Source organism: Microbispora oryzae, from assembly GCF_017896165.1.
Taxonomy (GTDB): domain Bacteria; phylum Actinomycetota; class Actinomycetes; order Streptosporangiales; family Streptosporangiaceae; genus Microbispora; species Microbispora oryzae.
The window spans coordinates 1-110,842 of the sequence record NZ_JAFCNB010000005.1; the positions used below are offsets into that span (position 1 = coordinate 1).

The 110,842-nt window shown below is 69.8% G+C and carries 119 protein-coding genes, 1 tRNA gene and 2 riboswitches (1 of these 122 cut by a window edge); of the genes, 50 read left to right on the forward strand and 70 right to left on the reverse strand.

The genetic code is table 11. The annotated features are described in order from the left end of the window. The 5 genes from JOL79_RS10670 to JOL79_RS10690 form a co-directional block, all read right to left on the reverse strand. The coding region (locus JOL79_RS10670) for a Clp protease N-terminal domain-containing protein (protein WP_146605600.1) at positions 1-127 on the reverse strand (127 nt) is incomplete at its 3' end. Positions 128-387: 260 nt separating this feature from the next. Beyond that, positions 388-738, reverse strand: coding sequence for a histone-like nucleoid-structuring protein Lsr2 (locus tag JOL79_RS10675; RefSeq protein ID WP_210155595.1), 351 nt, complete (start codon positions 736-738; stop codon positions 388-390). 523 nt (positions 739-1,261) lie between these two features. Further along, entirely contained in the window at positions 1,262-1,981 is a 720-nt protein-coding gene (locus JOL79_RS34965) for an RDD family protein (RefSeq protein ID WP_307848502.1), read from the reverse strand. 48 nt (positions 1,982-2,029) lie between these two features. After that, entirely contained in the window at positions 2,030-3,739 is a 1,710-nt protein-coding gene (locus JOL79_RS35395; protein ID WP_210155597.1) for an RDD family protein, read from the reverse strand. A 114-nt stretch (positions 3,740-3,853) separates the two neighbouring features. After that, positions 3,854-4,405, reverse strand: coding sequence for an amino-acid N-acetyltransferase (locus JOL79_RS10690; RefSeq protein WP_210155598.1), 552 nt, complete (start codon positions 4,403-4,405; stop codon positions 3,854-3,856). 381 nt (positions 4,406-4,786) lie between these two features. After that, positions 4,787-4,932: riboswitch (cyclic di-AMP (ydaO/yuaA leader) on the forward strand. 76 nt (positions 4,933-5,008) lie between these two features. Here JOL79_RS10690 and JOL79_RS35400 point away from each other — a divergent pair. Beyond that, entirely contained in the window at positions 5,009-6,061 is a 1,053-nt protein-coding gene (locus JOL79_RS35400; RefSeq protein WP_307848479.1) for a C40 family peptidase, read from the forward strand. A gap of 180 nt (positions 6,062-6,241) precedes the next feature. Here JOL79_RS35400 and JOL79_RS10700 read toward each other — a convergent pair whose 3' ends face one another. The 6 genes from JOL79_RS10700 to JOL79_RS10725 form a co-directional block, all read right to left on the reverse strand. Continuing rightward, the gene (locus JOL79_RS10700; protein ID WP_230984630.1) at positions 6,242-6,490 is read right to left on the reverse strand and encodes a helix-turn-helix domain-containing protein; all 249 of its coding nucleotides are present in this window, start codon (positions 6,488-6,490) and stop codon (positions 6,242-6,244) included. A gap of 230 nt (positions 6,491-6,720) precedes the next feature. Continuing rightward, positions 6,721-8,406 carry a lysine--tRNA ligase gene (gene lysS / locus JOL79_RS10705; RefSeq protein WP_230984631.1) on the reverse strand — a complete coding sequence of 562 codons (1,686 nt, stop codon included), beginning with the start codon at positions 8,404-8,406 and terminating at the stop codon, positions 6,721-6,723. Between the two features lie 60 nt (positions 8,407-8,466). Continuing rightward, on the reverse strand, positions 8,467-9,249 hold the full coding sequence (locus tag JOL79_RS10710; protein WP_210155599.1) for a type III pantothenate kinase: 783 nt from the start codon (positions 9,247-9,249) through the stop codon (positions 8,467-8,469). Between the two features lie 50 nt (positions 9,250-9,299). Beyond that, positions 9,300-11,831, reverse strand: a complete 2,532-nt coding sequence (locus JOL79_RS10715; protein WP_210155600.1) for an L-aspartate oxidase — start codon at positions 11,829-11,831, stop codon at positions 9,300-9,302. A 71-nt stretch (positions 11,832-11,902) separates the two neighbouring features. Next, positions 11,903-12,748, reverse strand: a complete 846-nt coding sequence (gene panC / locus JOL79_RS10720) for a pantoate--beta-alanine ligase (RefSeq protein ID WP_210155601.1) — start codon at positions 12,746-12,748, stop codon at positions 11,903-11,905. After that, positions 12,739-13,629: a Rossmann-like and DUF2520 domain-containing protein gene (locus JOL79_RS10725; protein WP_210155602.1), complete on the reverse strand. Its 891-nt coding sequence runs from the start codon at positions 13,627-13,629 to the stop codon at positions 12,739-12,741. Before JOL79_RS10725 ends, panC begins: the two co-directional genes overlap by 10 nt. 160 nt (positions 13,630-13,789) lie before the next feature. Between JOL79_RS10725 and JOL79_RS10730 the strand changes: the two genes are divergently transcribed. Further along, positions 13,790-14,755, forward strand: a complete 966-nt coding sequence (locus JOL79_RS10730; protein ID WP_210155603.1) for an SAM-dependent methyltransferase — start codon at positions 13,790-13,792, stop codon at positions 14,753-14,755. A gap of 15 nt (positions 14,756-14,770) precedes the next feature. On the opposite strand, the gene JOL79_RS10735 is transcribed toward JOL79_RS10730, so the two are convergent. After that, positions 14,771-15,970 carry a cytochrome P450 gene (locus tag JOL79_RS10735; RefSeq protein ID WP_210155604.1) on the reverse strand — a complete coding sequence of 400 codons (1,200 nt, stop codon included), beginning with the start codon at positions 15,968-15,970 and terminating at the stop codon, positions 14,771-14,773. A 105-nt stretch (positions 15,971-16,075) separates the two neighbouring features. Beyond that, positions 16,076-16,191: riboswitch (SAM riboswitch) on the forward strand. Positions 16,192-16,240: 49 nt separating this feature from the next. Between JOL79_RS10735 and JOL79_RS10740 the strand changes: the two genes are divergently transcribed. Both JOL79_RS10740 and JOL79_RS10745 read left to right on the forward strand, forming a co-directional pair. Next, positions 16,241-17,524, forward strand: coding sequence for an aminotransferase class V-fold PLP-dependent enzyme (locus tag JOL79_RS10740; RefSeq protein ID WP_210155605.1), 1,284 nt, complete (start codon positions 16,241-16,243; stop codon positions 17,522-17,524). A gap of 85 nt (positions 17,525-17,609) precedes the next feature. Further along, positions 17,610-18,791: an NADH-quinone oxidoreductase subunit D gene (locus JOL79_RS10745; RefSeq protein ID WP_210155606.1), complete on the forward strand. Its 1,182-nt coding sequence runs from the start codon at positions 17,610-17,612 to the stop codon at positions 18,789-18,791. Positions 18,792-18,819: 28 nt separating this feature from the next. On the opposite strand, the gene JOL79_RS10750 is transcribed toward JOL79_RS10745, so the two are convergent. The 11 genes from JOL79_RS10750 to dacB all read right to left on the reverse strand — a co-directional run bounded on the left by JOL79_RS10750 (position 18,820) and on the right by dacB (position 28,683). Then, positions 18,820-19,269: a DUF3180 domain-containing protein gene (locus tag JOL79_RS10750; RefSeq protein ID WP_210155607.1), complete on the reverse strand. Its 450-nt coding sequence runs from the start codon at positions 19,267-19,269 to the stop codon at positions 18,820-18,822. 12 nt (positions 19,270-19,281) lie between these two features. Further along, entirely contained in the window at positions 19,282-19,782 is a 501-nt protein-coding gene (gene folK / locus JOL79_RS10755; RefSeq protein WP_210155608.1) for a 2-amino-4-hydroxy-6-hydroxymethyldihydropteridine diphosphokinase, read from the reverse strand. Continuing rightward, on the reverse strand, positions 19,779-20,141 hold the full coding sequence (gene folB / locus JOL79_RS10760) for a dihydroneopterin aldolase (protein WP_210155609.1): 363 nt from the start codon (positions 20,139-20,141) through the stop codon (positions 19,779-19,781). The genes folK and folB overlap by 4 nt, the downstream gene beginning before the upstream one ends. Positions 20,142-20,182: 41 nt before the next feature. Then, positions 20,183-20,626: a nuclear transport factor 2 family protein gene (locus JOL79_RS10765; protein ID WP_230984659.1), complete on the reverse strand. Its 444-nt coding sequence runs from the start codon at positions 20,624-20,626 to the stop codon at positions 20,183-20,185. Positions 20,627-20,631: 5 nt separating this feature from the next. Continuing rightward, positions 20,632-21,501, reverse strand: a complete 870-nt coding sequence (gene folP, locus JOL79_RS10770) for a dihydropteroate synthase (RefSeq protein ID WP_230984632.1) — start codon at positions 21,499-21,501, stop codon at positions 20,632-20,634. A gap of 170 nt (positions 21,502-21,671) precedes the next feature. Continuing rightward, entirely contained in the window at positions 21,672-22,256 is a 585-nt protein-coding gene (folE, locus tag JOL79_RS10775) for a GTP cyclohydrolase I FolE (RefSeq protein WP_210155610.1), read from the reverse strand. 3 nt (positions 22,257-22,259) lie between these two features. Further along, positions 22,260-24,263, reverse strand: a complete 2,004-nt coding sequence (ftsH, locus tag JOL79_RS10780; RefSeq protein WP_210155611.1) for an ATP-dependent zinc metalloprotease FtsH — start codon at positions 24,261-24,263, stop codon at positions 22,260-22,262. 284 nt (positions 24,264-24,547) lie between these two features. Then, positions 24,548-25,105 (reverse strand): hypoxanthine phosphoribosyltransferase, encoded by a 558-nt coding sequence (gene hpt / locus JOL79_RS10785; protein ID WP_307848480.1) that lies wholly within the window; start codon positions 25,103-25,105, stop codon positions 24,548-24,550. Between the two features lie 12 nt (positions 25,106-25,117). Beyond that, positions 25,118-26,104, reverse strand: a complete 987-nt coding sequence (gene tilS / locus JOL79_RS10790; RefSeq protein ID WP_210155612.1) for a tRNA lysidine(34) synthetase TilS — start codon at positions 26,102-26,104, stop codon at positions 25,118-25,120. A gap of 64 nt (positions 26,105-26,168) precedes the next feature. Next, entirely contained in the window at positions 26,169-27,227 is a 1,059-nt protein-coding gene (locus tag JOL79_RS10795; protein WP_210155613.1) for an Rv3626c family coenzyme F420 biosynthesis-associated protein, read from the reverse strand. Positions 27,228-27,288: 61 nt separating this feature from the next. Next, on the reverse strand, positions 27,289-28,683 hold the full coding sequence (gene dacB, locus JOL79_RS10800) for a D-alanyl-D-alanine carboxypeptidase/D-alanyl-D-alanine endopeptidase (RefSeq protein WP_307848481.1): 1,395 nt from the start codon (positions 28,681-28,683) through the stop codon (positions 27,289-27,291). An 85-nt stretch (positions 28,684-28,768) separates the two neighbouring features. On the opposite strand from dacB, the gene JOL79_RS10805 reads away from it, so the two are divergent. After that, complete coding sequence (locus tag JOL79_RS10805) at positions 28,769-29,266, forward strand: inorganic diphosphatase (RefSeq protein ID WP_210155614.1); 498 nt, start codon at positions 28,769-28,771, stop codon at positions 29,264-29,266. Between the two features lies 1 nt (position 29,267). On the opposite strand, the gene JOL79_RS10810 is transcribed toward JOL79_RS10805, so the two are convergent. From JOL79_RS10810 to JOL79_RS10825, 4 genes are all read right to left on the reverse strand, one after another. Then, a complete protein-coding gene (locus JOL79_RS10810) occupies positions 29,268-30,440 on the reverse strand; it encodes a C40 family peptidase (RefSeq protein WP_210155615.1) in 1,173 nt (390 codons plus the stop codon). Between the two features lie 76 nt (positions 30,441-30,516). Next, complete coding sequence (locus JOL79_RS10815; protein WP_210155616.1) at positions 30,517-32,610, reverse strand: sigma-70 family RNA polymerase sigma factor; 2,094 nt, start codon at positions 32,608-32,610, stop codon at positions 30,517-30,519. 144 nt (positions 32,611-32,754) lie between these two features. Continuing rightward, the gene (locus tag JOL79_RS10820; protein ID WP_210155617.1) at positions 32,755-33,912 is read right to left on the reverse strand and encodes a saccharopine dehydrogenase NADP-binding domain-containing protein; all 1,158 of its coding nucleotides are present in this window, start codon (positions 33,910-33,912) and stop codon (positions 32,755-32,757) included. A 73-nt stretch (positions 33,913-33,985) separates the two neighbouring features. Continuing rightward, a complete protein-coding gene (locus JOL79_RS10825) occupies positions 33,986-34,759 on the reverse strand; it encodes a hypothetical protein (protein WP_210155618.1) in 774 nt (257 codons plus the stop codon). A 188-nt stretch (positions 34,760-34,947) separates the two neighbouring features. Here JOL79_RS10825 and JOL79_RS10830 point away from each other — a divergent pair, with 188 nt between their 5' ends. Next, the gene (locus JOL79_RS10830) at positions 34,948-35,757 is read left to right on the forward strand and encodes an SAM-dependent methyltransferase (protein ID WP_307848482.1); all 810 of its coding nucleotides are present in this window, start codon (positions 34,948-34,950) and stop codon (positions 35,755-35,757) included. A gap of 7 nt (positions 35,758-35,764) precedes the next feature. On the opposite strand, the gene JOL79_RS10835 is transcribed toward JOL79_RS10830, so the two are convergent. Further along, positions 35,765-37,411, reverse strand: a complete 1,647-nt coding sequence (locus JOL79_RS10835; protein ID WP_210155619.1) for an ABC-F family ATP-binding cassette domain-containing protein — start codon at positions 37,409-37,411, stop codon at positions 35,765-35,767. Between the two features lie 215 nt (positions 37,412-37,626). On the opposite strand from JOL79_RS10835, the gene JOL79_RS10840 reads away from it, so the two are divergent. Continuing rightward, positions 37,627-38,742 carry an alpha/beta hydrolase family protein gene (locus tag JOL79_RS10840; protein ID WP_210155620.1) on the forward strand — a complete coding sequence of 372 codons (1,116 nt, stop codon included), beginning with the start codon at positions 37,627-37,629 and terminating at the stop codon, positions 38,740-38,742. A gap of 446 nt (positions 38,743-39,188) precedes the next feature. On the opposite strand, the gene JOL79_RS10845 is transcribed toward JOL79_RS10840, so the two are convergent. Further along, the gene (locus JOL79_RS10845) at positions 39,189-39,674 is read right to left on the reverse strand and encodes a hypothetical protein (RefSeq protein WP_210155621.1); all 486 of its coding nucleotides are present in this window, start codon (positions 39,672-39,674) and stop codon (positions 39,189-39,191) included. 283 nt (positions 39,675-39,957) lie between these two features. Here JOL79_RS10845 and JOL79_RS10850 point away from each other — a divergent pair, with 283 nt between their 5' ends. The 3 genes from JOL79_RS10850 (at position 39,958) to JOL79_RS10860 (ending at position 42,563) form a co-directional block, all read left to right on the forward strand. Further along, on the forward strand, positions 39,958-40,869 hold the full coding sequence (locus JOL79_RS10850; RefSeq protein WP_210155622.1) for a zinc-binding dehydrogenase: 912 nt from the start codon (positions 39,958-39,960) through the stop codon (positions 40,867-40,869). Between the two features lie 95 nt (positions 40,870-40,964). After that, positions 40,965-41,576, forward strand: a complete 612-nt coding sequence (locus JOL79_RS10855; protein WP_210155623.1) for an FMN-binding negative transcriptional regulator — start codon at positions 40,965-40,967, stop codon at positions 41,574-41,576. An 84-nt stretch (positions 41,577-41,660) separates the two neighbouring features. Then, a complete protein-coding gene (locus JOL79_RS10860) occupies positions 41,661-42,563 on the forward strand; it encodes a hypothetical protein (protein WP_210155624.1) in 903 nt (300 codons plus the stop codon). Positions 42,564-42,608: 45 nt separating this feature from the next. On the opposite strand, the gene JOL79_RS10865 is transcribed toward JOL79_RS10860, so the two are convergent. The 4 genes from JOL79_RS10865 to JOL79_RS10880 are packed head-to-tail and all read right to left on the reverse strand — an operon-like array spanning position 42,609 to position 46,440. After that, complete coding sequence (locus JOL79_RS10865) at positions 42,609-43,460, reverse strand: ABC transporter ATP-binding protein (protein ID WP_210155625.1); 852 nt, start codon at positions 43,458-43,460, stop codon at positions 42,609-42,611. Continuing rightward, positions 43,453-44,457, reverse strand: a complete 1,005-nt coding sequence (locus JOL79_RS10870; RefSeq protein WP_210155626.1) for a FecCD family ABC transporter permease — start codon at positions 44,455-44,457, stop codon at positions 43,453-43,455. The genes JOL79_RS10865 and JOL79_RS10870 overlap by 8 nt, the downstream gene beginning before the upstream one ends. Continuing rightward, positions 44,454-45,482 carry a FecCD family ABC transporter permease gene (locus JOL79_RS10875; protein ID WP_210155627.1) on the reverse strand — a complete coding sequence of 343 codons (1,029 nt, stop codon included), beginning with the start codon at positions 45,480-45,482 and terminating at the stop codon, positions 44,454-44,456. Before JOL79_RS10875 ends, JOL79_RS10870 begins: the two co-directional genes overlap by 4 nt. Next, positions 45,469-46,440 carry an ABC transporter substrate-binding protein gene (locus JOL79_RS10880; RefSeq protein ID WP_210155628.1) on the reverse strand — a complete coding sequence of 324 codons (972 nt, stop codon included), beginning with the start codon at positions 46,438-46,440 and terminating at the stop codon, positions 45,469-45,471. Before JOL79_RS10880 ends, JOL79_RS10875 begins: the two co-directional genes overlap by 14 nt. 147 nt (positions 46,441-46,587) lie before the next feature. Between JOL79_RS10880 and JOL79_RS10885 the strand changes: the two genes are divergently transcribed. Further along, on the forward strand, positions 46,588-47,352 hold the full coding sequence (locus JOL79_RS10885; RefSeq protein WP_210155629.1) for a class I SAM-dependent methyltransferase: 765 nt from the start codon (positions 46,588-46,590) through the stop codon (positions 47,350-47,352). On the opposite strand, the gene JOL79_RS10890 is transcribed toward JOL79_RS10885, so the two are convergent. From JOL79_RS10890 to JOL79_RS10915, 6 genes are all read right to left on the reverse strand, one after another. Next, a complete protein-coding gene (locus JOL79_RS10890) occupies positions 47,283-48,632 on the reverse strand; it encodes a family 2B encapsulin nanocompartment shell protein (protein ID WP_210155630.1) in 1,350 nt (449 codons plus the stop codon). The genes JOL79_RS10885 and JOL79_RS10890 overlap by 70 nt on opposite strands. Beyond that, the gene (locus tag JOL79_RS34970) at positions 48,629-50,905 is read right to left on the reverse strand and encodes a terpene synthase family protein (protein WP_210155631.1); all 2,277 of its coding nucleotides are present in this window, start codon (positions 50,903-50,905) and stop codon (positions 48,629-48,631) included. Before JOL79_RS34970 ends, JOL79_RS10890 begins: the two co-directional genes overlap by 4 nt. Beyond that, on the reverse strand, positions 50,905-52,305 hold the full coding sequence (locus tag JOL79_RS10900) for a family 2B encapsulin nanocompartment shell protein (RefSeq protein ID WP_210155632.1): 1,401 nt from the start codon (positions 52,303-52,305) through the stop codon (positions 50,905-50,907). Before JOL79_RS10900 ends, JOL79_RS34970 begins: the two co-directional genes overlap by 1 nt. Before the next feature lie 111 nt (positions 52,306-52,416). Beyond that, complete coding sequence (locus JOL79_RS10905) at positions 52,417-53,358, reverse strand: 4-hydroxy-3-methylbut-2-enyl diphosphate reductase (protein WP_210155633.1); 942 nt, start codon at positions 53,356-53,358, stop codon at positions 52,417-52,419. A gap of 11 nt (positions 53,359-53,369) precedes the next feature. Continuing rightward, positions 53,370-54,446 (reverse strand): polyprenyl synthetase family protein, encoded by a 1,077-nt coding sequence (locus JOL79_RS10910; protein WP_210155634.1) that lies wholly within the window; start codon positions 54,444-54,446, stop codon positions 53,370-53,372. A gap of 268 nt (positions 54,447-54,714) precedes the next feature. Then, positions 54,715-55,671 (reverse strand): NAD-dependent epimerase/dehydratase family protein, encoded by a 957-nt coding sequence (locus JOL79_RS10915; protein WP_210155635.1) that lies wholly within the window; start codon positions 55,669-55,671, stop codon positions 54,715-54,717. Positions 55,672-55,831: 160 nt separating this feature from the next. Between JOL79_RS10915 and JOL79_RS10920 the strand changes: the two genes are divergently transcribed. Next, positions 55,832-56,359: a GNAT family N-acetyltransferase gene (locus JOL79_RS10920; protein ID WP_210155636.1), complete on the forward strand. Its 528-nt coding sequence runs from the start codon at positions 55,832-55,834 to the stop codon at positions 56,357-56,359. A gap of 43 nt (positions 56,360-56,402) precedes the next feature. Here the strand turns inward: JOL79_RS10920 and JOL79_RS10925 are convergent, their stop codons facing one another. The 4 genes from JOL79_RS10925 to JOL79_RS10940 all read right to left on the reverse strand — a co-directional run bounded on the left by JOL79_RS10925 (position 56,403) and on the right by JOL79_RS10940 (position 59,736). Then, positions 56,403-56,714 carry a hypothetical protein gene (locus tag JOL79_RS10925; RefSeq protein ID WP_210155637.1) on the reverse strand — a complete coding sequence of 104 codons (312 nt, stop codon included), beginning with the start codon at positions 56,712-56,714 and terminating at the stop codon, positions 56,403-56,405. Between the two features lie 237 nt (positions 56,715-56,951). Next, positions 56,952-57,644, reverse strand: coding sequence for an NADPH-dependent F420 reductase (locus JOL79_RS10930; RefSeq protein ID WP_210155638.1), 693 nt, complete (start codon positions 57,642-57,644; stop codon positions 56,952-56,954). Between the two features lie 18 nt (positions 57,645-57,662). Next, positions 57,663-58,694, reverse strand: a complete 1,032-nt coding sequence (locus JOL79_RS10935) for an LLM class flavin-dependent oxidoreductase (RefSeq protein WP_210155639.1) — start codon at positions 58,692-58,694, stop codon at positions 57,663-57,665. Further along, complete coding sequence (locus JOL79_RS10940; protein WP_210155640.1) at positions 58,687-59,736, reverse strand: LLM class flavin-dependent oxidoreductase; 1,050 nt, start codon at positions 59,734-59,736, stop codon at positions 58,687-58,689. The genes JOL79_RS10935 and JOL79_RS10940 overlap by 8 nt, the downstream gene beginning before the upstream one ends. A 107-nt stretch (positions 59,737-59,843) precedes the next feature. Here JOL79_RS10940 and JOL79_RS10945 point away from each other — a divergent pair, with 107 nt between their 5' ends. Further along, entirely contained in the window at positions 59,844-60,353 is a 510-nt protein-coding gene (locus JOL79_RS10945) for a MarR family winged helix-turn-helix transcriptional regulator (RefSeq protein WP_210155641.1), read from the forward strand. A gap of 142 nt (positions 60,354-60,495) precedes the next feature. On the opposite strand, the gene JOL79_RS10950 is transcribed toward JOL79_RS10945, so the two are convergent. Continuing rightward, on the reverse strand, positions 60,496-62,742 hold the full coding sequence (locus tag JOL79_RS10950; RefSeq protein ID WP_210155642.1) for a hypothetical protein: 2,247 nt from the start codon (positions 62,740-62,742) through the stop codon (positions 60,496-60,498). A 124-nt stretch (positions 62,743-62,866) separates the two neighbouring features. Beyond that, complete coding sequence (locus JOL79_RS10955) at positions 62,867-63,163, reverse strand: antibiotic biosynthesis monooxygenase (protein ID WP_210155643.1); 297 nt, start codon at positions 63,161-63,163, stop codon at positions 62,867-62,869. 97 nt (positions 63,164-63,260) lie between these two features. Between JOL79_RS10955 and JOL79_RS10960 the strand changes: the two genes are divergently transcribed. Continuing rightward, positions 63,261-63,746 (forward strand): MarR family winged helix-turn-helix transcriptional regulator, encoded by a 486-nt coding sequence (locus tag JOL79_RS10960; protein ID WP_210155644.1) that lies wholly within the window; start codon positions 63,261-63,263, stop codon positions 63,744-63,746. A 59-nt stretch (positions 63,747-63,805) separates the two neighbouring features. Here the strand turns inward: JOL79_RS10960 and JOL79_RS10965 are convergent, their stop codons facing one another. Beyond that, positions 63,806-64,156: an MFS transporter gene (locus tag JOL79_RS10965; protein WP_210155645.1), complete on the reverse strand. Its 351-nt coding sequence runs from the start codon at positions 64,154-64,156 to the stop codon at positions 63,806-63,808. An 89-nt stretch (positions 64,157-64,245) separates the two neighbouring features. Further along, positions 64,246-64,896, reverse strand: coding sequence for an alpha/beta fold hydrolase (locus JOL79_RS10970; protein ID WP_210155646.1), 651 nt, complete (start codon positions 64,894-64,896; stop codon positions 64,246-64,248). 109 nt (positions 64,897-65,005) lie between these two features. Here JOL79_RS10970 and JOL79_RS10975 point away from each other — a divergent pair, with 109 nt between their 5' ends. The 10 genes from JOL79_RS10975 (at position 65,006) to JOL79_RS11020 (ending at position 72,358) form a co-directional block, all read left to right on the forward strand. Continuing rightward, positions 65,006-65,221 (forward strand): 2TM domain-containing protein, encoded by a 216-nt coding sequence (locus JOL79_RS10975; RefSeq protein WP_210155647.1) that lies wholly within the window; start codon positions 65,006-65,008, stop codon positions 65,219-65,221. Positions 65,222-65,373: 152 nt separating this feature from the next. Continuing rightward, complete coding sequence (locus JOL79_RS10980) at positions 65,374-65,550, forward strand: hypothetical protein (RefSeq protein WP_210155648.1); 177 nt, start codon at positions 65,374-65,376, stop codon at positions 65,548-65,550. A gap of 465 nt (positions 65,551-66,015) precedes the next feature. Next, positions 66,016-67,020 carry a hypothetical protein gene (locus JOL79_RS10985; RefSeq protein ID WP_210155649.1) on the forward strand — a complete coding sequence of 335 codons (1,005 nt, stop codon included), beginning with the start codon at positions 66,016-66,018 and terminating at the stop codon, positions 67,018-67,020. Between the two features lie 156 nt (positions 67,021-67,176). After that, positions 67,177-67,626 carry a hypothetical protein gene (locus JOL79_RS10990; RefSeq protein WP_210155650.1) on the forward strand — a complete coding sequence of 150 codons (450 nt, stop codon included), beginning with the start codon at positions 67,177-67,179 and terminating at the stop codon, positions 67,624-67,626. Next, on the forward strand, positions 67,626-68,252 hold the full coding sequence (locus tag JOL79_RS10995) for a TetR/AcrR family transcriptional regulator (protein WP_230984668.1): 627 nt from the start codon (positions 67,626-67,628) through the stop codon (positions 68,250-68,252). Before JOL79_RS10990 ends, JOL79_RS10995 begins: the two co-directional genes overlap by 1 nt. 566 nt (positions 68,253-68,818) lie before the next feature. Beyond that, positions 68,819-69,373, forward strand: a complete 555-nt coding sequence (locus tag JOL79_RS11000; RefSeq protein WP_210155652.1) for a carboxymuconolactone decarboxylase family protein — start codon at positions 68,819-68,821, stop codon at positions 69,371-69,373. Positions 69,374-69,397: 24 nt separating this feature from the next. Continuing rightward, positions 69,398-70,222: an isocitrate lyase/PEP mutase family protein gene (locus JOL79_RS11005; RefSeq protein ID WP_210155653.1), complete on the forward strand. Its 825-nt coding sequence runs from the start codon at positions 69,398-69,400 to the stop codon at positions 70,220-70,222. A 60-nt stretch (positions 70,223-70,282) separates the two neighbouring features. Further along, positions 70,283-70,930, forward strand: coding sequence for a nitroreductase family protein (locus JOL79_RS11010; protein ID WP_210155654.1), 648 nt, complete (start codon positions 70,283-70,285; stop codon positions 70,928-70,930). A gap of 188 nt (positions 70,931-71,118) precedes the next feature. Then, positions 71,119-71,502 (forward strand): MmcQ/YjbR family DNA-binding protein, encoded by a 384-nt coding sequence (locus tag JOL79_RS11015; RefSeq protein ID WP_230984633.1) that lies wholly within the window; start codon positions 71,119-71,121, stop codon positions 71,500-71,502. 700 nt (positions 71,503-72,202) lie between these two features. After that, positions 72,203-72,358: a hypothetical protein gene (locus JOL79_RS11020; protein WP_210155656.1), complete on the forward strand. Its 156-nt coding sequence runs from the start codon at positions 72,203-72,205 to the stop codon at positions 72,356-72,358. 501 nt (positions 72,359-72,859) lie between these two features. Here the strand turns inward: JOL79_RS11020 and JOL79_RS11025 are convergent. The 6 genes from JOL79_RS11025 to JOL79_RS11050 form a co-directional block, all read right to left on the reverse strand. Next, positions 72,860-73,804 (reverse strand): C45 family autoproteolytic acyltransferase/hydrolase, encoded by a 945-nt coding sequence (locus tag JOL79_RS11025; protein ID WP_210155657.1) that lies wholly within the window; start codon positions 73,802-73,804, stop codon positions 72,860-72,862. Between the two features lie 597 nt (positions 73,805-74,401). Beyond that, complete coding sequence (locus JOL79_RS11030; protein ID WP_210155658.1) at positions 74,402-74,932, reverse strand: AlbA family DNA-binding domain-containing protein; 531 nt, start codon at positions 74,930-74,932, stop codon at positions 74,402-74,404. A gap of 181 nt (positions 74,933-75,113) precedes the next feature. Continuing rightward, positions 75,114-75,215 (reverse strand) — tRNA-OTHER (locus JOL79_RS11035). Positions 75,216-75,352: 137 nt separating this feature from the next. Next, positions 75,353-75,553, reverse strand: coding sequence for a DUF397 domain-containing protein (locus JOL79_RS11040; RefSeq protein ID WP_210155659.1), 201 nt, complete (start codon positions 75,551-75,553; stop codon positions 75,353-75,355). An 18-nt stretch (positions 75,554-75,571) separates the two neighbouring features. Then, positions 75,572-76,402 carry a helix-turn-helix domain-containing protein gene (locus JOL79_RS11045; RefSeq protein WP_210155660.1) on the reverse strand — a complete coding sequence of 277 codons (831 nt, stop codon included), beginning with the start codon at positions 76,400-76,402 and terminating at the stop codon, positions 75,572-75,574. 170 nt (positions 76,403-76,572) lie between these two features. Further along, the gene (locus JOL79_RS11050) at positions 76,573-76,830 is read right to left on the reverse strand and encodes a GntR family transcriptional regulator (protein ID WP_230984634.1); all 258 of its coding nucleotides are present in this window, start codon (positions 76,828-76,830) and stop codon (positions 76,573-76,575) included. 233 nt (positions 76,831-77,063) lie between these two features. On the opposite strand from JOL79_RS11050, the gene JOL79_RS11055 reads away from it, so the two are divergent. From JOL79_RS11055 to JOL79_RS11090, 8 genes are all read left to right on the forward strand, one after another. Further along, positions 77,064-77,546: a hypothetical protein gene (locus tag JOL79_RS11055; protein ID WP_210155661.1), complete on the forward strand. Its 483-nt coding sequence runs from the start codon at positions 77,064-77,066 to the stop codon at positions 77,544-77,546. Positions 77,547-77,676: 130 nt separating this feature from the next. Next, entirely contained in the window at positions 77,677-78,876 is a 1,200-nt protein-coding gene (locus tag JOL79_RS11060) for a helix-turn-helix domain-containing protein (protein WP_210155662.1), read from the forward strand. A 101-nt stretch (positions 78,877-78,977) separates the two neighbouring features. Further along, the gene (locus JOL79_RS33920; RefSeq protein ID WP_230984635.1) at positions 78,978-79,523 is read left to right on the forward strand and encodes a hypothetical protein; all 546 of its coding nucleotides are present in this window, start codon (positions 78,978-78,980) and stop codon (positions 79,521-79,523) included. A gap of 258 nt (positions 79,524-79,781) precedes the next feature. Next, positions 79,782-80,942, forward strand: coding sequence for a cyclophane-forming radical SAM peptide maturase AmcB (gene amcB / locus JOL79_RS11070; RefSeq protein WP_210155663.1), 1,161 nt, complete (start codon positions 79,782-79,784; stop codon positions 80,940-80,942). Continuing rightward, positions 80,911-81,081 carry a multiple cyclophane-containing RiPP AmcA gene (gene amcA, locus JOL79_RS11075; RefSeq protein ID WP_210155664.1) on the forward strand — a complete coding sequence of 57 codons (171 nt, stop codon included), beginning with the start codon at positions 80,911-80,913 and terminating at the stop codon, positions 81,079-81,081. The genes amcB and amcA overlap by 32 nt, the downstream gene beginning before the upstream one ends. A 75-nt stretch (positions 81,082-81,156) precedes the next feature. Then, entirely contained in the window at positions 81,157-81,825 is a 669-nt protein-coding gene (locus tag JOL79_RS11080; protein ID WP_210155665.1) for a pentapeptide repeat-containing protein, read from the forward strand. A 2-nt stretch (positions 81,826-81,827) separates the two neighbouring features. Further along, positions 81,828-82,556 (forward strand): hypothetical protein, encoded by a 729-nt coding sequence (locus tag JOL79_RS11085; RefSeq protein ID WP_210155666.1) that lies wholly within the window; start codon positions 81,828-81,830, stop codon positions 82,554-82,556. 156 nt (positions 82,557-82,712) lie between these two features. After that, on the forward strand, positions 82,713-83,039 hold the full coding sequence (locus JOL79_RS11090) for a DNA ligase LigA-related protein (RefSeq protein ID WP_210155667.1): 327 nt from the start codon (positions 82,713-82,715) through the stop codon (positions 83,037-83,039). 67 nt (positions 83,040-83,106) lie between these two features. Here the strand turns inward: JOL79_RS11090 and JOL79_RS11095 are convergent, their stop codons facing one another. Then, positions 83,107-83,877 (reverse strand): GntR family transcriptional regulator, encoded by a 771-nt coding sequence (locus tag JOL79_RS11095; RefSeq protein WP_307848483.1) that lies wholly within the window; start codon positions 83,875-83,877, stop codon positions 83,107-83,109. Positions 83,878-83,962: 85 nt separating this feature from the next. Between JOL79_RS11095 and JOL79_RS11100 the strand changes: the two genes are divergently transcribed. The 11 genes from JOL79_RS11100 to JOL79_RS11150 all read left to right on the forward strand — a co-directional run bounded on the left by JOL79_RS11100 (position 83,963) and on the right by JOL79_RS11150 (position 91,905). After that, complete coding sequence (locus JOL79_RS11100; RefSeq protein WP_210155669.1) at positions 83,963-84,331, forward strand: hypothetical protein; 369 nt, start codon at positions 83,963-83,965, stop codon at positions 84,329-84,331. Continuing rightward, positions 84,328-84,501 carry a hypothetical protein gene (locus JOL79_RS11105; RefSeq protein WP_210155670.1) on the forward strand — a complete coding sequence of 58 codons (174 nt, stop codon included), beginning with the start codon at positions 84,328-84,330 and terminating at the stop codon, positions 84,499-84,501. Before JOL79_RS11100 ends, JOL79_RS11105 begins: the two co-directional genes overlap by 4 nt. 346 nt (positions 84,502-84,847) lie before the next feature. Further along, positions 84,848-86,407, forward strand: coding sequence for an MraY family glycosyltransferase (locus JOL79_RS33925; protein WP_230984636.1), 1,560 nt, complete (start codon positions 84,848-84,850; stop codon positions 86,405-86,407). Between the two features lie 25 nt (positions 86,408-86,432). Beyond that, entirely contained in the window at positions 86,433-86,624 is a 192-nt protein-coding gene (locus JOL79_RS11115) for a hypothetical protein (protein WP_210155671.1), read from the forward strand. Beyond that, complete coding sequence (locus JOL79_RS11120) at positions 86,621-86,899, forward strand: hypothetical protein (RefSeq protein ID WP_210155672.1); 279 nt, start codon at positions 86,621-86,623, stop codon at positions 86,897-86,899. Before JOL79_RS11115 ends, JOL79_RS11120 begins: the two co-directional genes overlap by 4 nt. Beyond that, entirely contained in the window at positions 86,896-87,834 is a 939-nt protein-coding gene (locus tag JOL79_RS11125) for a hypothetical protein (protein ID WP_210155673.1), read from the forward strand. Before JOL79_RS11120 ends, JOL79_RS11125 begins: the two co-directional genes overlap by 4 nt. Positions 87,835-87,851: 17 nt before the next feature. Next, positions 87,852-90,113: a P-loop NTPase family protein gene (locus tag JOL79_RS11130; RefSeq protein ID WP_210155674.1), complete on the forward strand. Its 2,262-nt coding sequence runs from the start codon at positions 87,852-87,854 to the stop codon at positions 90,111-90,113. 145 nt (positions 90,114-90,258) lie between these two features. Continuing rightward, on the forward strand, positions 90,259-90,813 hold the full coding sequence (locus tag JOL79_RS11135; protein WP_210155675.1) for a hypothetical protein: 555 nt from the start codon (positions 90,259-90,261) through the stop codon (positions 90,811-90,813). Then, positions 90,810-91,106 carry a WhiB family transcriptional regulator gene (locus tag JOL79_RS11140; RefSeq protein ID WP_307848484.1) on the forward strand — a complete coding sequence of 99 codons (297 nt, stop codon included), beginning with the start codon at positions 90,810-90,812 and terminating at the stop codon, positions 91,104-91,106. Before JOL79_RS11135 ends, JOL79_RS11140 begins: the two co-directional genes overlap by 4 nt. A 56-nt stretch (positions 91,107-91,162) precedes the next feature. Beyond that, the gene (locus tag JOL79_RS11145) at positions 91,163-91,534 is read left to right on the forward strand and encodes a hypothetical protein (RefSeq protein ID WP_210155676.1); all 372 of its coding nucleotides are present in this window, start codon (positions 91,163-91,165) and stop codon (positions 91,532-91,534) included. Between the two features lie 95 nt (positions 91,535-91,629). Next, positions 91,630-91,905: a hypothetical protein gene (locus JOL79_RS11150; RefSeq protein WP_210155677.1), complete on the forward strand. Its 276-nt coding sequence runs from the start codon at positions 91,630-91,632 to the stop codon at positions 91,903-91,905. Between the two features lie 55 nt (positions 91,906-91,960). Here the strand turns inward: JOL79_RS11150 and JOL79_RS11155 are convergent, their stop codons facing one another. Next, positions 91,961-92,185, reverse strand: coding sequence for a DUF8825 domain-containing protein (locus JOL79_RS11155; RefSeq protein ID WP_210155678.1), 225 nt, complete (start codon positions 92,183-92,185; stop codon positions 91,961-91,963). Positions 92,186-92,314: 129 nt separating this feature from the next. Between JOL79_RS11155 and JOL79_RS11160 the strand changes: the two genes are divergently transcribed. Continuing rightward, positions 92,315-92,485: a transposase gene (locus JOL79_RS11160; RefSeq protein WP_210155679.1), complete on the forward strand. Its 171-nt coding sequence runs from the start codon at positions 92,315-92,317 to the stop codon at positions 92,483-92,485. A 38-nt stretch (positions 92,486-92,523) separates the two neighbouring features. Here JOL79_RS11160 and JOL79_RS11165 read toward each other — a convergent pair whose 3' ends face one another. Further along, a complete protein-coding gene (locus JOL79_RS11165) occupies positions 92,524-93,777 on the reverse strand; it encodes a tetratricopeptide repeat protein (protein ID WP_210155680.1) in 1,254 nt (417 codons plus the stop codon). A 100-nt stretch (positions 93,778-93,877) separates the two neighbouring features. On the opposite strand from JOL79_RS11165, the gene JOL79_RS11170 reads away from it, so the two are divergent. From JOL79_RS11170 to JOL79_RS11195, 6 genes are all read left to right on the forward strand, one after another. Continuing rightward, the gene (locus tag JOL79_RS11170; RefSeq protein WP_210155681.1) at positions 93,878-94,336 is read left to right on the forward strand and encodes a hypothetical protein; all 459 of its coding nucleotides are present in this window, start codon (positions 93,878-93,880) and stop codon (positions 94,334-94,336) included. Beyond that, entirely contained in the window at positions 94,333-94,716 is a 384-nt protein-coding gene (locus JOL79_RS11175) for a hypothetical protein (RefSeq protein WP_210155682.1), read from the forward strand. Before JOL79_RS11170 ends, JOL79_RS11175 begins: the two co-directional genes overlap by 4 nt. Positions 94,717-95,117: 401 nt before the next feature. Then, positions 95,118-95,729: a hypothetical protein gene (locus JOL79_RS11180; RefSeq protein ID WP_210155683.1), complete on the forward strand. Its 612-nt coding sequence runs from the start codon at positions 95,118-95,120 to the stop codon at positions 95,727-95,729. Between the two features lie 2 nt (positions 95,730-95,731). After that, positions 95,732-96,778 (forward strand): XRE family transcriptional regulator, encoded by a 1,047-nt coding sequence (locus tag JOL79_RS11185; RefSeq protein ID WP_210155684.1) that lies wholly within the window; start codon positions 95,732-95,734, stop codon positions 96,776-96,778. Between the two features lie 134 nt (positions 96,779-96,912). After that, entirely contained in the window at positions 96,913-97,089 is a 177-nt protein-coding gene (locus tag JOL79_RS11190) for a transposase (protein ID WP_210155685.1), read from the forward strand. 118 nt (positions 97,090-97,207) lie between these two features. Continuing rightward, positions 97,208-97,369, forward strand: a complete 162-nt coding sequence (locus tag JOL79_RS11195; protein WP_210155686.1) for a hypothetical protein — start codon at positions 97,208-97,210, stop codon at positions 97,367-97,369. A gap of 68 nt (positions 97,370-97,437) precedes the next feature. Here JOL79_RS11195 and JOL79_RS11200 read toward each other — a convergent pair whose 3' ends face one another. From JOL79_RS11200 to JOL79_RS11265, 14 genes are all read right to left on the reverse strand, one after another. Next, positions 97,438-97,659, reverse strand: a complete 222-nt coding sequence (locus JOL79_RS11200) for a holin (RefSeq protein ID WP_210155687.1) — start codon at positions 97,657-97,659, stop codon at positions 97,438-97,440. Further along, entirely contained in the window at positions 97,644-98,420 is a 777-nt protein-coding gene (locus JOL79_RS11205) for a DNA-methyltransferase (protein ID WP_210155688.1), read from the reverse strand. The genes JOL79_RS11200 and JOL79_RS11205 overlap by 16 nt, the downstream gene beginning before the upstream one ends. A 180-nt stretch (positions 98,421-98,600) precedes the next feature. Next, on the reverse strand, positions 98,601-98,900 hold the full coding sequence (locus JOL79_RS11210) for a hypothetical protein (RefSeq protein WP_210155689.1): 300 nt from the start codon (positions 98,898-98,900) through the stop codon (positions 98,601-98,603). 124 nt (positions 98,901-99,024) lie between these two features. Next, complete coding sequence (locus JOL79_RS11215; protein WP_307848485.1) at positions 99,025-99,786, reverse strand: CHAP domain-containing protein; 762 nt, start codon at positions 99,784-99,786, stop codon at positions 99,025-99,027. Continuing rightward, a complete protein-coding gene (locus JOL79_RS11220) occupies positions 99,783-99,929 on the reverse strand; it encodes a hypothetical protein (protein ID WP_210156011.1) in 147 nt (48 codons plus the stop codon). The genes JOL79_RS11215 and JOL79_RS11220 overlap by 4 nt, the downstream gene beginning before the upstream one ends. Next, positions 99,926-100,255 carry a hypothetical protein gene (locus tag JOL79_RS11225; RefSeq protein WP_210155690.1) on the reverse strand — a complete coding sequence of 110 codons (330 nt, stop codon included), beginning with the start codon at positions 100,253-100,255 and terminating at the stop codon, positions 99,926-99,928. Before JOL79_RS11225 ends, JOL79_RS11220 begins: the two co-directional genes overlap by 4 nt. Continuing rightward, a complete protein-coding gene (locus JOL79_RS11230; protein WP_210155691.1) occupies positions 100,252-100,455 on the reverse strand; it encodes a DUF7620 family protein in 204 nt (67 codons plus the stop codon). The genes JOL79_RS11225 and JOL79_RS11230 overlap by 4 nt, the downstream gene beginning before the upstream one ends. After that, positions 100,452-100,808, reverse strand: a complete 357-nt coding sequence (locus tag JOL79_RS11235; protein ID WP_210155692.1) for a hypothetical protein — start codon at positions 100,806-100,808, stop codon at positions 100,452-100,454. The genes JOL79_RS11230 and JOL79_RS11235 overlap by 4 nt, the downstream gene beginning before the upstream one ends. A gap of 42 nt (positions 100,809-100,850) precedes the next feature. After that, a complete protein-coding gene (locus tag JOL79_RS11240) occupies positions 100,851-101,144 on the reverse strand; it encodes a hypothetical protein (protein ID WP_210155693.1) in 294 nt (97 codons plus the stop codon). 12 nt (positions 101,145-101,156) lie between these two features. Next, the gene (locus tag JOL79_RS11245; protein ID WP_210155694.1) at positions 101,157-102,434 is read right to left on the reverse strand and encodes a hypothetical protein; all 1,278 of its coding nucleotides are present in this window, start codon (positions 102,432-102,434) and stop codon (positions 101,157-101,159) included. A gap of 216 nt (positions 102,435-102,650) precedes the next feature. Further along, positions 102,651-103,310 carry a hypothetical protein gene (locus JOL79_RS11250; RefSeq protein ID WP_210155695.1) on the reverse strand — a complete coding sequence of 220 codons (660 nt, stop codon included), beginning with the start codon at positions 103,308-103,310 and terminating at the stop codon, positions 102,651-102,653. A gap of 14 nt (positions 103,311-103,324) precedes the next feature. Further along, positions 103,325-106,027, reverse strand: a complete 2,703-nt coding sequence (locus JOL79_RS11255) for a fibronectin type III domain-containing protein (protein ID WP_210155696.1) — start codon at positions 106,025-106,027, stop codon at positions 103,325-103,327. Between the two features lie 82 nt (positions 106,028-106,109). After that, positions 106,110-106,991: a hypothetical protein gene (locus JOL79_RS11260; protein ID WP_210155697.1), complete on the reverse strand. Its 882-nt coding sequence runs from the start codon at positions 106,989-106,991 to the stop codon at positions 106,110-106,112. Position 106,992: 1 nt separating this feature from the next. Beyond that, positions 106,993-110,842 carry the 3' portion of a coiled-coil domain-containing protein gene (locus tag JOL79_RS11265; RefSeq protein ID WP_210155698.1) on the reverse strand. The gene runs 1,325 nt beyond the window's last position, so 3,850 of the gene's 5,175 nt are visible here — the last part of the coding sequence; the start codon falls outside the window, past its right edge; its stop codon occupies positions 106,993-106,995.

A 110,842-nucleotide genomic window follows, 5' to 3' on the forward strand; every position in this document is an offset into this window, starting at 1 on the left:
CCTCACCCTCATGGATCAGACCAAGAAGAATGTGCTCCGTACCGATGTAGTTGTGATTGAGCATCCGGGCCTCTTCCTGAGCCAGGACCACAACCCGCCGCGCACGGTCGGTGAACCTCTCGAACATCTCGTCGCTCCTCACAGAGCGGTCAGGCGAACCTGGGCGATCCGGCTCGTCGTTCCGCATGCTAGCCCTGACCCAACGACCACTCCTCCGGCGTTCCCCTGGAGCAGGGCGTTCACGCTCTATCCAACCCCCTGCCGGGGCTGACATGTTCCCGGTACGCCGGAAGCGAACGAGGTTTTAAGGGCCTGGAATGAAATCGCGCGGCTATGCGATCGTCAGATCGTCCGACGACCGGCATAACCGCACGATCAAGGGCGTACTTAGTGCGCCGCCTCGTACGCCTCGACGATCGAGGCGGCAATACGACCCCGCTCGCTGACGGGGTGACCGTGAGACTTGGCCCAGGCGCGGATCTCGGCGCTCTTCTCGCGGCTCATGGCCCGCTGTCCACCGCCACCGCCGCCGCCACCACGACGACGTCCGCGCGCCTGAGTCGATTCGGCCCGCCGCGCGCTGCCGACGAAAGGCGACAGAGCCTCGCGAAGCCGCTTGGCGTTGCCGTCGCTCAGGTCAATCTCATATGACGTGCCGTCAATCCCGAAGGTGACCGTCTCATTGGCCTCACCGCCATCGAGATCGTCGATGAGAATCACCTGCGTGTGCTTGGCCATCCGGCAATCCTTTCGAGGAGCATAGTTTGATTCGTCAGCCAAACATATACCCAGTTTCGCTGGTTGACAATTCAAGCTTGCGGATTCTCAGGAACCTCTGCGTCCGCTGACTTCTCACGTGGCTCGCGAGCGGGTCGCAGCCCGGCGGCGTCGGAACGTACCAACTTTACGATGCCGTAGACGACCGCTCCCGCCACGGCCACGGAAGGCACCAAGGCGGACAATACCTCTGTCATTCTGCCTCGCTCGAGCCGGGGGTGTCATTCGTGACGCCCACGTAATTTCTGGGGACAGGGCCCGCCAGCCAGCTACTTCTGCGCTGCAGCGGGGCCTGCTACGACCTTAGCGCCGGGACGGACTCGGCTCGTCTTCCGGGGTACCCCAGCTGGGCGAACGGAATCCCGGTCTCTCCAGCGGGCTTACCGGATGCACATGAAATCCTACTCAGAATGCCAAGTGGGGCGGTCGCCGAAGCGCCGCCCCACCCCTTTCGCCCCGATCGAGGGGCATCCGCTACCCGGCCTCAGCCCGGCAACTTCACCACGACGGTCCCGGCCGCCTTGTCGTGAAGTCCCTGGTGAAGGGGCTTGTCGGTGATGATCAGAATTCCGATCACCACGACGAAGACGTAGATGATCAAGTTCAGGATCGGCAGCCCGCTGAGAGCCAGCACCCCCGGATAAAGCACCGCTCGCTTCATCAGGGCCGAGGAATCCACCACCCCGCTCAGCGGGACGACCTTGATCTTCAGAACCTTCTTGCCGACGGTCTGGCCGTCCTTGCTGTGGAGTGCGTAGTCATACGCGGCATATGCCACGTAACCGATGAGGGCGGCAAGGAAAGTCGGCAGGAAGGAGGACAGGATCGACGAGACGATCAAGAAGATGATCGTGTCGATGACCCGGGCGGCCCACCGCTCCCACCATTGCGCGAGGGTCCCCGGAACGCCGGGAGGAACGGGTGCGCCCTGCGGCCCGCCATAAGAACCCTGCGGGACGCCATATGGATCCTGCGGGGCACCATATCCACCCGGAGGCGGATAACCACCCGGAGGCGGATAACCCCCGGGCGGGGGCGGCGGGGTGGAGCCGTATGGATTCTCGCCGTAGGGAGGCTGCGTGCTCATTGTCACCTCTCGGGGTGTTGCGTCGTACATGCGCCGGCCAAGCATCGCACCTCGGGCGGTCCGGCAGGGCAGATTTCCCCCCGTCCACCCACCTATCCGACTGATTGGCGTGAACATACGAAAAGCGGGGCCGATGGTCCGTTCCACCCACCCCGCTTTGTGGCACTACTTGACCTTGACCACCACGGTCCCGGCCACCTTGTCGTGCAGAGCCTGGGACAACGGCCGATCCCACAGGAGCCAGAGCACGTTCACCACAGTGAATAGGTTGAAAACCACGCCCAGCAACGGGATCCAGCTCAACAACTGCGGACCCGCCAGCACCCCCGCCCGCTTGCCGGCGACGTCGACGGGCAGGCCCTCGGGGGAGAGCGCGCCCCCGACGGCGGTCACCTTGATCCCAAGAATCATCTTTCCGAGCGTCTGACCGCGCATTCGCAGCAGCAGGAACTCGTAGGCGATGAAGAGGGCGCCCGTCACGAGGGCGATCAGCAGACCGGCGAGGAAGATGCCACTCGGCAGCGTGACCGTCCCCGTCGTCAGGTCGTAGCCGCCCGGGTCGATCACCGCGTCGTTGATGATCCGCTGGATGATGTACAGCGGGATGCCCAGAATGATGCCGTCGACAAGCCTCGCGAGGAGCCGCTGCCACCACTCCGCGAGGGGAGCGGGAGCTCCGGGGGGCGGGGTCGACGTACCGGGCTGGTTGTAGGCGGCCGCCGCGGGATATCCGGGCTGGCCGTAGCCGGCCTGGCCGGCTCCCTGCGCGCCCTGTCCGTAGCCGGGCTGACCGTACCCCTGCCCATAGGCGGGCTGGCCGTATGCCTGCTGGCCGTACCCCTGCTGCGCCTGTCCCTGCTGCCCAGGTCCCTGCTGGCCGTAGCCGGGCTGACCATATTCCTGTTGGCCATAGCCCTGCTGCCCGTGAGTGGGCTGCCCGTGGGTGGGCTGCTGCCCGTACGACTGCCCATATGGCTGCTGTCCATATGACTGCGGACCGGTCTGACCGTAGCCCTGCCCCTGGCCCGGCTGGCCCGGCTGCTGAGCCTGGCCATAACCGGGCTCGCCATAACCGGGGTGGCCGTAACCCTGCTGCGCCTGCTCGCCATAACCGGGCTGGCCGTAGCCCTGCTGCGCCTGCTCGCCATAACCCTGCTGGCCGTAACCCTGCTGGCCGTAACCCTGGGGCGTGCCCGGCTGGCCGTACGTTTGGCCGGCCTCGGGCTGGCCATACGCCTGCCCGTAGCCCTGTTGGCCATATTCCGGCTGACCGGCCGGCGGTGCGTAGGAGGGCTGTCCATATGACTGGCCATACGACTGGCCATATGGCTGCTGTCCCTGTGACTGCTGTCCATATGACTGCGGGCCGGTCTGACCGTAGCCCTGCCCCTGCCCCTGGCCCGGCTGGCCCGGCTGCTGAGCCTGGCCGTAACCGGGCTGGCCATATCCCTGCTGGCCCTGCTGCCCCCGCTCGCCATAGCCGGGCTGGCCGTAACCCTGCTGGCCATAAGCCTGCTGGCCATAGCTCTGCTCGGCCTGTCCCGGCGACGGCTGCTGACCGTACTCCTGCGCGCTCTGGCCGTATCCCGGCTGCGCCTGCCCAGGTTGCGCCTGCCCCGGCTGGGTCTGACCGTAGCCCTGCCCGTACTGCTGCTGGCCGTACTGCTGGCCGTACTGCTGCTGGCCATACTGCTGCTGCCCGTACTGCGGGGCGCCGTACGGCTGGGGGCCCGTCTGCTGGTCCGGCCGGGGGCCGACGATGGTGGCTTCGGGGTCGTAGTCGCTGGGGGAGCTCTCTGTGGGGTACCCAGGCTCAGAAGGCGGCGATGGCGTGCCGTCCGAATCGTCCTGGGGGTACGGTGGCTGTCCGCTCACCGTGTCACCTCGTTTCCGAAACGCATGCGCCGCACGTCACCAGCACACGCTGATATTGCTCAAAGTAGCGACAGGCGTATCAACAGTCACCTTTGCGGAAACAAACGATCAATGTCAAGATCGCGGGGCCAGCTGGAGGAGCATGCGCGTGTTGCCCAGCGTGTTGGGCTTCACGTGTTCAAGATCTAGAAATTCGGCGACGCCCTCGTCATAGGAGGCGAGCAGCTCGGCGTACACCTCGGGCGAGACGGGTGTGCCCTGGATCGGCACGAACCCGTGCCGGCCGAAGAACTCCACTTCGAAGGTCAGGCAGAAAACCCGCCGCACACCCAGCTCCCGGGCGGCGTCGATCAGCGAGGCGACGATCCCGTGCCCCACTCCCCTGCCGCGCATGACCGGATCGACCGCCACGGTGCGGATCTCCGCCAGGTCTTCCCACAGCACGTGGAGCGCACCGCACCCGACGACCTCACCGCCGGCCTCGGCCACCCAGAACTCCTGGACGTCCTCGTAGAGAGTGACCGTGCTCTTCTCCAGCAGGCGGGGGCCCGCGCCCGAGTAGGCGTCGACGAGACGGCGGATGGCGCGGACGTCCGGCGTCCTGGCCCGGCGCACCGCCGCCGGTGGGCCGCCCTCCGCGTGCGCCTGCTCCGCGACCTGTTCCATGACCGGTCAGCCTAATCGGGAGCGAGGCCGTCGCGCCGTGACACCTGTGTCACGGCAATAACGGGCAGGCCCAAAAATCACTCGCAACACCGTGCCATGACTCGCTGTGAGCGTGATGACACGAGAGGCGACGATCGGACCCCGGTTAGTTTTGACAACTTTTGCCCATTCCTGGACCTGCGCCGATCGTGGATCTACCGTCCACAGAGACTCCCAAACCCACGTAGATGTAGGACAATCGCAGCGAAATGCCGTGACCTCCTCGTGATCATTCGGTTGTGCAACCTAGACGGGATTGAGAGTTCTGGTTGAGCAACAACCCGTGGTGCATTAGTGTCCAGCGTCGATGCCGTTCGACGGGAGCAGTCCCGGCGAGCGGCTCGCCGAGTCCCCGACGCATCCCCGTGCGGCGGGGAGCCGGGGACCCAACCACGCAGATCGGTCGGCCCGTCCGACGAGATCGGCAAGGGGTGAATCCGAGAGGTAGGGCTGCTCCGGCCCGAACCCGTCAGCTAACCCGGTAGGCGCCCGGCTGTGCCGTGGGCCCGCGTGACATCCGTGTCACCGGACGCACCCGCGGCACGACATAGGAGAGGAGCTTGGTTGCGCAAGCGTGGAGGACGGCCCGTGGGCAGGCACGCCCGGGACCGGCGCCCGCTCGTCGTCACGGTGGGACCGGTCGTCCGCCGTCTGACCCTCGTCGGCGTCGCGCTGACCGCGATCACCTTCGGCGCCCCGGTGGTCTCCGCGACCGCCGACCCGAAACCGAGCCTCAAGCAGTTGTCCGCCGAGGTCGAACGCCTCTACAGCGAGATCGAGACCCTCACCGAGCAGTACAACGGTGAGCGGGTCCGGCTGTCGGCGGCCCAGCGCTCCGCGGAACTCGCCAAGAAGACCCTCGCGAAGAGCGAAGACGAGCTCACGGCCCGCCGCCAGAAGGCCAGCCTCTTCGCCCAGAACTCCTACATGACGGGCGGCCTCGGCTCGGCCCTGGCTCTGGTCAGCGGAGGCGGCGGCGACCCCAGCGCGTACCTCGACCAGGCGTCCACCACCTACGCGCTGGAGCAGCAGCAGGGCGAGGAGGTGGCCGAGGTCTCCAAGGCGATGGAGGCGGCCGCCCGGGCCAAGGCGAGCGCCACCGCCCGCCAGAGTGAGGTGAAGAAGCTCCTCAGCAGCCTGGATGGCCGCCGCACCAAGATCGAGAAGCTGGTCAAGCGGGCCGAGAGCAACCTTTACAGCAAGGTCGCCGGCAGCGTCGGGGTGGGCCGGGCGACCCGGATCTCGTTCCCGATCGTCGGCGACGGCAAGGCCGCCGAGGCGGCGCGCTGGGCGCTGTCCCAGCAGATGAAGCCGTACGTCTGGGGCGCGGCCGGGCCGAGTTCCTTCGACTGCTCCGGCCTGGTCTTGGCGGCCTACCAGCACGTGGGTATCAGCCTGCCCCACTACACGGGCGACCAGTGGACCGCCGGCACCCACCTCGCCAGCAAGGACGACCTGCGGCCGGGCGACCTCGTCTTCTTCTACGGCGACCTGCACCACGTGGGCATCTACATCGGCGGGGGCTACATGGTCCACGCCCCGCACACCGGAGACGTCGTCCGCGTGGCGAAGATGGGCAACCGGCCGTTCGCGGGCGGCGTCCGCATCGCTGACTGAACCGACTGAACCGACTGAACCGGTCGGGCCGACCGGCCGGCCGGGCCGAACCGCCGCCGACGGGCTGGCGACGAGCCGCGGCGGCCGGAGCCGGACTGTGCCGGCTGAGACCCTCGGCCGACCGCTCCAGCGCGGGCGGCGGCCGTCCCCAGCCGAGACGGCCCTCAGATAAAACGGCCCTCAGATAAGACGGCGCCGCGCGGCCCAGGCGACCGCCTCGATGGCGGTCGCCACGCCGATGCGGTCGCAGATGCACCGCAGACGTCTGCGTACGGTCCGGCCGCTCACGTCGAGCGTGCGACCGACGCGATCGGCCGTCACTCCCTTGGCGAGCTCGGCGAGCAGCAGCAGGTCGTCATCCGTCAGACCGGCACGATCTGGGTCCGAGGCGAGGTCGTCACCCCGGTAGATCACGTCGGGAACGCTCATCGTCTCCCCTCCCCACGACGATGATTGATCGGCTGACCCCTCCAGGAAAGTAAACGCCTGCGTCGAATGTCGTCAAGCATTGCCAATATCAGGCCCATGTCACCTCGCCCGCGACGGCCGGGCGGAACGGCTCATCGAGCGGGTCGTCAAGCGGGTCATCGGAGCGGCCCGGCGGCAGCGGATCCCGGCCCGCCCAGGAGCACGGGCCGGGATCCGATGAGCCGCGGGCGTCAGGCGGACAGCAGCGCGCGCACCCGGTCGCGGCCGACGGCCAGGAGCAGCGTGGGCAGCCGGGGGCCGGTGTCACGGCCGACCAGCAGCCGGTAGAGCAGCGCGAAGAACGCGCGCTGCGCCGCCTTGAGCTCCGGCGTCGCGGCCTTCGCGGTCATGTCGAGCCCGGCCTGGACCTTCGGCACGCCGTACAGGAGCGTGGTCAGTCCGTCGAGCGACCAGTGCTCGTCGAGACCCTCGGCCAGCAGCCGCAGCGACGCGCGCTCGGTCTCGCCGAGGCTCGCCAGCAGCTCGGCGTCGGGCTTCTCCCTGACCTGGGTGCGCTCCTCCGCCGGGACGTACGTGGTCACCCAGTGCTGGGCCTTGTCGAGCCGCGGCCTCAGCTCGTCGAGCCCGGCGATGTCGTGGTCGAACTCGCGCAGGATCCGCAGCGTCTGCTCCTCGTGGCCGGTCGTGATGTCCACGACCGACGCGAGGGTCCGGTACGGCAGGCGGCGCGGGGTCTCCGGCAGCGCGCCCGCGGCCGTGCTGGAGGCCCGGCGGTACGCCGCCTGGTCGGCCGGCAGCGCCGTGCCGTCGCCGATCTTCCTCGTCAGCGTGTCCCACTCGTCGTACATGCGCTGGATCTCCTGATCGAAGGAGACCTTGAACGACTGGTTGGGCCGCCGCCGGGCGTACAGCCAGCGCAGCAGCGCGGGCTCCATGATCGACAGCGCGTCCGCCGGGGTGGGCACGCCACCCCTGGAGCTGCTCATCTTGGCCATGCCGCTGATGCCGACGAAGGCGTACATCGGCCCGATCGGCTGGGCGGCGCCGAACACCTCCCGCACGATCTGCCCGCCGACGACGAACGACGATCCCGGCGAGCTGTGGTCGACGCCGGACGGCTCGAACACCACGCCCTCGTAGGCCCAGCGCATCGGCCAGTCGACCTTCCACACCAGCTTGCCGTTGGTGTGCTCCGACAGCAGCACGGTCTCGGTGTGGCCGCAGGCGCAGGTGTAGGTCAGCTGGGTGGTGGCGTCGTCGTACGCGGTGACCGTGGTGAGGTCGCGTCCGCAGGCCGAGCAGTAGGGCCGGTACGGGTAGTAGCCGCCCGCCCCGGAGCCGTCGTCCTCACCGGCCGCGCCCGAGCCCTCCAGCGCCGCCGCCTCGTCGGCGTCCTCCACCTTCTGCGCCTTGGCCTTGGCCTTGGTGCGGTACTGGTCGAGGATCGCGTCGATCCGCTTGCGCTCGCGCATGGCGAGGAGCACCTGCTCGCGGTACGCGCCCGAGGTGTACATCCGCGTCTGGCTGATGGGGTGGAACTCCACGCCCATCTCGGCCAGAGCGGCGGCCATCGGGGCCTTGAAGTGCTCGGCCCAGTTGGGGTACGGGCTCCCGGCCGGCGCCGGGACCGAGGTCAGCGGCTTGCCGATGTGCTCGGCCCACGACGGGTCGATGCCGACGGGGACCTTCCGATAGCGGTCGAAGTCGTCCCACGAGACGATGTGCACACACTCCACCCCGCGGCGCCTGATCTCGTCGGCCACCAGGTGCGGGGTCATCACCTCACGGAGGTTGCCCAGGTGGATCGGCCCGGAGGGGCTGAGTCCCGACGCGCAGACGATGGGTTTGCCCGGCGCGCGCCGATCGGCCTCGGCGATGACCTCATCAGCGAAACGCGCCACCCAGTCGGCGTCCATCACGGCAGTCCTCTCTCAGCGGGATCCTGCCTTCTATGGTCCCGTACCCGAGGGAGTGCTTCAGGCCGTGTTGCGCGCGTAGACGAGCCGGAGGCCGATCAGGGTGAGCCAGGGCTCGTGAACGTCGATCGTCCGGGCCTCGTCGACGACGAGCGGAGCGCCGGGGCCGGTGGCCACCACGGTCACCTCGTCGGGGTCGGCGGCCAGCTCGGCCGTCATCCGGTCGACGATGCCGTCGACCAGCCCCGCGAAGCCGTAGATGATGCCGGACTGGAGCGCCTCGACGGTGTTTTTGGCGATCACCGATCGTGGGCGCACGAGTTCGACCTTGTGGAGCTGGGCCCCGGCGGTGGCCAGGGCGTCCACCGAGATCTCCAGCCCCGGGGCCGTGACCGCCCCGACATATTCGCCGCGGGACGACACGGCGTCGAACGACGTCGCCGTGCCGAAGTCGACGATCACGCAGGGCCCGCCGTACAGGGTCGCGGCGGCCAGCGCGTTGACGATGCGGTCGCTGCCGACTTCTTTGGGGTTGTCCATGCGCACCGGGACGCCCGTTCGCACCCCCGGCTCGACCACGACGGCCGCGACGTCCCCGTAGTAGCGCCGGGACATCTCCCTGATCTCGTTGAGCACCGACGGGACGGTGGAGCAGATCGCGATGCCGCCGATGTCGGCGTCCTTCACGATCGGCGACTGCGCGAGCAGGCCCTGGAGCACGACCGCGATCTCGTCCGCCGTACGGCGGGGATCGGTGGCGATCCGCCAGTGCTCGATCACCTCTTCACCCTCGAACAGGCCAAGCACCGTGTGGGTGTTGCTGACGTCGATGGTGAGCAGCATCCCCCGATTATGCACCAGCGCGGGGACCTGCGATCTTCGCTCCGGGGGACTCATTCGCCACGCAGGTCGAGGCCGACGTCGAGGACCGGGGCCGAGTGCGTCAGCGCGCCCACCGCCAGGTAGTCGACCCCGGTCGCGGCCACCGCCCGGGCGTCCTCAAGGGTGAGCCCGCCGCTCGACTCCAGCCGGGCCCGGCCCGCGACGAGGTGGACGGCCTCGGCGAGCTGCTCGACCGTGAAGTTGTCGAGCAGGATCTCCTCGGCGCCCTCGGCCAGCACCGGCTCGATCTGGTCGATCCGGTCCACCTCGACCTCGATGGGCAAGCCGGGGAAGGCGTCCCGTACGGCGCGGAAGGCCGCCGCCACGCCTCCGGCGGCCACCACGTGGTTGTCCTTGATCAGCGCGGCGTCGTGCAGGCCCATCCGGTGGTTGACCCCGCCGCCGCACCGCACCGCGTACTTCTCCAGGGCGCGCAGGCCGGGCAGCGTCTTGCGGGTGTCGCGGACCCGCGCGCGGGTGCCCTCGACCGCGTCGGCCCAGCGGCGGGTGGCCGTGGCCACGCCCGACAGGTGGGTGAGCAGGTTGAGGGCCGTACGCTCCAGCGTGAGCAGGTCGCGCGTCGTCCCCCGGACGGTCATCAGGACCTCGCCGGCGCGCACCCGGTCGCCGTCCCGCGCGTGCCGCTCGACCTCGATCGCCGCGCCCGCCTGGCGGAAGACGGCCTCGGCCACGGGCAGCCCGGCCACGACGCCGGACCTGCGGGCGACCAGGTCACCGGCCGCGGCCTGCCCGGCGGGGATCGTGGCGGCGGAGGTGACGTCGAGCCCTCCCGCGAGGTCTTCCTCCAGGGCGACGCGGATGAGGCGGAGCAGGTCGTCGGGGTCGAGCCCGGCCTCCGTGAGCTCGGCCCGCAGCGCGGCGGGCAGCTCGCCCGGGAGGGCGCCGGACTCGTGGGCCTCGTGCCGCATGACCAGTCCTTCCGATGTCAGAGCGATGTCGATGTGCAGGCTCCAGCGCTCGTCGTCGCGCTCGGGGTGATCCTCACGCCAGTGGGAGCCTCTGGTCTCGGTGCGCTCCGCGGCGGCGGCGACCAGCGCGGACGCGACGGTGAGGAGGTTGGTCGCCTCCCACGACTCGGTGCAGGGCTCGACGGCGACCGGCGTCCAGCGGGCGTCGGTGAGGGCGCGGGCGACGGCGGCCAGGCTGCGGTCGCCCCGCAGCACGCCGGCTCCGCGGCTCATGTGGGTCTGGATCCGGGAACGGGTCCGCGGGTCGACCAGGCCGTCCGGACGGGTGTCCGGCCCCGGTTCCCCCGGCGTGAGGTCGCCGGCCGCCAGGCCCGCGGCGATGCGCTCACCGAAGACGAGCCCTTCGAGCAGCGAGTTGGAGGCGAGCCGGTTGGCCCCGTGGACGCCTGTGCACGCCACCTCCCCGCACGCGTACAGACCGGGGACGGTCGTGCGGCCGGACAGGTCGGTGCGGACGCCGCCGCTGGCGTAGTGGGCGGCGGGCGCCACCGGGATCGGCTCGGTGACCGGGTCGATGCCGTGCTCCCGGCAGACCGCGAGGATGGTGGGGAACCTGGCCCGCCATTTGTCCTCGCCGAAGTGCCGGGCGTCGAGGAACACGTGGTCGGCGCCGGTCTCCCGCATCCTCCGCATGATGGCCTTGGCGACGATGTCGCGGGGGGCCAGGTCGGCCAGCTCGTGGACGCCGTTCATGAACCGCTCGCCCGCCGCGTCGATCAGCACGGCGCCTTCGCCGCGTACGGCCTCCGACACGAGCGGCTGCTGACCGGTCGAATCCTCGCCGAGCCACAGGACGGTGGGGTGGAACTGGACGAACTCGATGTCGCGGACCACGGCCCCCGCGCGCAGCGCGAGCGCCACGCCGTCGCCGGTGGACACGACGGGATTGGTGGTCGCCGCATAGACCTGGCCCATGCCGCCGCTGGCGAGGACCACCGCGCCTGCGTGGACGGCGCCGACCCCGTCGCGCGCGCCCTCGCCCATGACGTGGAGGGTGACGCCGCGGGCCCTGCCTGCGTCGTCGAGGAGCAGGTCGAGGGCGAGGGCGTGTTCGACGACCTCGATCCGCGGCTCGGCCAGCACGGCCTGGACGAGCGCACGCTGCACCTCGGCGCCGGTCGCGTCGCCGCCCGCGTGGACGATCCGGTTGCGGCGATGCCCGCCCTCGCGGGTGAGCTGGAGCGCCCCGTCGCCGTCCCGGTCGAATTCGGCGCCGTGGCCGATCAGCCGCTTCAGCGCGTCGGGGCCCTCGGTCACCAGGACCCGTACGGCGTCCTCGTCGCAGAGCCCGGCCCCGGCCAGGAGCGTGTCCCGCAAATGCTCGTCGGGGGTGTCCTCGGGGTCGAGCACGGCGGCGATCCCGCCCTGCGCCCAGCGGGTGGACCCGGCGGACAGGACGTCCTTGGTGACGACGAGGACCCTGCCGTCCGGGGCGAGCTGGACGTACCGGAGCGCGACCGTCAGGCCGGCGATCCCGGATCCGACCACGACGACGTCCGCGTCCACGCCCCATCCAGGAGCGGGGGCCGTGAGCCTTCTCGGAATCGCGACCATGAGGGGTCCCCTTTCGTCATTATGACGATAACCCCTCGCGCGTATGGACCCGCGCCCACCCCCTCAATTCCTCAGGAAAGAGTCACGAACACGTTGTCGATCAGGCGGGTCGCGCCCACCCTCGCGGCGACCGCGAGGATGGCCTCGCCGCGGTACCCCTCTCCCACCGGCTCGAACGTGGCCGGATCGACCAGGACGAGATAGTCGAGCCGCAGTGGCGGGTCGAGCCCGGCGGCCTCGTCCAGGACGGCGCCGGCGGCCCGGAGAACCGCGTCGCCGCTGTCCTGCGACCGTCCGGCTCGCAGCGCCGCCGACAGGGACAGCGCGGTGGCGCGATCGCCGGCGGACAGGTACCTGTTGCGGCTCGACAGGGCCAGCCCGTCCGGCTCCCGCAGGGTCGGCCCGCCGACGATCTCGACAGGCACGTCGAGGTCGGTGACCATCCGGCGGATGAGGGCGAGCTGCTGGGCGTCCTTCTGCCCGAAGACCGCGACGTCGGGACGGACGAGGTTGAGCAGCTTGAGCACCACCGTCAGCACCCCGTCGAAGTGGCCGGAGCGGAACGCGCCCTCCACGACCGTGCCCATATGACCCGACGAGAGGCTCACCTGCCGGTCGGGCAGGTACATCTCGGCGGCCGACGGGGCGAACACCACGCTCACGCCCTCCTCCGCGCAGGCGGCGAGGTCGGCCTCGAAGGTGCGCGGGTAGCGGGAGAAGTCCTCCTCGGGGGCGAACTGCAGAGGATTGACGAACACGCTCACCACGACGTGATCGGCCCGCTCGCGGGCGAGCCTGATCAGTGACCGATGTCCTTCGTGGAGGGCGCCCATCGTGGGGACGAGGGCGATGCGGCCGCCGAGCCCGTCTCGCGCCTTGGCGAGCTCCGCCCGGTCGGCGGCGACGATCAGGTCCAAATATTGCCTCCCAACGCGTCCAGGAGGCGCTCGGCCGCCTCGGGTTTGAGCAGCCCGGCCGCCAGAGCCCGGTCGGCCGTGAGCCTGGCGAGTGCCACGTAGGCGTCCGCGGCCTCGGGGGCGGCCAGGATCAGCGCGTCCACGTGCCTGCGCACGGTGCCGGCGTCGCCGCGTACGACGGGTCCGGTCAGCCCGCTGATGCCGAGGCGCAGCGCGTTGTCGAGGGCGGCGCCGAGCAGCGGGCCGAGCATCCGGCCCGGATGCTCGACGCCGATCCTGGCCAGCAGTTCCTGAGACTCCGCGATCAGTGTGACCATGTGATTCGCGGCGCCGGCCAGGGCGGCGTGATAGAGGGCCCGGTCACGGTCGGCGATCCAGACCGGCTCCCCACCCATCTCGATCACCAGGGCCTCGGCCACCGGGCGGAGCAGCGTGGGCGCGGTCACGCCGAAGGAGCACCCGTTGAGCTTGGTCAGGTCGTCGTCCCTGCCGGTGAACGTCATCACCGGGTGAAGCGCGAGCGGGAGCGCGCCGAGCTCCGCCGCCGGGTCGAGCACGGTCAGGCCGTACGCCCCGCTGGTATGGGCGAGCAGCTTGTCCCGCAGGTTGGCGCCGGTGGCGGCGAGACCCGCCACCAAGCCGGGCAGCACGTCGTCGGGCACGGTGAGCAGCACCAGCTCCGAGCGGCTGATCACCTCGTCGGGCCGGCTGAGCCGGACGCCGAGACGCTCGGCCGCACGCCGCTCCGAGGCGTCGGAAACCCCGCTCGCCGCCACCACCCGATGGCCCGCGAGCGTCAGCGCGGCTCCGAGCACGGAACCGACCCGACCCGCTCCGAGCACGCCGACGGCGAGCCGCGCCGGGCGGTCACTAGTCTCCATGACGCCTCCCCTCGCCCAGAGTAGCGCCGTGCCGATCGCCGGCCCGGCCGCGGGCCAACGGTCGAATTTTGTCCCGTTTCTCTGTGGCCTATGTTGAGGCACGAGTACGAATGTGCCTAGTTTTCGTCTGGCCCACGCCGTCTGGGTAACGTGAGGCGCTGTGTGGCTCACCTGGCGCGCCGCCGTCCAGCGGGCTCTCTACGGACCCGACGGCTTCTACCTGCGGGAACGACCGGCCGGACACTTCCGCACCTCGGTGCACGCCGGGCCCGCGTTCGCCGGCGCCGTGCTCCGGCTGCTGCGGCGGACCGACGCGTCGCTCGGCCGTCCTCCGGCGATCGACCTGGTCGACCTCGGCAGCGGCGACGGCCTGCTGGCGTCCCGGGTGCTGGCCGCCGCCCCACCGGACCTCGCGGAGCGGCTGCGGGTCACGGCGGTGGACCTCTCCTCCCGGCCCGCGGGCGTCGACCCGCGCGTGACCTGGGCCGCGGAGCTCCCCGAACGGGTGACCGGCCTGGTGTTCGCCAACGAGTGGCTGGACGACATCCCGCTCGACGTGGCCGAGCTCACCCCGTCGGGCCCCCGGCTGGTGCTGGTGGATCCGTCGACCGGCGACGAACGTCCGGGCCCGGAGCCCGAGCCGGGCGACCTGGCCTGGCTCGAACGCTGGTGGCCGCTGCGCCACCCGGGCGAGCGGGCCGAGATCGGCCGCCCGCGCGACGAGGCATGGGCCGGCGTGATCGGACGCCTCGTGCGGGGCACGGCGGTCACGGCCGACTACGCGCATCGCGCCGGGCACCGCCCGCCGTTCGGGACGCTGACGGGATTTCGCGGCGGCGCCGTCGTGCCCGCCGTACCCGACGGGTCGTGCGACATCACCGCCCACGTCGCGCTGGACGCGTGCGCCGCCGCGGGCGAGCGGGCCGGCGCGACCGAGACCCGGCTCACGACCCAGCGGGAGGCGCTGCGCGAGCTCGGGGTGACCGGCGCACGGCCGCCGCTCGCCCTCGCGGGCACCGACCCGGCGGAGTACGTGCGCGCGCTGGGCCGCGCCTCGCAGGAGGCCGAGCTGATCGACCCCGCGGGACTCGGGGATTTCGGCTGGCTGGCCCAGCTCAGGCTGTGACCTGGGATGTCCGACTCAGACGGTGACCTGGAGCGTCCGCAGGCCCCTGATGACGTAACCGGGCTTCCAGGACGGCTCCTCGGCCAACTCCAGGGAGGGCGCGGCCCGCAAGAGGGCGCCGAACGACTCGATCAGCTCCACCCGGGCCAGCGGCGCCCCCAGGCAGAAGTGGATGCCCGCCCCGAAGGAGATGTGCGGATTGTCATGCCGCGCCACGTCGAGACGGTCGGGATCCTCGAAAACCTCGGGGTCGCGGTTGGCCGAGCCGAACAGCAGGGCCACCTCCTTCCCCCGGGGCACGGTCACGCCGCCGATCTCGACGTCCTCCAGCACCCACCGCTCGAACATCTGCAGGGGAGTGTCCCAGCGCATCAGCTCCTCCACGGCCCTGGGAAGCAGGCCGGGATCGGCCCGCAGCCGTTCGAGCTGGGCCGGGTTGCGGAACAGGGCCCACCAGCCGTTGCCCGTGACGTTGACCGTGGCCTCGTGTCCGGCGTTGAGCAGCAGCACGCAGGTGCCGATCAGTTCGTCCTCGGTCAGGCGGTCGCCCTCGTCGGCCACCTGGGCCAGCGCGGAGATCATGTCGTCGCCCGGGTGATCACGGCGATGGCGGGCCAGCTCACGCAGATAGCCGGAGAACTCGCCGGCCGCCCTGACGGCCGTGTGCTGGACCTCGGCCGAAGGGTTGAGCTCGTACATCCCGCAGATGTCGGCCGACCAGGGGCGCAGCAGGTGGCGGTCGGCCTCCGGCACGCCCAGCATCTCGGCGATCACGGTCACCGGCAGCGGTTCGGCCACGAGGGAGAGCAGGTCGCCGCCGCCCCGCTCGGCCAGGCCCTCGGCCAGCCCGGTCGCGATCTTCCTGACCCGGGGGCGGAGCGACTCGACCATGCGCGGGGTGAACGCCTTGGACACCAGCCGCCGGAGCCGGGTGTGCACCGGTGGCTCGACGTCCAGCATGCCCGCTCTGATCACCCGCCAGAAGGGCTCCTGGAACTCCGGTTCCGGCTGTCGGCCGAACTCCTCGTGCGACGCCGCGTGCAGGTAGGAGCGGCCCAGCCGCCGGTCGCGCAGCAGGGCGTTGACGTCGGCGTGCCGGGCGACCAGCCACTGGCCGGTCGGCTCGAAGAAGCTCACCGGCGCCGTGTCGCGCAGCTCGCGGTACGCGTCGTAGGGGTGGGCGACGAACTCGGGATTCCAGGGGTCAAACCTCACAAAGACACCTTACGGAGTGGGGCCCCGGGCGGCCACCGCAACCGGCCGGCCGCGCGACCTGGGGATTTGCCAACGGGACGTGTCGCCGGGTTATAGTGCGGCCCAGGTGATGAGTGCCAGCGCCAAGCCCCGGCTCGCTGGCCGGCAACCCTCGCGCTCGCGGCGGGGTGCCCCGGGTGAGCACCGGGTCCGGCACGACGTGTGCCGGGCAAGCGCGGGCTCCGCCGTACGACGCCTCGGCCGGGTCCCTGACTCCAAGGAGGTCCGGCGTTGTCCGTCGTCACGTCCCCCATCACCCGTCCTGCCGCATCCCCCGTCGCCACGCCCGGCGCCCGGATCCCCGCGGTCGTGCCCGCGGTCGTGGGAGCCGACCTGGAGGTCCCCGTCAGGGGCGGCGAGCTGGTCCAGTACGCCAATCTCGACTACGCGGCGAGCGCGCCCTGTCTTGAGCCGGTGAGCGCCGCCGTCGCCGCCGCGCTCCCGGCCTACTCCAGCGTCCACCGGGGAGCGGGCTACGCCTCGCAGCTCACGACCGCGAGGTATAAGCAGGCCAGGCACACGGTGCGGGCCTTCGCCGGCGCCCGCCCGGACGACGCGCTGATCTTCACCCGCAACACCACGGACGCGATGAACCTGCTGGCCCGCTGCCTGCCCGAGGGCACGACCGTCGTGGTCTTCGACACCGAGCACCACGCCTCGCTGCTGCCCTGGCCCAAGGCCGTACGGCTGGCCCCGCCCGCCTTCCCCGGCGAGGCGATCCGCGCCGCCGACGAGGCGCTGGCCGCCGTCGAGGGCCCCGCCCTGCTCGTGGTCACCGCGGTCTCCAACGTCACCGGCGAGGTCTGGCCGATCGCCGGGCTCGCGCACATCGCCCACCGGCACGGCGCCCGGATCGCCGTCGACGCGGCCCAGCTCGTGCCGCACCGGCGGCTCAACCTCGGCGCGCTCGACCTCGACTACGTCGCGTTCTCCGGCCACAAGCTCTACGCTCCCTTCGGCACGGGCGCCCTGATCGGCCGTCCGGACTGGCTGGCCGAGGCCGAGCCGTACCTGCGCGGGGGCGGGGCGGTCACGGCCGTCCGCGAGGAGGCCGAGTGGAGCGACGACCCGCAGGCCAGGCATGAGGCGGGCACGCCCAACGTGCTCGGCGCCATCGCCCTCGCCGCCGCCTGCGACGCCCTCGGCGCCACCGGCTGGACGCCGATCATCCGCGCGGAGGAGCGCCTGCTCGCCCGGCTGCGGGCGGGCCTCACCGCCATCCCGGGGGTGCGCGAGCTGTCCCTGTGGGGGCCCGACCACCCGCGCGTCGGCATCGTGTCGTTCACCGTCGAGGGCCGCACGGCCCGCGAGGTCGCCGAGCTGCTGTCGACGCGCTACGGCATCGGCGTCCGCGACGGCAAGTTCTGCGCCCACCCGTTCGTCCGGCACCTGCTCGGGATCGACGACGGCGGCTGCGCGGACGGCGGGGCGGTCCGCGCGTCGATCGGCCTCGGCTCGACCGAGGAGCACGTCGACCGCCTCGTGGCGGCCCTCCGGAGCATCGCGGCGGAATGAGACGCCCGGCGGCGCCCGCCGTTCACCTGCTCGCGCGGGGGACGACGCCGCTTCGCCGTGCCGCACGGCGTGAAAACATGGCCGTATGAGCGAGACGCCGCGGGAGCTGGTGGCCGGCATCGGCGCGGGGGCGGGCCACGTCGGGACGCGCGGGCCGGACGCCGGGGACGCCGAGGATCTGGTCCTCAACATCGGCCCGCAGCACCCGTCCACCCACGGGGTGCTTCGGCTGCGCCTCGTCCTGGACGGGGAGCGCATCGTGTCGGCCGAGCCGATCGTCGGCTACATGCACCGCGGCGCGGAGAAGCTGTTCGAGGTCCGCGACTACCGGCAGATCGTGATGCTGGCGAACCGGCACGACTGGCTGTCGGCGTTCGCGAACGAGCTGGGCGTCGTGCTCGCCGTCGAGCGGCTGCTGGGTATGGAGGTCCCGGTGCGGGCGGTCTGGGCCCGCACCCTGCTCGCGGAGCTCAACCGGGTGCTCAACCACCTCATGTTCCTCGGGTCCTATCCGCTGGAGCTGGGCGCGATCGCCCCGGCCGTCTCCGCCTTCGAAGATCGGGAGACGCTGCAGCGCGTCATGGAGGAGATCTCCGGCGGACGGATGCACTACATGTTCAACCGGGTGGGCGGGCTGAAGGAGGACCTGCCGCTCGGCTGGCTCGGCCGGGTCGCGGGCGCCGTCGCCGGCGTGCGGCGCCACCTGCCCGGCATCGAACAGGTGATCACGGGTGATGAGGTCTTCCTCGCCCGCACCCGCGGGGTCGGCGTCCTCGACCGTGAGACGATCATGCAGTACGGCGTCAGCGGGCCGGTCGCCCGCGCCTCCGGGCTCGACCTCGACCTGCGGCGCGACGAGCCCTACCTCGCGTACGGCGAGCTGCCGGTGAAGGTCGTCACCCGCGCGGAGGGCGACTGCGCCGCCCGCTTCCAGGTGTTGCTCGACCAGATCAAGGTCTCCCTCGACCTGGCCGACGCGTGCGTCGAACGGCTCAGGCACCTGCCCCCCGGCCCGATCAACCAGCGCCTGCCCAAGATCCTCAAGGTGCCGGAGGGACACACGTACGCCTGGACGGAGAGCCCGCTCGGCCTCAACGGCTACTACCTGGTGTCGAGGGGCGAGAAGACGCCGTGGCGGCTCAAGCTGCGCAGTGCGTCCTTCAACAACGTGCAGGTGCTGCGCGAGCTGCTGCCCGGAAACCGCGTCCCCGACCTGGTCGCGATCCTCGGCTCGATGTTCTTCGTCGTCGGCGACATCGACAAGTAGGACATCGACAAGTAGGGCGCGGGACGGGTCAGTCCTCGTCCTCCGGCCGTCTCGGCACGCGGCAGCAGTACTCCAGGATGAGCGCCGCACAGATCAGGATCACGCAGGAGAGGAACGACCCGCCCGCGATGATGGCGTCCTGCCGGGGCTTGGGCAGGTCGAGCAGGTTGATCACGCGCAGCACGAAACCGGCGAACACCCCGGCGAACGCCGCCCCGGTGTACGCGGTGGCCTTGGCCAGCGCGGCCAGCCGGGCGACGGCCAGCGGGTCGATCGGCTTGGTGTCAGGCCTGCGCTGGATCCGCGCCCGGGTGAGCCAGCCCGTGTACCCCTCGCCGACCGCGAGCAACAAGGTGGTGGGGATCGCGCTCCACGGCACGGTCGGCAGGACGGAGTAGGCCTGCTGGAGCAGCGCCCAGGTGGCGACCGCGGCCACCACCACCACGCCGACGAGCACGCCGGGACTGCTGGGCTTCACTGCGGCTCCTCGTCAGGCGGGCGGTACGAGCGAGAGGTCGGTCCGCGGCCGGACCCCGCGCTGGTCGACCTCGGCCAGCAGGGCCGCCACGGAGCCCCGTCCGGGCAGCACCGCGTCCGGGTCAGCCCGCACCCACGGCACCAGGACGAACGCCCTCTCGTGGGCCCTGGGGTGAGGCAGCGTGAGCTCGGGGTCGTCCGACCTGAGATCGCCGACCGCGATCAGGTCGACGTCGAGGGTCCGCGGCCCCCATCGCTCGATCCGTTCCCGGCCGAAGGCGTTCTCGATGCTCTGCGCGCGGTCGAGCAGGGTCCGCGCGTCGTGCACGCCGTCGGCGATCACCACCGCGTTCAGGTACGGCCCCTGCTCGGGGCCGCCCACCGGATCGGTCTCGTACACCGGTGACACCGCCACGAACGTCAGGCCGGGGGCGTCGAAGAGGGCGTCGACGGCGCCCTGGAGGTGGTCGATCCGGCGGCCGAGATTGCTCCCGAGCGCGAGCACCGCCCTCATGCGCGACCCCTTCTGACCGTCACCACCACGTCGTCGAACGGAAGCGGGATCGGCGCGGCCGGCTTGTGCACGCTGACTTCCGCCTCGTCCACCACCTCGTGGGCCAGGCAGGCCGCCGCGAGGCGCTCCGCCAGCGTCTCGATCAAGTTGACCGGCTCCCCCTCGACGATCGCCGCCAACTCCACCGCCAGCGCGCCGTAGTCGGCCGTCTTGGCCAGATCGTCACCGGCCGCGGCCGGGGCGGTGTCGAGGAACAGCGTCACATCGACGACGAACTCCTGTCCCAGCTCCCGCTCGGCGGGCAGGCAGCCGTGCCGCCCGCGCGCCCGCAACCCCGTCAGCCGCACGCTGTCGCTCACGAAACCTCCCCGCAGGACTCCCGGACCATCACGCGCACCGCCTACTCCTCCTCCTCGTCCTCCTCGTCGTCGCTCTGGAGGACCGGCGAGCCGTGGTAGAGCCACAGCCGCCACCCGGACGGAGTCCGCAGGTAGGTGCTCGATGCGACCACCCGGCCGGCCGCGAAACCCGGCTCGTCGGTGTCGGCGGCCGTGAGGATGTTCTCCGCGCACGTGAGGACCGCGACGTCGCCCAACACGGCGGTCTGCACGTCGGTCAGCACGAACTGGATGTACGGCGTGTTCGCCATGATCAACGCCCAGGAGCGGAGCACCTCCGAGCGCCCGCTCAGCATCGGCCAGCCCGGGTGGACGCACATGGCGGTACGGCCACCGCCGTCCTCGATCCAGATCTCCGACATCTTGTCGAGGTCGCCGCTCTCGATGGCGTTGTAGAACGCCTGGTTGAGCTCCTCGATGTCCTTCATCGGCGTCCCTGTCGGCATCTCGTTCACCGGCTCTCGTCGTGTCGTCCAGTGGCCGTCCGCCAGGCGGCGGCCACCCGCACGGCGTCGGCGTTCGGCCTCACCGTGTGCACCCGTACGCACCACGCGCCCGCCGCGGCGGCCAGCGCGGTGACGGCCACGGTCGCGTCGTCGCTCCCGCCGAACGGCCGGGGCGTGCCGTCCGGTCCGGCGAGCAGGCGGCCGAGGAAACGCTTGCGCGACGCCCCGACGAGCAACGGCCGCCCGAGGCCGTCGAGCGCGCCGATTCCGGCCAGCAGCGCCCAGTTGTGCTCGGCGTGCTTGGAGAACCCGAGCCCGGGATCGAGCACGATCTGCTCCTCCCGCACCCCTTCGGCGAGGACGGAGTCGACGCGCTTGCGCAACTCCTCGCTCACCTCGGTCACCACGTCGGCGTAGATGGCCCGGCTGTCCATGTCGCTGCTGTGCCCGCGCCAGTGCATGACGACGTACGGCACGCCCGAGGCGGCCACGACCCGCGGCATGACAGGATCGGCCAGGCCGCCGCTCACGTCGTTGACGAGCCGGGCACCGGCCTCGACGGCGGCCTCGGCCACCTCGGCGCGCATCGTGTCGACGCTGACCGTGACGCCCTCCTGGGCCAGCGAGCGGATCACCGGGACGACCCGGCGCAGCTCCTCTTCCAGGGAGACCCGCGCGGCCCCCGGACGGGTCGACTCCCCGCCCACGTCGACGATGTCGGCGCCCTCGGCCACCAGGGCGAGACCGTGCCGTACGGCGTCGTCGGGGTCGAACCACTGCCCGCCGTCGGAGAACGAGTCGGGAGTGACGTTGACCACGCCCATGACCAGGCATCGCCCGGGCTGCGGCATCCCGGGGACGTTCCGTGTGGTCATTCCCCCTCCTCGCCCGCGGCTCGTCGGCGGATGACGGCGGTCAGTGTGTCTATCGGCCCACTCGTTTCGATCGATGCAGTCAAGCCTAGGGGCTGGCGGGCCGCGATCGGCCCCGAGGGGTGTGCCCGTGTGATAACGATCGCAGGCCCCGCCCCGCCGTGCTCCCCAGCTCAGCCACGGAGGATGAGCGCCATCGCCTCGGCCCGGGTGGCCTCGCTCGTCCGGAAGTCGCCGCGGACCGCCGAAGTGATCGTCTTGGCTCCCGGCTTGCGCACTCCCCGCATGGTCATGCACATGTGCTCGGCCTCGATGACGACGATCACCCCGCGCGGTTCGAGCACCCGCATGAGGCCGTCGGCGATCTGGGAGGTCATCCGCTCCTGCACCTGCGGGCGGCGGGCGTAGACCTCCACCAGCCTGGCCAGCTTGGACAGGCCGGTGATCTGCCCCTTGTCGTTCGGGGTGTAGCCGATGTGCGCGACGCCGTGGAACGGCAGCAGGTGGTGCTCACAGGTGGACATCACCTCGATGTCCCTGACCAGCACCATCTCGTCGTGGTCGGAGTCGAACATCGTGGTGAGCGCGTCTTCGGGTCGCTGCCCGAGGCCCGCGAACTGCTCGGCGAACGAACGGGCCACCCGAGCGGGCGTGTCCCGGAGCCCGTCGCGATCGGGATCTTCCCCGATCGCGACGAGGATCTCACGGACGGCCTTCTCGATCCGGTCGTGGTCGAAGCCGGGGGGCGGCAGAGCCACGGGTCAGGCCTCGTCCCGCTGGGTCGCCTGGTCGTTCAGCCACGGAGCGGGCGCGTTGCCCGCGGGCAGCGCGGAGCCGTTGCCGTTCGCCCGCTCCTTCGGCGTGATCACCGGGGGCCGGTCGGACGGGAGGCGCTTGCCGTAGCCGGCGTAGGACGGCCGCTTCTCCTTGGGGACGACCGGCGAGAAGATCTGCAGGACCTGCTCGCGAGAGAGCGTCTCCTTCTCCATCAGCTCCAGCACCAGGTTGTCGAGGACGTCCCGGTACTGGACCAGGATCTCCCACGCCTGATCGTGCGCGCTCTCGATGAGACGGCGCACCTCCTCGTCGATCGCCGAGGCGATCTGCTCCGAGTAGTCGCGCTCGTGGCCCATCTCACGGCCGAGGAAGACCTCGCCGTTGCCGCTGCCGAACTTGCGGGCGCCGAGCCGCTCGCTCATGCCGTACTCGGTGACCATCCGCCGGGCGATCGACGTGGCCTTCTCGATGTCGTTGGACGCTCCGGTGGTGGGCTCGTGGAAGACGAGCTCCTCCGCCGTCCGGCCGCCGAGCAGCATGGCGAGCTGGTCCATCATCTCCGACCTGGTCGCGAGGAACTTGTCCTCCATCGGCAGCGTCATCGTGTATCCGAGGGCGCGGCCACGCGACAGGATCGTGATCTTGTGGACCGGGTCGGAGTTGGGCAGCGCGTGGGCCACCAGGGCGTGTCCGCCCTCGTGGTACGCGATGATCTTCTTCTCCTGGTCCGACATGACCCGGGACTTGCGCTCGGGACCGGCCATCACGCGGTCGATGGACTCCTCAAGGGTGCTCATCGTGATGAGCTTCTGGTCCTGGCGGGCAGTCAGCAGGGCCGCCTCGTTGATCACGTTCGCCAGGTCGGCGCCGGTGAAGCCGGGCGTGCGGCGCGCGATCACGTCGAGGTCGACGTCCTGGGCGAAGGGCTTGCCCCGGCCGTGGACCCGCAGGATGCCCTTGCGGCCCTCGAGGTCCGGGCGGTCGATGACGACCTGCCGGTCGAACCGTCCGGGACGCAGCAGGGCGGGGTCGAGGATGTCGGGCCGGTTGGTCGCGGCGATGAGGATCACGCCGCCCTTCACGTCGAAGCCGTCCATCTCGACGAGGAGCTGGTTGAGGGTCTGCTCGCGCTCGTCGTGGCCGCCGCCGAGACCCGCGCCGCGGTGCCGTCCGACGGCGTCGATCTCGTCGATGAAGATGATCGCCGGGGCGTTGGCCTTGGCCTGCTCGAACAGGTCGCGGACCCGGGAGGCGCCGACGCCGACGAACATCTCGACGAAGTCGGAACCGGAGATCGAGTAGAACGGCACGCCGGCCTCACCCGCGACCGCCCTGGCGAGCAGCGTCTTGCCGGTGCCGGGCGGGCCGTACAGGAGGACGCCCTTGGGGATCTTGGCGCCGATGGCCTGGAACTTGGCCGGGGCCTGCAGGAACTCCTTGATCTCCTGGAGCTCCTCGATGGCCTCGTCCGCGCCCGCGACGTCGGCGAACGTCGTCTTGGGGGTGTCCTTGGTGATCAGCTTGGCCCGGGACTTCCCGAAGTTCATCACCCGGGAGCCGCCGCCCTGCATCTGGTTCATGATGAACAGGAAGAGCAGGACGATGATGATCACTGGAAGGAAGCTGATCAGGAGGCTGACCAGGAAGTTCTCCTTGGGCACCTCGACCGTCCAGCCCTTTTCCGGCTGGGCCGTCTGAAGCGCCTGGGTCAGCTGGACGCCCTGCCCCTCGACCCAGGGGGCCTGGATCCGGTCGACGCGCTTGCCGCCCACGTCGATCGGGGTCTTGAGGGTGACCTGGACCCGCTGGTCCTTGTCGACCACGGTCGCGCTTCTGACGTTGTGCTGCTGGATCTGCTGCACAACGGTGGAGGTGTCGGCGGTCGCGTAGTCACCGCCCCCGCCGAGCATCGAGCTGACGAGCAGGAGTAGCAATACGATGCCCAGGATCCACAGCAGTGGGCCACGTGTAAATCGCTTGAGATCCATCCGTTGCGGAACCCCGGCGGGCCCGTCCCTTCCTGACCAAGGCCTACCCCGGGAAATCCCGGGGTCGCGGCATCCCTTACCGCTCCTTCTGTCCACCCGCGACGTGCCGCCCGGCGGCCTGCCACGGATATCCGAAGGTACACCCGGCGGCCGCGTGGGGTAACTGCCCGCGCGGCTCCGGCTTTGCCCTTCCAACGTACGTCAGCCAATGACGTGTTCCCGGAGCAGGGATCAAATAACGTGCGTCCTACGGGCCACTTCGCTTAGGGCTTACTTCCTCCGGCTTACTCGCCCCCGTACACATGGGGCGCGAGGGTCCCGATGAACGGGAGATTCCGGTACCGCTCCGCGTAATCGAGGCCGAACCCGATGACGAACTCGTTGGGAATGTCGAATCCGACGTACCGGACATCCATCGGGACCTTCAGGGCGTCGGGCTTGCGCAGGAGCGTGCAGATCTCCACGCTCGCCGGATTCCGCGACCTGAGGTTGTTCAACAGCCACGAGAGCGTCAGCCCCGAGTCGATGATGTCCTCGACGACCAGCACATGACGTCCCTCGATGTCGGTGTCGAGGTCCTTCAGCACCCGGACGACGCCGGACGACTTGGTCCCCGCGCCGTAGGACGACACGGCCATCCAGTCCATCTGCACCGGAATGTGCAGTGCCCTGGCGAGGTCGGCCATGACCATGACGGCGCCCTTGAGGACGCCCACGATCAACAGCTCGTGGCCCGCGTAGTCAACGTCGATCTGACCCGCGAGCTCCTTTACCTTCGCCTGGAGGTCTTCTTCCGGGATGAGGACGCTGGCGAGGTCCCTGCCCATGTCGGCTGCATCCACCTGGGGTTTTCCTTACGAGAGTGAGGCATTGTCGACGGCGAGTATCAGGGTGCCACAGCGCCTGACGGCACCCACCCCCCCGGGTAGGCGCACGGCCTTCTGCCCCCGCCAGGCCGTGACCAGCCGGTCGACCGCCTCGATGTGCACGGCGGCGACCGCCGACGCCGGGGCGCCCGCCTCGATCGCCGCGCGCTGGATCACCCGGCGCCGGACGGCGGCCGGCAGATCCGCCAGGACGGCGACCTCCAGCTCGCCCCGCGGCCCGCGCGCCTTGGCGTGGACCTCCTCCGCCCACCGGTCCAGGGCGTCCGCGTCGTCGCGGCACAGCCGCGCCGTACGGGCGAGGGCCTCGGCCACCCCCGGCCCCAGCGCCGCCTCCAGCGCCGGCAGTGCGTCGAGCCTGACCCGCACCCTGCCGTACGCCGGGTCGGCGTTGTGTGGATCATCCCAGGGCCGCAGGCCGAGGGCTGCGCACGCCTCCCGCGTCCTGGCCCGGCCGAGCTCCAGCAGAGGCCGCCGGTAGAGGCCGGAAACCTGCGGCATGCCCGACAGCGACCTGGTGCCGCTGCCCCTGGCCAGCCGCAGGAGCACGGTCTCCGCCTGGTCGTCGAGGGTGTGGCCGAGCAGCACGGCGGCCGCGCCGAGCCGTTCACCGGCCTCGGACAGTGCCCCGTAGCGGGCGTCGCGGGCCGCCGCCTCCGGGCCGCCGGCCCGGCCCACCGTGACCGCGAGAGCCTCGGCCGGGTCGAGGCCGAGCGACGGCGCGAGCCGTACGAGCTCGGCGGCCCGCGCGGCGGAGCCCTCCTGCAGCCGGTGGTCGACGGTCAGCAGGCCGGCGCGCAGCCCCATCCGGGGGACCGTGAAGCCGGTGGCCGCGGCCAGCGCCAGCGAGTCGGCCCCGCCGCTGCACGCCACCAGGACCAGCGCTCCGGGCGCCAGGTCGGCGAGGCACAGCCGTACGGCACGTCGGACGTCTGCGACGGCGGGATGCGGGCCCATGCAGCCATTGTGTCCACTCCGCACGGGTGCCCGCGCCCGGTCGGCGGACCGGTCAGTGAGCCGATCAGGCGGTGGCGAGGACGCGTGACATCCAGGCGTTCGGGTCGGCGATCTCCTGCCGGTCGGGCAGCGTCTCGGGCGAGGTCCAGACGCGGTTGAACGCGTCCATCCCGGCCTCCTCGACCACGGTGCGCACGAACCTGGACCCCTCGGCGTACTGCTTCATCTTGAGCTCGATGCCGAGCAGCCGCCGGATGAGCTGGTCCATCCGGGAGCCCCCCTCGCGGCGGCGCTGGAACTTGGCCCTGATGTCGGCCACCGACGGGACCACCGAGGGCCCCACGGCGTCCATGACGTAGTCGCCGTGCCCCTCGACCAGGGTCATCACCGCCGTCACCCGATCGAGGACGGCCTTCTGCTCGGGCGTCTGGATCGCCTCGATCAGGTTGCCCTCGCCGCCCCTGAAGGCGTCGGCCACCGCGTCGGAGGCGGCGCGCAGCCGTTCGAGCAGGGTGGTGAGGTCTATCTCCGAGGCGAGCAGGAACTCGGTCATCTGCCCGCGGACGTACTCGCGCAGCCAGGGCACCCCGGTGAACTGCACCCGGTGGGTCTCCTCGTGCAGGCAGACCCAGAGGCGGAAGTCGCGGGCGTCGACGCCGAGCTCCCGCTCAGCGTGGACGATGTTGGGCGCGACGAGCGTGAGGCGCCCGGTCGGCGCGGCGCCCGAGGGGTCGGGCGGGAGGAACAGCTCATACTGCCCCAGCACCCGGGAGGCGAGGAACGCCAGCACGGCGCCCACCTCGATGCCGGTGATGCGTGAGCCCACCGCGCCGACGACGGCCGGCATCGTCGACGCCGCCGACATCTTCTCGGTCAGGGGCTCCAGGACCACGCGGAACCCGTCCACGTTGGCCCGGATCCAACCCGGCCGGTCGACCACCGTGGCGGCCTCCGGCGTGGCCGAGTCGATCCGGGTGAACTCCCGCACGTGCCCCTCGGCGTCCCTGGACAGCCGCCGGAGCTCCGCGACGGCCTGCCGGGCCTCCTCGCGGGTCACCTGCGGCCCGGGGCGCACGAGCCGGACACCGGTAGCGACGGCCAACTCCCAGTCGATCACCTGCATACCCACCACCGTACGTTCTGCCCGCTCGCGCCGCGCGCGTGGACGCATCCGGCCGGCACGGTCAGCTCTGCGAGACGATCGTGGCCATCTTGTCCAGCGCGGCGACCGCCCCCGGCGGGTTGGTCACGTCGTTCGCCATGAAGGCGAACGAGAGCAGCCGCCCGTCGGGCGTGTACGCGATTCCGGCAAGGGTGTTCACGCCCGAGAGAGTGCCCGTCTTGGCGCGCACCAATCCGGCCGCGGCCCGCGAATCGGCCCTGCCGTACCGGCCGTGCAGGGTCCCGGTGAAGCCGGCGACCGGCAGACCGCTGATCAGCGAGTGCAACTCGGGATGCGCGGGCGACGAGGCGACCGCCAGGAGGCGGGCCAGCGCCGTGGGGGTGATGTGGTTGCGGGTGGACAGGCCGCTGCCGTCGTGGATCTCGATTCCCTGGTCGGCCCCCAGGCGGGTCAGCACCCGGTGGACGGCCGCCACCTCGCCCTCGAAGGTGTGCGGCAGCCCCTCGGCGATCGCGACCTGGCGGGACATCGCCTCGGCGAGGTCGTTGTCGCTGAGCGTGAGCATCCGCTCGACCAGCGCGTAGAGCGGCGGCGACTCGACCCGCGCCAGTTCTGCGGCCCCGGCCCGCGCCCGGCCCGCCCGCACCCCCGCGCCGACCTTGATCCCGTTCTTCTTGAGCAGGGCGGCGAAGGCGTCCGCGGTGGCCTTGGGCGGGTCGGCGTACCTCGGTCCGGCGGGCGACCTGCCCTCGTCCATGGTGAGCGCGGTGACCGGGGCCGCGCTGCCCTCCGGGATGTAGGTCGGCTTCCAGCCGGGCGCCGTGACCGGCCCGGAGAAAAGGGAGGAGTCGTACGACAGGTCCACCGAGGTGACGCCCGCCGCCTTGAGCGCCTTCGCCGTACGGGAGGCGAGCTGCGCCAGCGAGGCGGGCCGCGGGTAGACGTCACTGGCCGACCATTCAGAACCGCCCACGGAGGTGGGCCCGGCGAGCGTGGGATCGCCACCGCCGACCAGGACGATCGACCCCGGGGCCGCGCCCCGCACCACCGTCGTGGCGAGCCGCCGATCCGGGCCGGCCGAGGCCAGCGCGGCCACCGCGGTGACGACCTTGGTGGTCGACGCCGGCCGCAGCGCGGTGGACGCGCCGCCGTCGAACAGGACCGTCCCGGTCCTGGCGTCCATGACCACGCCGGCGGCCCGGCCGCCGAGTGCCGGGTCCCCCATGGCACCGCGGAGCCGCGTGGTCAAAGTACCCTTGGCGGGGAGAGCCCCGTCCTCCGCCGCGGCCAGCACCGGACCCGCGGTGACCAGGGGAGTCGGGGTGGGTTTCGGAGACGCGATCGGGGTCGGCGTCCCTGGCACGCCGTGCGTGATCAGATAGCCGGCCGCCAGGACGACGAAGATCTGCAGCAGGGCGAGGGTGGCCACCGCCGTCCACCGCTCACGTCGCACCACGACACCCTCATTTCGCGCCGACCGGAACACGCTTACGAGACATTAACGCCAGCCCGGGAGACCGGGGGCTTGAGCGGAGGAACCAGTGGAGTTCGACGTCGTCGTTGAGATTCCCAAGGGGCAACGGAACAAGTACGAAGTGGACCACAAGACCGGCCGCATCCGCCTGGACCGCCTGCTCTTCACCTCGACTCAATACCCCGCCGACTACGGTTTCATCGAGGACACCCTCGGTGAGGACGGGGACCCGCTCGACGCGCTCGTCCTGCTCCAGGAGCCGACCTTCCCCGGGTGCCTGATCAAGTGCCGGGCGGTCGGGATGTTCCGGATGACCGACGAGAAGGGCGGCGACGACAAGGTGCTGTGCGTGCCCGCCACCGATCCGCGGATGGAACACATCCAGGACATCCACCACGTCGGGGAGTTCGACCGGCTGGAGATCCAGCACTTCTTCGAGGTCTACAAGGACCTCGAGCCCGGCAAGTCCGTGGAGGGGGCCAACTGGGTGGGCCGTACGGAGGCCGAAGCGGAGATCGTCGCCTCGATCAAGCGGTTCGAGGAGGAGGAAGGTCAGGAGCACTGACCTATCCGGGCCGGGTGGCGCCCACGAGATCACGCCGGTAGATCGGCGAGATGCGCACCACGTCCCCCGTCTGGGGGGCGTGGACCATCAGTCCCCGGCCGATGTAGATGCCCACGTGGTGAATGGTGCCGGGATTGCGGCTCAACCGGCCGTAGAAGAGGAGATCGCCGGAGCGCAACTGTTTCAGGGAGACGTGCCGCCCGGCGCTCCACTGGGTGCCGGTCCAGTGGTCGAGTGACACCCCCGCCCGCTGCCAGGCCCGCATGGTGAGCCCCGAGCAGTCGAATCCGGAGGGGCCCGCCGCGGCCCACACGTAGGGTTTCCCGAGCTGTTTCAGCGCCCATTCCGCCGCCATGCCGCCCCGTCCCGCGCCCAGCCGACCGGCCCACGACGGTATGGCGATGCTTTTTCGGCGGACCACGGCCCGGCTCCCGGACTTCCCCTGTCTGGAGAGCCGGAACTCCTCCCTGGCCCTGCGGAGCCGGTCGACCTTGGACCGCGCGGCGTCGAGCCGCCGGGAGATCTCCTGTTTGTCCTGTTCCATCTGCTGTGTCCGCGACTGCTGCTCCTGGACCGCCCTCTCGGCGGCCTCCTTGGCCAGACGCACCTGTTCCGCGGTGCGCGACTGCTCCGCGTACGCCTGTGACGCCTGGGTCCGGAGGATGTCGTAGACCCTCTGGGCGTCCCGCAGCTGTTCGAGCGACGCCGCCTGTTCCTCGCCCAGCTGGGCGAACAGGCTCGCCCTGTTCAGGAATCCCGGGACATCGCCCCAGCCGGCCATCACGGCCCCCATGGCCGGCGACAGCGACATCTCTCCGGTCGCGGCCCGCGCGGCGATCGACGCCCGCATCCGCTGGAAGACGTCCCCGGCCTGCGCCGACCGCTCGTTGGCCCGCTCGTAGGCGTCCTGCGCGTTCCGCAGCCGTACCAGCTCGCCGTTGTACGCCTCGACGAGCCGCTCCGCGTCGGTGGCCAGGTTTTCCTGCCGCGCCTGAGCCACGGCGAGATCCGCCTCGGCCTTGCCCAGCTCGCGCGCCTGGTCCCGGGCCTGTTCCCGGGCCTTGGCGACGTCTTTGACCGACGGCCCCCGATCAGCCCCGGCCGGGACGCCCAGGGTCAGGATGAGACCCGACCCGAGCCCGGCGACCAGGCCCGATGCTCTGAGGAGTGTCATTCCTACCCCTTCCTTGCTCCACTCCCCTCACTTCCCGCCGATCACTCAGCGTACACATTTAAGATACGGACAGTAATCAGTTGTATGTGGTAGATCGCCCGTTTTCGGGTGATCCGCCCGCCCGGCGGTCCCCGGCGTCGTCGCGGGGGTCACGGGCACTCGGGGAGTCGCCCGGCCACCCGTCATGGGCCGGGCCGCGCGGCTCTCCCGCGCCGCGCTCCGTCGCTCCGTGCTCCCCCGCTCCGCGATCCGCCGCCCGGTCGCCCGTGGCGGCCCGATCAGCGGTGTCGCGCCGTCCCGTGGACGGCTTTCCGGTAGGCGGCTGTCCCGTAGATCGCTGTCCGGTGGCACGCCCCGCGGTCCCGCCGTTCACCGGGCCGGGGGTGGTGGGGTGACGCGGATAGCCGTGCCGCCGGAGGGCCGCGTCGGCGGAACGGCCGGACGCGTGGTCGTCCGTCCGAGCGCGATCGTGGTCGCGGGGCGTCTCGCCCCGCCTCGCCGGACGGTTTCCGGCGGGCCCGCCGCGCCCGGGGGCGGACGGGCTCCGCGGCGGCGCGGAGGCGTTCGGAGCGGGGGACGGCACCGGCGACGGACAGTCGTGGCCCGGCTGGGGATGATGCTGGTGATCGCGCCCGGGAGAGCCACCGGGACGCGGATGCCACGACCAGTGCGCGGGAGGCGGCCCCGGACGCGGGGGGCGGCCCGGCCAGTGCGCGGGCGGCGGGCCGCCCGCGTGCCCGTCGCCGGGCGGGCTGATCGTGACGGTCGGCACGGAGGTCGGCTCGTCGTCGTCCCCCGGGGACGGCGGCATGGGCGTCGGCCCGGAGGTCCCGGCGGTCGGCCGGGGCGAGGCACTGGACGGCGGATGGGTGACCGGCGCGCGGCTGGGCGTGGGCGGAGGCGCCGGGCGCGGCAGCGGAACCGGCCCCGCCGGGACGACCGGGATCACAGGCTCGGCCACATCACGCGACACGGGGGAACTGCCCGTGGCGCCGGCACCCGACCCCTTCCCGTCGGAGTTTTCCGCGTTTCCGGCGTCTCCCGCGCTCTCCGCGTTTCCGGGGGCCGGCGTCACGCCGGGGGTGACGCCGGCGCCGGAGCTCGGCACCCATCGGGGCGATATCGCCGCGATGTCGTCGCGGCCGTCGGCGAACTGGGCGAAGACCAGCGCGATCGCCGCCACGGTCGCGACGGCGGCCACCGTTCCCGCGATGGCCTGCGCCAGCCGGCCCTCCTGGCGGATGCACCGGGCCCGGGGGTAGCCCGCGGCGTCGAGGGAGCCGACCCGCTTGGCGACGAAGCGCCGATAGGGCACCAGCTCCGGATCGATGAACGCGCTCAGCACCCGGACCCGCAGCGTCTCCGGCAGGGCCACCTGGGGCAGCAGCGAGAAGACCTTGGCCGGCGAGACCTGCCTCATCCGGTGGCGCGAGCAGGTCTCGCAACGGATCAGGTGCTTGCGGAGCCGCTCACGCTGCGCCCGGGTGAGCCCATCCGGAGACTCGCCGACGGTGGCGCCGACCCACTCGCACTCCCGTGCGCTGCCGCGGGCGACGAGCTCGACGGTGATCGCCTCGCGCAGGCGGTCGGTCGCCGCCTGGAGCAGGGCGTCCGTGTGACGCTGCCCGGCGCCGACAACGGCGGCCAGCTCCGCCGGGGACATGTCATGACGGGCGGACAGCTCAAGGAGCTCGCGGTCGTCCACGGACAGGCTCGCCACGGCGCTCCGCGCGACCGAGCGCAGGTCCGCCTCGGCCCCGCTGTCGGGGGCGCCGCCGAACCCGCCGCCAGGACCGGACGGATCCGCGGAAAGGATCGGGAACCCGGCGGGCGGGGTGTCGGCCCGAGCCGGCCCCCCGTCGTCCGGCGGCCGGGCACCCCCGGCGGCCGGGGCGTCACCGGAGACGGAGACCGGCGCCGTACGGCGGCGCAGACACTCCCCCCGCGCCAGCGCGTACAGCCAGGTGCGGAACCCGTCGCGGTCCGCGAGCGAGCCGACGAGCGCCTCCGCCGCGATCAGCGTGTCGCGCAGCGCGACCTGCGCGGCGTCCGGGCCGGGAAGCATGACCCGGCAGTATCGGTAGATGTTCTCCGCATAGGTGTCATAGAGCGCGGCCAGAGCTCCCGGATCACGAGCGCGCAACGCCTCTGCCAGGACACCATCGTTCATATAACTGAGCGTAAATGCTTGGTAACTACCCGCTCTACCGATTCTCGCGAACTCGCGTGACTACGTCGACGACATTTGGCATTTGCCCGCGCAGGCATCTGACCGCATTTTCCGCTCTTTTCGGGATTTATTCGGCGAGGGCCGTCAGTGGCGTTCCCGTGTCACGAGCCCGGCCTCGGCACAGCCCTCCACGAGCGCCTCCAGGCCGAAAGCGTCGACCGGCCCGAGGGCGCCCGTGCCCCGCACTCCGCGGGTCAGGGCGGTCGTCGCCGCCCAGGCCAGAAGGCGTGCCGTGAAGTCGTACGGGTCGCCGCCCTCCAGTTCGACGACGGCCAGCGGCCGGCCGTTCTCGTCGTACACCTCGGCCACGATCCGCGACCGCACGCCGGGCCCGGCGGTGGCGCCGCCGCGTCCGGTACGGATCACCCGATCGGCGAGCGCGTCCGCCGCGCGCCGGGCCCCGGGCACCGCGGCGATCAGGGGAGCCGCCCGGGCGACGACGGCGGCGGGCCGCGTCAACGGGCCGAGCCAGCCGAAGTAGACGTTGATCTCGCGCAGCCCGGGGTGAACGGGCGGGAGCGTGAAGTGCTCGGACGCGCCCATCGACAGCCCGCGCCGCCGGCGGCCGCCGACCAGGAAGAGCCGCGTACGGGTTCGGTCGCGGACGATGCGGCCCTGGCGGAAGCCGTACGACGGCTCGAGGACGGCGCCGATGGCGGAGGCGCGCGTCCCCGCGCTCAGCCGGCGGGCCATCCGGCCCCGCACGAAGTAGCCCACGTCGACGCGGGCGGCCGCCGGCCCAGCCTTGGCCAGGGCCAGCGCGGCGGCCAGGTTGCCGGGCACGCAGTCGTACCCGAAAGCGGTGAGAAGCGCCCCGCCCCGGGCGGCGGCGGCCGGGCCGTAACGCTGGAAGATCCGCTTGATGAAGGCGGGCTCCCCCGCGCTGTCGAGGTAGACGGCCCCGGCCTCGACCGCGGCGGCGACCGCGGCCTCACCCAGCCGCAGGAACGGCCCGACGGTCGTGACCAGCACGTCTCCCGGTTGGACGATCCTCCGCAGCGAGGCGGGGCGGCTCGCGTCGCCCACCGCGGTGGGTGGAACGGCCTCAGGAGCGCCCTCAGGAGCGCCGCCACCCGGGGTGCCGCCGCCCGGCGCGCCGTACAGGCCGGCCGCCAGCGCGTCGAGCCTGCCCTGGTCGCGGCCGACCAGCAGCGGCCTGGCTCCCCGGCGGACCAGCGCCTCGGCCGTGAGCCGGCCGGTGAAGCCGGTGGCCCCGAAGAGCACGATCCTGGAGGTCGTCATGCGGTTACGGTAAACCTCCCCCACCTTCCCCCACGGCCGGCGGTCGGCGACCGTGGCGCGGCCCCCGCTCCGCTCACTGACTGCGGTCGGCGATGGGCGAGTAGCCGCGGTCCTTCGCGAAGGGCTCGGTCGTCGGCATGACCGTGTGCGCCGGAGCCGCCCCTGCGGCGACCAGGTCCATGTACGGCGCGGCGGTCGTGCCCCATGTGCGGGCCATCACGTCGGTCTTGGCCACGGCGGCGGTCACCCCGTCGACCGTGATGACGAAGCGGCGCGGAGCCTCGCTGCCGATGTCGTTCACGTACGCCGAGCCGCCGCCGACCAGCTTGCCCGCCGCGTCGCGCAGCAGCGCGGTCACCACCACGCCGCCCGCCCGCTTGCGGAACGGGTCGCCGACGTGGCCGGTGACGAGATAGGAGTTACCGGACAGGTGGTCGGTCCGCACGTCGGAAACCGGGAACCGCAGGAATGCGGACGGGATCCGGGAGATCGGCCGCCAGGTGGCCGGTCGATAGTCGATCTTCACGCGGACCGGCTGCTGCTCCGCCGTCACCTGGCCGGCGAAGGCCAGCGGCCGTCCGGGCGGCACCGCGTCGAGCGGCTGCTCCAGGTGGACGACCTCCTTGCCCCTGGCGTCGAGCGCGCTGACGACGGCGACCGCGTTCTCGCCGAAATGCCAGCGGTTGGGGTTGTCCAGCAGACCGGCCCAGCTCACCAGATAGCCGGCTCCCGACCGTACGATCGAGGAGACCTGTTCCTTCAGGGCGAGCGGCCGGGTGTCCTGCCGCTCGCCGTCGCTCGCGCACCCGGCCACCACCGTCGCGGCGATGGCCAGGGCGATCGTCATTCGGCAACGTCGCGTCACTTAGCCGTCATAACCCCTGAATAGGACGGCGATCCCTCGGACACGCGCGGCCCGGACGTTATCTTTACCGGCCCTCACCTAATTTTCCCGCCTTGTTCCCACCCCGAGGCCGGTGATCGAATGGCCGTACGGCTCTGTCAACCGGCATTCCCCAACAGGAGATCAGCCCCGTGACCGATTACGGCACCCCGCCACCGCCCCGGATCGACGCCGATGTCCCGCATTCGGCCCGGATGTGGAATTACTGGGTCGGCGGAAAGGACCACTACGCCATCGACCGGGAGATCGGCGACAAGATCGTCGAGGTGTTTCCCGACATCATCGAGGTGGCCCGTCAGTCCAGGGCGTTCCTCGCCCGCGCGGTCACGTACCTGACCCGCGATGCGGGCGTCCGGCAGTTCCTCGACATCGGCACCGGACTGCCCACCCACAACAACACGCACGAGGTCGCGCAGCGGATCGCGCCGGAGGCCCGTGTGGTCTATGTGGACAACGACCCACTGGTGCTCGTCCACGCCGAAGCCCTGCTCACCAGCACCCCGGAGGGCGCCACCGCCTACATCGACGCCGACGTCCGCGACCCGGACCGGATCCTCGCCGAGGCCGCCCGGACGCTCGACTTCAGCCGGCCGATCGGCCTCATGATGCTCGGCATCATGGGCAACGTGGTCGACAACGACCAGGCGTACGGGATCATGAGCACGCTGCTCGCGGCCCTGCCGTCCGGCAGTTACATGGCCCTCAACGACGGCACCAGCGTCGTCCACGGCGACGCGCGGGAGGAGGCCATCCAGGTCTGGGACGAACGGGGCGGCGCGCCCTACACCTCCCGGACCCCCGCCCAGATCGAGCGCTTCTTCGACGGCCTCGACCTGCTGGACCCCGGTGTCGTGTCCGTGTCGCGGTGGCGGCCCGAGGACAGCGCCTGGGGCATCCCGAAGGAGGTCGACGCCTTCTGCGGGCTGGGCCGCAAGCCCTGACGCGGAGTCAGCGGGCGCGGGCCACCCGTTTCTCGTCCCACACCGGTTCCGGCGACTCGTACACCCGGCCGTCGGCGCCGAACACCAGGAAGCGGTCGAAGTCGGCCGCGAACCAGCGGTCGTGCGTCACGGCGAGCACGGTCCCCGCGAAGGCGCCGAGGCCCTCCTGCAGCGCCTCGGCGCTGGCGAGGTCGAGGTTGTCGGTGGGCTCGTCGAGCAGCAGGAGCGTCGCGCCGGAGAGTTCGAGCAACAGGATCTGCAGGCGCGCCTGCTGGCCTCCCGACAACGTCTCGAACCGCTGGTCCGCGATCCGTCCGGCCAGTTCGTAGCGGGCGAGCGCCTTCATCGCCTCGTTCCGCAGCCGGGCGTGCTCGGTCATGACGATCTCGCACGGGGTCCGGCCGAGCAGTTCCGGCCGGGCGTGGGTCTGGGCGAAGTGCCCGGGCACCACCCGCGCCCCCAACCGCGCCGTCCCCGTGTGACGGATCGCCTCCCCCGCGAGCAGGCGGAGGAAGTGCGACTTGCCCGATCCGTTCGAGCCGAGGACGGCGAGCCGCTCGCCGTACCAGACCTCCAGGTCGAACGGTTTCATCAGCCCGGTCAGCTCCAGCCCTTCGGCGATCACCGACCGCTTGCCGGTGCGGCCGCCGCGCAGGCGCATGCTGATGAACTGGTCCTTCGGCGCCAGCTCGGGCGGCCCGGCCTCCTCGAACCTGCGCAGGCGGGTCTGCGCCGCATGGTAGGCCGGGGCCATCCCGTCGTTGTTCGACGCCTTCTGCTTGAGCATCAGGACCAGCCGCCTGAGCTTGGCGTGCTCCTCGTCCCAGCGGCGGCGCAGCTCGTCGAGCCGTTCGTTGCGCTCCCTGCGCGCCTCGGCGTACGTGGCGAAGCCGCCGCCGTGGATCCACACGTTCCCCGACTCGACGGTGACGATCCGGTCGGCGGCGTTCGCGAGGAGCTGCCGGTCGTGCGAGACCAGCAGCACGGTCTTGGGCGTGTCGCGCAGGGCCTGCTCCAGCCAGATCTTGCCCGGCACGTCGAGGTAGTTGTCGGGCTCGTCGAGCAGCAGCACCTGGTCGGGCCCGCGCAACAGCGCCTCCAGCACGAGCCGCTTCTGCTCACCGCCGGACAGCGTCGCGACATCCCGATATTTCACGTTGTCGTACGGCGCCCCGAGCGCGGCGACCGTGCACGCGTCCCAGAGCACCTCGATGTCGTAGCCCCCGGCGTCCGTGTAATCGGTGATCGCCTGGGCGTACCGCATCTGGGTCTTCTCATCCTCGCGCTCCATCATCGCGAGCTCGGCCTCGTGCAGGCGGGCCGCGGCCTGCCGCACACGCTCCGGCGCGACGCTGAGCAGCAAATCCTGGACGGTACGGCTGTCGCGGCCGTCGCCGCCGGGGGTCGCCTGCCCGGTGCCGCGCAGGCTGCCGACGAACTGGCGCATGACGCCCAGGCCGCCCGAGTGGGCCACCGATCCCTCGATGGGTCGCAGGTCGCCAGAGACCAGGCGGAGAAGGGTCGTCTTGCCCGCGCCGTTCGGCCCGACCAGCGCCGCCTTGACGCCGTCGCCGACCCGGAACGAGACGTCGTCGAGCAACGGCCTGCCATCCGGCAGGACGTACGTCAAATGGGTGACCTCGACGTGCGGCACGGTTTCCTCCTCGGATTCCCGCGCAGGCTACCCATCACGATCGCCCACGGCATCCCGTTTTCCCGGCCGGCCGCCGGCCCCGACACTCTAAGTGTTCAAACCCCGGAGCCATACGAACGGTTAGCCGCTAAGTGTTCGCATGGAACCCCATCTGCGGCCGTACTGACCGGTCATAACGGGTTATAGGGCGGCAAAAGGACAAGTAGATTCACGTCATGCGCGTGAACTCACTGTGGCGGCGCCGCCTGCTGTGGTCCGCCGGGGTGATCGTGACCGTGGGCCTGGTCACGGTCGGCGGCGCCGGGTGGTACTACTCCGGGCTGGTGATCGACCCGGTGCACACCCCCGACTATCCGCTCATGGTGACGGCCGTGACCGGCGACCGGGTCACCCTCTCCGGTGGCGCCGACACCGCCGCCCCCGGGACGTACGGCCTGGCCTGGGCCGACGGGAACGCCGTGCTCGGTCCGGTGATCTCGGCCGCGGCCGGGACGGTGACCAGGACGGTCGTGAAGGTGGTGCGTGGCGACCTGCGCCCGGGGGTCCAGGCCTACCTCGACCGCTCGATGTGGGGTCACGCGACACCGGCCGCCGCCGGCGTGCCGTACACGGACGTGAAGATCCCCTCCCCGCTCGGCGACCTGCCCGGGTGGCGGACCGAGGGCACCTCGCCGACCTGGGTGATCGCCGTCCACGGGCGCAACGGCCACCCCGCGGAGGCGCTGCGCGTGCTGCCCGTCTTCCACAGCCTGGGGATGCCCGTGCTGGGCATCGCCTACCGGAACGACGAGGGCGCCCCCGCGAGTCCGGACGGCAAGCTCCACCTCGGGGCGACCGAATGGCAGGACGTGGCCGACGCGGTGTCCTACGCCAGGGCGCACGGCGCGACCGGGATCGTCCTCTACGGCTGGTCGATGGGTGGCGCGATCGTCCCCATGACCGTGCGGAACCTGCCGGACGCCCCGATCAAGGGAATGATCCTCGACAGTCCGGTGCTCGACTGGCGTTCGCCGATCGCGCTCGGGGCCGAGCAGATGGGCGTGCCCCACTTCATGGTCTCGGTCGGCGAGTGGGTCGTCGAGCGGCGTACCGGCCTGTCCTTCGACGAGCTCGATCACCTGCGGCACGCCCGCGACTTCAAGACGCCCACCCTGGTCTTCGCCGACGATGACGACGCCACCGTGCCGGTCGGCCCGGCCCTGGAGTTCGCCCGGATCAGGCCCGACATCGTACGGCTGGTGCGGACCTCGGGGGGCGGGCACACCGGCTCGTGGAACGTCGACCCCGCGCGATACGAACGGGAGCTCAGGGCCTTCGCATCGTCGCTCTGATCATCCTTGCGACCGTCTGACCTGCCCGGACGGGCCCGGAGGGGTGACGCGGGTCCACCTTCTTCCGGAAGTCCCAGAAATCGGCCGCGCGGCGAGGGAACATCTCGGCCCCAGACGTGGTTTGATGAAGCGTGACCGGTGTGCAGGTGTCCCCGGGCCTCACCTAATTTGCCTTCGCGGATTACCGTTCGGCTGGAGCCGCGTTGTGCCTTTCGCCGAGAGGCGACCCGGCACCGGCACTATGCGTGCGGGACCCCGGCGGGAGATTCTCCCGCCGGGGTCCTCGCGTTTCTACGGCCGCGGGCTCCCAGCGATCCGCTGAGCCACCCACGTCGCGCGATGGGAGCCGATCATCGCGACCGGACCGTCCTTGCCGTCCGGGAGGGCGAGGACGGGCCCCTGATACCGGTCGCGGGGCTCACGACCCCGCCGCGCGGGATGGACGGTCAGAAGGAGTGGCGGTAGTAGGAGCCCCAATCGAGGTCGCGGGTGGTGCCTTCGCCGAGGTGGACGCGGAAGCCGTCGAAGCCGCCGCCCCGGCCGTAGGAGAAGCGCCACTCGCCCGTGCCGCGGGTGGTGAAGCGGTGGCCCAGGTGCCAGCCCCGGTCGTCGTGGTACCAGAAGTCCACGTAGGTCGACTGGCCGTCGCGGTCACGGTCCCAGGCCGTGATGTCGAAGTAGTAGCGGCCGCCGGAGAAGTACCAGTAGCCCTTGTAGAACGACCGCTCCCCACGGGACTCGCCCCGCCCGAAGGAGGAGTAGCCGGAGAACCAGTGCTTGACGTACTGCGCGGACTGCGCGGACGACGCCGACGCCGCGCTCGCGGTGCTCGTGGTGCTCGCGGTGGCCGCCTGGGCCGGGGCCGCGGCGGCGCCGGCCGCCAGGGCGCCGGCGAGGACCGTGCCGGCGAGGACGCTGCTGAGCTTGCGCATGGTGATCTCCTTGGAACGGGACTGCTCGGGATGGGGGAACCGCTTCCTGCGTCCGGTGGAGGTGCTGTCCGCTCCGGACGACCATCACATTAGGAAGGCCCGTCCCACCGTTCTGCGTACAAGTGCACGTTGGAGGCCGAATGTGGAGAACGACGCACACCACCCCGCACGAGCGCGGCGGACATGGTGATGAAGGGGTGGCTCGCCCACTGCGATGGTGGGGAATCAGCCGGTCGCGCCGAGGGTTGGCACCGGCGTCGGTTTCCGGATCAGGAGGTAACCCATGCGCGCCCTCGTCGTCGACCACTCCGCGCCCAACAGACTGGCCCTCGCCACCGTGCCCGATCCGGAGCCCGGTCCCGACCAGGTCCTGGTCAGGGTGGCGGCCGTCTCCCTCAACTACGGTGAGCTGCCCACGTCGGAGGGCGTGCCGGCCGGGACCATCCCCGGCTGGGACGCGGCCGGCGTGGTCGAGCGGGCCGCCGCGTCCGGCCGCGGGCCGAAGCCTGGCGACCGGGTCGTCACCTTCGCGCCGAACGCCGGCGCCGGCTGGGCGGAGCTGCGCGCCGTCTCGGTCGACGAGCTGGCCGTACTGCCCGACGAGGTGTCGTTCGAGCAGGCCGCCTCGCTCCCAGTGGCGGCGGTGACCGCGCTCCGCGCGCTGCGCGCGGCGAACGTCCGCCCGGGGCACCGGGTCGCGGTGACGGGGGCCTCCGGCGGCGTGGGCCGCTTCGCCGTCCAGCTCGCCCACCTCGCGGGAGCCGAGGTGTACGCGCTGGTCGGCAGTCCCGAGCGCGGGGAGGGCCTGGTGGAGATCGGGGCCGATCACGTCGCCACCGGGGCGGATGGGATCGACGCCCCCGTGGACGTCGTCCTCGACAATGTCGGCGGCCCTCTGCTCGGCGACATCCTGGGGCGTACGGCGGAACACGGGGTCGTGATCAGCATCGGCGCGACCTCGGGCGAGCCGACCGTGCTCGCGCCCTACCAGCTGATCGCCGGCTTGGTGACGCTGATCGGCTTCCGCATGGGCGCCGGTCTCGGGGACGACCTGGCGTACGTCGTCCGCCTGGTCGCCGAGGGCCGCCTGCAGGCTCCGGTCGACTGGCGGGGGAGCTGGGAGAAGGCGGACGAGGCGGTGACGGCCCTGCGCGCCCGCCGGATCAGGGGCAAAGCCGTGCTGACCGTGGGCTGAAGGCTCGTCCGGAAGGCAGTGCCCGTCCGCCCGCCTGGGTCTCGCACGCAGCGCCCGTCGCGCGGTCGATATCGGGGGCTGCGTACGGTTGGGGAATGTTGATCCACCCGTGGGACGCCGCGTCGGATGACGAGGCGCTGGCCTTCGTCCGCGCCAACCAGTTCGGGCACCTCGTCGCGTCGGGACGCGACCGCGAGGTGCCCGTGATCGTCCCGACCCAGTTCCTCGTCGTCGACGCGTCCACGCTCCTGCTGCACCTGGCCCGGCCGAACCCCGTCTGGCGGGCCATCGAGGAGAATCCGGCCGTCGTGATGTCGGTGGCGGGCGACTGGGCGTACGTCGAGGGTGCCTGGAAGGTGCCGCCCGAAACCGGCGAGGACCCCCGCCTCGGGGTCCCGACCACGTACTACGCGGCCGTCCAACTCGTCTGCCACGCCGAACCGGTCGACGATCCCGCCGGAAAGCTGGAGATTCTGCGCGCGCAGCTGGCCGACCTGGACCATGGGCTCGCCGACCCCGCCGAGCACCACCGGCGGCTGCCCGGCATCCGCGGCCTGCGGCTGGCCGTGCGGGAGCTCCGCGGCAAGTTCAAGTACGGCGGCAACGCCGACGAGGCCCACCGGCTGTACGTCGCCCAGCGGCTGGCGGAACGCGACGGCCCGGGCGACGCGCCGGCCCGCGCCCACCTGCTGCGCCGGCTCGGGTGAGGCGGGATCGCACAGACACACCCGTTTTCGGTTGTCCGATTACAGTTAACCTACCTGTATAAAACATCTGTAAGCTCTCGCGCCGTGATAGATCAGCAACTCCCGGCGCATGACGCCGCCAACCCCGCCCCTCCCGTCGAAACAGACGAGTCGGACGCCGGCAGCGGAAGCGTCGTCGCGCTGCTGGAGCGCATCGCGTCGATCGTCCTGCCGATCGGCGTCGCGCTCTACGCGGTCCTCTACCTCGGCGTCGAGCAGATGTACGCCACCTTCGGCATCAGCCCGCAGCAGGCCGGGATCGACCAGTCGGTGCTGTTCGGCAGGCTCATGGGCACGCTTGTCCTGGTCCTGCTGTTCGGCATCCCCGCCCTCGGGTTCATCGTGGGACTGGGCTGGTTGATCAACAAGGTGACCGGGGGGACGGCCGGCCGGGCCGTCCAGGCGATCCGGCGGCGGCCCTGGGTGGCCGCGCTGATCGCCGCGCTGTGGTGTGGAGCCACCTACTGGGGCTTCTTCCGCTTCTTCGGCGATGTGGGCTTCAGCGTCATGGTCGTCGTCGCGGTGGGACTCGGCGTGCTGACGTTCCTGGTGCCGTTCCGGCTGCTGCGCCGCAAGCCCGTCGGCCGGGCCGGGATGAAGGTGCTCGTCGGCGGCCTGACCGGGCTCGGCCTCGGCTTCGTGCTCATCCTGCAGATGTCGGAGGGCGCCGCCGACCTGGCCGACACCGGGCACGCCAGCCTGCTGCTCGACACCGTCGGCTTCCAGGACCAGTGGGCCGTCCTGAAGAACGGCGACGACGACAAGCCGCTGTACGACGGCCGCTGGATGATGCTGCTCGGCGAGACCGACAGCACCTACGTCTTCTACGACTGCGACAAGCAGGAGACGTTCCGCCGCGGGATGGACGGGACCATCCTGAGCCAGATCCAGCTCGACCCGGAGCGGGAGAAGGGGTTCACCTGCGGCAGCATGGCCGAGCAGGAATAGCCGGGCAGAAAAAGCAGTGCCGGGCCGGGGGGCGGCGGCGTACGGTCACCCCTCCCCGGCCCCGCCCGGCCGTACGGCCGTGGTCTCCCCCGCCGTACGGCCGGTGCCGATCGGCAGGCAGAGCGGGGTGCCGGTCACCGGATGAGGCACCACGACGGACTCGACGCCGAACACGGCGCGCACCAGCTCCGGGGTGAGCAGATCCTCCGGGCTGCCCGTGGCGTACACGCCGCCGTCGGCGACCGCGACGAGATGGTGTGCGTACTGCGCCGCCTGGTTGAGGTCGTGCAGCACCATGACGATCGTCCGGCCCTGGGTCCGGTTCAGATCCGCGAGCAGGTTGAGCACGTCGAGCTGGTGGGCGATGTCGAGATAGGTCGTCGGCTCGTCGAGCAGCATGATCGGAGTTTCCTGCGCCAGCGCCATGGCGATCCAGGCGCGCTGCCGCTGCCCGCCCGACAGCCGGTGAAGGGGCCGTTCGGCCAGGTCGTCCAGCCCCGCGGCGGCCAGCGCCTGCTCGACGGCCGCCCGGTCCGCGGCGGTGTCCCGGGCGAGCATGCCCCGGTGGGGATGGCGTCCGAATCCGCACAGCTCGCGTACGGTGAGCCCCTCGGGGGCGACGGGGCTCTGCGGCAGCAGCGCGAGCAGCCGGGCGACGGAGCGCCGCGGCTCGGTGGCGATGTCCTTCCCGTCCAGCAGCACCGTGCCGGCCATCGGGTCGAGGGCGCGGCCGAGCGTGCGGAGGAGGGTGGACTTGCCGCAGCCGTTCGCGCCGATCATCGCCGTGATCCTCCCTTCCGGGATGTCGACGGTCACGTCGCCGAGGACGACGGCGGTCCCGTAGCCGGTGGTCAGCTCCCGGGCGCCCAGTCGGTGGGGGCCGCGCTGGTCAGGCATGCTTTCCGTTCTCCCGGACGACGTTCTCCCGGACGAGGAGGAACAACAGGTAGGGGCCGCCGACGACCACGGCGACGATGCCGGCGGGGATCTCGTTGGGCAGCGCCACCACCCGGCCGGCGAAGTCGGCCAGGCAGAGCACCAGCGCCCCGGTGAGGGCGGCGGCCGGCACGAGATGGGTCCCGCGTGAGCCGACGGCGAAGCGGGCGATGTGGGGGGCGAGCAGGCCGAGGAAGCCGATGCTGCCGACGCTGGTCACGGCCCCGGCGGTGAGCAGGACCGCCGCCACGACGAGGACGGCGCGCACCCGGGCCGGATGACGGCCCAGGCTGACCACGCTGTCGTCGCCGAATCCCGCGATGTCCACGGACAGCGTGGCAAGGACGGTCAGGGGAAGGCAGACGGCCAGCCAGGCCAGCAGCGTCACGACGTCGGCGCCGTCGCTGCCGTACACGCTCCCGGCCAGCCACACCATCGCCTGGTCGGCGCTCTGCGGTCGCCGCACCAGGAGGTATTCCACGAGCGCGCCCGCGAGCGCCGCCAGCGCCGCGCCGACGAGGACGAGGGCCGTCACGCCGCCGCCGAACCTCCGTGTGATCAGCAGCAGCGCACCCGCCGTGAGCGTGGTGCCGGCCAGCACGCCGAGGGGGACCGTCCACACCTGGGCGGCGGGCGGAGTGAAGATCACCGCGGCCATCGCCCCCACGCCGCCGCCCTTGCTGAATCCGACGACGTCGGGTGAGGCGAGGGGGTTGCGCATGGCGGCCTGGAGGAACACGCCCGCGACGCCGAGCGCGGCCCCCGCCGTGATCGAGACGAGGACGCGCGGCAGCCGGTACTGCCGCACGATGAACGCGTCCGGACCACCGGTGAGACCGTCGGCCACCTGACGGAACGACAGCGGCACGGCGCCGAACGCGGTGCTCACCAGCGCGGCCAGCGCAAGCAGGGCCAGGAGGATCACCCCCGCCAGCAGCGTCCTGCGCAGACGTGTCATCGCCCGCGCCCCCGCACCGCGAGGAGGAGGAACACCGGCGCCCCGAGCAGCGCGGTCACCACGCCGACGGGCAATTCGGCGGGGAAGGCCAGGACGCGGCCGAGCAGGTCGGCGCAGACCAGCAGCAGCGGGCCGCCGACCAGGCAGAGCACGGCCTGTCTGCGCAGCCCGGCCCCGCCCGGCAGGCGCCGCGCGATGTGCGGCACGATCAGCCCGACGAACCCGATGGGGCCGCTCACCGCGACCGCCGAACCGGCCAGGAGCACCACCAGCGCCGCGGCCAGGGCGGCGACCCGGCGCGTGTTCTGCCCGAGGGACGCGCCCGTGGTCGCGTCGAGCTCCAGCAGGCCGAGATGGCGGGCGGCCAGGAGCACCGTCACGCCGCAGACCACGGTGAACGGGAGAACGACGGCGACCTTCGGCCAGTCGGCGCCGGTGACCGAGCCGGCGAGCCAGAACACCAGGTCCTGCGTGGTGTTACTCATGATCAGCAGGGCCTGTACCAGTGCGGTCAGGAGCAGTTGCAGGGTGATGCCGGCGAGGGCGAGGCCGACGGCGCTCACCGCGCCGGACAGCGACAGGAACCACATGATCGCGCCTACTCCGGCCGCCCCCGCGAACGCCGAGGGGACCGCGCCCAGGACACCCGTGGACGGCAGAACCGCCGCGGTCAGCACGATGGCCAGGGACGCGCCCGCGTTGACGCCGAACGTCTGCGGCGACGCCAGGGGGTTGCGGGTCAGGGTCTGCGCGAGCAGGCCGGCCACGGCGAGGTTGGCCCCCACCAGGACGGAGAGCACCGCGCGGGGCAGCCGCACCCCGATCACCAGTTCGTGATCGGCCGACCCGTCCCAGACGAACAGCCCGTGCACCGCCCGCGCGAGCGGCAGCCCGGAGGCGCCGACGCACGCCGCGGCGATCACGGCCACGACGAGCAGCGCCGCCATGACAGGCAGCGGCCCGAGGGCGATGCGCCTGCGGGCCGCCGCCTCCACCGGGACGGGCGGCGAATCAGCCGTCGGCACGGTAGACGTTCTCCAGGACCGTCTGGGCGATCACCTCGGCCGTACGCAGACCGCGGAAGCGGGAGAACTGGTTGCGATCCACCACGTGGACCTGTCCGTCCCGCACCGCCGCGATGCCCTTCCAGGTGGGAGTGTCCTTCCACTGGTCGTACGCGGTGCCGGAGCCGTCGACGGCGACGAGCAGGACGCCCGGGTTCACCGCCGCGACGCGCTCAAGGCCCGCCCCCGACTCCTGCGGGCTGTCCGACGTGACCGCGGGCGTGAGCCCGAGCGTCCGGAACACCGAACCCGTGAACGACGAGGACGTGTGCAGCGTCATGGAGTCGGGAGTGGAGACCACCAGCATGAACGTCCGCCGTTCGCCCTTGGGAATCCGGGCCGCCAACCCGGCCATGACCTTCTCGTGCCGCTGGACGACGCGCTCGCCCGCGGCCCGGTCGCCCAGCGCGTCGGCGATGGTCACGACGGCGTCCTTGATGTCCTGATAACTGCCCTCCCAGCTGTTCAGGACGATGGTCGGAGCGATCGCGCTCAACTGCTTGTAGATCTTGGCGTGCCGGGTCGAGTCGGCGATGATCAGGTCCGGCCTGAGGCTGCTCACCAATTCGAGGTTCGGCTCCAGGCGGGTGCCGACCGAGGTGTAGTCGATCTTCTTGCCGAGGAGCTGGGTGACGCGGTCGGGCGCGTTGTCGTCGGCTATCCCCACCGGGCTGACGCCGAGCGCGTCGAGCGCCTGGACGAACGAGTACTCCAGCGCCACCACCCGCCGCGGCTTTCCGCCGATCTCCGTGGTGCCGAGCAGGTGCCGTACGGCGTGCGCGCCGGCGGGGGGCGGGGCGTCCGTGGCGGATCCGCCGCCCGAGCAGGCCGCCAGCATGGGGGCCGTCAGGAGCAGCGCGAGCGCCCCCAGCAGGGCGTGCCAGGGGCGGAGGTGCCGCCCGGTCCGTCGCCGTCGCATTGCCATTCCTTTCCCCGCAGGTAAAGCAAGCCTTACCTAAGTTCCGTCGCACAGCGTACAGCGCGGACAAAAGGGACGGAACCCGGCCCGCACTTTGGGGCGGGCGGACGAGGCGATTCTGTCGGTGCCGCCTGCGAGAGTCTCCCCGTGCCGACGTCAGATCTCGCGTCCATCGCCGCCTTCTGGGACGCCGCAGCCGACACCTTCGACGACGAAGCCGATCACGGTCTCCGAGATCCCCGCATCCGGGAGGCGTGGGCCCGGCGGCTCGTCGAATGGCTTCCCGAAGCCCCGGCCGACATCCTCGATCTGGGCTGCGGCACCGGTTCTCTGACCCTGCTGCTCGCCGAGCTCGGACACCGCCCCACCGGGGTGGACCTGTCGCCCCGGATGATCGACCAGGCCACGCGCAAGCTCACCGCGGCGGGCTTCCACGCCGACCTGGCCGTCGGCGACGCGAGTGATCCGCCCGTCACCGCGTACGACACCTTTGACGTGATCTTGGTACGGCACCTCGTGTGGACGCTGCCCCGTCCCGAAGAGGCGCTGGACCGCTGGCTCGGCCTGCTCAGGCCGCAGGGACGTCTCGTTCTCGTGGAGGGCCACTGGGACACCGCGGGCGACGACGGCTTCTACGTGCCAGACGCGGTGCCGCTGCCCTGGCTCGGCGGGGTCCCCGCCTCACGGCTGGTCGAGACGCTGGAGCCGCGGGCCCGGATCGTTCACATCGAACAGCTCACCGATCCCCTGCTGTGGGGCCGCCCGATCGACGACGAGAGATACGTCGTGATCGCCCGCCCGAAGGGTGCCGGAACGACGCCCGAGCCCGCGACTCCCCGTGGTCAGGCCGCGTCCACCTCGACGTTCTCCAGGACGCCCAGGGCGTCGGGCACCAGGACGGCCGCCGAATAGTAGGTGGTCAGCAGATAGGAGATGACGGCCTTCTCGTCGACGCCCATGAACCGGACCGACAGACCGGGCTCGTGCTCGTCCACGAGCCCGGTGCGGCGCAGGCCGATGACGCCCTGCTTGTCGGCTCCGGTGCGCATCACGATGATCGAGCTGAGGCCGCCGGCGGTGATCGGGATCTTGTCGCAGGGCAGTATCGGCACACCTCGCCAGGCCATGACCCTGGCGCCGTCGACGTCGGCGACGTCGGGGTACAGCCGTCGCCTGGTGCACTGCCGGCCGAAGGCGGCGATGGCCAGCGGGTGGGCCAGGAAGTAGTGGGAGCTGCGGCGCCGGCACAGCAGCTCGTCGAGATCGTCGGGGGTGGGCGGGCCGGAACGGGTGTGGATCCGCTGCTTGAGATCGGCGTTGTGCAACAGGCCGAAGTCCCGGTTGTTGACCAGCTCGTGCTCCTGCCGCTCCCGCAACGCCTCGATCGTCAGCCGCAACTGCTGCTCGGTCTGGTTCATCGGCTCGTTGTACAGATCGGCCACCCGCGAGTGCACCCGCAGAATCGTCTGCGCCACACTCAGCTCATACTCACGCGGAGCCAGCTCATAGTCCACGAACGTCCCCGGCAACGTCGGCTCACCCTGATGCCCCGACGCCAGCGCGATCTCCGCCTCGCCGTACTTGTTGCGCGGGCCCGCGGGCGCGGGGCGGCTCAGATGGTCCCGCAGCGTGGCGGACCGCCCGGCGACCTCGTCGAGGTCGGCGCGGGAGAGCACCAGGACAATGGACGGGGTGAGCGTCACGGCGGTGGGCTCACCGGAGGCGGTGAGATCGCCCAGATGGTCGCCGTCGGCGAGCACCTCGAACAGGCGGTGACCGCCGTACTCCCCGGCGACGGTCCTCGCGACCTTGCCGTGCGCCACGAGCACCACCTGGCCTGGCGGGACCGGCTGGCCGGCGTCCAGCTCGTGCTGGACGAACCTGCGGGCCAGGGCGTCGAGCACCGCCGCGTCGTCGTAGCCGCGCAGTGACGGCAGCTCGCACAGCTCCGCCGGGATGACGTCGACCTGGGCTCCGGTGGAGGTGAAACTCACCCGTCCGTCGCCCCGGGTGAACGTCAGCCGCCGGTTCACCCGGAAGACGCCGTTCACCTCGGTCCAGGGCAGCACGCGCAGCAGATGGCGGGGAGTGATCTCCCGCATCTGCGGCACGGTCTTGGTCGTCGTCGCGAGCCGGCGGGCCGCCGCCGTGCTCAGGGCCAGCCGGGATTCCCCCGGACGGGGAGTCGTCACGCCGCACCTCCCGCCGGGACCGCGCCGAGGTGAACCGGCGCGGGCGCGGCACCGGAATGGCCCGGGGTGGACACGGCGCCCGGATGGCCTGGGGTGGGCACGGCGCCGGGACGGCCCCACGCGGACGCGGGCCGCGCGCCGGCCCGCGCCGTGACGGTGCCGAGGCCGGTCGGCCCCTGCGTCCAGCGCGCCGCGCCGGGGCGGACCTGCTCCTCCTCGTCGTACCGGCGGGTCCTCTGGTGCCATCGCAGGACGGCGGCCATCCAGTTCCGCAGGTCGGCCACGTACGCGTCCACGGACGCGCGGCCGACGTCGCCGACCTCGGCGCCGTCGAGCATGGCGGGCAGGTCGACCTCCGCGATGTGCTCGAACTGCCTCATCCGCGAGGTCATCAGGGCGTCCACGATCCCCACCGCCTCCTCGGCGTCGCAGCCGAAGAAGTTCTGCATGACCAGGACCGCGTTGTGCAGCTCACCCTCGTACTGGATCTCCTTCTGGTACGAGAACAGATCGTTGACCATGCAGGCGTAGTCCTGGGCGGCGTTGGTCAGGTTGAAGAACTCGCGGGTCCGGTCGAACCCGGCGGGCATCTCCCGGCCGGGGGCGAGCCAGGCCAGGCTCATCGTCATGTTCGAGCCGAAGGTCCTGCGGCGCATCTCGATGTAGTCGATCGGCTCGGGCACCCGGTTCTGCGCGTGGCCGGCGAGCTCCCACACCCAGCTGTCGATCATGTCCTCGACGGCGGTGCGGAACGCGCGCCGCGACTCCGGCGGCATCGGGGCGGCGGTGCGCGGCCACAGGTCGGCCAGGCCACGCTCCAGCGCGGTCATCGGTACGGGCATCGCGGCCAGGTCGAGCGGCATGAACGCCTTGAGCCGCCGGTTGGCGGCCTTGGCGCCGACCAGATCACGCGCCGTGCCGAAGACGCGGGGATAGTAGTCGTCGCCGTATGTGCCCCAAGCCAGCCAGTTGGTCGCCAGGACGAGCTCCGCCGCCGAGGCGTCGGGCGAGATGCCCGACGCGCACAGGGCGAAGTCGAAGCCGACGAGCCGGCGTTCGGTCCACAGCGCGGTCGCCGGGAGGCCCGGGATCGCGTCGAAGAACCCCATCTCCGCGCACCACACCGGATCGGCGGCCCTGGCCTGCTCCAGGTGCGGGTTCTCCCGCACCTGGAAGGGCATGTACGGCTCCGGCACCCGCACCGAGACCTCCGGATAGGGAACGTGCGCATGGTTGCGCAGCCCGCCCGGGCCCGTCAGGTGGGCCCGGGTGACGTTCAGCCCGAACGCCCCGGCCGGCCGGCTGGCCTTGGTGTACCGGCTGGAGGCGGTGTGCCAGGCGTGCCCGCCGGCCTGCCAGTCCTGCAGCCCCTTGACGTACCGGAGGATGTGGTCCTGCTCGACCGGCAGGACACCCTCGTCGACGAAGAGCGGCGGCAGTTCGGTGAGCGCGGTGTGCTCGAACTGGTGCAGCCGCGACGTGAGCAGGTCGTTGGTGACCTCCACGGCTCGGGCGGTGTCGCACTTCAGGAACCGCTCGCAGACCAGCACGCAGTTGGACAGCTCGCCCTCCTGCCCGACCTCGCGCTGGTAGGAGAACAGGTCGTTGCGCAGGTGCACGGCGTCGGCGAACGACTCGGTCAGCACGCGGATCGGCCGCGACCCGGCGAGGCGGGCCGGCAGCTCGGCGCCCGCCGCGTGCTCGACGAGGGCGGCCGACCAGGGGGCCCCGCCGACCTTCCTGCGTTCCTCGATGTACTCGATGGGGTTGGAGACCGCGTCGCGTTCGATGTGGAACAGCTCCCACATCGACTCCTGCGTCAGGTCGCGGGTGACCCGGACGAACCGGTCCCGCCAGGACGCCGACATGGCGGGCACGGTGCGCGGCCACAGGTCGGCCAGGCCGCGCTCCACCGGGTTGACGGCCTCGGGCGGATCGTCGGCCATGAACAGGTCGAGCCGGTCCAGGTAGGCCTGCGCGCCCTTGATGTCCCTGCTCCGCTTGAAGATCTGCCAGAAGTGGTCGTCGAAGTAGAACACCCAGACGTACCAGTCGGTGATCAGGTCCAGTTCGGCGGCCGAGCAGTCGGGATGGGTGTAGGCGCACATCAGCCCGTAGTCCATCGCCTCAAGCACGCGCTCGTCCCAGATCTCCGGGTCGTCCAGCATGCCCATCTCCGCCGCCCAGCGCCCGCTGTGGGCGCGGGCGGTCTCCACGTGGGGATTCAGGCGTGGCGGATACGGCAGATAGAAGTCCGGCAGCTCGTAGGCCATCAGACGACCTCGACGCTCTCCAGGATGCCGAGAGCGTCGGGCACCAGCACGGCCGCCGAGTAGTAGGTGGTCACCAGGTAGGAGATGATGGCCTTCTCGTCGATGCCCATGAATCGGACCGACAGGCCGGGCTCGTACTCGTCGACGAGCCCCGTGCGGCGCAGGCCGACGACGCCCTGGTCCTTCTCCCCCAGCCGCATCGCGAAGATGGAGCTGAGCCCGCCGTCGCTGATCGGGATCTTGTTGCAGGGCAGCATGGGCACGCCCCTCCAGGCGGGCGCCTTCTGACCGTTCACGTCCACGCTCTGGGGATAGATCCCCATCCGGTTGCACTCGCGGGCGAAGGCGGCGATCGCCTTGGGGTGAGCGAAGATCACGGCCGGGTTCTTCCAGACGGTGGCGAGCAGGTCGTCGAGGTCGTCGGGGGTGGGCGGGCCGGAACGGGTGTGGATCCGCTGCTTGAGATCGGCGTTGTGCAACAGGCCGAAGTCCCGGTTATTGACCAGCTCGTGCTCCTGCCGCTCCCGCAACGCCTCGATCGTCAGCCGCAACTGCTGCTCGGTCTGGTTCATCGGCTCGTTGTACAGATCGGCCACCCGCGAGTGCACCCGCAGAATCGTCTGCGCCACACTCAGCTCATACTCACGCGGAGCCAGCTCATAGTCCACGAACGTCCCCGGCAACGTCGGCTCACCCTGATGCCCCGACGCCAGCGCGATCTCCGCCTCGCCGTAGGCGTTCAGCGAGCGGTCCGGGTTCTCGCGGTGTTCGTCGACGAACGCGCGCAGGCTCTCCGACCGCTCGGCGAGCCCCTGGTAGGCCTCGGCGGAGAGGGAGAGCACGGTGCAGGGGGTGGTCGCCTTGAACGTGTGCTCCCACTGCTCGTCCGGGTGGGTCAGCATCCGCTCACCGAAGTACTCGCCGTCGGCGAGCACGCCGAGATGCACCTGGTTGCCGTACGCCCCCTCGCCGATCTTCTCCACCTTGCCGTGCGCCAGCAGGACGACCTCGTCCATGGCGGCGCCCGCCTCGACGATCACCTGACCGGCCCCGTATTCGCGCTGGACGAAGAGGTCGGCCATGGCCGCCAGCGCGTCGGAGTCGTCGAAACCGCGCAGCGCGGGCAACTCGCACAGCTCGGCGGCGATGACCTGGACCCGGGCCCCGGTGGACACGAAGGTCACCCGGCCGTCGGCCATCTGGTAAGTGAGGCGCCGGTTCACCCGGTAGACACCGCCCACCGCCTCGATCCAGGGCAGCACGCGCAGCAGGTGCCGCGACGTGATCTCCTGCATCTGCGGCTGGCTCTTGGTCGTCGTGGCCAGATTGCGCGCGGCCTTGGTGCCCAGGCTGAGCCGGTTCTCCTGCGTTGTGCCGTTGGAGATCGTGGATTCGGACATGACGCACACACCACCCATCTGTATTCGGCCGGAGGCCGTTCTACGGAAACGAGAGCCACCCGTGGCCGCGCACGACCGACGAAGGTGGACGAGCGAATCGACGAACCAGGCTCAGTCGAGCCAGGCCGACGAGCGAAGCTCGGGGGGCAGGGAGAAGGTCATGGTCTCCTCCGCGGTGGTGACCGGCCGCACGTCCGTGAAACCGGACGCGGCCAGCCGTTCGAGAAGCCCGGTGACGAGTTGCTCGGGGACGGAGGCGCCGGCGCTGACGCCGACGGTCTCCACCCCCTCCAGCCAGCGTTCTTGCAGGTCTCCGGCGTGGTCGACCAGGTGACCCGCGTCCGCGCCCGCGGCGATCGCCACCTCCACCAGGCGCCTGGAGTTGGAGGAGTTGGCCGAGCCGACCACCAGGACCAGTTCGCATTCGGGCGCGATGACGGCCACGGCCTCCTGCCGGTTCTGGCTGGCGTAACAGATGTCCTCGCTGGGCGGATCGATCAGGCCGGGATGGCGCTCGCGCAGCCGGGACACCGCCGCCATCGTGTCGCCGGCCGACAGGGTGGTCTGCGAGACCCAGCTCACCGGCCGGTCGTCCGGCAGCCGCAGGTCGTCGAGGCCGTCCGGATCGACCACCTGGATCCGCTCCGGAGCCTCGCCCCGCGTCCCCTCGACCTCCTCGTGCCCGGCGTGGCCGATCAGGACGATCTCGTAGCCCGCCTCGGCGAACCGTACGGCCTCCTTGTGGACCTTGGTCACCAGCGGGCAGGTGGCGTCGATCGCGCGTAGTGCCCGGCGGTCCGCGTGCTCCCGTACGGCCGGCGCGACCCCGTGTGCGGAGAAGACCACGACCGCGCCGTCGGGGACCTCGTCGAGCTCCTCGACGAAGATCACGCCACGCCGGGTGAGATCGTCCACCACGAAGGTGTTGTGCACGATCTGCTTGCGTACGTAAATCGGGGGGCCCTCGCGCCGGAGCACTTCCTCCACGGTGCGCACGGCCCGCTCGACACCCGCGCAGTAGCCACGGGGAGCCGCCAGCAGGACACGTCCCATCGTCGCCCCTCCTACCGGACCCGGCGGGTCAACCGGCCGGCCAGCAGCGTCAACGCCTCACGGGCCTGACCGTCGAGGGCGTCGTCGCGGAGCGCGTCGAGCGCCCGCTCGACGCGCTGCTCGATGAGGGATTCGACGTGGGCGAGCGCCCCCGTCTCCACGATGATCTGCCTCAGCTCGGCCGCGTGCGGCTCGTCCAGCTCCGGATTGCCGTGCCACGTGCGGAGGTAGTCACGCTCCCGGCCGCCGGCCTCGGCGAGAGCCCGGGCGATCAGCACGGTCAGCTTTCCCTCGCGCAGGTCGGTGATGACCGGTTTGCCGGTCACCGCCGGGTCGCCGAAGACGCCCAGGACGTCGTCGCGCAGCTGGAACGCCTCGCCGATCGGCAGGCCGAAGCGGGTGTAGGTCTCCAGCAGCCGCGGTGTGGCGCCCGCCAGCGCGCCGCCGATCTGCAGCGGCCGCTCCACCGTGTATTTGGCGGTCTTGTAGCGGGCCACCATGAGGGCCTGATCGGCGTCGGCGGCCTGGGCCGTGGACGCCAGGATGTCCAGGTACTGCCCGGAGATCACCTCTGACCGCATCCGGTTGAACAGGCCGCGTACCGTACGGGCCTTCGCGTCTTCGGCGCCGGCCTCGCACAGCAGCTCGTCGGCCCACGCCTGCGCGAGCACGCCCATGAGGACGGCGGCGCAGTGCCCGAACTCCTGACCGGCGGGCCGCCGGTCGGGCCGGGCGAGGCTGCGGTGCACCGTCGGGCGGCCTCTGCGCAGGTCGCTGCCGTCCATGATGTCGTCGTGGATGAGTAGACCGGCGTGGTAGAGCTCGAGTGCCGCGCCGGTGGTGATCGTGGGCTCCTCCCGCCCGTCTCCCCCGCCGGCGCCTCGCCACCCCCAGTAGCACAGGATCGGCCTGATGCGTTTACCGCCGTCCATCACGAACTGCCGGAGCAGCCGATGGCCTTCCGCGACGTCGGGGTCGGCGATGTGAGCGGGGTGATCGTCGAGAAACCGGCCCAGCCGGACGTCGATCTGCCCCCGCACCCGATCGATGATTTCGTCGATCAGTGTCTCCACGACCTCGGTCGTCACGAACCCTCCTCGCCGACGAGCATCCTTCCCGGAAAAGAAACTACTCAAGGGATACGAGAATTTGAATAGCCGTTCCGGAAATAGAAGATTGTCGTTTGTGTCGGGTTTGCGGGTGTCACATGACGAATGCCGCCGTAGCGGGACGAATTAATTACGGCAACAATGGATATGTCGAATAATTCTTACGCGCCGGACGTGGCGAAAATAATAATTGCCGTTGGGATCGCGAGGATAGAGTCCTGAATTATGCGCCGATGAACGGCGAGGGCTACGCGGCGCCGGCCGCGCCCGCCGCCGGCCGCGCCTCCTCACGCCACCACGTCAGCGTGGCGCGCAGCCCGTCGTCCAGAGGGGTGGGACGCAGGCCGAAGGTCTCCTGGAAGTCCGTCGAGCCGAGCACGAACGGTTGATCGAACTGGTAGCGGACGTGCCTGATCTGGCCGATCATCGGGTTCGCCGGACCGATCAGGTTGAGCAGCCACTGCGGTATCGAACCCACCTTGGGCGCCGGCAGGCCCGCCAGCTCGCACACGCGCTCCGCCAGCCACCGGTAGCTCACGGCGGGCACGGTCGGGACGTGCCAGACCCGCCCGTACGCCCGTTCGTCCTCGCCCGCGACGGCGAGCGCGGCCACCACGTCGGGCACGTACGTCCAGCTGTGCGGCTGATCCGGGTCGCCGGTGAGCCGCACCGCCCGGCCGGCCAGGAGACGCGGCATGAACAGATCGCCCAGATGCGACTGGTCGCGGCAGCCGGGGCCGTAGTAGTCGGAGGCGCGCAGTTCGGTGACCCGCACCCGCCCGGCCTCGTGCGCGGCCAGGGCCTCGCGCCACATGGCCGCCCGCACCTCGGCCTTGGCGCTGGAGGGCGTCATCGGCGTGCGTTCGGTCATGGGCCCCGCGACCGGCCCGTACACGTAGAGGTTGCCGAGGATGACGTAGCGGGCTCCGGTGTCCTCGGCCGCGCCGAGCATGGCCGCGGCGATCGGCGGCCAGTCGGTGAGCCACTTGTGATAGGCGGGGTTGACGCAGTTGTAGAGTGCCTCGGCCCCCGTCGCGATGTCCGCGAGCCGCCGCCGGTCGGCGGCGTCCGTCGCGACCCTGCGCACCCCGGCGACGTCGGGCCCGCCCCCGGAGCGGCTGACGAGCACCACCTCGCGCCCTCGCCCGGCCAGCTCCCTGGCCAGCGCGGACCCGACCTGCCCCGCACCCACGACGACATGCATTGACCTGCTCCTTCACACTGATCCAGACCATCGATCTCATCTGAGAGCAATGCTCTCTCACAGGCGTGGATGATGTCAAGAGCACTGCTCTCGTATATATACACCGCTCCAACCGGCGCTCGGTTGTACATCGCGGTCGCCGTGCAGTAGCAATGGGTCGGTGATACGCGGCGACAAGATCGGGCTCCGGGCCCGGCACCAGACGGATGTTCCCGTTCTTCACGCGGAGCTCTACGACGACGTGGCGACCCGGTCTCGCGCCGACTCCCGCCCGTGGCGGCCGATAACGCCGGGGTCGGGCCACTCTCCCTACGAGGTGACCGAGCCGCGGGACGACGCGGCGTGCTTCTCGGTGGTGGAGCTGGATTCGCAGGCACTGGCCGGTGAGGCCCTGCTCTGGGGCATCGACTCACACAACAGGACCGCTCACCTGGGCATCTCGCTGATCCCCGCGTTCCGCGGTCGCGGGCTCGGCTCCGACGTCGTCCGGGCGCTGTGCGAGTACGGCTTCGCGGTGCGCGGAATGCAGCGGCTGCAGGTGGAGACCCTGGCGGACAACATCGCCATGATCACGGCGGCGACGAGGGCGGGCTTCACGATCGAGGGCACGCTACGGCGGTCGGCCTGGGTCTACGGCACGTTCGCCGACGAGGTCGTCCTCGGCCTCCTCGCCCACGAATGGAGATGAGAGACGCGGCCCGTCCATGGGCGACACGTCGGGCGCGGCTCCCCTATGGGCAGCGGAGCCACATGACCAGGGGATAGGAACCACCGCCGGGGACGTCGACCCACCGGTATCCCGCTTGCACGCGGGCCCCCTGGCTTCGGTTCATCCCGTCGGACGGATCCTTGTCCCACAGGCACGCCGGTCGGCCCCCCTGATGCCAGATACCGTTCCGATCACTCCACGCCACCGTCGCGGGGACAAGGGCAGCCGGACCTTTGTCGGCCTGGAAGGTGCCGCCCACCCCCGGCCCGTCCAGCATGGCGTACCCCTCGGCCAGTGTCAGGCGTACGCCGCCGAGCCGCAGCTGAACGGCCATGAAGCCACCTATGACCAGAGCGACGCCGAGCACGACAAGGGCCATACCCACGGAGAGGGTGACCCGGAATGTCAGTAGACGGCGTATGCGCCGATTGAGGGACATGGGAGAACAGTAGGGGAAAAGCTCGATATTGGGGATTACTTGCGGCGCCCTCCCGCGCATAGCCCATCGAATCGAACTCTGTGGAAGAACGCCGTGGAAGAACGCCGTGATCCCGAACGCGTGGAATCGGATTCAGCCGGCGGCTCGGGCGCGGCCGACGATTTGCCCGCGGTCCGAATCGGGGAAACGGTCCAGCATTTCGCGCAACTCGCCGGCGCCGACGTTTGCGCCGAATGGCTCAGTTCCGGGCTCCAGCCGCACGCCCTCCGCGAGGGGACCGGCGACGACGGGGTCGAAGCCGAGCGCATCGACGAGGGTCGAGACCACGGCGAGGTCGTCCGGATCGTCGCCCGCGATCGCGATCGCCGAGCGCCCCGGCTCCCCCGCCGGTCGGGCGCCGTCCTCGAGATCGTGGTAGCCCATGTGATTGAACGCCTTGACCACGTGAGAGCCGGGCAGGAACTCCTGGACGGTCTCGCTGGAGGAGGTGCGCGGATCCGTCAGATCGTCGCGGATCCCGTCGACCTCCCACCAGTAGTTCATCGCGTCGATGACGAGCTTGCCCCGCAGCGCCTCCACGGGGACGGTGCGGTATTTGCCGAGCGGGAGGGCCAGAATCACGATGTCGGCGCCGGCGGCCGCCTCTGTGGCGGTCGTCGCGACCGCGCCGGGCGTGAGGACCGCCACCGTGAGGGCGATCTTGGCGGGATCGCCCGATCCGGCGATGAGCACCCGGTAGCCGGCGGCCACGGCGAGCCGTGCGAGCACGGTGCCGACCTTCCCCGCGCCCAGGATGCCGATGGTGCGGACGTCCGCGGTGTTCATGTCGTCTCCGTTCAGTGATCAGCCGGCGAGGATGTCGCGGACCATCGGGACGACCTTCGTGCCGTAGAGCTCGACGGCACGGAGGCGCGCGCTGGTGGGGAGCGCCCCCGTACTGTAGATGAGGTCGAACCGGCCGACGCCAAGAGTCCGGACGGCGTTGGCGATCTTGCGGGCGACGGTCTCGGGCGAGCCGACGTAGAGGGAGCCGTGCTCGATCTCGGCGTCGTACTCCTGCCGGCGGATCGGCGGCCAGCCGCGCAGTGCGCCGATCCGGTCGCGCAGGACGCGGTAACGCGGCCAGAACACCTCGCGGGCCTCCTCGTCCGTCTCCGCGACGAAGCCGGGCGAGTGCATCCCGACCGGATGGGCGGTCGTGCCGAACTCCCCGGCGGCGCGCCGGTAGAGCTCGATGTACGGGGCGAAGCGCTCGGGTGAGCCGCCGATGATGGCGAGCATGAGCGGAAGCCCGTAGTGAGCGGTGCGGACGACCGACTGGGGCGAGCCGCCGACGCCGACCCAGGTGGTCAGACGCCCGGACTCCGTCTTGGGGAAGACGTCGGCGTCGTCGAGCGGAGGCCGGACCGTACCGCTCCAGGTGACCGGTTTCTCGTCGAGCAGCCGCGCGAAGAGCTCGATCTTCTCCTCGAACAACACGTCGTAGTCGCGCAGGTCGTAGCCGAAGAGCGGGAACGACTCCGTGAACGAGCCGCGTCCGAGGATGACCTCGGCCCGGCCGTGCGACAGGGCGTCGACGGTCGCGAAGCGCTGGAACACGCGGACCGGGTCGTCCGAGCTCAGCACGGTCACGCCCGACGCGAGCCGGATGCGGGAGGTCCGCGTGGCGATGCCGGCGAGCACGGTCTCCGGGGTTGAGATCGAGTATTCGGGGCGGTGATGCTCGCCGAGGGCGATGACGTCGACGCCGAGTTCGTCCGCGAGGACGGCCTCGTCGAGGACCTGCCGGATGGCCGCGGCGTGGGACACGGGCTCGCCGGAACCGTCCACCGGCACGTCGCCGAACGTGTCCAGACCGAACTCGAGATCAGACATTGGCGGGCTCCTTTGTGATCAGTTCCCGGACGCGCGGGGCGACCTCGCGGCCGAACAACTCGATCGAACGGGCACGGGCTTCGCGGGGCAGATGCATGACGTCGTATTTGAGGTCGAAGCGGCTCAACCTCAGGTCCCGGGCCACGGTCGCGATCTTCCGGGCGACGGTCTCCGGTGAGCCGACGAAGAGCGCCCCGCGCTCGATCTCGGCTTCGTATCGTTCGCGGTTGGGCTTGTAGAAGCCGCGTTCGCTCGCCAACCGGCTCATAACGGGCTCCCAGTACTGCCACCAGGTCTCGGTCGCCTCCTCGTCCGTCTCCGCGACGAGGCCGAGCGAGTGCTGCCCGACGGGCTGCGCCCGGTGCCCGGACGCTTCGAGCGCCCGGTGGTAGAGGTCGACGTGACCGGCGAAGCGCTGGGGGCGGCCCCCGATGATGGCCAGCATGAGTGGCAGGCCGTAGTGGGCGGCGCGGAGCACGGAGTTGGGACTTCCGCCCACGCCGATCCAGGTCGGGATGCCGCCCGGCCGCATCCGGGGTCGCAGGCGCTGTTCGACCAGCGGCGTACGGACCGTCCCCGACCAGGTCACCGTCTCCTCTCGCTGGAGGCGCATGAAGAGGTCGAGCTTCTCCTCGAACAACCGCTCGTAGTCTGCGACGTCGTAGCCGAACAACGTGAAGGATTCGGTCACCGATGCCCGGCCGAGCACCACCTGGGCGCGGCCGTTCGAGACGGCGTCGAGAGTGGAGAACTCGTGGTAGAGCCGCACCGGGTCGTTCGTGCTCAGCACGGTTACCGAGGTGCCCAGCCGGATGCGTTCGGTCGCGGCGGCGATCGCGGCGAGCAGCACCGGGGTGGCGGTGTCGTTGTGCCCCTCGCGGTAGTGCTCGCCGACGCTGAACACGTCGATCCCGGCCGATTCGGCGAGCCTCGCCTCCTCGGCGATCAGCCTGACCGTCTCGGCGTCGCTCAGTACTCGGCCCCGGTCGGTCGCGACCTCCCCGAAGGAGTTGAGCCCGAGTTCGAAGGCTCTGGCCGTCATGGTGTGCTCCTGTCCTGCTTCCGGGAGGCCCGTCACTCCCCGAAGGTCATTTAATTGACGCGTCAACAACGTATCATATGGTTGACACATCAATCAGGAGGCGCCGGATGGTGGAAGACACAGGTCAGCGACGCAGGGGACTGCCGACCATCGAGGAGCTGCGGATATGGCGCGACTTCATCGAGACGACGGAGTCGCTCCGGGCGCGGCTCACGTCGCGCCTGCAGAGAGAGTCCGAACTGTCGGCGGGCGACTACGCCGTGCTCCTCGCGCTGAACGACGCGGAGAAGCGCCGGCTCCGTTCCTCCGAGCTGGCCGCGACGATCGGATGGGAGCGCAGCCGGCTCTCGCACCATCTGGGCCGCATGGAGCGGCGCGGCCTGGTCCGCCGCGAGGAGTGCGCCACCGACAGCCGGGGCGCCGAAGTCGCGCTCACCGCCGAGGGAGCCGAGGCGTTCCGGCGCGCCTCGATTCCGCATCTGCGCGCGGTACGCGAACTGTTCGTGGACGCGCTCACGCCCGATCAGCTCGCCGTGGCGGGCGAGATCGCCGCGGCGCTCCGCACCCGCCTCGCGGCACCACACGACGAAGGCTCTCGAAACGGCACGCGCGCTTGATCCCGATGCCGAGGGCACGCACCCGCGTCATCCACCTACAGCCATGCCGCGGCCGCCGCGAGGAGCCACGACGGACCGCGGAGTCGCTTCGCCGACGCCACCGTGGTCTGGCAGAGCAGGGCGAACCGGCGCGGGCGGTGCCTCAGGTCTCGCCGCGCATCGAGTAGACCTTCAGGGACCAGCACCTCCGGAATGCCGTGGTCGCCCGCCACGCCAGCCGCGTGTCCAAACCGAACGTCTGCCTGGTGGCGGCCAGCGCGTCGAACGACCCAGACCCCTGCTCGGCGCACGCCCTCCTGATCAGCGTCACGGTCAGCTCGTCGGTGAAGACCTCTTCCAATGTGGCGCAGAAATAGGCGTACGCGGCGAAGTCGAACGCCGGACTCGTGGTCGGGCACGTCACCGCGGCGTCCAGGATCTCCCCGACGGGGATGCCCGCTCCCTGCGAGAGTTCGTGGAGCAGGTCGAGCATCTCCGGAGGAGTCGTCTCCGGCGCCGAAGGCAGGGTGACGGCCCTGGTAATCGCGCGCGCCTTGTGGCGGATCTCCTCGCCGACGATCGACCGGCAGATGGAAGAGAGGGTCGCTTCCTCCGGAGGCAGGGCGTTGCCGGCCCGGACGACCCGCCTGGCCGCTCTGATGATGTCGCGGGGAAGCCCGCCGGACAGAGTGTGGCACAACGCGATGTATGGGTCCGTGAGGCCCACCACTCTCCGGCGTAGAAGTCGTCTCGACTCTTCGTATCCCAGCGGGCCCACGTAGATGATCTCGTCGAAGGAACTGTCGAACGCGTCGCGGAACGGCAGCCCTCTGCGCTCGAAGGCGTTCATGGCGTCGTCGGACACCGAGATCATGAAGTAGACGTGCGGAAGGCCGAAGATGCCTTTGATCTCGTTGAGGAACCGCTCCGCGTGTTCGCCGGAACCGATCTTGTCCAGCTCGTCGATGCCGATGAAGACGCGGCTGCCCCGCTGGGCGAGCAGGGCGGCGACGCGCTGCGTGTAGGAGCGGAATCCGGTGACGATGTCGGGATAGCTGCGGGACTGCTCAGCCTTCGACATACCGTGTGACCTCTGACCCTCCATCCCCACGGGGAGCTTCAGCGCGCCCGACCAGCCCGTGGTGTGGGTCTGGAGGTAGCGGATCCGGTCAAGATGGCGGCGGGCCTGCCGGACGAGCCGCGCTTGGGGGCATGCGTGCGTCTCCTTTCGCCAGATCCACGCCGATCTGATCACTGACACGAGTGTGAGCAGCCCGCCCAACCCGAGCACTCCGATGCCCACCGTCGAGGCGATGGAGGGCACGACAGGAAGCAGATCACCCCAACGCAGGAGCGCCCATCCAGCCGCGCCGTACATCACGGCGCGGCGGACGATCCGGAAGACGAGATGGGCCGGCATCCCGGCGAACCGGCTGTGATGCCTCATCTCCCGGGTGAACTGGCGAATTGCCGTACGGCAGAAGACCGCGAAGAGGTGGAGGACGAAGTCCCTCGGCGCGTACTCGACCGGAGCGGAGACCATGCATCGCAGGTCAGCGTGCTCGGACAAGGCTGTCGAGTCCTCGCAGAAACGGCGCACCAGCGTGGACTTTCCCGAGCCGCGTGGGCCCGCGACCCCGATGCCGGCTCCGGAGAGCCGGTCAAGCAGCTCGTCGAGCTCCGCCGCGACCATCGTTGGCACGTGATAGGTGCTGTCGAACGCCTCGCTCAGCCCGGGACTCGCCGACACGGCGAACCGCAGATCGAAGCTGTCGTCACGGAAAGCGTTGATGAGCACCCGGATCTGTGCCGTGATCTCGCGTTCCCTGACCGCTGCCATCAGGACGTCACGCGGACCCAGCGAGGTCGTCATCACACTCGTATAGGTCACGAGCGAAGCGATCCGCTTCGCCACGCCCACGATCACACGGATGGTCGTTTCGTGGGTTCTGATGCGAAACAGGATCCGGGCGACGACCGCGAACACCAGGGTGGTCACGCCGATCCAGGTGAGCGAGCCGAGCAGGTCCCACCAGATACCGCCGATGAGCCCGACCCCCGTGACGAGCAGGCCGAGCACGCCAGACCCGACCCCGATCGCGTTAAGAGGAGTCTCGAGCCGATGCTCCTCCAGCGCGACGCGCAGGTCCTCCAACCAGGCATCGGCGCTCACGACCTGCCAGGCGAACGCTTTCTCGTACTCGGCGAACTCGCGGGACGCCGACCTCAGTATGTCGGCGGCATTCCGCAGCATCATGACGCGGACGCGGAACGGGGTCACCCAGACGTTGTCGAAGGCGTCACGGAACTCCGGGTCGGCCATGGCCGCATCGAGGGCGGCCATGTACTGGCCGAAGAGAACCGGGTCGGCCAAGATCGGATTGCCGGGTGGCCAGGAAGTGGCGCCCATAAGCCAATGATCGTCGCAGAGCGTCAACCACCTGGCAATGCCGGAACCGCTTGGGTTGAATCACCTGACGCAAGAGATGAGGCGAGGGGCGCTGCGCCGGGCGAGCCGGTGATCACGACGGTCGTCATTCCTCGTCTTCGACGGCGGTTCCCTCCTCGGCGGACACCACGTGGTCGATGGCGGCGAAGAAGGCCCTGATGCCCGGGAGGTTCGCGCCCTTCGCCCGTGAAGTCGCGAAGTCTTCGGAGGTCCGCCAGCGCACGATGTCCAGCCACTGATCGCCGGGCAGGCGGACCAGGTGGGCGTCCAGGAAGCCGGACCGGTCGGTCCGGAAGTCGGCGAGCATGGCCGGTCGTGCGGCGAGTAGCCGTTCCACCTGCTCGGGCACCACATGGAACCGGGTCAGTTCTACCGTTGTCATCGCGTCTCCTCCTGTGAGTGGATGCCATCGAGGCTATAAGTAATGAATAGTGACTATCAAGTTTAGTGACCAATAGTAGGACGGACAGGTGACCACGATGCGGCGCAGCGAACGCAAGCAGATCGACCCCGACCTCGGCATCATGGCCGGTCAGACGCTGTTCGCCGTCCAGAAGGAGCTGTTCGCGGCCCTCGCCCGCGAGGGGCATCCCCACCTCAAGCCCCGGCACGGAGCGGTGCTGGCCTACCTCGACGAGGAGGGCAGCCGCGCGACGGATCTCTCCCAGCAGTCAGGTCAGCACAAGCAGGTGATCGGCACGCTGGTCGACGAGCTGGTCGAGCTCGGCTACGTGCGCCGCGAGCCCGATCCGCAGGACCGCCGCGCGAAGCTCATCGTGCCGACCCCGCTCGGGCTCGACGAGATGGAGCGGTCGGACGCCATCGTGGCGGCCATCGAGCGCAGACACGCGGAGGCCCTTGGCGAGGAGGTCTACACCGTCTTCAAGCGGGCGTTCCGCCAGATCACCGACCTCCAGCGGGCCCACCCGTCCACGTCAGTCGCGGGCGAGCGCGGCGTGTCGTAGGAGTCGTCGCCGGATGTGTACAGGTCCCGGCCGGTCTCGACGTGCTCCTCCTCGCCGTATCAGGCAAGGCGGCGGAACTGCTCGTCGTCGAGGACCGGTCCGCGCCGGGCCGGAGGGTGGCGCTTCGGCCGCGCGACCGTCACGACGTACAGGAGCAGACCCGCCGACGTGAGGACGAAACCGGCCCAGACCGTGGACAAGGCGCCCCAGCCGGCCTCCAAGGTGACCGCGCCGCCGATCGCGTCCTGCACGCTGCCCGTGACGAAGCGGAAGACGACGAGCAGCACGATGTTCGGCGCCAGCGCGGACAGCCCGTTGCCCATCAGGAAGAGCACGACCAGGCCGAGCAGCAGCGTGCGCCGGTTGACCCGGGCGGCGAGCAGAGTGATCAGCGGAGACCCGATCACCACTCCGAAGGCGTAGGCGGTGATCGCCTACGTGGCGACCGGGACCGACGCGTCCAGGTTGATGAGGTCGGCGGTCGCCGCGGGCTGGGAGATCATCGCGACGTGCGAGGAACCGACCTCGCGCACGCCGGGGCTCCGGAGGGCTCCCCGAGGGTGCGGGCGTCGGCGGGCCGCTGGCCGGCGTGCATCAGATCGGTGGTCGATTTCGGTACGTCACCGGCGAAGACGTCGTGGAAGAACTCCTTCTTGATGTAGCCGTCGACGAGTCCCTCACCGTAGGGGCGGAAGTCCAGCGCCGCCTCGCTGAGCTTGCTGCCCGGGAACTTCGTCTGCAGTTGCAGCAGCGAATCGCCCTCGTCGGGGGCGAACGCGGCCACGTAGACCAGTGCTTTCACGTTCGGGTTGCCGGCCGCGGCGTTCGTGGCGACGATTCCGCCGTAGGAGTGCGCGGCCACGACGCTCGGGCCGCTGAGAGTGGCGAGGACACTGGCCAGGTAGGCCGAGTCGGTGGCCACGCTGCGCAGTGGGTTCGCGGGCGCGATGACCGGATAGCCGTCGCGGATGAGCTTGGCGGCGACGTCGTTCCAGCCGGAGGCGTCGGCGAACGCGCCGTGCACGAGGACCACCGTGGGCTTGGGCTTGGCTCCCGTCCGGGGATGTGCCTGGACCTCGGACGTTCCCAGGAGCGCGCCGGTCGCGACCGCGGCGGATCCGGCCAGCACAGCTCGGCGAGTCGTCGTCATGATGTTGCACCTTTCATTTCGAATTTCGGCCAATGTAGATTCCGGGCACTTGACGATCACTGAACGAGCGATTCAATCGCCGTCCAGTGCCCCGATTTAGCCTGCGGTCATGAAATCGGCGAAAAGAGACCGCGCCCGGATCTGGGGCCTGTGGTTTCACCTGGCCTTCTACGTCCTGGGCAACCTGGCTCAGGTCATCGTATGGCGGGTCTACAACCCCGACCACTTCTTCTGGCCCCTGTGGTCGATCGTCTTCTGGGGCATCGGACTGGCCTTCCATTTCTGGGGCGTCTACTCGCCGCCCAAATCCAGAACCGATTACTGAGCCGTGTCGTTCTTCGCCGAGCTCGTGCGCGCCCCCATGACACGTCGGGGCGATCGCGCCGAACGGTTCAGGCCGGCGAGCAGTCGCTCGGCGCGAGGCACGGACACAGAACGGACTGCCAGGGCTTGTCAGCGTGCCCCAGAATGTCCGCCATGGATTTCCCCCTGGTCCTGGCCGGCCTGCCTTTCGCCATCGGCATCGTCATGTTCGGCCTGGGTCTCGGCCTGACCCTGGACGACTTTCTGCGGGTGGGCCGATATCCGAAGGCGGCCGTGGTCGCGCCGCTGTGCCAAATCGTGCTGCTGCCCGCGATCTGCTTCGGCCTGTAGGCGTGCTACTCGATATCGCCGTATTCATAATCCAGATAAATCCGGCCTTGATGTGATTATGCGCCTTTCGATGTCGATGGAGTGATCAGCCGACGGGCAAGAATTTCCGTCTGTCGTTTGCCGTCTTTCCGGACGGGAAAGCAAGGCGCTGTGCGGGTGATCCCTGGTGGGTCTCTGTACTGGACATTTCCGCCATTCTGGCGAAACTTCCGATACGTCGAGGGGCCTGCGTTGCCAAGATTGAACGCCTTTGCGAGCTTGCTCGCACTCAACGTCATGCTGGCCGCCGCCGCTGCTGTGGACGGTGAGGTTGCCGGCGCCTCCACGGCAGGGGCGCCCGCCGCCGACCGGATTCATCACGCCGCCAGCTCGCCAGGTCCACATGCGTCGGGCGGGTCGAACTCCCAGCACGCGTCACACCACAGGGGCGGCAGGAACAAAAGCAAGAACGCACATCGGCAGCACGTGCGCGGAAACGAGGCGCAGGGCCAGCACCTGCTGCGGGACTTCACCCACGTCATGGCCCCGGGGCAGAAGGCGCAGACGGATACCAAGGCGGGACCGTACAACTGGCAGGCCACCGACGGGAAGACGAACACCTGGAGTGAGCAGTACGGCCTGAGCAGCGGGCGGCCGACCGGCGGGCAGGGACAGAAGGCGCGGGTGCGGGCGACGGTGACACGCACCCCCGCGCTCACTCCCACTCCGACGTCGGCTCCGACGCCGGTCTGCGACGCCGGTGGCGGGGATCCTGACATCGCCTACACCGCTCTGCCCACCGACGTCCTGAGGTGCGGCGGGGTGCCCAGCCTGGGCTTCGAGGCGACCGGGACCAACGAGTTCGGCGACGCGGTCGGCCTGCGCGGCGGAGGAGGGCCGCTCGGGTCGGTGCGCGTCGAGTTCGTCAGTCTCGCCTGCCAGTCGGGGAGCGCCTTCGACGGCACCTGCGTGAGTGCTCCGGGGGCGACCTACATCCACCCGATCACCGCCAACGTCTACGCCGTCGACAACAGCACCAACCCCGCGAGCCCCGGCGCGCTGCTGGCCACGGTGACGCAGGCCCAGGCGATCGGTTACCGGCCCACGGCCGACCCCGTGAGATGTACGGGGCCGAACCTCGGTGACTGGTTCAATCCGGCTTCGGGCATGTGCGAGAGAGGGTTCAACCAGATCCTCACGTTCACCTTCCCGGTGGGCACGGTGCTGCCGTCCCAGGTGATCTGGACGGTCGCCTTCAACACCACCCATTCCGGATACAACCCGATCGGCGAGGGCGCGGCCTGCTTCAGCAGTCCCAGCGGGTGCCCGTACGACGCTCTCAACGTCGGGGCCTTCACCTTCCCGAACGCGCCGTACGCCGGCACCGACCTCAACTCGGACGTGCTCTATATCAGTCAGGACGGCCAGCCGCTCCAGCCGGAGACGGGGACAGCGGGCTTCACTCCGCTCGGCGAGGTCAGGTACAGATAGCTCCTCGACTAACGCGGCATCACAGGTGTCCACATCCGGCTGCCGGCGCCGGCGACTGACGGTACGCGGCTCCTTCGCCCGCCTATCTGAAGTGGACTAAATAGTCCCATAACATGGCGGTACACGTGAGTGTTGTCGACTGGCCAGGAGGGATCGATGAGGACGCACTTCGCGGAAGTCTTGGCCCGCGAGAGCGTATGTCTGGCTGGAGTCACTGACGGGGCGAAGCTGGCCGGCTGGCGCCGCCGGGTGGTCGAGGAGCTCATGACCCCACGGTCGCCGTACGCGCTGGCGATGCGGCTAACAGGTGATGTGCCCGACCGAGCCGACTTCCTCGATCGGTGGCGCGAGCTTATCGCCGAGACGGTTGACCGGTTACTGCGGTCCGGCACCACGGGTGACACACATTTCTCCTCAGGCCAATCTCGGAGGGCCGATGTCGACGCCCAGAAGACTGCGGTGCTGATTCTTGCGGCTCTGCATGGAGGCAGCACCCTGAGCCAGATTTCAAAAGACCCTTGGCCACTCAACGCCGCACTCGACCTCGCGCTCGCGCCTTTTGCGGCAGCCGAGGGCAACTGCCCGATCGATAACATGAACCCGTGATGACGACCGCCGACTCGCACAACGGCAGACGCCTGACGGCGCGCGGCGCGAAGACGCGGGCAAGGATCGTCGCCGCGGCAACCGACCTGATGTACATCAAAGGAGTCGGGGCTACCACGCTCGATGAGGTGCTGGCGGCGAGCGGAGTGAGCAAGTCGCAGTTGTACCACCACTTCGACGGCAAGGACGCGCTCGTGCGGGCCGTCATCGACCACGTGGGAGAACGCGTCATCGAACGCGAGCGCGAGGCCCTCGGCCATGTCTCGACGATCCGGGGCCTACGACGCTGGCGGGACGCGTTGGTCCAGAACAACGCCCTTCGACATGGCGCCTACGGATGTGCGCTCGGCTCGCTGGCCACCGAAGTCTCCGATCACGACGCTCTCGCACGCCAAGCCCTGTCTCAACTGTTCACCGAATGGCAGGGACTCCTGGCAGGCGTGTTGCGACGGCTTCAAGACAGTGGTGCGCTTCCGCCCGAGGCGTCGACAGACCAGCTCGCGACCGGGCTCATGGCAGCCCTCCAGGGCGGGTACATGCTGGCCCAGACAGCGCGCGATGTCACACCGATGGCGACATCAATCGACATGGCACTTGCGCATATCGAGAGCCTGTCTGAACGTTGAACTCATGGCCAAACGGCCCGGGAAGCCCCCGCCCAGCAAGATCTGCAACAGCCTCGGGTGTTAGTGGCCCATCCTCTCTTCTTGCCCCGTTCGTCTCCAGTTGGAGGGTCTAGCCGGCACCGGCTGTGGCTGAGACCACGCAGCCATCGCCAGCCGACTGAGATCGATGTTTCACATGTCGGATTGCTTGCGAGAGCCGTGGTCGAGCGTGTCCACGATCAGCTCGAACGTGTCGCTCCACCGCCGGTAGAGCGTGGAGCGGCCGCCGGAGCGTGGACGGCGGGCGTCGCCTCGTGCGGCTTGGGACTTTCGTTACGAGCGATGGTTGTAACCGACGTGTTTTGGACTATATAGTCCCGTTACACCGTTCCGTTGTGAAGAGATCCGGAAGTCGGCGCCGACGGAGTCACCCCTCGCGATCGCAGGTCACCGGGCGCCCGGCGTGCCGACGCCACCGGCCAGGTTGCAGCCGGCGCAGGTGAGGCCTGCGCCGGAACTCTGAAGCACTAAGAGCCCGGCTGCGGCTCGACGACGACTACTCACACCCGACCGGAGGTCGATTCGCTGTGTCACGACTGAACGTTCCCACCCCGGAGGAAGTACCCGCCGGCGCGCAGCGGATACTCGACAACGTTGGTGCGCAGCTCGGCTTCGTCCCGAACATGTTCAAGACCATCGCGTCGAACCCGACCGTTCTCGAGGTCGTCACGTCTCTGCAAGCCACCTTGAGCCGGGTTCTGGACGCGAAGACCCGGCACAGCATCGCGCTGGCCGTATCGCAGGCCAACGGCTGCAGTTACTGCCTGGCGATGCACACCCACGTCGCGACCGAATTCAGCGGCATGCCACGTGACGACATCGAACTCGGACGCATCGGGAGCTCGGTCGATCCCAGACGCGCCGCGGCCGCCCGCTTCGCGCAACGGGTGGTCGACAGCCGCGGGCAGGTCAGCGATGCCGAGCTCGCGGCTGTGCGAGGCGCTGGGTACACCGACCCGCAGATCCTGGCGATCGTCGCGTTGGCAGTGCAATTCCTGCTCACCAACTTCATCAAGAACGTCAACCAGACCGACCTCGACATACCCGCCGTCGGCCCGGTCGATACGGCCGTGGCCCAGTAAAACGAGCTTTCAGGAAGGCGCGACATGCCGGGCTCCGAACTCTATGAGAAATTCATGGCGCTGCACACCCGCGAGGGTGGATTCGTCATGCCGAACGCCTGGGACGGCCTCTCGGCGCTGATGCTGGCCGATGCCGGTTTCGAGGCGATCGCGACATCGTCGGCGGCGCTCGCCGCCACGCTCGGCCGGTCCGACGGACGTCACGAAATCACCCGCGACGAGCATCTCGAGCATGCGCGACTGCTCGGACGACTGACCGGGCTCCCTGTCAACGGAGACTTCGAGGACGGTTACGGCGACAGGCTTGAAGACGTCGCGGCGACCGTTGAGGCCGCCGTGGAGTCTGGCCTGGCCGGTATCGGGATCGAGGACACCTCGGGCAATCCCAATCAACCCATCCGCGACTTCGACGAGGCAGTCAACCGCGTGCGTAGCGCCGTCTACGCGGCCAAGGGGCGCATCGTCGTCACCGGCCGCACCGACAACTTCATCCAGGGCCGGCCCGATCTCGACGACACCATCCGGCGTCTGACGGCCTTCGCCGAGGTCGGCGCGGATGTGCTCTACGCCCCGTACCCACCCGACCTCGACGCACTTGAGGCGATCGTCACCGCGGTCGCGCCGACACCGGTCAACGTCCTCGTTTCACCGTCGGACAAGGTGCTGACCGTTGCCGAACTGCAGAAGGCCGGGGTCAAACGCATCAGCTTGGGTCCGTTCCTCTACATCCACGCGATGGGGGCGCTGGAACAGGCCACCAAGGCGCTCGTCGCGGGCGACCTCGCCTCGGCGACGACAGGCATCGGTTTCGACCGCATCAGCGAACTACTCGCCCGTGGCAAGAACTAGCCCAAACCCCACGAATCACAGCCTCTTCACCGAGTGATCGCAAGCTGAAAGCAGGTTGACATGGATCTCGACAAGCTCATGAGCAAGCACCTCACCAGGGCTTTCGATCCCACCAAGACCATCCCGGAAGAGACTCTTCAACAACTGTTGAAGTTCCTGCGGTCCACGCCGTCGTCGACGAACATCCAGCCCAACCACTTCTACGTAATCGCCACGGCCGAGGGCAAAGAGCACCTCGTGGCCAACCTGGGCGAACGATTCCAAGACAACGGCGGGAAGATCCTGAACTCGTCGCACACCATCATCCTCACCACCCGGGCAGATCTACCCGAGAGCCACATCAAAGAGGTGTTCGACAAGGAAACCGCCGACGGTCGGTTCGCCGACCCGGCGAAGCGCGCGCTGTGGCAGTCAATGACCCGCGACTTCCTCAACCTGCGCAACTACGGCTACAAGGATCTGAACCACTGGATGGAAAAACAGACCTATATGGCGCTGGGCATGACCATGATGGCGGCCGCTGAACTCGGCGTCGAAGCCATGCCGCTCGAAGGGTTCGACCCGACCAGCGTCGACAAGGCGTTCAAGATACGCGAGACCGGACACACCACGACGGTCCTGCTGGCCCTCGGCTACCCGGACCTTACGAGGGTGTACACCGACCCGATTTCGCGCTTCGAACCCGACCGGCTGTTCACCTTCGCCTAGACATCCCCGACATCGCAACGACCGTGGCCGAAGAACGCGGACCGCGGACACCTCGGTCGATGTCGGCCTACCCCGGACAACCAAGGCCGGCGGCAGGCGCCGCCGTTCGTGGCGGCCATGCGGGAGACGCCACCTTGGGCCTTGGCCGGGCGGTCAGGGCACTCGGATCGACAGAGGAGTTGGTCACCTTGGACGGACAGGAACTGCAGAAGATCGCGGGCGACTGCACCGTGGACCTGCCTGGCGCCGACCTGGAGCATCGTTCCGGCACCGGCTGGGAGATCTACAAGGTGCGCGGCAAGGTCTTCATGCTCATGACCGAGATGCCGGGGCGCCCCGTCGTGATCCTGAAAGCTGACCCGGACAACGCCGCAGCCCTGCGTGAGCAGTACGCAGACATCACCCCCGGCTATCACATGAACAAGAGGCACTGGATCACGGTGGAAGGCGGGGGCACCATCGACGAGAACCTAGTGAAGGAGCTCGTGATCGACTCCTACCGTCTCGTGGTCGGCGGGCTTCCCAAGTCCGAGCAGCCCGTGGATCCGCGCACCTACGGCCGCCACGCCTGACCCCTGTTGGCAAGGTGTCAGCAGAAGGCCCTCCCGGGTGAACCGGGAGGGCCTCTGTAGTGGAGCCGCCTAAGGGAATCGAACCCTTGACGCCTTCATTACGAGTCAGATCACGACCTTCCAGAACCGTCCACGGCCGTCAACAGGCCCAGGTCGAAACGCCTTCATGGGGTCTCTCAGTCCATGATCGTTCAGGACTGTTGTTAGCATCCGCGTTAGTAAGATCATCGATCTGCGCTTATCCCACGCTCAGGACCGCCCAGCTGCGCCCCGTCCGTGCACCTTGCTCCTGTCGCTGGCCGACTGAGCTATGCGCCCAAGACCTCTCTGAGCCGTCTTACTGTCCGGCTTCCGCGATTCAGCGGACATGGTGCGCCTCTTGGCGTCCTCGGTCCACTCCGTCTTCTTCGCACCCATGACACCTTGCTACGCACCGGTGACGGAGCTGTCCTGTAGCCAAGCGGAGTGCGATGTAGTGCGACCTTCCGTTTTTCTCGCGCTGCTCGTTCCTGACCCGACAACTTCGATCTCATGCCGCGAAAGTAATCGCGCGACTACGGATCGTTGACCATATAGGCAAAAGTAGAGGCATGCATGCTGAGGATTTCGGCCCGCGCGGCCGTCACCCATACGCCGCGCATAGCGCCGTGAGGCCCGTCGCCCCTTCATCCGACGAGGTCGATAGAGTGGCCGAACCCGCGTGGTCACGATCGACGAGGGGACGGTGATCGTCCTTCGTCAGCACCGAGAGGCGCAAGAAGCCGAGAAAGCACGCGTCGGCGACGCGTGGAAGGGCGAGGAGAACGGCCACGTCTTCACGACCGCCTGGGTGGCCCCATCTACCCGACCACGGTGACCAATCTCCCCAGCAAGCTCATCAAGGCGTACAACGAGCTTGCAGACGACGGGCAGACTCTGACCGAACAACTACCCTTCGTCCGCCTTCACGACCTCCGGCATATCCACGCTGCTCCTCGCTGGTGTCCCGGTCCACATTGTCGCCGCTCGACTTGGACACGCCGACCCAGCCATCACGCTTCGCATCTACGCCCACGTGATCCGCTCGGCCGAGACCGCTGCTGCTGACGTCTTCGCCAGGGCACTTGGATGAGTCGACAGAGGTTCAATGCGTAAGGAGCAATTGTCAAGACCTGTGGATTGGTGACCGCGTGGCGAGAGACGCCTTGTCAGGGTGTATCGGGCGGGCGCTCGTCCGACCGGTGGAGCGGTGCCGAGCCCCTGCCGGTCCACCGTGCGGCCGTGGCAGGGCCGGCCGAGGAAGGGCCTCTCGGCGGCGGGTGAAATCACGTTCTTGCAAGATCTTCGTGCAGGGGTGAGCAGCTGTCCGGAAAGCCCCTCAGCTGGGCCGGCCCAAGGTCACGGTGCGGGATCCGGGTGTGAAGTCGCCGAAGGACTGTTGCCAGGACTCACCGGGCCAGTAGTACGTCACACGGCCCTCGACGGGCCGGTAGCGGGCTGTGTAGAGCGTTCCCGATCCCTGCTCGTCGACGGATCGATACAGCGGCGGCTTCAGCATCGCCGCCACGTCCGCACCCGCGGCGCGAATGGCGCGCAGCCGCTCCTGCGTCCGCGAGGCCCGCTCCTGCTCGTCGGTCACCGGCAGGTGCTGGTGATTGGCGGCGCAGGCATCCGGTGCCACCGTCGGCGACATATCCGGCCCCACGAACACCGTCACCGCCTTGGTGGGATCGACAAGGGTGAGGTTCTGGGGGACGGCGACCGGCAGGGACCGCAGCCTGCCGACCGCCTGATCGACGGTGTCGCACGTCTCCAGCAGGTAGCGCACCACGATGAGGATGGCGAAGCCACGTCCGTAGACGGAACGTCCGCCGAAGGTGAGCGAGACCGCGAGACCGGCGTCGTTCATCCCGTCCAGCAAGCCCCACAGCACGTCCTGCATCCCGATCACGGGTCGCAGGAAGCAGGAGGAGACGATGGTGCCCTCGCACTGATCGAGCGGGAAGTCGTAGTTGCGCAGCAGAGTGCCGTTCCTGCCGATCTGGGTGCAGGCCGGGGAGAACGGCCGCAGTGCCGCGTGGGTGAGGAAGGCTTCCGCCTCGGGCCGGTCGAGTTGGCTGGCCAGGCGGTCCAGAACCGGGACCAGTTCCGGCATGTGCGCACGGAACAGCGCCCGAACTCGGTCCGCGCCCTCCGGAGTCCTGCCCTCCGCGGTCAGCAGGCCCTCCATGTCCTGCCACAGGGCCCGGGCGTGGGCGGCCCACCGCCCGTCGCCGCCGTCGCCGACCTCGATCGCCTGGAAGGTCTTGTTCTGTTGCCGCATGGCTGCCACTCCCCTTGTGAGAATCGGACGAGGTGAGGGCAACCTAGCTAATTATTCGGGTAATTCACCAGGTGCCCGCCATCGGCGACGGCCAGGCGCTGGATCTGATGAAGCCGCTGAACGCGAGCGTGGCCGATTCCAAGTAGGCGATCATGTCCCGTGTTGGAGAAGCCGGGAGTCAAGAAGGCCGTTCTCGAACTTGGCTCAGACTGTCTGATTCCTGCAGCCTTGGCCCAGGCTTCTATCTTGTCGTGGTAGTCGCCCCATCTGCCTGCAGCAACCTGACCCTCCGTGGTGATGTGCAGGACGTCCGGGTGTCCGAAGGACCGCATGATGTCCCCTACTAGATACGCAGCTGTCGTCTCCACGCGAGTTGATGTCGGCGTCCATGATTAGGCACCCCGGACAGGGCACTATCCGCTGCCACGTGTAATAGCCGTCGGAAAACAGGACCGAGTTCTCGCGGGAGAAGGCCAGTTTGAATGCGCTAAACGTATCCCAGGTGACCTTCATATCACCGGGCAGGTCCGGCACGAGGGACACAACTACCCATGCACCGGATCGAATGGCTGTCCGATTCCGAACCGCCTTCTCGATCTATTGAGCACGAACGCTCTGGTCATTGACCAGGGAAAACCGACTTCGATAAGCAGAGGAGAGCTCCGACTCCGACATGTAGGTGATCGACGCACCGTTCCGGCGAGGCCAGCGAAAGCCATCGTTGATGGTGATGCCGTGAGGGAATCGCGGACTGCGAGGTACTGCGATGACGTAGCAGCCGATGCCGGGTCGTTCAGGATCCTCGACGGGGATAACGTCGGGCGCGGGGAACGGCGCGATGCCGGATGCCGGGATCTGACGCATGCGCAGGGTCTCTGCGTCAGAGATACTCACACCAGGGGTAGCGGCAGCGCGCGCCTGGCTGTCCTCGTCGATACCGACGATAACAAGGCCACCTTGGGTGTTGGCCTGTGCAGCGACGTCGGTGCATAGGTCGCGCTTAGCTGAGTCGCTGTTGCCGTAGAGCTGGCCCTTATAGTCAAGATCGGCCGCTTCGGGGATCTTGCCCTCCACGAGCCCCCGGAGGTGCTCAAAGCGGAGGGTCTCCTGCGTGATCTGCGTTCCCAACAAAGCCTCAAGGCGCTGATGAACGGGTGGCCGGCTTGCTGGAGCCGAGACATCGGGCCGCTGATCGCAGGCATGTGGACGGGAAACCTCCCTGCCAGTTCTAGCTCAGGCCGGCGGGATAGGCTGTTAGCAAGGGTGTTAGCAAAAGGCCCTCCCGGATCTTCCGGGAGGGCCTTTGAGCTGGAGCCGCCTAAGGGAATCGAACCCTTGACCCCTTCATTACGAGTGAAGTGAGAGCTCCGGGATCACCATGGTCAGTAGGGAGTATTCCCAGTTAGGCGGCGAATCAGCAGCGGTTCTCAGCGGTCTGTAGCGGTGTGTCGCTCCCAGCGGCGCTCCCACTCTGCTCCCACAATCGGACACCGCGATCGGAGATGCGAAGGGCCCCCGGCGCACGCCGGGGGCCCCGTGCCATCCCGTTCACGGCCGGTCGAAGTTGCCGGCCTTCATCCCATTCCGGAACGCGTCCCATTCGGCCGGGGTGAACCACAGTCGCGGCCCCTGCCGGTCCTTCGAGTCCCGCACCGCGACTCCGTCCGGGCGGAAAGCCACCTCGACGCAGTTCTCCGATGCGCTGTACGGGCTCTTGATCCACTCCCATGTCTCGCTGTCGTCGCCCACGATGATCCCCTCGCTCGTTCAGGCGTTGCCGGCCATACCGGCCATGGCAGTCAGAGTCTCCTCTGGGGGCAGGGACATCGCCATCAGCATGTCGTAGACACCCTGATATTGATCAACTTCGTCGGGCTTTTCCACAAGGGTGTGACCAACCGGTGTCTCCAGGAAAGCGATCGACGGGTGGCCGTCGAAGCCGAGGATCGTGAACTGCCCGCACATGCCGGCGTGGGCGCCGACCGCATTGGGAATCATGCGTATTTCGACGTTAGGCCATGTCGCGAGGTGGATCAGCTGGCGAATCTGCTCGCCCATCACCTCGTGGCCTCCCACCGGCTTGGCGAATACGGCCTCGTCGAGAATTACCCGCAGGCGGGGCGGGTTTTCCCGTAACAGGATGTCCTGCCTGATGACCCGTGCCGCGACGCGGCGCGCCAGCTCTTCCTCGTCCCGCACGCCGATCCCGCGCAGGACGGCCGCGGCGTAGTCCGGGGTCTGCAGCAGGCCCGGCACGACGAGGACCTCGAAGGCCTGGACGTATGTCGCGCCCGCTTCGAGGTCGGGTAGTTCGGAGCGGAAGACGTCGCCGTACTGGTCCCACCAGCCTTTGGCTCGCGAGTCGACGGCGATCTGCTTGATCACGTCGCGCTCGTGGGCGTCTTCGACGCCGTAGGCGGTCAGCATGTCGAGGACGTCTCGGGGGTTGATGCGCTTGAAGCGGCCGCTTTCGATGCGGGAGATCTTGCTGGGGTCCCAGCCGAGCTCCCTGGAGACCTTCGTGGAGTCACGGCCGCCCCGGTACGCCCTGAGGATGTAGGCCAGTTCGCGTCGCCGTACGGCCGGGCTGAAGCTCATCACAGTTCCTCGCTTGGAAGTTCACCGCAAATCGGGCGTATCCACTACCGGAATTTACGGATATGGACTTGCCTATTGCGCCGGATGACCCCTCGCCCTGAGTATGACGTGTACGCGTGCAAATGGGAGGTAGTCCGGAAGGACTGCAACCAACGAGAGGGAAGACGATGTCATTCCGTGATCTGCGGCGACCATTCGCTGCGCGGCCGGACATACGTTCCCTTGCCGTTGATGGCCCTGAGCAGCCCTTCTTCCTTGAGGCGCGCTACCGCTTTACGCACCGTCCCCTGGGCGACGCCCAGTTCCTGCACCAGGTGTGTCGTGCTGGGGATGGGCCGGCGTTCCTTGTAGGTGTCCGACTCGATTCGGGCCCGCAGGAGTTCGTAGACCTGCTCCCACACGGTCCGGTCCTCATCCCAATCGATCATGACCAGACGTTAGAGGATCATGGTCTGCCATCGTCTGCCAGGGAAAGGCATGCCAAGGCATGCCTTGGCATGCCATGCAGTGACAAGGTGCCGGACTTTTCCGACTTGCCGCCGGGCGCGCCTGGCGGCAAAAGGCGAGGTGCGGCGGGGAAAGCCCTTGGAGAGAGCACGCCCCGCCGCCCCTCCCCCATCACCACCCCAAGACCCGCCGGAGGGGAACCGTGCTTCGTCCTGTGCCTAACGACGACGCCGACGTAGAAAGACTGCTCTTCACCCTGCTCGAGCACGACTACCCGGCGTGGCGAATCACCCGGTTCGAACGCGGGTACACCGCCGCCCGCCTACAGCCGCCGACTGAACAGCAGAAGGCCGAAGGCATCGTCGGAGCGATCACCCATCACTCGATCCAGCAGCTCCGCGAAGCGCTGGGCGACCAACTCCTGATTGAGCAGGGCTACCACTGCCCCCGCACCGACAACGCGCTGTACGCCGTCCTGGAGCAGGCCGCCGCCGGCGAGCCGGTGAAGGAATGCTGCCTGGAAGCCGCCCTGACGTGGGCGTGGAACGTTCTTACGCAGCTCCTGGACGTGACGCTCATCGATGAGCACACGATCGAACGGGTCCCCCTGGCCGATTACCGCGACTGGCAGCTACGCCGCGCGTACCTGGCGGCCGGCGGCCAGAGATGGCGGCCTTTCCCGTCACACCCCGCATAGGCCAGGCGCGAGGCCGCTCGGCCCGCTGTACGCGAAGTCGTCCGCAATCGACCCCCGTGACGCCTGGACATGAGTGAGCCCTGCACACCAGCCTGAGAGATGTCGAGTCACTCAAGAAGGTGCAGGGCTTATGGCCGAGATTATCACCGGACGTCTGATCAGGCTGCAGCGCGAGCGGCGCGGAATGAGCACCACGGCTCTCGCCGCGCAAACCGGGTGCACCACCAGGCACATCGAGCTGATCGAACAGGGCAAACGCACCCCCTCCCTGCCGATGCTCCGAGAGATCGCGAAAGTCCTCGGCGTACGAACGGCCGTCCTGCTCGGCGAAGTCCCCCGCGACTCCCACGAACCCGGCCGCCCGCAGATCGGCGACATCGAGCGGGCGATCTTCACCTACCGCACTCTCGGCCCGGACGCCGAGCCACCCGACACGGAGCAGCTCACCGAGCGCGTCGAGTCTGCCCGACAGGCGTGGTACACCTCCCCCCACAAATACTCCATCCTGATGCGGGCCCTACCGGGCCTCATCAGCGACGCCGAGCGGCTCGTGCAGGAAGCCGGCACACCAGGCAGACGCAGAGACGCCTGCCAGGCCGCCGCGAACACGTACATCCTCGCCAGAGGGGTCCTCAAGCACCTCGGCCGCGTCGACCTGGCGCACCTGGCCGCCGACCGGGCAATGCGCTACGCCGAGGAGACCGACACCCCAACGCTGACTGCCTGGGCCCACTGGAACCTCGGCCAGTCGTGCCTGAGCGACGACATGCACGACGTCGCCTACGACGTCGCCCGAAGAGGAATTGAAAGGTTCGAGCCCGCCGCAGGCACCGACACCGGCAGCCTGGCCATCCTCGGCGGGCTCCACCTCATGGCGGCGATCGCGCTCACCCGCGCCGGCGGCGACCAGCAAGCACGCGACCTGCTCCGCGGCCCGGCGCTCCGGCTCGCGCGGCGCGTCGACGAGCGGGTCAACCACTACGGGCTGGCGTTCGGTCCGACCAACGTGGCCATCCACATGGCCAGCATCGAGTGCGAGACCCGGCAACCGGAGGCGGCGCTGCGGGTAGCGGACGAGGTCGACCTGACCCGGGTGCAGTCCATCGAGCGGCGGACCACCCACCTGTCGCAGATCGCCCGCGCCTGCGAAGACCTGGGCGACGACGCCGCCAGCCTGGTGTATCTGACACGGATCGAGCGGGAATGCCCCGAAGAGCTAGACCACAAGATCCTGCTCCGGCAGATGGTTCAGGCCCTGGCGCTCAGGGCCCGGCCGTCATGGGCGCCGGAGGTGCGATACCTGGCAGACCGGCACAGCATCCTCGTGTGACCGAAGGACCCGAAAACGAACTCTAAGTTCGCGTGCTGCGAACTTAGAGTTCGTCGCCATCTGTTCGTAACCGGCTAGTCACCCGGCCGTACGTTCCGTGCATGGTCGCTTCCCCACCAGACACAGCCATCGACCGGCTGCTGCAGGAGGCTCAGCGCGAGTGCCCCGGCTGGCGGCTCTGGCGTTCCGACGTCGGCCGGTTCTGGGCGACCCGCGAGCAGCGCTTCCCCCCGGCGGCCGAGGCCGCGGGCGCTGAGCGGACCGTCGACGCCGACACGCTCGACGAGCTCGCCCAGGTGGTCGCCGAGCAGGACGCCCAAGCCGCGCGGGCATCCCCGCCCCACGCCCCAGGCGACCAGCCGGCGCCAGCCCATGCCGCCCTCCCACGGGGAGACGGCACCGCCGGCGCGCTGACCGGCGTCGTCATCACCCGGCAGACCCGGCAGCTGGCCGCGCTGGAGCAGACGTATCCCGCGTGGCAGATCCGGGAGACCGGCGGCCAGGTGCGGTGGTGGGCTACCCGCCGCCGCCCGCCGACGCTCGCCGAGATCGCCGCCGGGGTCGTGACTACGCTCGCCCGGTCGACGCCGGAACAGCTCGCCGACGCCATGGCGGCGCAGGACGAGATCGCGCACCGCGTCCGATGAGCGGCCCCGGCCCGGTCGTGTAGCCGCCCGACCGGGTTGGGGCTGGGCGGCCTCCCCCACCTTGGAGGGGTGGCCAGGGGAGGCCGCCCTTCGATCTGCCCGCCCGACGTGCCGGCCCCCGTGGCGCGCGGGCGGGCCCGGGGCGGTCCCCCGCTTCCCCCCGTAGGTGAGGGACCGCCCCTCCTACGACCGGCGCAGAGGCATACCAGGGCGAAACGCCCTCAGCCGGCCACCCACCCCATCCCCGACGAGGACGCGATGGACGAACGGCAGGAGATCGGGCATTGGTTCGGCCCGCCGAGAACGCTTGTGCTCCAACCCACCCCCCTGTGCAATCTGTCGTGCAGCTACTGCTACCTGCCGCATCGGACACTCAGCCAGCGCATGCCCCCCGAGGTCCTGCACGCTGTGGCATCTTCCGCCGAGAAACTCACAGACCGCGGCGGGCGAATCGACATCGTCTGGCACGGCGGCGAGCCGCTCACCGTCGGCGTCAGTCGATTCGCCGAGATGCTCGCCCCGTTCGAGAGCCTGCGCCTTCAGCGCCGCATCACCCACTACGTGCAGACCAACGCCGTCCTGCTCAACGAACGCTGGTGCGAACTGCTGAGCGGCCACGGCGTGCGGGTCGGCGTGAGCATCGACGGGCCCGCACCTCTGAACGCCCGCAGGGTCGACCTGCGCGGCCAGCCCTCGTTCGCCCGCGCTCTCCGCGGCATCCGCACTCTCCACGACCACGCGATCCCGTTCTCGATCATCACCGTGGTCGGCGCCGACGGCATCGCCCAGCCCGAACCCCTGCTCGACTTCCTCGCGCGCCTGGACCCGCACAGCATCGGGTTGAACATCGAGGAACTGGAGGGCGTGAACACCACGGCGCCACCGATCACCCCGCGGCAGGCCGAAGAGTTCTGGGCGCGGGTCGCGGCCTGGTCCGTGCAGCCGGGCCACCTGCCCGTCCTGCGGGATGTGCAGCGCATCGCGAACTACCTGCGGCTGATCCGCCTTGGGCAGCACCAGGCATGGGGCAGCCGCCGCCTCGACCCCATCCCTACCATCGCCTGGAACGGCGACGTCGTGCTGCTGTCCCCCGAGCTCGCCGGCATCACCGACCAGGCGTACGGCGACTTCATCGCCGGCAACGTCCGCGACCAGTCGATCCCTGCCATGCTCGCCACAGCGCACCGGCTGCGCTACGTCCGCGAGTTCATGGCCGGTCTGCGCGCCTGCCGCGACACCTGCACGTTCTGGGACTTCTGCAGAGGCGCCCAGGCTGGTAACCGCTATTTCGAGCACGGCACCTTCTCCGCCACGGAGACCACCTACTGCCGCCTCACCCGGCAAGCACTCATCACCGCACTGGCACACACCGCAACGAAGGAGCGACATGACACCGCTGCAGGTCCTCGCGACCACTGACGCCCCGCTCGTCGACGACCTCATCACCACGTACACGCCTACGACCCCCGACACGATCCACGCCGGGTTCGACAACCGCCCTTCCTGGGACAACACCGGCGGCGGGTTCGACAACCGGCCCGCCTGGGACAACAAGTAGCCGCCCGCCCCGGGGCCACGAGCGGCGCGGTGCGCCTGCTCGCGGCCCCGGCCGCACCCCTGATACGGAGGACCCATGGAGACCCGCACCGTGCGCGAGACCACCATCATGCTGCCCCACCTCGACGAGGAAGCCCTGGACGAAGTCACATCACTCGACCGTGACCGGCTCACCGACATCACCTACACCGGCGCCCAGCTGCGTGAACTGTCCCTGTCCGGGACCACCCTCACCAGCGGGCGCATCACCGGCCTGACCGCGCAGCGCGCCTGCCTGGACCAGGTGACCCTGTCGTCGGTGGAGTTCGCCGACTGCAACCTGTCCAACCTGCGCATGACGGGCAGCAAACTGAGCCGCGTCGTCTTCACCGACTGCAAACTCCTCGGCGCGGTGATCGATGACGTCACGCTCGACAGCGTGCTGTTCGAGCGGTGCCGACTCGACTACGCGCATCTCTCCCGCATCCGCGCCGCCGGTCCAGTCGTCTTCTCGTCCTGCTCACTGCGCGAGGCGTCCGTCTCCCGAGCGGACCTGACCGGCGCGACCCTGAATGCCTGCGATCTGTATCGAACGGAGTTCGACGGCGGCGTCTACCGCGGCTTCGATCTGCGGGGCAACGACCTGGCCGGCGTCCGCGGAGTCAGCTGCCTCCGGCAGGTCACCCTCGACCGGTCCCAGCTCCCGGGCCTGGCGCAGGCGGTCGCGGCCGACCTGGAGATCTTGGTCGCTGAGGACCAGGCGTAGGAATGGGGGCGACCGTGGGTTTCCGCCTGCTGTTCGGCCACTTCACCGATATCGAGCACCGCATCGACGTCGCCGGCGTCACCACAGCGGGCCGCGACGCCCCCTGCTACGACGGTGCGGCCGCTGTCGTCCCCGCCGGCGACTGGCGCCCGATCAACGAAGATGAGGCCGAGCAGCTCCGCCCGGACGAAACGACCCCCCGGAGTCTGGTGGTCGAACTGGTCAGCCGCCCGCTGCCGCTGGAGCCGGCCGCCGGACTCGCGGCGCGCCGCCAGGTGGCCACTGCACTCGACCCGCTGAACGGCCGCTGGCCCCGGCAGCTGCTCGCCTGCACCGACAGCCCGCCCGGCCGACTGACCACCACACAGGACCACCACAACGGCGGAGCGAGGATCGGCCTGCACGTCGACAACTGGGACCGGCAGCCCTACCCAGACCGCCTGACCAGCCGCCGCCGCCTGGCCCTCAACATGGGCCCCGGCACCCGCTACCTCCTCCTCGGAGACCGCACCATCGTGGACATCTGCCGGGCACTGGGCCGCGACCAGGACACCCACGTACCGCACACCAACGACCTGCGGGACTACGTCGCCGAAGGCCACCCGCTGCGCTGCTTACGCATCCGCCTGGACCCAGGCCACGGCTACATCGCGCCCACCGAAGTCGTGCCGCACGACGGGTCGACCACTGAGGCCACGGACTGGTCGGTGGCCGCGTTCTGGCTCGGCTGAGCACCAGTGCCGGTGCGGAACCTTCACGAGCCCACCGACGAGCCGACGCCGCACTACGGCACGGTGATGCACATGCCCGAGCGAGGCCCATGCCCGGAAGACGCCATGGGCTGGCTACCTTGACAGCATCCTGATTCATCGACCTGGAGGGCGGGCATGGCGGCCAACCTGAGCAGGCCCGAGACGGATGCGGTCGCGGAGCTCATCAACCGCCGCAGGCGTCAGGTCCTCGTCCACTCGATCCTGTACTACGACATGGATTCCCCGCTCGTCACCGACGCGGTGTTCGACCAGTGGGCCCGCCAGCTCGCCCAGCTCCAGGCCGACCACCCCGTCATCTCCGGCAAAGTCGCCTACCGGTGGCGGGAATTCGCCGACTTCGACGGATCGACCGGGTACCACTTGCCGCTGCACGATCCGCACGCCAGGAGCACGGCGCTGGGCCTGTTGCAGTACGCCCGCCGCGCACGACCTCAGACCTGACTGCGCCCCGCATCCTCAACGAGGAGCGGGGCACTGCCATACCAAGGTGGAGAGTCCGTCCTGGCGCTCAGCGTGAGCCCATGCGGCCGCCGTACACCAGGAGGAACAGGTCCGCCGGCACCACGATGTCCGCCGTCTCCACCGGACGCTGCCGCGACTCGTAGACCCGCTCGATCGTCAGCACCACCGAACCCGCCGCGCGGCCCAGCTTCGCGCACTCCTCGCCGGTGGCGACCCGGGCACCGACCGTCTCCGACCAGTCGTCAACCGGGTGGCCGATCGCGAGCAGGCGATCCGCCACGCCACGACCGGCATGCGGGCCCTCCTCCGGCATCACGACGTCCGTCCCCCGGGTCAACTCCAGCGGCTCCCATGACGTCGACAGCATCACCGGCTCATCGTCGGCCTGAAACACGTAGTCGGTGCGCAGCACGTCCACGGCGTCGCCTTCCGGCTCCGGCAGGCTGAGGCGCTGCCGGATCTCCGGGGGCGCCTGAACGGTCCGGGAGTCGTACTCCCAGGACGCTCGACGGCCCTGCGCCTCCATCTCACCCGCGAACGGACTGCCTTTCCGGCCGCCGCGGTACCAGGCGCGGACCAGGCGGCGCAGTTCCGGCCTGGCCTTGACGTACGTGCCTGATCCCGGCCGGGCCACGGCCAGCCCTTCGGCCACGAGCGCGCGGACAGCGTCTCTCGCGGTGCCGTCCGCTACGTGGAAGAGGCGGGTGATCTCGGGTATCGACGGCAGCTTGGCGCCCGCCGGGAGTTCTCCCGACACGATCCGCGCCCGGAGCTCGTCGGCGATCCGCACGTAGAGGGGCCGCTCGTCCTCATTCACGGGGACTAGCTTGACGGGCTTGGTAGCAAGCTGCAACCTTGGTAGCGGAAAGCTCAACCTAGCTATCAAGCTTGGGTGGTCCCCCATGTATGAGCAATACCTGCACGGCGTGCCCGAGGCCGCCGACACGGTCCGGCGTTGGGCACGCACCACCGCACGTCAGCACCACCCCGCGCTCGCTGACGAGTGCGAGCGGATCATCGCCCGCCTGGTGGCCGACGCCGTGCCACGGACCCCTGCGGACGGGCTGATCAAGGTCGTCATCATCCCCTCGCTCACCGGTTTGCGTATCGAGGTCGGCGACCCCGGCGACCCCGTGCCCAGCGGTGCCGGGTCGGAGTGGGCCGAGGTGTCCACGCTGGCAGCCTCCTTCGGTGCCAGCCGTACGGCTCAGGGGCATCGCGCGTGGGCCGAGCTTCGCAAGCCGACCCGCGCCGGCGGGGACGTCCGGTGATCAAGCGCATCTGCCGTCACTGCTCCAGCGAGATTTACGCCGGGTGGACCCTGTACGGCATCGTCTGGACCGCCGTGGAGCAGCACCCGTCCGGCTGTGACCGGGAGGCGTGCCCTGGGAACGTGGGGACGCTGATCCAGGCGCTCGGTTCTCACGAGCCTCCCGAGTGAGCTCCCGCCTGCCGTGTCGTACCCCCGCGCGGCAGGCGGGCGCCCCGCCGACCGTCTTCGGATGTACTGCGGTCGGCGGGGCAACCTGACGGTGGCCCTGCCCCTGTGGCCTGGGGGGTGAGGGGCGGGGCCACCATGACGCCCGGTAACCAGCCGTCGGGCGTGGGTCCGCCCCGTCTTCCGGGCGGGGCGGGCCCCTGATGCCCCCGGCCGGGCGTGGTGCGCGGATCCGCCCGGCCGGGACCCCTCCCCATCTGAGATCCCCTGAACACGCAAAGAAGCCCTCACCAGTGCTCGAACACCGGTGAGGGCCCTTACTACCGGACCTGCCAAGAGAGGCCCGATCATGCAGAACCTAATAGACGAACTCCGATCTGTCCCGCCGATCACGCAGATCCTCCTGGCGGTGGCCGCCCTGGTCCTCCTGACCCTGGCTTTCGTCGCCTTCCGTATCGCCGTCCGCGCCACGGCGCGTGCCGCCCGGGTGTCGATCGCTGGGGCCCGCCGGTGGGCCGCCGCCCGCCCCGCTGAGGACCGCCTCACCATCGTCGCCGCGAGCATCGCCACCGGCGTGTCCGCGCAGGGAATGTGGCGGTTCTCCGGCGACGTGCTCGGATTCGACGGGCCGCTGCGGCTGCTGCTGTTCGCCTTCATCGAGGTGGCGGTGATCACCAGCGCCGTGCGGGCCCGCCGCAACATGCGGGAGAACTACTCCGCCGGGATCGACGGCCTGGCCGTCTGGGTGCTCACCTGCCTGTCGGCGGTGTTGTCGAGCATGGACGCCCGCAGCGTCGCCGAGGCCGTGTTCCGTCTGGCCGCGCCGCTGGTGGCCGCCTGGCTGTGGGAGCGCGGCATGGCCATCGAGCGGCACCGCATCACCGGCCGCTCCCGCATCAACTGGCGGCTCACCCCGGAGCGGGTGCTGGTCCGCGTCGGCCTGGCCGAGGCGAGCGACCGCACCGCCGGCGAGGTCGACGTCCAGCGGCGGCTCACCCGCGTCGCCCTGGCCGCGAAGAAGGCGCGGGACCTCCGTGAGGCTGGCGCCTCCGACCGCAGCCAGCGACGCGCGCTGACGCGGCTGCAGCGCGCCTTCGCGGCCGCCGACGAACACGCCGCGCTCGGCCGGAACCAGGAGCGGCAGCAGCTGCTCCGCGACGAGGTGGCGGCTCTCTACAGCGGGCCGCAGCTGCTCGACGTCGCCCCGGCGAGCGCCTGGGTCACCCCTGAGCAAGGTGCCGAAGAGGCGGCGGAGATGAACCCGGAGGCGCAGGCGGCGATCGCCGCCTACGAAGAGTGGAAGCGGCCCAAGTTGATGCCGTTCCCGCTTACGCCGCCGCGCACCCTTGTCGTGCAGAACGCGGCGGTGCCGGTGAGCGTCGGCGTGAGCGCCAATGGCCGACCGCTGAATGGCCATGCGAAGGCCACGTCACACACCGCGCCCGACCCGGCGACTGTTCTCCTGCCCGCGCTTCCCGCAAGCGACCCCGTGAGTGTGGGCGATCCGGAAACCTGGCCCCTGCGCGACGGCGACACCCTCACCATCACCCACACGATTGGCGGCCCCGGCCGTGAGCAGCCGCGTGAGGACGACGATGAGGAGCGCGACGAGCCCAGCAAGCCCATTAAGCAGCGCAATCGCGAGGCCGAGGAGTGGATCCGCGCAAGGTGCCGCGGCCGGGCCGGTGTGGGAAGACGACCCACCTGGAGCGAGGTCGGCGACCGTTACGGATTCAGTGACGGCTGGGGCGGCCGGCGTGTGCGCGCCGTGCAGAAGCGAATGATCGCTCAGGGCTACACCTTCCTCGACGACGGCACGGTCCTCGCTCCGAGCAAGTCCCTTCCCTCCGAGCCCGACTTGGGTGAGCGCAACGACACGCCCCAAGGCCCGGTCTCGGACGTCAACTGATCTTCTGAACGAACGGATGTGAATCGTGAACTGGCTTCCTGGCCTCTGGCTCGCCCTGCTCGGCGCGATCGTCGCACTCGTGTGGGCCCGAGTCACGAAGTGGTACGAACTGGCGCTCCTGGGCGGGTGGGGCCTGATGACCGGCGCCCTGCTCGCGGGGGCTCACTCCTGGAACTCCATCAGCGTCGGGAAGATGTGGGGGGTGTTCTTCGGATGACCGGCACGACGCCCGGCCGCCGCGAGTTCCTCCGCCGCTGGTGGTCGTTCCGCCCCGCCGGGCGGGGCGTGCTTATCCTGGCCGCGGCGATGGTGGGCTGCCGCCTGCTGGGTCTGCCTCTCGCGGCGGCCATCTTCCTGCCGATCGCGGCCGCGGCCGTGCTGGCGGCCGTGTTCGCTTCGGCGGAGCTGTCCAACGAACGCGCGGCCCAGGTCGACGAGCAGGCCGGCCAGGCCCGGCGCGTCGACCTGGCCCCGGACGCGGACCAGTCATGACCGGCGGCGAGCTCGTCGTGATCGCGACGGCGAGCGGCATCATCTACGCGGCGGTCTCACGCGCCAACCGGAACGACCCCCTGCGGGCCCGTATGCCTCGCTGGGCCTCCGCAGGCCGCAGGCCTGGCGGTGGCCGTCGGCCGTCCCGTGGCTCGCTGCTGGTGCGTTTCTACAACGCCACCGGCGCGCCCCCGGTCAAGGCGGACACGGCGAGCGAGGCCGCGGCTGAGCTCGCCGGGCGCCAGACCGGGCGGGCCGCCCGGGCGCTGCATGGGTGGAGCGGGCGGCGGTGGGCCGAGCGGACGTCCCGCCGCCCGGAGCAGTCGGCCCGCGACAAGTGGCGGACCGTGGGCGGGCAGGCACGCACATGGGCCAGGGAGCGCGGCGAGCGTGCTCGGGCCCGCTGGAACGGCCGCCCCCGCCGCGAGGAGCCAACACCGTCCGCCAACGGGACACCTCCGGCCGAGCCGCCCGCGAAACCCGCGCCGAGATCGTCGCCCTCCCCGCGTCCCGCAGAACCTGATCCGAAAGGCACTTTCCCGATGTCCGAGACCCCCACCGCAGAGACCGGCGCCGAGTCCGGAGATGCCGCCGCGCCTCCCCTCGACTGGGCTGTCGTCATCGGCCGCGTCGCGAACTTCGTCCCCGAAGACGACGCCGCTCTCATCTCCTTCATGTCCGGCGAGACCGCCGGCGTGCTCAGCTACGCCGAGGGCCTCGTCCAGTGCCGCGAGAACTGCGTCAACGAGGTTGGACTGGACCCCGCCGCGGTGTCTGGCATCACCTCCTACAGCGAGCACATGTCGGAGGCGGCCCAGCGCCTGGCTGAGGCGAGGGCGCAGTTCATGGCCGTGTACGGCGAGGTTCTGAACCTCGCGGCGTCCGGCGTCCAGATGCCGTACCGCGGCCGGTTCTTCGCCGGCAACGCCTCCTGAGACGGGAAGGAACCCGGGTGCGTACCTCCACGCGTCCCCACGCGCATGAACCCGACCTCACGGCCGAGGACACCGCCGAAGAGGTGGCCGAGCGGCCGACTCCCCGCCGCGCGTTGCTCGGCCGCGCCGTCGGCTGGGTCCAGGCCGACCATCTGCGGCGGGGGCCGGTCGCCGTCATCGCCGGGGCGTACGGTGCGGCGGCCGCCGCGCACGCCCTGCAGGCCCCGGCCGTGTACGGGCTGCCGCTCACGGTGTTCGCCACGCTCGGCATGTACGCCCGGACCATGAATCTGCCCAGAGAGCAGGGCCCGAACCCGCTGCTGAGTGCCGCCGCGACGGCGGCCGGTGGGCTGTGGTTCACCGCGGCGGCCCAGTGGGGTGTCACGTTCGGGCCGTACACGCTGGGGGCGTGGCTCGGGGCGGCGACCGGGGCGCTGGTGTACTACGCCTACCGCCGGGACCCCGTGATCCGGACCGCGATCGCGTGGGAGCAGGCCAAGATCGACTGGCACTGTAAGGCCCCGCTGTACGGCCTGACCGGCAGCCACCTGGTCGACTGGCGGGAAACCCGGCTCGGCGAGCAGATGGAGATCGACACCATCGGGACCCGCCGCCGCGCCTCACAGATCGTCGGCGGCGACATCGAAGAACGGATCGCCGAGATCGAGGGGCTGAAGACTTCCCGGGTGAAGGTCCGCCGCCCGGACCGGGCCGGGCGCATCACGATCAGCATCCGCTACAAGGACCCCTGGGTGGCCCTGCCGCATCCGCTGCTGGACCCGACACCGGAGATCCCGCTCCCGAAGGTGGCCGACGCCCGCGAACCGATCATCATCGGCATGGACCCGGAGTCGGGCCGCCCCCTGGAGATCGTCCAGTGGGACGAAGAGGGCGCCAAGCGGGTGTTCGTCGTGGCCACCACGGGCGGCGGCAAGACCGTGCTGTTGTCCAACGCCCTGGAGCGGCTGACCGCGGCCGACAACGCGTGGGTCATCCTGATCAACGTCTCCAAGGGCAAGGAAGCGCGCCGCTGGCGCCGCGCGTGCGGGGCGTCGGCGTGCGGCCCCGGCGAGCGGGTCAAGGCGCTGCGGCTGCTGGAGATGGCGCGGCACATCATCGACTACCGAGGCGCCGCCGAGGACGGAGACGAAGCGACCGTCGAGCCGCGCCGCGATCAGAAGCTCGTCGCCGTCGTGGTCGACGAGACCGACAAGCTGCTGGGCCCAGGTGACCGTATCGGCCTGGCCAGCCGCCGCGAGTTCGAATACCTCACCGGCACCGGCCGCTCCGAGGCGGTCAGCGTCCTGGCGGTCGGCCGGCGTGGCACCGTCAGCAACATGGGGTCCGGTGACATCCGCGCGGACATCGACCAGGTCCTCATCGGGAAGGTCAACCGCCGATCCGAGATGCAGCACGCCGTCGGCGAGTACGGCCTGACCCTGCCCGACATGGGCCGCTACGGTGAAGGCCACTCGGGTGTGATTCTGTCCACCGACCTGTCCGGCCACTGGACGTCGGGCCGCACCTGGCTGTTGGACAAGCTCACCGACATCGACGATCTCACCGAAGGCCGTACGGCTGGTGACCTGGAGCCCGGCCTGGTCGCCTACCTGCGTCAGCGCATGGGGTCGGCCGTCGTCGACTGGTTGCTGTTCGACGGCCCCGAACCGGGCGCTTCCTCGGCCGGCCGTTCGGCCGGGGCCCGCCCGGCCGCCGCCCCTTCGTCCCCGGCCCCGCCGGCGGATACGGCCGGGCCGTTCAGTGAGGACCAGGCCGTCGACCGGGCCGCGGCGGCGCGCGAAGCGGCACGGGCCACACTCGCCCAGGCCGGCTCCCGCCTCGACACCACCCTCACCCCGGGCGAGCGGCGCGCCCTGGCGATCGCCCGCCGCCAGCAAGCCGCCGAGCAGACCGAGATCGGCCCGGAGCTGCGTGAACTGATCGTCGGAATGTTGAGCCGCCCGGATGGCACGACCCTGCGCGAGGTCGAGACCGCCATGCAGGCCGCCGGCTACGAGCGTGGCGTGTCGAAGACCGGGGCGTGGAGGTGCCTGGACCGGCTGCGGTTCGAGACCGTGGCCGAGCTGCGTGGTGCGGGCCGGGCCGCGCGCTGGTATCTCGCGGTGCCGTCGGCGGACGAACTGGAATCCGAGCTCGGCGGCATGGACCTGGACGGCGCGGACGACGACGTCGAACGCCTCGTCGAGGAGGCGGCGGAACGCGCAGCCGAAGACCTCATCGACAGGGCCGAAGCCCACGAGGATGGTGACCGACAGTGATGGCCTTTCGTTCCACAGCCCCTTCCGGGATTCGTTCCACAGCTCCTCCCCCGCGCCCCGTATATGAAGCCAGACGGACCCTGTTGAAACGAAACGATGCGACGCCGCCGCACGCCACGCTCCGTGACCTCGCTTGGGGGCCGGAATGAGCTGGACGAGCCAGGCTGAGATGGTCGCCGACACGACCGAGCTCGGCGGCGCGGGACGCGAGATGTGCGGCCGCTGCCGGGCGACGGGGCTGCAGCCCAACGCCTACGCCCCGCTAGCCGGGGCGACGGCCGCGCTCGGCACCTGGCCCCTCACCGGCGGCGGCGACGGGTATGCGCCGTTCGCCTCCGACCGCGACCTCGTTGAGGAGCTGCTGGACTTCGGGATCGCGATCCTCGGCCACTACGACCGTGTCGTCGCGCTCGTCCAGACGATCGCCATGCGGCGGGCCGAGCTCCTCGCGTGGATCGCGTCCGCCACCAGGGGCGACCCCGTGAAGGAGTGGCGGGCCGAGGTGACAGACTGCGCCGCGGCGCTGGAGGTCCTCACCGGCGTGCCCGGGCGGCTGCGTGCCGCCGCGCGGCGCGTCGCCGCCGCCCCGGCGGCACTGGGCGACACCTACGCCGAGGTGTACCGGCTGGTGACCGGCGGGCGGGTGCTGCCGCACAACGGGCGCTGGCTCACCGGCGAGGCTGCGGGGAGAGCGACGTGAGCCCTGACGCGCTCGCCGAGCTGTACGCGATGGCTCACGACCCCGCGGTCGCCTGGATGGACTACGCCGTCTGCCCGGAGGTGGACGGCGAGTTGTTCTTCGCCGAGAAGGGCGACCCGGTGAGTAGCGGCGCGGCCAAGGCGATCTGTCGGGGCTGCCTGGTGATTGCGGAGTGCTTGGCCTGGGCGCTCGACAACGACGAGACCGGTGTGTGGGGCGGCACGACGGAGACGGAGCGGCGCCGGATGAAGCGCAAGCCGAAGTCGGTCAGCGGTGTCGGCCTGGCTGCTTGAAGGGTGCAGGCGTCGACCACCTTCCGGGTATCGCTCAGATGTTCGATACTGGTGGCATGCTCTCTGCAGCTGGCATGTGCACCTGGTGGCACCGCGACCGCCGGCCCATGCTCCACGACGTCACCGCCAGCCGGGATCACGCTGAGCAGCACATCAGCCTCAACCCCCGCAGGCCGGTCGAGGTCCTCATGGACGACGGCGCCTGGGCGCCGGCCATCATCCACGCATGGTCCCGCACCGGCGGGGTCTGGCACGTCCTCCTGCACTGGTACTCCAGTGATCTCCTACGCGGCTACCACGGCGTGTTCGTGTACTCGCCGGCCACACTCCGACCGATCGCCGACGAATGGTGGGCGGCCCAGCAGCAGGAGACCGACTCGGCAGGGCTTCACCCCCCGAAGCCACCTGCTCAACGCCCTTCGGCGTGAGCGAAGCTGTTGGGATCACAGGGGCAAGACAGGCCAACCGCCTCATGCGGGAGGCCGTCTCACTAGCGTCAACACCCCCAGCTCAGGGAGTACAGATGCTCCGACGCCTTCTGGTGTCCGGCGCGCTCGTCGCGTCCGCCCTCGTCGCCCCCGTTGCCCTCGCCGCCGGCCCTGCCGACGCAGCCGCCACGCACACCACCGTGGCGGCCAGCTGCTACAAGCGGGTCGGCAACCACTGGACTTGCATCACCCCGGGGGCGTATTGCCCCGCGGCCGCGCACAGCCGGTACGGGTACGCCAAGGTCACCAAGAAGCGGTACCGGTGCAGCTACTACAGCAGCGACGGCCGCTGGCACTGGAAGCGCGCCTAGACCTCAGTCGTGACGAGAGCGCCCTCACCTTCCCGGGTGGGGGCGCTTCGCCGTGTCAGGACCTCGCAGCCTTCTTGAGAGCCATGTCCGCCTGGTGGCGATTGTCCACCGACCGCCAGAATTCATGACGGTGCAATTCCATGACGGCGCGCAGCCGTTCCTCCCTGGCTGCCTTGAGGGCTTCGTCGTCGTCGCCGGCGACGAGTCCCTGCACCTTGGCGTCGGCCTGGTCGTAGGCGCGTTGGGCAGCCAGCAGGTCGGGTGGGAAGTCGTAGTCCATAGTTGCCCCCGGTCGTGTTGGTACCCGTGGCATCTTATGGAGCCGGGCTGGGGGCCCTCGCGGCGCGCCCACCCGGCGGCATTGTGGGGCTTTGACCGTACTTGACCTGCGGTTTTCTACGATGCCCGCATGTGGTGGGTTGGTGTGGACGGCTGGGAGGTCGACGCCGTCACACTCAATGGCCGGCCGGTGCTGCGTGTACGGCACCTCGGCTACCACGTGGCCTACTGCGCCAGTCCGAGCGAACTCGCCCAGCACGTCGACTTGGCCGACCTTGTCGAGGTCATCCCACTCCAGTGATAACTGGACGGTCTCAGAGGCTAGCGCGATCCCGTGGTTCAGGCTGCCCGAGCTCTCCAGACTCGTTCTTCGTCTTGCCATCCCTGGCCACTTGCTAGCTGGACAGCAAGCGTGATTAGAGCCGACGTCGCTTCAACGGCAATTTGGAGGTCCCAGCCGTCACGCGACGGAACCCATAGGGTCGCCGAGAGCCCTGCATGAGCCTCGAGCGAGGCGGCCTGCCACCATAGCTCAGCGACTTCGAGAGCGGCCCGGGGCTGGTGGAGAGCGATGTAGCAGCACATCCGGTTGTAGGTGTTGACGAGTGCGGGTTCGTACCCTTCACGCGCCGCTGTATTCAGATGCGTTAGTGCCCGCTCGGGATCGCTCGAAATCAGACAGAAGCCGAGGTTGTTTCGCGCCTCGATGTCATCTGGCCACTTCTCGAGGGCGAACTCAAACAGTGCAGCAGCATCGGCGGCACGGCCGGCTTTCAGAAGCCCACGCGCGTGGTTCGCCATCTCGGCGAGCAGGAACTTGGGTTGCGGTAGGCCTTCGCTTGCAGGTTCCCAGTCGACGGCTGTTCGGTGGGCGATGCTCTTCGCCACGTCGTCCAGGGGCACGTCCCGCGCTTCGATGACCCACGCCGGGAAGCTCATCGATTGGAGATTCTGCCGGAAGCGGTATTCCAGAAGCAGCGAGGCTAGCGTCCACTGCTTGAGGTACGTCGCGGTCAATCGTTCCACTAGCCACCGGTACTGGATCGTGATAGCCCGGTAGTCCCGAGGGAGCGGGATGCACTTCCAGAACTGTTCGTGGTCCGGCAGCCTCAGGGTTACCAAGTCGCTCATGCTCGCTTGGGCGGCCCAGTTGAGCAGAGGTGCGAAGACCTCGGCCGTCGTGTTAACGAGGTCGGACACCTCTTCCGTGCCACCTGTCGGCGGCGAGTGCATCCTCAGCAGCTTGCGCCACCCTTCCACGTCAACGCGGGTCTGCCAGAGCTGATCACCCCGATCCTCTCCTGGCAGGATCTGACCGATCAGCAACTCAATAAGGAGAGGGCCCAGGATCTCTGACAGCATCCCGTATCTGATGATCGAGTCTGCGTCCAGCCCTCGTCGATCCAACTCTGAGGCGGCGGCTTCGAACCGCCCATACAGCTCCTCATGATCATTTTCCGGCATGAACCGGACCATCAGCACGTCCGCAATCTCGGTCAGCAGGCTGGACACCTGCCAGCCCGCCAGTGATCCCGCACGGTCTTCGCACATCAGCGTCCGATGTGCGTCGAACGGGTGCGTCTCCTCACCCAAGGTTGCCCCCCCTGAACAGAGGTTTCGCCGAATAGTTACGCTAAGGTCTCGCGATCCCACGTAAGATTGTAGCTATGATCCTGGCAACCGGAGGGCGGCCATGACTGACACTATCTTCCAAGCATCAGACCTAGCGAACAAGCGTACGGAAATTCTGGAACGAGCTCGCCAAGGCCTAGCACAGATCCGCGACAAGGACAGTACGAGCCTGGTGATGCTGCCAGAGCGGCGACTGCGGATGCTTGAGGAGATCGCGAAGTGGTCCCTAGCTCACATGCGGCTCGACGAACTCCTTCGCCGCGATGCCGAACCGAGCATTAGCGATCTAGGGGACCTCGCTTGGTTGCGGGTCTTCGAGGCCGAAGATCTACGTGAGTTCGTGGATGATCTACACGCGGCCCTCATCGCGGCCCACTCGGATCAAGATCCTTCGGCCCTCGACGAGTTCCTACGCGCTTGGCGCATCACCGCCAGGCAACTGGAGGATCCACTTCGGAAAGCAGTCCTCCTCAGCAGACATGACCCGGATGACTTCACAGAGGCTGCGCGACCCCAATGAGCAGCTCCTACGATCCGATGCAACCTGCTCGCCGGCCGGGGAATAGACCTGACGCGGCGCCTCAGTACCGCGTGCTTGTTCATCGCCGGTTCGCACAGCACTATCAGCAACTGGTGGAGCGGGTCGGTTTACAGCAAGCTCAACAGTTCTGGGATCATGTGGCGCAGGAACCCGGGAAGCCTGCTGCGTTGGCTTCAATCACGATTCTTAAGGGGACGGCTGGAAAGCCCCGGGGGTCTGGTTGGTCACGTACACATCATTACGAAATCAGCAGCATGGCTCGGGTCGACTACCAATACCACGACGAGTTCACGACAGCGCCGGATGCAGATCCGCATCCTGTGGTGGCGATCCTGACTATCAGCTTCGGCAGTCATTAGCCAGGCGAACTCACTTCGCCCTTGAGCATAGGCCGGGCACCGGCAGAAACGACGAACAGCGCCCGTCCCTCCCCGTAGGGAGGAGCGGGCGCTCTCGTTGCTCCGGCCGGCCTCAGCTCTTACCGGCGCTGCTCGGACTGCGCCGCGTTCGGCACGACATACGTGATGCCGAGCGCGCCGAGCACGGCCAGGGCGATAGTGACGCCCTCGCCCACGACGAGATAGACATCTGGGGCGGGACCAGCGAGACCGAGCGCAAGCGGATGAACCGGCCGTCTAGACCAGCCGGGGGCGCGAGCTCGCCGCCCGATCCTCACGGCGTCCCGTTGCAGGTCAAGGACGATCGGGAAATTTTCGCGAAATTCTTGACCCCCAATCCTTAGTCTGTCACTCTGATCCGCATGCATGATGTGATCTCTAAGGAGGATGCCCTCCGGATCCTCGGCCACCACCTCGACGACATCATCACGGTCGTCACTGCTGGCTGGACCGACTGGAAGGGCGTGCAACAGGAGGCGCCTCGATGGGCTCTCAGGAAGTCGGCTCGGACGCGCGCCTCGTGGGTGAACGATGCGATGGCCGAGAAGGCCCGGGAGGTGTTCGCCGACAAGCCGGGCGTCCACATGACGGAGAAGCGCGGCTTCATCACCCTGACGTTCGAAAACACGCTCATCCTGCGATTCAAGAAATTCCGTGGAAAGCGGCTGCGTACATCCGGCATCCCCACCCAGCAGCGGCTCGACTTCGAGAATCAGCAAGTGGCGATCGAAGGCATCACCGTCACCAGCATCGTCGCCGGCTACCTCCTCGACCGCCTGGAATTGGAACAGGAGCGGCTGGCGATCACTTGCCCGCTCGGAGGCGAGAACCTGTGGGTGATCGAACTGGAGATACCGGGCGGCGAGGTCCGCAACGTCACCTTCGGCCCCCCAGCTGCCCCGTCCACACCGGGTGTCGTGGTAGAAAGCGCTACCGCAGGTCAAGAGGAAGAGCAAGCAAACCAGGAGGACTGATCATGAACCCGCGCATGCTCGTGACGGCGCGGGAATCACGCGGACTCAGCCAGAAGGAGCTCGCCGAGATGGCCGGCGTCCCGTCAGGGACGCTGTCCAAGGCAGAGAACGGCTTGACCGATCTCACGGAAGACCGACTGGTCGCAATAGCGCGAGTCCTTGACTATCCCCGTCACATGCTGGACTGGCCAGACCCGATCTACACCCCCCAGAGTTCCGGCTTCTACCACCGCAAGCAGCAGTCACTGCCGCAGAAGGCTCTCAATAAGGCCCACGCCTCCGTGAATCTTCTGCGTATACGCCTGTCCCGACTGTCTGAGGGGGTGACCATCACACCTAGGTTCCCTATGCCAGCGCTCGCCTCTGATGACGACGACCAGACCCCCGAAAGCATCGCCCAGCGAGTTCGGCACATCTGGGCGCTCCCGTCCGGCCCTGTAGACAATATGATCGCCGTCCTTGAGGCGGCCGGAGCGTTCGTGGTTCGGCGTGATCTTGGATCGCCCAGAATTTCAGCTATCAGTCTTCGGATCTCAGGCGATCGACCGCTGTTCGTCCTCAATGAGGGGATGCCTCCCGACCGGGAGCGGTTCAGCCTGGCCCACGAACTCGGCCACCTCGTCATGCACGAGTTCCTGCCGCCTCAAGGAGAACGTGAGGCGGACCGTTTCGCCTCGGAATTCTTGATGCCGTCCGATGACATCCGGCCACACCTGTATGGGCTTGACCTGCGCTTGGCCGCCCGGCTCAAGCCCTACTGGAAGACCTCGATGGCCTCGATCATCCGCAAGGCGAACACCTTGGAGGTGATCACGCCCACTCGTTACAAGAGCCTCATTGTCCAGATGGCGCAACGGGGCATGAACAAGGTGGAGCCGGTTGATCTTCCGCGTGAGGAGCCGACAGTAATCGACGCCATTGTCGACGTCCACCGCAGAAGCCACGGCTACACCGAGCAGCAACTCGCCCACCTCTCTGGACTACTCGAGGACGAGTATCGGGTCGAGTTCGCGACGCCGACATTGGGCGGCCTCCGTGTAGTGCGGTAGCCCGTGCTGCAGGCGCACCCCACCAGGTCCGGGTAAGTCCGTCCCACAGCAAACGAACGCCCGCGCCTCCCGTAGGAGGGGCGGGCGTTTCGATATTTGCCGTAACTTGACCTGCGACTTATTATCCTGCCCGCATGTCGAAGTGGGTCGGCGTTGACGGCTGGACCGTGGATCTGGTCCGGTTGAACGGCCGGCCACTGCTGCGGGTACGGCATCTCGGATATCACGTGGCGTACTGCGCCAGCCCGGCCGAGCTGGCGCGGCACATCGACCTGGCCGACCTCGTGGAGGTGGTCGCCCTACAGACCTGAGGCAGGATGGGCGCTGGTGTTCCAGGGTGTCGAGTGCCCCTCATCTCGACGGCGCGCCCAGGGATGATGCCCCCGGGCCCAGCCTCACCGGAACGGCTGGCACCCCCAGGAGGCCAGCATGGCGAGGATGACCGCCGACGACCGCATGTTCGAGCTCGTCGTGAACGTCACACGGGAACGCCGCCGGCGCCGAGACCTTGGATACGACGAAACGCCCCCCACCCCCGCCTCGCGCGACGGGGATGAGGGGCGTTCGGAGACCGAGCCGGACTCGCGGTAAGCCTAAGCGTGGGCACCGACAGAACGACGAAGACGGGCGATTCGTCGTCGCTCCGGCCAGGCCTCAGCTCAACGCCGGGACGTGACGAACCCCGCGGTCTGCGGGTCTCCGGTCCGGCCGGCCGCGATGGACGTGAGCACAGACACGACGGCCGCGAGCCCGGCCACCGAGCCCGTGGTACCCCAGTCGACGTCGAGCAGGCCGAGCTGGCCCGCGCCGACAACGCCCAGAGCCGCCTGCGCCGCGGTACGAACAGCGCGCTCGATGGTGTCGGTCAGCCACTTCTGCATGGCCCCTCCTCAGGGGATCGGCCCGCCGTAGGCGGGACGCTTGGTGATGTGGCCTCGGCGATCCGCTGCCGGGCCACGTTGGCGTAGTGCGCGGTCAGCTCCACGCCAACGAAGCTGCGGCCCTCGAGCGCCGCGGCGACGCCGGTGGAGCCGGAGCCGGCGAACGGGTCCAGGACGGTCCCGCCCGCGGGGCAGACAGCGATGAGTTGGCGGAGCACGTCGACGGGCTTCTGGGTGATGTGCACGCGGCCGCGGCCGCGGGGTTGTGAGCCGGTGACCAGCCCGGGAAGGTAGAGCGGTTCGGCGTGCCGGTGCGGCTGCCCGTTGGAGCCCCACAGGACGTACTCGCATTCGCGGCGGAAGCCGTCACGCTGGGGCCGGCTGATCGGCTTGTGCCAGGGGATGATGCCGCGCCAGGTCCAGCCGGCGGCCTGCAGGGCGTCGCTGGTGGCCGGTAGCTGCCGCCAGTCGCAGAAGACCAGGGCGGAGGCGCCGGGCCGGCTGGCGCGCAGGCACTCGGCGAGGATGAGGGACAGCCACAGCGTGTAGGAACGCTGGTCGCGGTTGTCGCCGGGGAAGTCGGCGAGCTGGTGGCCAGCGTCGCTGCTGACGTACTTGCCGCGGGCGGACTGCGCGGCGCGTTCGGCGTTGGTGCGTCCGCCGGAGTTGTACGGCGGGTCGGTGAGGACCAGGTCGACCGTGTCGGCCGGGATGGTGGGCAAGACGGCGAGCGCGTCGCCGTGGTGGATGGTGTGGGACATGGGCTCTCCCCGGGCCGCGTACACCGTGAGGTGAGCGGGTCGGTGGGGAGGGGGTCGATGTCGGGGGGTTCCGGCCCTCAGCTACCCCCCGATGAACTGAGGGCCGGAACGCTCGTGGGTCGAACAGGGTCAGGTGCGCTCGGACCAATGCCAGGTGCCGCCGCGGTGCTCGTCTATGGGTCAGCCCGCGTCGACCGGCGTGAAGTCGAGGTAGTAGTCCTTGCCGGGCTCGAACGAGACGTTAGGGTTGTCGACCTGGATGCGGAGCTCCCCGATCGGCGTGTGCTTGGCGTACCGCTGGTTCTCCGGGATGCTGTGGTCGTACTGCGGGCTGAACCGGTAGGTGCGCGGCCAGGTCATTTCGTCGCTCGGCTCGTAACCGCCGCCGCCGGGGACGCGCTGCAGGACCGGCTGAGGCGCGGTGGCCGCCATCTCGACGGTGTTGCAGCGGAACTTCGCGCGGGTGATGGGCTGAGACACGGTTCTCCTCAGGAGGACGGCCGCCCTCAAATCGGGGCGGAAAAGAAGAAGACCCGCCACGCTTTGGCAGGTCAGAGGGTTGCCGTTATATGAGCCGGTATGAAATCGGGTCGGGGCGTTGACGTCAGGGCGCGGCCGGCGGCTCAGCCGGGGCGTCGCCGCTGCGGAGCTCGGCGACCTCCTCACGCAGCGCCTTAAGCTCGGCGGCCTGCTCGTCCAGGCGCTTGAGGACCTCGCCGAGGCGGTTGAAAGCGCCCTTGCCGTACGCCCACGCCTGGCGGAAGAAAGTGCGCGGGTCCAGCTTCTGCCCCGGGTCGAGCAGCCCCTCCCGGGCGGCCCAAACGTCCTTGGTCACGGTGCCGGTCAGGCGCTCGTAGACCTCGTCGGCGATCTCCTTCGCAGACGGCATGTCCTCTCCTTCGTAGTCGGGATTCCAGAACCCGGCGATGACGTCGGCGGCGCGCACCCGGCGCTTGCAGGCGTTGCCGGTGTTCGCCTCGATCGTCTGGACACGGCCGTCGCTCAGCACGTGCTCGATGACGCCGATGTGGTCGATCGCCGGGATGTTGTTGGTGCCGTCCCAGTCGAACAGGATCAGCGCGCCCGGCTTGGCGTGCGCCTTGACGTTGGCCACGGTGCCCGCATACCAGCGGCCGAGGTTCTTGCCGTCCTGGGCGTGCGCCACGGTGTAGGCCCGGTCGCCGGCCGGGAGCACGGCGTCAGCGTTGCCGGAGTGGCGTGCCCAGTACGTCACCGACATGTCGCACCAGGCCGCGTCGAGGTACTCGCGGCCGTGGCGGGAGGCGTACTCGCGGGTGATGTGGTTCGGCCGGCCGACGAGCCCCAGATCCTTGCGGGCGGTCGCGAGCATCTTCGCCGCGCTCACGCGTCGCCGCCGGGGTGCTCGTCGGGGCCGCGGTAGATGCCGTCGGCGTCGGGCGGCCCGTACAGCCCGCGGAGGATCTCTTCCTCGTCCGGTTCGGTCGCGCCGGCCCCGGCGCGGGGCTCGGGCGGCAGCGGTTCAGTCACTTCGGCCTCCTCATCTCGGCCAGCCACGCGGCCTTGAACTTGCGGAACACGACCAGCAGGTAGATCAAGAAGGTGTCGCAGACGCCGGCGAACCCGATCGAGACCACGGCGTCGGGCCACCCGTCGAAGTGCGCGGTCCACCCGCGGATCGCGACAAGCAGCGCGATCCGGGCGTATAGCAGCCACACCACGAGCACCAGGCCGGCCACGGTGAAGGCCGGCGACCGCGGCGGCCAGGAGGGCCGGAATCCGGTCAGGAACAGTGACGCCGGCAGTAGCCCGGTGACCAGCGCGGCCCAGAGCAGCACGGTCGTGAGCGGGATCATCGCGTTCCTCCCGATCCGTCGACGAAGATCCACCGCGCGAAGTGGTTCGCGGCGTTCAGTTCCCGTATGCGTTTGGCCAGCGCGCTACCCCTGGCACAGTCACGGGCGGCCTGCCGGGCATCCGCCTCGGCCCGGCGGGCCGATTCCTCGGCCGCCGCCTCGATCGCGGCCATTTCTGCTGGTGTTCGCCGATTGCTCATGCGCGGGCTCCAGGGCGCTGCTGAAACTCGGAAAGGATCTTCTCGGTCGTCTCGGCTGCCGCGAGCGCCGGAAGCGCGGCCGCTGTCGCCTGATCCACCAACGCCTGCCGGGTCCGCTCGTGCGCGGCCCGCTCCTTCTCGTAGGCGGCCCAACCGCGTTCCGCATCCCGCTCGGCGTCGGCCAGGCGGGCGTCGCGGTCGGCGCGTAGATATTCGATCATCTTGGCGTGATCGGCCCGCAGGTCGTCGAGGTCTTTGCGGGGCTTGAGCTGGCCTCGGAACACCAACCAGAGCACCGCGAGGAGCACGGCGAGGGCGCCGCCCTGCACGATGGGCAGCTGGGCGAAGTCCACTCATCCTCCGATCAGAACGCTGGTCTGTGGTGGGGCCGGGTCTCATGTGATTGCGATCTGGCCGGTGCGGAACACGGGGGCCTGCACGGGGCCGGTGACGCGGACCCACATGTCGTAGGTGCCGTCCGTGAGGGTGACTGTGCCGTCTCCGGGGCCGATGAGGATGCGGGCGACGCATCCGGTGGGGGTTGGAGTGCCCCAGGCGGCGGCGTGCCAGTCTTCGGTGTCGGGCTCAATGTTGGGGGTGGTGAAGGCGATATCGACGGCCTCTGTGCCGGTAGCACCGGTGATGAAGCTGTTGATGTTGATCCGGCTCAGGGACGAGATCGGCTCCACGCGCGTCTCCGGTCAGATGTAGGGGCTGCTGGCGGACCAGGCGGTGTATGGGGTGCTGGCAGCCCAGGTGATGTAGGGGCGGCTGGCAGCGGTGATGTCCCGGCCGAGGTTGGTCGCTACGGCGCTCTCGGTCAGGCTGGCGGCGTCGGAGACGGTGACGGGCTGGCCGGCCAGGGCGAGGTCTTCCACCAGCCCGGCGTCGACCAGGTCGACGGCGGCGGTGACGTCCGCCGTCTCGGTGAGCGCGCCACTGTCGTCGGCGGGGAGACCCAATCCGGCCGCGTCGGTCAGGCCGGCCGCGTCGGTTGCGGCGCGGAACGTCACGAGCGACGCCGCATCGTCCATGGCGGCGGTGTCGCCGGCGGCGGTGTCCGCGCTGATGGTCGAGCTGTCGGCCATGGCTGCGGTGTCCCCGACGGCCGGGCCGAACGACTCGTCGATGTCCGCCGCTTCCGCCAGCAGCGCCTCGTCGGCGAGTGCGAGCGTGACCGCTGGGGGCTGCTCGGCGAGGGCCGCGGCGTCGGCTCCTGCGACGGTTGAGTTGAACGTGGCCGTGTCGGCGAGGGTGGCGGTGTCGGCGCGGGAGTGGGTTGTGCCGATGCTGGCCTGCTCGGCCAGTGCCACCGCGTCGGTGGTGGTGGCGGTGGTGGCGAGTTGGGCGGCGTCGCCGACAGCTGCCCCGTCCGCTGTGGTCAGGTTGAGGGCGGAGGTCTCGGCCAGGGCCGCCTGGTCGGTTCTGGCGGTGGTGACGCTGGGAGAGGCGGTGTCGGTCAGGGCGGCCGCGTCGGTGGCTGATTTGCTGGTCGGAGTACCGGTACCGGTCTCGGGGCCGAGCCAGTCGGTGTCGCTGATGCCGACGTCGTCGATGTACAGGTCGGTGGTGTACGTCCCGGAGAAGGCGGCGTTGTCGGGGACGTCGGTGTTGGTGTAGATGCCGGTCGCCGTGGCCGTGTCGGTCGCCGTTGAGGAGTCCGCGGTGTTGTAGAGCCGGATCTCCACTGAGCCGTTGGTCTCGGTCGTCCCGGCGACGACTTTGACCTCGACCCTGACCCACTGCCCTGTCGGCACGGCCACGGACAGCGTGGCCAACGGGGTGAGTAGGTTGTCGCCCACGTACAGCTTCCGGTCTGTGCCCAGCAGCAGGTACGTCGTGACGCCGCTGAATTCGTAGGTGAATCCGGCGAGGAACTCAAGGTCGGTCGGCGTGCCGCTCAGCCAGATGTACTCGCGTAGGTAGAGCGTCCGGCCGGAGACCGTCAGACCGCCCCATTGGAGGAATGCGCTGTCCATCGCGGCGGAACACGATCCCCGAGCAGGCGAGGACGTATAGGTGGCGTCTGTTGTGGTGTCGAATGCGTCCCCGCTCGTTCCACCAGAGTTCGCGGTGGTGATCGGCGAGCCGTTCGTTCCGCCTTCGAAGCTGTTCTTCTTGAGCACGCCTCACCCGCCTTTCAACGTCGCCGCAGGCGTGAGGGGAAAGGGCGTTGGCCGGGCCGGGGCCCCCGGTCAGACCGCCGGTGGCGGCTCAGGCCAGGCGTACATCGGCCCCAGAAACGTGCTGGGCGGCTTGCGTGTGGCATCCGGCCGGCCGCCGCCGCGCCGCCACTCCACGGCCAGCTTCCGGGACTGCACCCGATGCGGATCCAGCCGGATCTGCCGCATCGGGCCCAGCGGATGAGCCGGCGCGACCCGCCGCGACCCGATGAACTGCAACGCGGCCTGGCGGTCAGCGCGCGGCGCCGCCTCGACCCGCACCAGGTGCTGTTTCACCGCGCCGATCCGCGCCAGGTGCGCCTCACGTCGGGTGGCGTCCGACACTCCGGGGGTCAGCACGTCGGGCAGGCCGTCGGTCTGCTCCAGGACCTTCGCCATGGCCGGGTTGGTCCACGCCAACGCGTCGTGCGGTGACGGGATGAACCGTAGGTGCAGGACGCTGTCGAGGATCGTGTCCATGTCGTCGGGGTCGAGGCCGTGCGCTGCGGCCTGCCACTCGAACAGGGAATGCGGCACCTCCCCTACGCCTGTGCGGCCGCCCGCGTCGACCTCGTAGATCAGCCACTTGGGTTCGGCGCCGTCCGGCCGCGCCAGGTCGGCGGTGGCGTCGCTCATGCTGGTGCGGCTGTAGCCGAGTTCGCAGTCCCAAACGGTCCAGACCTGGGGATTCACCAGGGGTCCGCCTTTCAGTGCCGGTTGTTCCACCAGGACAGTTCGAAGCTGTTGGCGGCGGCCAGGTTGACCTGGAAGCCGCTCGCGGAGTTCCAGGTGACCGACCAGGCCTTCGGCGTGTAGGTGTTGTCCTGGAAGTTGCCGGAGCCGCCGTCGCGGACCGTGCACACGACGCCCATGAGGCTCGCCATGGTGACGGGGTAGAGCAGCCACATGTAGTTGATGGAGCCGCCGGAGCCGCCGATCGTCGTGGTGCCGACGCTCAGCGAGTCGTAGGCGTCTATGACCGTCTCGTCCATGAATCGGCCGCGGATGTAGTACCGGCCGCTGGAGTCGTTGTGCAGGAACGTCTCCGTCGACGCGTCACCCGCGGAGTACCCGAACCGGCCGTGCGTGTCAGCGATCTCGATCCGCCCGCCCTTCGGCGCGGCGGCGTCCTGATCCATGACGTTGATCACGGTGGACTTCGCGCTCATCTGGAGCTGCGCCCGGTACTGCGCCGCCGCGTCCTGGCTGGACGTGATGAGTAGCGTGGCCTCCCCGGACGCGACGTCGTCGCGGGTCTGCAGCACGCTGTAGTTCGACCCCGAGCCCGGGTAGAACCGCAGTTCCGGGTAGACGGCCCCAGGCGGCGCGAGTTCCAGCCGCTCACCGCTCGCCGCGGTGCGGATGAACGCCCCGGTGATCGTCTTACCGTCGATCGCGTCCGCCGCGATCGCGCCCGCCTCGACCGCGCCGGCCGCGATGTGGTCGGCCTCGATCGCGTTTGCCTGGATGTGCCCGGCACTGATCGCCAGCGCCTGAATCTCGGTGCCGGTGATCGAGTGAGCGACGACCTTGTCCGACGCGGTGATCGAGCCGTCGACGATGTTCGCCCCGTCGATCACCTGCCCGATGACATCGGTATCGACCAGCGGGGCCGTCGCGATCGTCGCCGTGCTCCCGGCCGCGGACTCGTTGCCCGAGCGGTCGAGGGCGGTGAGCCGGAAGGTCCGATCCTCCCCGTAGGACTGACCGGTCACCAGGACCGCGCCGGCCGCGCGGAGCGACCCGATGTCCTCGTACGTCACCCCGTCGTCGCTCATCCAGACGCGGACGCGGTCGAAGTCGATCGGCATCGCCCCGCCGCCGGCGGCCATCCCGTCCCAGCCGACGTAGATGATGCTCATCCGGGTGGATAGGGCCGGGGTGGACGGCACCGGCGGCGGGGTGACATCGCCGGGGATCGTCGTCACATACTCCGCAGAGAACTCCCCCGGTTTGCCCTGCGACGTGCCGCGGACCTTGAAGGAGTACTCGACGTTCACGTCCAGCGGGCTGTACGTGGCCGTCGTATCCGGCGCCACGACGGCGGTGAGCTGCGCCCACTCCTGCCCTGAGACGTTCCGCCGGCCCCAGATCTCGTAGGTGTCGATGTCGATCGCCACACCGTTGACGTCCTGCGACACCGGCGACCACGTCGCGGTGATCTGGCCGCGCGCCCACCCGTTGGTGTCGAGGTAGGCGTCGGGTTCGACGATCAACCCGGTCGGCGCGGCCGGGGTGCGGCCGATCGCGTCGACGGCCGGGGTGCCGCCGGTGCCGCCGGTCGCGACACCGCCGTCGAGGATGCCCGCAGCACGCCGCGCGAGCTGGATATCCCGCTCCAGGAACCTGTCGTTGAGCGTGACGTTGCCGCCGGTCACACCGTTCGCATCCCGGGACAGCGTCAGGTCCCGGATCCGCAGCGCCTGCATGGTCCCGCCGTCGCCGGGCGCGCTGATGGTGTCGCCGGGCTGGTAATCCCTGTACGGCAGCCACTCCGCGGTGGCCAGGGTGATGCCGCGGGTGATCTGCACCCGCTCCCCCGACGCGCGCTGGAGGAGGTTTTGGCCGAGCAGCGCGGCCGTGCCCGGGTCGCTGACACCGGACTGGGACTGGTAGGTCTCCCAGCGCCCCCACGGCAGCGGGTTCGGGCTGGTCACCTCCACGTTCAGCCCAGCCTCACCGGCGATGAGGATGACGTTGGAGGCGTTCTCGAAGGTCCCGTCGTCGGGGGCTTCGGTGACGTCGCGGCCGAACCGCAACTCGACCGGGGCCGGCCCTGTGGCCAGGTCACGGTTGAGGGTGGTGTCGCCGTTGAAGCACCGCAGGGTGCGGCCCTGCATCTGCCAGTCGACGACGCCCTGCTGGGACAGGTTGAGCAGGGTTGCCAGCAGGTCGGTCCCGGGGTCGAGGCCGAGGGTGAGGGCGGCCGTCCAGGCGTTGCCTGAACTGTCGTGGGTGGTGGTGAAGTCCACGTCCAGCCCGGGGAGGGTGCCGCGTTCCTGGCCCTCGTTGATGTGGGTCAGCAGGATCGCGCCGACCGTCGCGGCGGAGAACTGCCGCTTGCCTTCGACGAGGGCGTCGCCGGGGTACAGCACCATCTTCTTGAGCTGCCAGGCCCAGCCGGGCAGGTCGTAGGAGCGGGCGCCGGTCTTGTCGGTCTGGTCGCCGCGGCGTTTGATCCGGAGGAACCGCGCGTTGGCCGCCTCGGCCCAGTCGCCGCCGGCGGACCACTCGACGGCGATCTCGCATGGGGTGTCGAGCCATTCGATGCCGGCGGCCTCGGCGCTGTATCCGACGCGTAGCCAGGGGACGTCGTTGAGCGGGGCCCCGGTTTCGGCGGTGAGGGGGTAGGGGAGTTGCCCGAGCCGGGTCCCGTTGGCGGCGTAGGCGACCAGCCGGATGTCGAACATGTGTCACCCCCGGTGGCGTGTCGTGGTGGGCGCGTGTGCGGCGGGCAGGAGGCGACGCCGCGCGAGCTCGGCGGCTGGGCGGTCACAGGTGGGCGCGGCGGGCCCGGATCTCGACCAGGCTCGCGCCGCTCGTGCCCGACCCGGTGGCGGTCACGGTGACCGCGCGGGAGTACGGGTCGGTTCCGGAGATCCCAGGGGTGAGGTGCAGCCACCGCGACGCCGACCCCGGGCCCGTCGACGAGACCCCGCCGGTGACGTCCGTACCGGCCGACAGGTCCCACGTGTCCGACGTCACCCGCGCGGCGCGCATCCGCCCGCAGTCGACCAGGAGCCGCTGCGAGCCCGTCAGGGCACCGGTGTAAGCCACGGTGACGCCGGTGACGGCATCGGTCATCGCCGGGTTGGTCGCCGGGCCGGTGAACCGCAGCAGCGCGTCGGTGATGGGCGCGGTCGACCCGGCCAGGGGGCTGACCGCCTGCCCCGTGGCGGGCAGCCCGCTGGACCAGGTCGACGGTGCCACGTCCCGCCAGTACACGCCCGGGATGGTCAGCAGGATCGGCAGTTTGGCCCTGCGCCCGGGCACGTCCATGTCCGGCTCGGCCTGGGCGAGGACGGTGGCGTCGGCCTGCCGCTCGATGCCCGCGGCGGGCAGATGCCGGATGTCGAGCAGGCGGTGCCGGACCCCGAACACCGCGAACAGGGCGTCAAGGTTGGCTTCCAGGTCGGGCAGGTCTCCGTCGGAGCCGTCGGGCCGTACGGCGGTCACCCACAGGGTCAGGGCGAGGGTGGTGGTGTCGGCGTCCAGCCCGACGATCGGGAGCTGCCCGGCCCGGCCGGGCACCTCCACGGACACGCCGCGCACCCCCGGAAGGGGGCGGCGGCGTGTCTCCTTCGCGAGATACCAGCCGGGGGCGTCGAGAGCGACCCCGTCCACCACGTAGGTGGGGTAGACCGGCTGCGGCACCTCATACCCCCAGGTTGCTGACGTACTGCCCGGCCCGGTTGATCGACGTGCTGGTGGACTCGGCGACGGGGTTGTGGTTGGTGATGGTGAAGTTCACCCCACGCGCCTTGGCGACGGCTGCTTCCAGGCGGCGGACGAACGACTCGTCGATCGCCACGGTGAGCTGCGCCCCGCCGGACGCGGGCGAGTAACGAGGTGCCGCCCGTGCCGGGGACAGGTTCTCCCCCAGCATGCGGGCGGCCTGGTGCAGGGTCTCGCGGCCGCGGTCACGGCGCGCCGCCGACACCGGGACGATCACCTCCCAGCCGTCCTCACCGGCGAGGACCGGGCCGGTGGCCAGCCCCCCGTCGGCGTAGGTCTGCAGGTTGGTGATAACGACGGGCTTCGACTGCGACCCCGACACCTGGCCGAGCGACCCCGACGCGGTGGCCTTACCGGACGTCAGCGCCGCCTTCGCCACACCCCCGAGGGCATTTGCCACGGCGGCCACCACGATGCGACTCACCGACGACGAGGAGGAGGAGGACGATGCCTTCGACGAGGAGGACGAGGTACTCGTCTTCCCGCCTCCCGCCGCGGCAGCCGACCCCGCGGAGGTCACCGCCGCCGACAGGCCATCCACCGACGACGCCAGCGATGTGATCGACGACGTCAGCGTCGTGATGGACGTCTGCAACCCCGACACCGAGGAGTCCACGGTGTCGCCCAGCTGGTCGGCCGCCTGAGCGGTGGTCGACGCCGCCTCGGTCACGGCGCCGGTCACCAGCCGCGCCGTGTATCCGACGGCCAGCTCGACGTCGTCGAGGTTGACCACCACCACATCCCCGGCCCCGCCGGTGGACGCAGCCGACCCCACCGAGCCCGAACCCGAACTGGTGGTCGCGGTGGCGGTGGTCTTACCTCCCTTGGTCACCGCGCGGGGCGCGGACGTCCCGGACGCGGGCACCACCACTTGCATGCCCAGGTCGGAGGCCGCCTGAGTGAGGAACTCCACCGCCCGGCCGCGGTAGGTGGGGTCGGTCGGGATGAAGTACTCCTTCGCCTTCCCCTCCCCGAACAGGATCGTCGGCTGGGCGGCGACCATCGGCGGCGTCGACCGGCTGCCACCGGCCGCATACGCCTCGACCCCGCCCGCCTGCCAGGCGTACACGCCGCCGGCGGCGTTCTTGTACACGCCGACCCCGACCTTCGGCGTCGACGCCCCGATCGTGGCCAGGAACTTGTTCAGCTGCCCGTACGCCCCGTTCAGCTCCAGATTCACATGGACGTCGACCGGCTTGAGTTTCTTCAAGACGTCGAGCAGCTGCTGCCCGCCCTTGGCCGCCTTGATGGCGTCATCCCGGGAAATGCCGTACGCCTGGGCCAGCAGCAGCACCTGGTCGCGGGCCTCTTTGTTGCTGCCCGCGAGTTTCGTCATGTGCGGCAACTGCTCGAGGACCGACTTCGTCGCGTCGAAGGTGCGGCCGCTCAGGTCCTTCTGGGCGTCCGCGCCTTCCCTGACTTTCTGCAGGTAGCCGATGAACTGGTCACGGGCCCGGATGATCGCGTCCCGCTGGGCGTCGGTCTTCGCGGCGTTGATGTCGAGCTGCCCGTTGGCGTCCGCGATCGCCTTCTGGGCGTCGCGGAACGCCGACGACATCTCCTGCGTGGCGCGGGCGGCGTCCGTCCGGCCGGAGAACGTGTCGACCGACTTGGTCCACGCGTCCATCCGCTGCGTCGCGATATCGACCGCGCCGGCGATGTCATTCGTCGGGCCGACCGCGGCCGACGCCGCGCTGCTGTACAGGGGAAACAGGCCCTGGAGCTTCTCCAGGGGGATCCCGGCGTCCCTCGCCTGCTTGGTCAGTCCGTCGAACAGGGACGCCGCGCCGGAGGCGTTGCCCGACTGGACCAGCCCGGCGAGGGCCTTGTCGACGTTGGCCAGACGTTCCGCCCCGTGGTCCAGGGTGACCCCGACGGGCCCGCCGAGGGTGTTGAGGAACGCGCCGAGCTTGGTCTGCGCCTGGTCCAGCGCACCGTCGGAGCCCATCTGCCGGATGACCTCGCCCAGGTCGGACAGGTCGTTGAGTACCGGCACGCCGGGGATGTCCCGCAGCACGCTGGTCGACCCGGCCAGCTGGTCCAGGACGTCCTGGGCGGGTGCGCCGCCCTTCGTGAACGCGTCGAGGTGCTTGGTCAGGGTCGCGACGTCGGGGTTGAGACCGGACAGCTCCCGGTCGATGTTGCCCAAGGCAACGGCGATGGCGCCGGCCCCGGCGGCGAACCCGCCTCCGGCGAGGACATCCTTCAGCCGGGAGAACTTGCCCGTCGCGGTGCCCGCCGCGTTCCCGGCCTTCCCGATGCCGCCGCTGAGGCCGCCCCACCACTCGGCGACCCCCGTGACGGCCTGGTACCCCTTGACAGCCACGATGACGCCGGAGATCGCCACCGCGACCGCCTGGATCTGCCCCGGCGACATCTTGCCCAGCAGTTCGGCCAGCAGCAGCCAGCCGCCGAGCTTGAGCGCGGTCCCGGCCCGGGCGGCGCCGACGACGGCGGTGACGCCCAACGCGACCGCCTGCACCTGCTCCGGCGACAGGTGCGCCAGCTGGTCGGCGATCCCCGCGATGACGTCCAGGGTGCTGCTGCCCGCACCGGCGCCGGCCTGCAGGATGTGAGACACGGTGGCCCCGAGGTCTTCGACGATGCCGAGGACCTTCGGGCCGTTCGTGGAGACGTAGTCGACGAACGCCTGGAACTCGTTGTTACCGCGGAGCCCCTTGCCCCAGTCGGCGAAGCTCTTGGAGGCGTCCTCGATGGAGTCGACGACGGCACCGGTGTGGGGCAGCAGGGCGTCGAAGAACCCGGCCACGCCGGTGACGATGTTCCCCGCCGTGTGCCCGAACCCTTCGATCGCCCGGGGCATCGCCGTGTTCAGATCGAACAGGAACTCGCCCCAGAACGGCGCCTTGAGGGCGCGCCCGGCGTCTTTCTCCAGGTCGAGGAATGACCGCCCGGCGGTCCGCACCAGCGGCGAAATCCGGGGCAGCTGCGACTGGACCAGTGCCAGCCCGCCGGAGATCGCGGGGAACACGTCCCCTTCGAGGCTGCGCTGCCAGGCGACGGACGCGTCCTGGTACGCCTTGATGTCCTTCGCCAGGCCCTGTTCGGCCTTGGACAACTCCGACATCTTCGACGCCGCACCGCCGGCCGCTCCGCCGGTCTGCTGCATGGCCGCCTTAGCCTGCAGCTGCTCCACCTTGAGCCGCTGAGCGGCGCGCTGCGCGTCCCGCTGCGCCTTGATCACGGCGGCCTGGGCCTCGGCGATGGATCGCTGGCCCTCAACGGCCGTCTTGGCCGCCTCGACGCGGGCGTCACGCAGGTCACGTTCGGCGTCCTGCTCACGCTGCGTCGCCGACGCGACGTTGTCTTTGGCCGCCCTGACCTGGTCGGATCCCTCGACGCCCTTGGCGTTCGCGTCGGCCTGCTCCTTGGCGAGCTGCGCGTTCCGCGCCTGCACCGACTTCAGGGCGAACTCGGCCTCACGCACCCGCAGCGCGGCGTCCTGCTTGTCGATCTGCGACGTCGCGGGGTTCACGTTGGCCTTGGCCAGGTCGGACTGGGCGCGGGCCAGGGAGATCCGGGCCCGCTCCTCGGCCAGCGCCCCACCTTCGGTGGCCAGCGCGAGGTCTTCGAGCTTCTGCTGGGCTTCTTCCCGTGCCCGGGTCAGGTCCTCAACGGCCCGCTGCGTCGCGCGATGTGAGTCGGCGACGCCGCGTTCGGCATCCTCGATACGGCGAGCAGCGGACTCCTGGCGGGACGCGGCCTGCTCAACGGCGTCGGCGACCTGCTGCTGGGCCTGCCGGACGGCG

Bases quoted from the DNA above. Each gene is read 5' to 3' on its own strand.
- JOL79_RS10675 (WP_210155595.1), bottom strand. From the start codon at position 738: ATGGCCAAGCACACGCAGGTGATTCTCATCGACGATCTCGATGGCGGT.
- JOL79_RS34965 (WP_307848502.1), bottom strand. From the start codon at position 1,981: ATGTTCACGCCAATCAGTCGGATAGGTGGGTGGACGGGGGGAAATCTG.
- JOL79_RS10690 (WP_210155598.1), bottom strand. From the start codon at position 4,405: ATGGAACAGGTCGCGGAGCAGGCGCACGCGGAGGGCGGCCCACCGGCG.
- JOL79_RS10700 (WP_230984630.1), bottom strand. From the start codon at position 6,490: ATGAGCGTTCCCGACGTGATCTACCGGGGTGACGACCTCGCCTCGGAC.
- lysS (WP_230984631.1), bottom strand. From the start codon at position 8,406: ATGGACGCCGACTGGGTGGCGCGTTTCGCTGATGAGGTCATCGCCGAG.
- JOL79_RS10710 (WP_210155599.1), bottom strand. From the start codon at position 9,249: ATGCTGCTCACCATCGACGTCAGCAACACCCACACGGTGCTTGGCCTG.
- JOL79_RS10715 (WP_210155600.1), bottom strand. From the start codon at position 11,831: ATGGTCGCGATTCCGAGAAGGCTCACGGCCCCCGCTCCTGGATGGGGC.
- JOL79_RS10725 (WP_210155602.1), bottom strand. From the start codon at position 13,629: ATGGAGACTAGTGACCGCCCGGCGCGGCTCGCCGTCGGCGTGCTCGGA.
- JOL79_RS10745 (WP_210155606.1), top strand. From the start codon at position 17,610: ATGAGCGAGACGCCGCGGGAGCTGGTGGCCGGCATCGGCGCGGGGGCG.
- folK (WP_210155608.1), bottom strand. From the start codon at position 19,782: ATGAGGGCGGTGCTCGCGCTCGGGAGCAATCTCGGCCGCCGGATCGAC.
- JOL79_RS10765 (WP_230984659.1), bottom strand. From the start codon at position 20,626: ATGCCGACAGGGACGCCGATGAAGGACATCGAGGAGCTCAACCAGGCG.
- folP (WP_230984632.1), bottom strand. From the start codon at position 21,501: ATGACCACACGGAACGTCCCCGGGATGCCGCAGCCCGGGCGATGCCTG.
- ftsH (WP_210155611.1), bottom strand. From the start codon at position 24,263: ATGGATCTCAAGCGATTTACACGTGGCCCACTGCTGTGGATCCTGGGC.
- tilS (WP_210155612.1), bottom strand. From the start codon at position 26,104: ATGGGCCCGCATCCCGCCGTCGCAGACGTCCGACGTGCCGTACGGCTG.
- JOL79_RS10795 (WP_210155613.1), bottom strand. From the start codon at position 27,227: ATGCAGGTGATCGACTGGGAGTTGGCCGTCGCTACCGGTGTCCGGCTC.
- JOL79_RS10810 (WP_210155615.1), bottom strand. From the start codon at position 30,440: ATGACACTCCTCAGAGCATCGGGCCTGGTCGCCGGGCTCGGGTCGGGT.
- JOL79_RS10815 (WP_210155616.1), bottom strand. From the start codon at position 32,610: ATGAACGATGGTGTCCTGGCAGAGGCGTTGCGCGCTCGTGATCCGGGA.
- JOL79_RS10820 (WP_210155617.1), bottom strand. From the start codon at position 33,912: ATGACGACCTCCAGGATCGTGCTCTTCGGGGCCACCGGCTTCACCGGC.
- JOL79_RS10825 (WP_210155618.1), bottom strand. From the start codon at position 34,759: ATGACGATCGCCCTGGCCATCGCCGCGACGGTGGTGGCCGGGTGCGCG.
- JOL79_RS10840 (WP_210155620.1), top strand. From the start codon at position 37,627: ATGCGCGTGAACTCACTGTGGCGGCGCCGCCTGCTGTGGTCCGCCGGG.
- JOL79_RS10845 (WP_210155621.1), bottom strand. From the start codon at position 39,674: ATGCGCAAGCTCAGCAGCGTCCTCGCCGGCACGGTCCTCGCCGGCGCC.
- JOL79_RS10850 (WP_210155622.1), top strand. From the start codon at position 39,958: ATGCGCGCCCTCGTCGTCGACCACTCCGCGCCCAACAGACTGGCCCTC.
- JOL79_RS10855 (WP_210155623.1), top strand. From the start codon at position 40,965: ATGTTGATCCACCCGTGGGACGCCGCGTCGGATGACGAGGCGCTGGCC.
- JOL79_RS10865 (WP_210155625.1), bottom strand. From the start codon at position 43,460: ATGCCTGACCAGCGCGGCCCCCACCGACTGGGCGCCCGGGAGCTGACC.
- JOL79_RS10870 (WP_210155626.1), bottom strand. From the start codon at position 44,457: ATGACACGTCTGCGCAGGACGCTGCTGGCGGGGGTGATCCTCCTGGCC.
- JOL79_RS10880 (WP_210155628.1), bottom strand. From the start codon at position 46,440: ATGCGACGGCGACGGACCGGGCGGCACCTCCGCCCCTGGCACGCCCTG.
- JOL79_RS34970 (WP_210155631.1), bottom strand. From the start codon at position 50,905: ATGGCCTACGAGCTGCCGGACTTCTATCTGCCGTATCCGCCACGCCTG.
- JOL79_RS10900 (WP_210155632.1), bottom strand. From the start codon at position 52,305: ATGTCCGAATCCACGATCTCCAACGGCACAACGCAGGAGAACCGGCTC.
- JOL79_RS10905 (WP_210155633.1), bottom strand. From the start codon at position 53,358: ATGGGACGTGTCCTGCTGGCGGCTCCCCGTGGCTACTGCGCGGGTGTC.
- JOL79_RS10915 (WP_210155635.1), bottom strand. From the start codon at position 55,671: ATGCATGTCGTCGTGGGTGCGGGGCAGGTCGGGTCCGCGCTGGCCAGG.
- JOL79_RS10925 (WP_210155637.1), bottom strand. From the start codon at position 56,714: ATGGCCGTTCAGCTGCGGCTCGGCGGCGTACGCCTGACACTGGCCGAG.
- JOL79_RS10930 (WP_210155638.1), bottom strand. From the start codon at position 57,644: ATGAACACCGCGGACGTCCGCACCATCGGCATCCTGGGCGCGGGGAAG.
- JOL79_RS10935 (WP_210155639.1), bottom strand. From the start codon at position 58,694: ATGTCTGATCTCGAGTTCGGTCTGGACACGTTCGGCGACGTGCCGGTG.
- JOL79_RS10940 (WP_210155640.1), bottom strand. From the start codon at position 59,736: ATGACGGCCAGAGCCTTCGAACTCGGGCTCAACTCCTTCGGGGAGGTC.
- JOL79_RS10945 (WP_210155641.1), top strand. From the start codon at position 59,844: ATGGTGGAAGACACAGGTCAGCGACGCAGGGGACTGCCGACCATCGAG.
- JOL79_RS10950 (WP_210155642.1), bottom strand. From the start codon at position 62,742: ATGGGCGCCACTTCCTGGCCACCCGGCAATCCGATCTTGGCCGACCCG.
- JOL79_RS10955 (WP_210155643.1), bottom strand. From the start codon at position 63,163: ATGACAACGGTAGAACTGACCCGGTTCCATGTGGTGCCCGAGCAGGTG.
- JOL79_RS10960 (WP_210155644.1), top strand. From the start codon at position 63,261: ATGCGGCGCAGCGAACGCAAGCAGATCGACCCCGACCTCGGCATCATG.
- JOL79_RS10970 (WP_210155646.1), bottom strand. From the start codon at position 64,896: ATGACGACGACTCGCCGAGCTGTGCTGGCCGGATCCGCCGCGGTCGCG.
- JOL79_RS10975 (WP_210155647.1), top strand. From the start codon at position 65,006: ATGAAATCGGCGAAAAGAGACCGCGCCCGGATCTGGGGCCTGTGGTTT.
- JOL79_RS10980 (WP_210155648.1), top strand. From the start codon at position 65,374: ATGGATTTCCCCCTGGTCCTGGCCGGCCTGCCTTTCGCCATCGGCATC.
- JOL79_RS10990 (WP_210155650.1), top strand. From the start codon at position 67,177: ATGAGGACGCACTTCGCGGAAGTCTTGGCCCGCGAGAGCGTATGTCTG.
- JOL79_RS10995 (WP_230984668.1), top strand. From the start codon at position 67,626: ATGACGACCGCCGACTCGCACAACGGCAGACGCCTGACGGCGCGCGGC.
- JOL79_RS11005 (WP_210155653.1), top strand. From the start codon at position 69,398: ATGCCGGGCTCCGAACTCTATGAGAAATTCATGGCGCTGCACACCCGC.
- JOL79_RS11010 (WP_210155654.1), top strand. From the start codon at position 70,283: ATGGATCTCGACAAGCTCATGAGCAAGCACCTCACCAGGGCTTTCGAT.
- JOL79_RS11025 (WP_210155657.1), bottom strand. From the start codon at position 73,804: ATGCGGCAACAGAACAAGACCTTCCAGGCGATCGAGGTCGGCGACGGC.
- JOL79_RS11045 (WP_210155660.1), bottom strand. From the start codon at position 76,402: ATGAGCTTCAGCCCGGCCGTACGGCGACGCGAACTGGCCTACATCCTC.
- JOL79_RS11050 (WP_230984634.1), bottom strand. From the start codon at position 76,830: ATGATCGATTGGGATGAGGACCGGACCGTGTGGGAGCAGGTCTACGAA.
- JOL79_RS11060 (WP_210155662.1), top strand. From the start codon at position 77,677: ATGGCCGAGATTATCACCGGACGTCTGATCAGGCTGCAGCGCGAGCGG.
- JOL79_RS33920 (WP_230984635.1), top strand. From the start codon at position 78,978: ATGGTCGCTTCCCCACCAGACACAGCCATCGACCGGCTGCTGCAGGAG.
- amcB (WP_210155663.1), top strand. From the start codon at position 79,782: ATGGACGAACGGCAGGAGATCGGGCATTGGTTCGGCCCGCCGAGAACG.
- amcA (WP_210155664.1), top strand. From the start codon at position 80,911: ATGACACCGCTGCAGGTCCTCGCGACCACTGACGCCCCGCTCGTCGAC.
- JOL79_RS11080 (WP_210155665.1), top strand. From the start codon at position 81,157: ATGGAGACCCGCACCGTGCGCGAGACCACCATCATGCTGCCCCACCTC.
- JOL79_RS11085 (WP_210155666.1), top strand. From the start codon at position 81,828: ATGGGGGCGACCGTGGGTTTCCGCCTGCTGTTCGGCCACTTCACCGAT.
- JOL79_RS11090 (WP_210155667.1), top strand. From the start codon at position 82,713: ATGGCGGCCAACCTGAGCAGGCCCGAGACGGATGCGGTCGCGGAGCTC.
- JOL79_RS11100 (WP_210155669.1), top strand. From the start codon at position 83,963: ATGTATGAGCAATACCTGCACGGCGTGCCCGAGGCCGCCGACACGGTC.
- JOL79_RS33925 (WP_230984636.1), top strand. From the start codon at position 84,848: ATGCAGAACCTAATAGACGAACTCCGATCTGTCCCGCCGATCACGCAG.
- JOL79_RS11120 (WP_210155672.1), top strand. From the start codon at position 86,621: ATGACCGGCACGACGCCCGGCCGCCGCGAGTTCCTCCGCCGCTGGTGG.
- JOL79_RS11125 (WP_210155673.1), top strand. From the start codon at position 86,896: ATGACCGGCGGCGAGCTCGTCGTGATCGCGACGGCGAGCGGCATCATC.
- JOL79_RS11135 (WP_210155675.1), top strand. From the start codon at position 90,259: ATGAGCTGGACGAGCCAGGCTGAGATGGTCGCCGACACGACCGAGCTC.
- JOL79_RS11145 (WP_210155676.1), top strand. From the start codon at position 91,163: ATGCTCTCTGCAGCTGGCATGTGCACCTGGTGGCACCGCGACCGCCGG.
- JOL79_RS11150 (WP_210155677.1), top strand. From the start codon at position 91,630: ATGCTCCGACGCCTTCTGGTGTCCGGCGCGCTCGTCGCGTCCGCCCTC.
- JOL79_RS11155 (WP_210155678.1), bottom strand. From the start codon at position 92,185: ATGGACTACGACTTCCCACCCGACCTGCTGGCTGCCCAACGCGCCTAC.
- JOL79_RS11160 (WP_210155679.1), top strand. From the start codon at position 92,315: ATGTGGTGGGTTGGTGTGGACGGCTGGGAGGTCGACGCCGTCACACTC.
- JOL79_RS11170 (WP_210155681.1), top strand. From the start codon at position 93,878: ATGACTGACACTATCTTCCAAGCATCAGACCTAGCGAACAAGCGTACG.
- JOL79_RS11175 (WP_210155682.1), top strand. From the start codon at position 94,333: ATGAGCAGCTCCTACGATCCGATGCAACCTGCTCGCCGGCCGGGGAAT.
- JOL79_RS11180 (WP_210155683.1), top strand. From the start codon at position 95,118: ATGCATGATGTGATCTCTAAGGAGGATGCCCTCCGGATCCTCGGCCAC.
- JOL79_RS11185 (WP_210155684.1), top strand. From the start codon at position 95,732: ATGAACCCGCGCATGCTCGTGACGGCGCGGGAATCACGCGGACTCAGC.
- JOL79_RS11190 (WP_210155685.1), top strand. From the start codon at position 96,913: ATGTCGAAGTGGGTCGGCGTTGACGGCTGGACCGTGGATCTGGTCCGG.
- JOL79_RS11195 (WP_210155686.1), top strand. From the start codon at position 97,208: ATGGCGAGGATGACCGCCGACGACCGCATGTTCGAGCTCGTCGTGAAC.
- JOL79_RS11200 (WP_210155687.1), bottom strand. From the start codon at position 97,659: ATGCAGAAGTGGCTGACCGACACCATCGAGCGCGCTGTTCGTACCGCG.
- JOL79_RS11205 (WP_210155688.1), bottom strand. From the start codon at position 98,420: ATGTCCCACACCATCCACCACGGCGACGCGCTCGCCGTCTTGCCCACC.
- JOL79_RS11225 (WP_210155690.1), bottom strand. From the start codon at position 100,255: ATGATCCCGCTCACGACCGTGCTGCTCTGGGCCGCGCTGGTCACCGGG.
- JOL79_RS11230 (WP_210155691.1), bottom strand. From the start codon at position 100,455: ATGAGCAATCGGCGAACACCAGCAGAAATGGCCGCGATCGAGGCGGCG.
- JOL79_RS11245 (WP_210155694.1), bottom strand. From the start codon at position 102,434: ATGGACAGCGCATTCCTCCAATGGGGCGGTCTGACGGTCTCCGGCCGG.
- JOL79_RS11255 (WP_210155696.1), bottom strand. From the start codon at position 106,027: ATGTTCGACATCCGGCTGGTCGCCTACGCCGCCAACGGGACCCGGCTC.